At 58.9% G+C, this 105,837-nt stretch carries 95 protein-coding genes and 1 pseudogene; 44 read left to right on the forward strand and 52 right to left on the reverse strand.

From position 1 onward, the window contains the following. The first annotated feature begins 973 nt into the window (after window positions 1-973). From treA to GJV78_RS12945, 4 genes are all read left to right on the forward strand, one after another. A complete protein-coding gene (gene treA, locus GJV78_RS12930) occupies window positions 974-2,665 on the forward strand; it encodes an alpha,alpha-trehalase TreA (protein ID WP_155108835.1) in 1,692 nt (563 codons plus the stop codon). A 253-nt stretch (window positions 2,666-2,918) separates the two neighbouring features. Further along, window positions 2,919-3,731, forward strand: a complete 813-nt coding sequence (locus GJV78_RS12935; RefSeq protein WP_155108749.1) for a class I SAM-dependent methyltransferase — start codon at window positions 2,919-2,921, stop codon at window positions 3,729-3,731. Beyond that, window positions 3,728-4,573: a ModD protein gene (gene modD, locus GJV78_RS12940; RefSeq protein ID WP_155108750.1), complete on the forward strand. Its 846-nt coding sequence runs from the start codon at window positions 3,728-3,730 to the stop codon at window positions 4,571-4,573. The genes GJV78_RS12935 and modD overlap by 4 nt, the downstream gene beginning before the upstream one ends. A gap of 35 nt (window positions 4,574-4,608) precedes the next feature. Continuing rightward, window positions 4,609-6,567: a TonB-dependent receptor plug domain-containing protein gene (locus tag GJV78_RS12945; RefSeq protein ID WP_155108751.1), complete on the forward strand. Its 1,959-nt coding sequence runs from the start codon at window positions 4,609-4,611 to the stop codon at window positions 6,565-6,567. A gap of 51 nt (window positions 6,568-6,618) precedes the next feature. Here the strand turns inward: GJV78_RS12945 and emtA are convergent, their stop codons facing one another. Continuing rightward, window positions 6,619-7,236 (reverse strand): membrane-bound lytic murein transglycosylase EmtA, encoded by a 618-nt coding sequence (gene emtA / locus GJV78_RS12950; RefSeq protein WP_167519556.1) that lies wholly within the window; start codon window positions 7,234-7,236, stop codon window positions 6,619-6,621. 99 nt (window positions 7,237-7,335) lie between these two features. Between emtA and ldcA the strand changes: the two genes are divergently transcribed. After that, entirely contained in the window at window positions 7,336-8,244 is a 909-nt protein-coding gene (gene ldcA / locus GJV78_RS12955; RefSeq protein WP_155108752.1) for a muramoyltetrapeptide carboxypeptidase, read from the forward strand. A 172-nt stretch (window positions 8,245-8,416) separates the two neighbouring features. Then, window positions 8,417-10,150 (forward strand): potassium/proton antiporter, encoded by a 1,734-nt coding sequence (locus GJV78_RS12960; protein ID WP_155108753.1) that lies wholly within the window; start codon window positions 8,417-8,419, stop codon window positions 10,148-10,150. A 44-nt stretch (window positions 10,151-10,194) separates the two neighbouring features. Here the strand turns inward: GJV78_RS12960 and dadX are convergent, their stop codons facing one another. Further along, window positions 10,195-11,265, reverse strand: coding sequence for a catabolic alanine racemase DadX (gene dadX / locus GJV78_RS12965; RefSeq protein WP_155108754.1), 1,071 nt, complete (start codon window positions 11,263-11,265; stop codon window positions 10,195-10,197). A gap of 13 nt (window positions 11,266-11,278) precedes the next feature. Further along, complete coding sequence (locus GJV78_RS12970; RefSeq protein ID WP_155108755.1) at window positions 11,279-12,577, reverse strand: D-amino acid dehydrogenase; 1,299 nt, start codon at window positions 12,575-12,577, stop codon at window positions 11,279-11,281. A 306-nt stretch (window positions 12,578-12,883) separates the two neighbouring features. Between GJV78_RS12970 and GJV78_RS12975 the strand changes: the two genes are divergently transcribed. After that, entirely contained in the window at window positions 12,884-14,416 is a 1,533-nt protein-coding gene (locus tag GJV78_RS12975) for a SpoVR family protein (RefSeq protein ID WP_155108756.1), read from the forward strand. Between the two features lie 163 nt (window positions 14,417-14,579). Here GJV78_RS12975 and fadR read toward each other — a convergent pair whose 3' ends face one another. Continuing rightward, entirely contained in the window at window positions 14,580-15,299 is a 720-nt protein-coding gene (fadR, locus tag GJV78_RS12980) for a fatty acid metabolism transcriptional regulator FadR (RefSeq protein WP_155108757.1), read from the reverse strand. Window positions 15,300-15,512: 213 nt separating this feature from the next. Here fadR and nhaB point away from each other — a divergent pair, with 213 nt between their 5' ends. Together nhaB and dsbB are read left to right on the forward strand one after the other, a co-directional pair. Then, a complete protein-coding gene (gene nhaB / locus GJV78_RS12985) occupies window positions 15,513-17,054 on the forward strand; it encodes a Na(+)/H(+) antiporter NhaB (protein WP_155108758.1) in 1,542 nt (513 codons plus the stop codon). Window positions 17,055-17,193: 139 nt separating this feature from the next. Beyond that, a complete protein-coding gene (gene dsbB / locus GJV78_RS12990) occupies window positions 17,194-17,724 on the forward strand; it encodes a disulfide bond formation protein DsbB (RefSeq protein ID WP_155108759.1) in 531 nt (176 codons plus the stop codon). Window positions 17,725-17,838: 114 nt separating this feature from the next. Here the strand turns inward: dsbB and GJV78_RS12995 are convergent, their stop codons facing one another. The 3 genes from GJV78_RS12995 to GJV78_RS13005 form a co-directional block, all read right to left on the reverse strand. Beyond that, window positions 17,839-18,285, reverse strand: coding sequence for a YcgN family cysteine cluster protein (locus GJV78_RS12995; RefSeq protein WP_155108760.1), 447 nt, complete (start codon window positions 18,283-18,285; stop codon window positions 17,839-17,841). A gap of 93 nt (window positions 18,286-18,378) precedes the next feature. Beyond that, window positions 18,379-19,038 carry a fumarylacetoacetate hydrolase family protein gene (locus GJV78_RS13000; RefSeq protein WP_155108761.1) on the reverse strand — a complete coding sequence of 220 codons (660 nt, stop codon included), beginning with the start codon at window positions 19,036-19,038 and terminating at the stop codon, window positions 18,379-18,381. A 196-nt stretch (window positions 19,039-19,234) separates the two neighbouring features. After that, on the reverse strand, window positions 19,235-19,498 hold the full coding sequence (locus GJV78_RS13005; RefSeq protein ID WP_155108762.1) for a YcgL domain-containing protein: 264 nt from the start codon (window positions 19,496-19,498) through the stop codon (window positions 19,235-19,237). 330 nt (window positions 19,499-19,828) lie between these two features. On the opposite strand from GJV78_RS13005, the gene minC reads away from it, so the two are divergent. The 3 genes from minC to minE are packed head-to-tail and all read left to right on the forward strand — an operon-like array spanning window position 19,829 to window position 21,639. After that, window positions 19,829-20,533 carry a septum site-determining protein MinC gene (minC, locus tag GJV78_RS13010; protein WP_155108763.1) on the forward strand — a complete coding sequence of 235 codons (705 nt, stop codon included), beginning with the start codon at window positions 19,829-19,831 and terminating at the stop codon, window positions 20,531-20,533. A 23-nt stretch (window positions 20,534-20,556) separates the two neighbouring features. Next, entirely contained in the window at window positions 20,557-21,369 is an 813-nt protein-coding gene (gene minD / locus GJV78_RS13015) for a septum site-determining protein MinD (protein ID WP_155108764.1), read from the forward strand. A gap of 3 nt (window positions 21,370-21,372) precedes the next feature. Beyond that, complete coding sequence (gene minE / locus GJV78_RS13020; protein ID WP_155108765.1) at window positions 21,373-21,639, forward strand: cell division topological specificity factor MinE; 267 nt, start codon at window positions 21,373-21,375, stop codon at window positions 21,637-21,639. A gap of 271 nt (window positions 21,640-21,910) precedes the next feature. On the opposite strand, the gene rnd is transcribed toward minE, so the two are convergent. From rnd to GJV78_RS13045, 5 genes are all read right to left on the reverse strand, one after another. Beyond that, complete coding sequence (gene rnd, locus GJV78_RS13025; RefSeq protein ID WP_155108766.1) at window positions 21,911-23,038, reverse strand: ribonuclease D; 1,128 nt, start codon at window positions 23,036-23,038, stop codon at window positions 21,911-21,913. Window positions 23,039-23,105: 67 nt separating this feature from the next. Continuing rightward, complete coding sequence (fadD, locus tag GJV78_RS13030) at window positions 23,106-24,791, reverse strand: long-chain-fatty-acid--CoA ligase FadD (protein WP_167519558.1); 1,686 nt, start codon at window positions 24,789-24,791, stop codon at window positions 23,106-23,108. 361 nt (window positions 24,792-25,152) lie between these two features. Continuing rightward, complete coding sequence (locus GJV78_RS13035) at window positions 25,153-25,734, reverse strand: Slp/YeaY family lipoprotein (protein ID WP_155108768.1); 582 nt, start codon at window positions 25,732-25,734, stop codon at window positions 25,153-25,155. A 73-nt stretch (window positions 25,735-25,807) separates the two neighbouring features. Continuing rightward, window positions 25,808-26,503: a tRNA (adenosine(37)-N6)-threonylcarbamoyltransferase complex dimerization subunit type 1 TsaB gene (gene tsaB, locus GJV78_RS13040; protein ID WP_155108769.1), complete on the reverse strand. Its 696-nt coding sequence runs from the start codon at window positions 26,501-26,503 to the stop codon at window positions 25,808-25,810. A gap of 58 nt (window positions 26,504-26,561) precedes the next feature. Beyond that, window positions 26,562-28,472: an ATP-dependent DNA helicase gene (locus tag GJV78_RS13045; RefSeq protein WP_167519559.1), complete on the reverse strand. Its 1,911-nt coding sequence runs from the start codon at window positions 28,470-28,472 to the stop codon at window positions 26,562-26,564. A gap of 122 nt (window positions 28,473-28,594) precedes the next feature. On the opposite strand from GJV78_RS13045, the gene GJV78_RS13050 reads away from it, so the two are divergent. Next, complete coding sequence (locus GJV78_RS13050) at window positions 28,595-28,939, forward strand: RidA family protein (RefSeq protein ID WP_155108771.1); 345 nt, start codon at window positions 28,595-28,597, stop codon at window positions 28,937-28,939. 6 nt (window positions 28,940-28,945) lie between these two features. Here GJV78_RS13050 and GJV78_RS13055 read toward each other — a convergent pair whose 3' ends face one another. After that, window positions 28,946-29,140 (reverse strand): YoaH family protein, encoded by a 195-nt coding sequence (locus GJV78_RS13055; protein ID WP_155108772.1) that lies wholly within the window; start codon window positions 29,138-29,140, stop codon window positions 28,946-28,948. A 72-nt stretch (window positions 29,141-29,212) separates the two neighbouring features. Between GJV78_RS13055 and pabB the strand changes: the two genes are divergently transcribed. The 3 genes from pabB to sdaA all read left to right on the forward strand — a co-directional run bounded on the left by pabB (window position 29,213) and on the right by sdaA (window position 32,778). Further along, complete coding sequence (pabB, locus tag GJV78_RS13060; RefSeq protein WP_155108773.1) at window positions 29,213-30,574, forward strand: aminodeoxychorismate synthase component 1; 1,362 nt, start codon at window positions 29,213-29,215, stop codon at window positions 30,572-30,574. Window positions 30,575-30,577: 3 nt separating this feature from the next. Further along, window positions 30,578-31,156: a CoA pyrophosphatase gene (locus GJV78_RS13065; RefSeq protein ID WP_155108774.1), complete on the forward strand. Its 579-nt coding sequence runs from the start codon at window positions 30,578-30,580 to the stop codon at window positions 31,154-31,156. 257 nt (window positions 31,157-31,413) lie between these two features. After that, a complete protein-coding gene (gene sdaA / locus GJV78_RS13070; RefSeq protein WP_167519560.1) occupies window positions 31,414-32,778 on the forward strand; it encodes an L-serine ammonia-lyase in 1,365 nt (454 codons plus the stop codon). A gap of 148 nt (window positions 32,779-32,926) precedes the next feature. On the opposite strand, the gene yoaE is transcribed toward sdaA, so the two are convergent. Further along, window positions 32,927-34,489, reverse strand: coding sequence for a CNNM family cation transport protein YoaE (gene yoaE / locus GJV78_RS13075; protein ID WP_155108776.1), 1,563 nt, complete (start codon window positions 34,487-34,489; stop codon window positions 32,927-32,929). Then, the gene (locus tag GJV78_RS24145; RefSeq protein ID WP_407929056.1) at window positions 34,477-34,704 is read right to left on the reverse strand and encodes a protein YoaL; all 228 of its coding nucleotides are present in this window, start codon (window positions 34,702-34,704) and stop codon (window positions 34,477-34,479) included. Before GJV78_RS24145 ends, yoaE begins: the two co-directional genes overlap by 13 nt. A gap of 230 nt (window positions 34,705-34,934) precedes the next feature. Here GJV78_RS24145 and manX point away from each other — a divergent pair, with 230 nt between their 5' ends. The 5 genes from manX (at window position 34,935) to mntP (ending at window position 39,105) form a co-directional block, all read left to right on the forward strand. After that, a complete protein-coding gene (manX, locus tag GJV78_RS13080) occupies window positions 34,935-35,894 on the forward strand; it encodes a PTS mannose transporter subunit IIAB (RefSeq protein WP_167519561.1) in 960 nt (319 codons plus the stop codon). Between the two features lie 55 nt (window positions 35,895-35,949). Continuing rightward, entirely contained in the window at window positions 35,950-36,750 is an 801-nt protein-coding gene (locus tag GJV78_RS13085) for a PTS mannose/fructose/sorbose transporter subunit IIC (protein ID WP_155108777.1), read from the forward strand. A gap of 12 nt (window positions 36,751-36,762) precedes the next feature. Further along, window positions 36,763-37,614: a PTS mannose transporter subunit IID gene (locus GJV78_RS13090; RefSeq protein ID WP_155108778.1), complete on the forward strand. Its 852-nt coding sequence runs from the start codon at window positions 36,763-36,765 to the stop codon at window positions 37,612-37,614. A 52-nt stretch (window positions 37,615-37,666) separates the two neighbouring features. Beyond that, window positions 37,667-38,125 carry a DUF986 family protein gene (locus GJV78_RS13095; RefSeq protein WP_155108779.1) on the forward strand — a complete coding sequence of 153 codons (459 nt, stop codon included), beginning with the start codon at window positions 37,667-37,669 and terminating at the stop codon, window positions 38,123-38,125. Between the two features lie 416 nt (window positions 38,126-38,541). Beyond that, complete coding sequence (mntP, locus tag GJV78_RS13100; protein WP_155108780.1) at window positions 38,542-39,105, forward strand: manganese efflux pump MntP; 564 nt, start codon at window positions 38,542-38,544, stop codon at window positions 39,103-39,105. Here the strand turns inward: mntP and rlmA are convergent. The 10 genes and pseudogenes from rlmA to GJV78_RS13150 form a co-directional block, all read right to left on the reverse strand. Continuing rightward, complete coding sequence (rlmA, locus tag GJV78_RS13105) at window positions 39,102-39,911, reverse strand: 23S rRNA (guanine(745)-N(1))-methyltransferase (protein ID WP_155108781.1); 810 nt, start codon at window positions 39,909-39,911, stop codon at window positions 39,102-39,104. The two genes, mntP and rlmA, sit on opposite strands and share 4 nt — an antisense overlap. A 336-nt stretch (window positions 39,912-40,247) precedes the next feature. After that, window positions 40,248-40,457: a transcription antiterminator/RNA stability regulator CspE gene (gene cspE, locus GJV78_RS13110; protein ID WP_001062678.1), complete on the reverse strand. Its 210-nt coding sequence runs from the start codon at window positions 40,455-40,457 to the stop codon at window positions 40,248-40,250. Between the two features lie 20 nt (window positions 40,458-40,477). After that, window positions 40,478-40,612, reverse strand: a pseudogene (locus tag GJV78_RS23635) (DUF2627 domain-containing protein); the annotation flags it as partial. Between the two features lie 441 nt (window positions 40,613-41,053). Beyond that, window positions 41,054-41,338, reverse strand: a complete 285-nt coding sequence (locus GJV78_RS13120) for a YebO family protein (protein WP_155108782.1) — start codon at window positions 41,336-41,338, stop codon at window positions 41,054-41,056. Window positions 41,339-41,412: 74 nt separating this feature from the next. Next, window positions 41,413-41,556: a PhoP/PhoQ regulator MgrB gene (mgrB, locus tag GJV78_RS13125; protein WP_167519562.1), complete on the reverse strand. Its 144-nt coding sequence runs from the start codon at window positions 41,554-41,556 to the stop codon at window positions 41,413-41,415. 324 nt (window positions 41,557-41,880) lie between these two features. Beyond that, window positions 41,881-42,672, reverse strand: a complete 792-nt coding sequence (gene kdgR / locus GJV78_RS13130) for a DNA-binding transcriptional regulator KdgR (RefSeq protein WP_155108784.1) — start codon at window positions 42,670-42,672, stop codon at window positions 41,881-41,883. A gap of 272 nt (window positions 42,673-42,944) precedes the next feature. Continuing rightward, entirely contained in the window at window positions 42,945-43,826 is an 882-nt protein-coding gene (htpX, locus tag GJV78_RS13135) for a protease HtpX (protein WP_155108785.1), read from the reverse strand. Window positions 43,827-44,016: 190 nt separating this feature from the next. Further along, window positions 44,017-46,068, reverse strand: coding sequence for a carboxy terminal-processing peptidase (gene prc / locus GJV78_RS13140; RefSeq protein WP_155108786.1), 2,052 nt, complete (start codon window positions 46,066-46,068; stop codon window positions 44,017-44,019). Between the two features lie 19 nt (window positions 46,069-46,087). Further along, window positions 46,088-46,780, reverse strand: coding sequence for an RNA chaperone ProQ (gene proQ, locus GJV78_RS13145; protein ID WP_155108787.1), 693 nt, complete (start codon window positions 46,778-46,780; stop codon window positions 46,088-46,090). Window positions 46,781-46,877: 97 nt separating this feature from the next. Further along, window positions 46,878-47,375: a GAF domain-containing protein gene (locus GJV78_RS13150; protein ID WP_155108788.1), complete on the reverse strand. Its 498-nt coding sequence runs from the start codon at window positions 47,373-47,375 to the stop codon at window positions 46,878-46,880. Between the two features lie 307 nt (window positions 47,376-47,682). On the opposite strand from GJV78_RS13150, the gene yebS reads away from it, so the two are divergent. The 6 genes from yebS (at window position 47,683) to GJV78_RS13180 (ending at window position 54,840) form a co-directional block, all read left to right on the forward strand. Continuing rightward, a complete protein-coding gene (yebS, locus tag GJV78_RS13155) occupies window positions 47,683-48,966 on the forward strand; it encodes a membrane integrity lipid transport subunit YebS (RefSeq protein ID WP_155108789.1) in 1,284 nt (427 codons plus the stop codon). After that, a complete protein-coding gene (locus GJV78_RS13160) occupies window positions 48,935-51,568 on the forward strand; it encodes a PqiB family protein (protein WP_155108790.1) in 2,634 nt (877 codons plus the stop codon). Before yebS ends, GJV78_RS13160 begins: the two co-directional genes overlap by 32 nt. 137 nt (window positions 51,569-51,705) lie before the next feature. Next, on the forward strand, window positions 51,706-53,145 hold the full coding sequence (rsmF, locus tag GJV78_RS13165) for a 16S rRNA (cytosine(1407)-C(5))-methyltransferase RsmF (RefSeq protein WP_167519563.1): 1,440 nt from the start codon (window positions 51,706-51,708) through the stop codon (window positions 53,143-53,145). Between the two features lie 114 nt (window positions 53,146-53,259). Continuing rightward, entirely contained in the window at window positions 53,260-53,496 is a 237-nt protein-coding gene (locus GJV78_RS13170) for a YebV family protein (protein WP_167519566.1), read from the forward strand. A gap of 100 nt (window positions 53,497-53,596) precedes the next feature. Beyond that, entirely contained in the window at window positions 53,597-53,788 is a 192-nt protein-coding gene (locus GJV78_RS13175; RefSeq protein ID WP_155108793.1) for a YdfD/YebW family protein, read from the forward strand. Window positions 53,789-54,285: 497 nt separating this feature from the next. Continuing rightward, entirely contained in the window at window positions 54,286-54,840 is a 555-nt protein-coding gene (locus GJV78_RS13180) for a serine acetyltransferase (protein WP_155108794.1), read from the forward strand. Window positions 54,841-55,487: 647 nt separating this feature from the next. Here the strand turns inward: GJV78_RS13180 and GJV78_RS13185 are convergent. The 10 genes from GJV78_RS13185 to GJV78_RS13230 form a co-directional block, all read right to left on the reverse strand. After that, the gene (locus GJV78_RS13185) at window positions 55,488-56,654 is read right to left on the reverse strand and encodes a nucleotide sugar dehydrogenase (protein ID WP_155108795.1); all 1,167 of its coding nucleotides are present in this window, start codon (window positions 56,652-56,654) and stop codon (window positions 55,488-55,490) included. Window positions 56,655-56,710: 56 nt separating this feature from the next. Continuing rightward, window positions 56,711-57,820 carry an SDR family oxidoreductase gene (locus tag GJV78_RS13190; protein ID WP_155108796.1) on the reverse strand — a complete coding sequence of 370 codons (1,110 nt, stop codon included), beginning with the start codon at window positions 57,818-57,820 and terminating at the stop codon, window positions 56,711-56,713. A 394-nt stretch (window positions 57,821-58,214) separates the two neighbouring features. Then, a complete protein-coding gene (arnF, locus tag GJV78_RS13195; RefSeq protein ID WP_155108797.1) occupies window positions 58,215-58,616 on the reverse strand; it encodes a 4-amino-4-deoxy-L-arabinose-phosphoundecaprenol flippase subunit ArnF in 402 nt (133 codons plus the stop codon). Continuing rightward, window positions 58,616-58,954: a 4-amino-4-deoxy-L-arabinose-phosphoundecaprenol flippase subunit ArnE gene (gene arnE, locus GJV78_RS13200; protein ID WP_155108798.1), complete on the reverse strand. Its 339-nt coding sequence runs from the start codon at window positions 58,952-58,954 to the stop codon at window positions 58,616-58,618. The genes arnF and arnE overlap by 1 nt, the downstream gene beginning before the upstream one ends. Further along, window positions 58,951-60,606 carry a lipid IV(A) 4-amino-4-deoxy-L-arabinosyltransferase gene (gene arnT / locus GJV78_RS13205; RefSeq protein WP_155108799.1) on the reverse strand — a complete coding sequence of 552 codons (1,656 nt, stop codon included), beginning with the start codon at window positions 60,604-60,606 and terminating at the stop codon, window positions 58,951-58,953. Before arnT ends, arnE begins: the two co-directional genes overlap by 4 nt. Beyond that, the gene (gene arnD / locus GJV78_RS13210) at window positions 60,603-61,505 is read right to left on the reverse strand and encodes a 4-deoxy-4-formamido-L-arabinose-phosphoundecaprenol deformylase (protein WP_155108800.1); all 903 of its coding nucleotides are present in this window, start codon (window positions 61,503-61,505) and stop codon (window positions 60,603-60,605) included. The genes arnT and arnD overlap by 4 nt, the downstream gene beginning before the upstream one ends. Beyond that, on the reverse strand, window positions 61,502-63,484 hold the full coding sequence (gene arnA, locus GJV78_RS13215; protein WP_155108801.1) for a bifunctional UDP-4-amino-4-deoxy-L-arabinose formyltransferase/UDP-glucuronic acid oxidase ArnA: 1,983 nt from the start codon (window positions 63,482-63,484) through the stop codon (window positions 61,502-61,504). Before arnA ends, arnD begins: the two co-directional genes overlap by 4 nt. After that, window positions 63,481-64,464: an undecaprenyl-phosphate 4-deoxy-4-formamido-L-arabinose transferase gene (gene arnC, locus GJV78_RS13220; protein WP_155108802.1), complete on the reverse strand. Its 984-nt coding sequence runs from the start codon at window positions 64,462-64,464 to the stop codon at window positions 63,481-63,483. The genes arnA and arnC overlap by 4 nt, the downstream gene beginning before the upstream one ends. A 6-nt stretch (window positions 64,465-64,470) precedes the next feature. After that, window positions 64,471-65,610, reverse strand: coding sequence for a UDP-4-amino-4-deoxy-L-arabinose aminotransferase (arnB, locus tag GJV78_RS13225; RefSeq protein ID WP_155108803.1), 1,140 nt, complete (start codon window positions 65,608-65,610; stop codon window positions 64,471-64,473). A 961-nt stretch (window positions 65,611-66,571) separates the two neighbouring features. Beyond that, window positions 66,572-66,820, reverse strand: a complete 249-nt coding sequence (locus GJV78_RS13230; protein ID WP_155108804.1) for a GlsB/YeaQ/YmgE family stress response membrane protein — start codon at window positions 66,818-66,820, stop codon at window positions 66,572-66,574. 456 nt (window positions 66,821-67,276) lie between these two features. Here GJV78_RS13230 and fdhF point away from each other — a divergent pair, with 456 nt between their 5' ends. Then, window positions 67,277-69,424, forward strand: coding sequence for a formate dehydrogenase subunit alpha (fdhF, locus tag GJV78_RS13235; protein ID WP_155108805.1), 2,148 nt, complete (start codon window positions 67,277-67,279; stop codon window positions 69,422-69,424). Between the two features lie 44 nt (window positions 69,425-69,468). Here the strand turns inward: fdhF and GJV78_RS13240 are convergent, their stop codons facing one another. From GJV78_RS13240 to GJV78_RS13270, 7 genes are all read right to left on the reverse strand, one after another. Beyond that, window positions 69,469-70,119, reverse strand: coding sequence for a hypothetical protein (locus GJV78_RS13240; RefSeq protein WP_167519567.1), 651 nt, complete (start codon window positions 70,117-70,119; stop codon window positions 69,469-69,471). 213 nt (window positions 70,120-70,332) lie between these two features. Next, a complete protein-coding gene (locus GJV78_RS13245; protein ID WP_155108807.1) occupies window positions 70,333-70,515 on the reverse strand; it encodes a DUF1869 domain-containing protein in 183 nt (60 codons plus the stop codon). A gap of 3 nt (window positions 70,516-70,518) precedes the next feature. After that, complete coding sequence (gene yeaR, locus GJV78_RS13250; protein ID WP_155108808.1) at window positions 70,519-70,881, reverse strand: DUF1971 domain-containing protein YeaR; 363 nt, start codon at window positions 70,879-70,881, stop codon at window positions 70,519-70,521. A gap of 271 nt (window positions 70,882-71,152) precedes the next feature. Then, window positions 71,153-71,773, reverse strand: a complete 621-nt coding sequence (locus GJV78_RS13255; RefSeq protein ID WP_155108809.1) for a DJ-1/PfpI family protein — start codon at window positions 71,771-71,773, stop codon at window positions 71,153-71,155. Between the two features lie 228 nt (window positions 71,774-72,001). Continuing rightward, window positions 72,002-73,270 carry a Y-family DNA polymerase gene (locus GJV78_RS13260; RefSeq protein WP_155108810.1) on the reverse strand — a complete coding sequence of 423 codons (1,269 nt, stop codon included), beginning with the start codon at window positions 73,268-73,270 and terminating at the stop codon, window positions 72,002-72,004. Between the two features lie 2 nt (window positions 73,271-73,272). Continuing rightward, the gene (locus GJV78_RS13265) at window positions 73,273-73,692 is read right to left on the reverse strand and encodes a translesion error-prone DNA polymerase V autoproteolytic subunit (RefSeq protein ID WP_155108811.1); all 420 of its coding nucleotides are present in this window, start codon (window positions 73,690-73,692) and stop codon (window positions 73,273-73,275) included. A 147-nt stretch (window positions 73,693-73,839) separates the two neighbouring features. Beyond that, window positions 73,840-74,166 carry a four-helix bundle copper-binding protein gene (locus GJV78_RS13270; RefSeq protein WP_155108812.1) on the reverse strand — a complete coding sequence of 109 codons (327 nt, stop codon included), beginning with the start codon at window positions 74,164-74,166 and terminating at the stop codon, window positions 73,840-73,842. 342 nt (window positions 74,167-74,508) lie between these two features. Between GJV78_RS13270 and GJV78_RS13275 the strand changes: the two genes are divergently transcribed. Both GJV78_RS13275 and GJV78_RS13280 read left to right on the forward strand, forming a co-directional pair. Then, window positions 74,509-74,799 carry a YdgH/BhsA/McbA family protein gene (locus GJV78_RS13275; protein WP_155108813.1) on the forward strand — a complete coding sequence of 97 codons (291 nt, stop codon included), beginning with the start codon at window positions 74,509-74,511 and terminating at the stop codon, window positions 74,797-74,799. Window positions 74,800-75,272: 473 nt separating this feature from the next. Beyond that, window positions 75,273-78,509, forward strand: a complete 3,237-nt coding sequence (locus tag GJV78_RS13280; RefSeq protein ID WP_230979135.1) for an autotransporter outer membrane beta-barrel domain-containing protein — start codon at window positions 75,273-75,275, stop codon at window positions 78,507-78,509. 439 nt (window positions 78,510-78,948) lie between these two features. Here the strand turns inward: GJV78_RS13280 and icd are convergent, their stop codons facing one another. Beyond that, entirely contained in the window at window positions 78,949-80,199 is a 1,251-nt protein-coding gene (gene icd / locus GJV78_RS13285) for an NADP-dependent isocitrate dehydrogenase (protein WP_155108815.1), read from the reverse strand. 170 nt (window positions 80,200-80,369) lie between these two features. Between icd and rluE the strand changes: the two genes are divergently transcribed. The 9 genes from rluE to GJV78_RS13330 all read left to right on the forward strand — a co-directional run bounded on the left by rluE (window position 80,370) and on the right by GJV78_RS13330 (window position 89,019). Beyond that, window positions 80,370-81,035, forward strand: coding sequence for a 23S rRNA pseudouridine(2457) synthase RluE (rluE, locus tag GJV78_RS13290; RefSeq protein WP_155108816.1), 666 nt, complete (start codon window positions 80,370-80,372; stop codon window positions 81,033-81,035). Further along, window positions 81,032-81,364, forward strand: coding sequence for a lysozyme inhibitor LprI family protein (locus GJV78_RS13295; RefSeq protein ID WP_155108817.1), 333 nt, complete (start codon window positions 81,032-81,034; stop codon window positions 81,362-81,364). Before rluE ends, GJV78_RS13295 begins: the two co-directional genes overlap by 4 nt. Before the next feature lie 12 nt (window positions 81,365-81,376). Continuing rightward, the gene (locus GJV78_RS13300; protein WP_155108818.1) at window positions 81,377-81,838 is read left to right on the forward strand and encodes an NUDIX hydrolase; all 462 of its coding nucleotides are present in this window, start codon (window positions 81,377-81,379) and stop codon (window positions 81,836-81,838) included. Between the two features lie 53 nt (window positions 81,839-81,891). After that, complete coding sequence (mnmA, locus tag GJV78_RS13305; protein ID WP_155108819.1) at window positions 81,892-82,998, forward strand: tRNA 2-thiouridine(34) synthase MnmA; 1,107 nt, start codon at window positions 81,892-81,894, stop codon at window positions 82,996-82,998. A 187-nt stretch (window positions 82,999-83,185) separates the two neighbouring features. After that, entirely contained in the window at window positions 83,186-83,827 is a 642-nt protein-coding gene (hflD, locus tag GJV78_RS13310) for a high frequency lysogenization protein HflD (RefSeq protein ID WP_167519564.1), read from the forward strand. A 3-nt stretch (window positions 83,828-83,830) separates the two neighbouring features. Next, window positions 83,831-85,201 (forward strand): adenylosuccinate lyase, encoded by a 1,371-nt coding sequence (gene purB, locus GJV78_RS13315; protein ID WP_155108820.1) that lies wholly within the window; start codon window positions 83,831-83,833, stop codon window positions 85,199-85,201. A 285-nt stretch (window positions 85,202-85,486) separates the two neighbouring features. After that, a complete protein-coding gene (phoP, locus tag GJV78_RS13320; protein ID WP_155108821.1) occupies window positions 85,487-86,161 on the forward strand; it encodes a two-component system response regulator PhoP in 675 nt (224 codons plus the stop codon). After that, window positions 86,158-87,654 (forward strand): two-component system sensor histidine kinase PhoQ, encoded by a 1,497-nt coding sequence (gene phoQ, locus GJV78_RS13325; RefSeq protein ID WP_155108822.1) that lies wholly within the window; start codon window positions 86,158-86,160, stop codon window positions 87,652-87,654. The genes phoP and phoQ overlap by 4 nt, the downstream gene beginning before the upstream one ends. A 237-nt stretch (window positions 87,655-87,891) precedes the next feature. Further along, window positions 87,892-89,019: a ribosomal protein uL16 3-hydroxylase gene (locus tag GJV78_RS13330; protein ID WP_155108823.1), complete on the forward strand. Its 1,128-nt coding sequence runs from the start codon at window positions 87,892-87,894 to the stop codon at window positions 89,017-89,019. A gap of 51 nt (window positions 89,020-89,070) precedes the next feature. Here GJV78_RS13330 and pepT read toward each other — a convergent pair whose 3' ends face one another. Next, window positions 89,071-90,318 (reverse strand): peptidase T, encoded by a 1,248-nt coding sequence (pepT, locus tag GJV78_RS13335; RefSeq protein WP_155108824.1) that lies wholly within the window; start codon window positions 90,316-90,318, stop codon window positions 89,071-89,073. A gap of 254 nt (window positions 90,319-90,572) precedes the next feature. Here pepT and potA point away from each other — a divergent pair, with 254 nt between their 5' ends. From potA to potD, 4 genes are read left to right on the forward strand one after another with little or no spacing between them, the layout of a single operon-like run. Then, on the forward strand, window positions 90,573-91,709 hold the full coding sequence (gene potA, locus GJV78_RS13340) for a spermidine/putrescine ABC transporter ATP-binding protein PotA (RefSeq protein WP_155108825.1): 1,137 nt from the start codon (window positions 90,573-90,575) through the stop codon (window positions 91,707-91,709). Beyond that, on the forward strand, window positions 91,693-92,550 hold the full coding sequence (potB, locus tag GJV78_RS13345) for a spermidine/putrescine ABC transporter permease PotB (RefSeq protein WP_155108826.1): 858 nt from the start codon (window positions 91,693-91,695) through the stop codon (window positions 92,548-92,550). Before potA ends, potB begins: the two co-directional genes overlap by 17 nt. Further along, window positions 92,547-93,326, forward strand: coding sequence for a spermidine/putrescine ABC transporter permease PotC (gene potC, locus GJV78_RS13350; protein ID WP_155108827.1), 780 nt, complete (start codon window positions 92,547-92,549; stop codon window positions 93,324-93,326). Before potB ends, potC begins: the two co-directional genes overlap by 4 nt. Before the next feature lie 23 nt (window positions 93,327-93,349). After that, the gene (gene potD, locus GJV78_RS13355) at window positions 93,350-94,393 is read left to right on the forward strand and encodes a spermidine/putrescine ABC transporter substrate-binding protein PotD (RefSeq protein ID WP_155108828.1); all 1,044 of its coding nucleotides are present in this window, start codon (window positions 93,350-93,352) and stop codon (window positions 94,391-94,393) included. Between the two features lie 19 nt (window positions 94,394-94,412). Here the strand turns inward: potD and GJV78_RS23940 are convergent, their stop codons facing one another. The 6 genes from GJV78_RS23940 to lolC form a co-directional block, all read right to left on the reverse strand. Beyond that, window positions 94,413-94,544: a hypothetical protein gene (locus GJV78_RS23940; protein WP_269140482.1), complete on the reverse strand. Its 132-nt coding sequence runs from the start codon at window positions 94,542-94,544 to the stop codon at window positions 94,413-94,415. Window positions 94,545-94,604: 60 nt separating this feature from the next. Further along, entirely contained in the window at window positions 94,605-95,426 is an 822-nt protein-coding gene (gene cobB / locus GJV78_RS13360) for a Sir2 family NAD+-dependent deacetylase (protein WP_155108829.1), read from the reverse strand. A gap of 18 nt (window positions 95,427-95,444) precedes the next feature. Further along, window positions 95,445-96,356, reverse strand: coding sequence for an N-acetylglucosamine kinase (gene nagK, locus GJV78_RS13365; RefSeq protein WP_155108840.1), 912 nt, complete (start codon window positions 96,354-96,356; stop codon window positions 95,445-95,447). Window positions 96,357-96,500: 144 nt separating this feature from the next. Next, window positions 96,501-97,745, reverse strand: a complete 1,245-nt coding sequence (gene lolE, locus GJV78_RS13370; protein WP_155108830.1) for a lipoprotein-releasing ABC transporter permease subunit LolE — start codon at window positions 97,743-97,745, stop codon at window positions 96,501-96,503. After that, window positions 97,745-98,446, reverse strand: coding sequence for a lipoprotein-releasing ABC transporter ATP-binding protein LolD (gene lolD / locus GJV78_RS13375; RefSeq protein WP_155108831.1), 702 nt, complete (start codon window positions 98,444-98,446; stop codon window positions 97,745-97,747). Before lolD ends, lolE begins: the two co-directional genes overlap by 1 nt. Then, window positions 98,439-99,638, reverse strand: a complete 1,200-nt coding sequence (gene lolC, locus GJV78_RS13380) for a lipoprotein-releasing ABC transporter permease subunit LolC (protein ID WP_155108832.1) — start codon at window positions 99,636-99,638, stop codon at window positions 98,439-98,441. Before lolC ends, lolD begins: the two co-directional genes overlap by 8 nt. Before the next feature lie 292 nt (window positions 99,639-99,930). On the opposite strand from lolC, the gene mfd reads away from it, so the two are divergent. Next, on the forward strand, window positions 99,931-103,377 hold the full coding sequence (gene mfd, locus GJV78_RS13385; protein ID WP_155108833.1) for a transcription-repair coupling factor: 3,447 nt from the start codon (window positions 99,931-99,933) through the stop codon (window positions 103,375-103,377). A gap of 124 nt (window positions 103,378-103,501) precedes the next feature. On the opposite strand, the gene GJV78_RS13390 is transcribed toward mfd, so the two are convergent. Together GJV78_RS13390 and GJV78_RS13395 are read right to left on the reverse strand one after the other, a co-directional pair. Next, entirely contained in the window at window positions 103,502-104,041 is a 540-nt protein-coding gene (locus GJV78_RS13390; RefSeq protein WP_167519565.1) for a glycine zipper 2TM domain-containing protein, read from the reverse strand. 176 nt (window positions 104,042-104,217) lie between these two features. After that, entirely contained in the window at window positions 104,218-105,522 is a 1,305-nt protein-coding gene (locus GJV78_RS13395; protein WP_155108834.1) for an NAD(P)/FAD-dependent oxidoreductase, read from the reverse strand. Between the last annotated feature and the right edge of the window lie 315 nt (window positions 105,523-105,837).

The following is a 105,837-nucleotide window of genomic DNA, read 5'->3' on the forward strand; positions in this document are numbered from 1 at the left end:
CACGTGCTTTTGGCACCTCTTTCTGGAATGTATCGGCCATAGTTATCTCCCTTCCTTACAGAATAATCGTCGAATAAGACAGACGTTTATTCGACAGTCATGTCAGAGTAAAAAACCTGATATTCCCGTTATACTTCAGGCTGCCTGTGCGATGGCTTTGAACTGCTCGTCTAATCTATAAAACGCATAGCCTGACGGCGTGCCAGCCGGTTACCGACCGAACGCCCCTTCGCAGAGCGCTTACGCCCCGCTCTTTACCAGACCCACCTGCCGCACGCCTGGCCTTGCTCTGCGCCCCTCGCTTAACGGCGGTTCAATACGCCGGCATTTTGCCATGCGGCCCGAATTATTTAGGGCATAAATTAAATAATCAAAACCTGTGCTTTGAACGGCGTCCGTCGCGCGCTACGGTATGCAATAAACCTGACCGCAACCTGCCGGATGAACGATTCGCCGCAGGTATCAAAAACCACGACTCTTGTTGAAAGACAAGTCGGTAAATTAATTAAAATGGGGAATTATTTATGTAGAATAATAACCCTGAATAATCACCAATAGTTTAGCAAAATATCGCCAGTTTTATAAGAGGGAAATAATTACACCACCCCCTTCCCATTAAAAAGTCCTGTAACAGACTGCGGCAGACATCGGTTATTTATTGTCAGCCAGAAAGCCTGCCGCTTGTTATACCCGTCATATTTCAGGTTGCACCTGCGTGGGTTACGCCTCTCATCTATGAGAGATGCCGGAACGCCGCTCCCGAGCGCCACCTCACGTTGCGCTACCGCCGCGGCCGGACAGACGCCTCCGGGAGCGCCTTTTTCCGTTGATGAACCTCTTTTGCATCGCGGCAGTTTATTCACTTTGAAAATGTCTACCGGTTCGCAAGCTGGTGGTTTAGTCACGCGCCGGCCCTCAACCTGAGCTAAGGTTTTTTTTGATGGCCAATACCGTTCTCAAGGAGATGAATCTGATGCGTAGTCCCGCTTTTTCCCGCTACGGCACGCTGCACCTCGCCGTAAAGTTTGCCGTGACCGGCGCTCTTCTGGCCTTCGTCTCGCTGGCAGCCAGCGCGGAAGAGACCCAGCCCGCGCTCCCTCAGCCCCCGGATATTCTGCTGGGTCCGCTGTTTAACGACGTGCAGAACGCGAAGCTCTTTCCCGATCAAAAAACCTTTGCCGACGCGGTGCCGGACGGCGATCCGCTGACGATACTCGCCGACTACCGGATGCAGAAAAACCAGTCGGGTTTCGATTTACGCCACTTCGTGAAGGTCAATTTCACCCTGCCGAAGGCGGGAGAAAAATATGTCCCGCCGGCGGGCCAGTCCCTGCGCGAGCATATTGACAGCCTCTGGCCGGTGCTGACCCGCCCGGCGGAAAAGGCCGGAAAATGGGATTCCCTGCTGCCACTGCCCAGGCCGTACGTGGTGCCCGGCGGGCGCTTTCGCGAGGTCTATTACTGGGACAGCTATTTCACCATGCTGGGGCTGGCCGAAAGCGACCACTGGGATAAGGTTTCCGACATGGTGGCGAATTTTGCCTGGGAAATTGACACCTTCGGCCATATTCCCAACGGCAACCGCAGCTACTACCTGAGCCGCTCGCAGCCGCCGTTCTTCTCCTTTATGGTGGAGCTGCTGGCCCAGCATGAGGGAGACAGCGCGCTGACCAACTATCTGCCGCAGCTGCAGAAAGAGTACGCATACTGGATGAAGGGGGCGGAAAACCTGCGGCCGGGCCAGCAGAACCTGCGGGTCGTGAAGCTGGACGACGGCACCCTGCTCAACCGCTACTGGGATGAACGAAACACGCCGCGGCCGGAGTCGTGGGCGGAAGATATCGCCACCGCCAGGAGCAATCCCCATCGCCCGGTCGGTGAGATCTATCGCGATCTGCGCTCCGCCGCCGCTTCCGGCTGGGATTTCAGCTCGCGCTGGATGGATAATCCCCGGCAGCTCGGCACCCTGCGCACCACCCGCATTGTGCCGGTGGATCTGAACGCCCTGCTGTTTAAACTGGAAAAAACCCTGGCCCGGGCGGGCAAGGCCGCAGGCGATCCGGCGCTGGCCGAACGCTACGAAGACCTCGCCGCAGCGCGCCAGCAGAGCATCGAGAAATACCTGTGGAACGATAAGCAGGGCTGGTATGCGGACTACGATCTGCAGAGCAACAGGGTACGCGATGGGCTGACCGCCGCCGCGCTGTTCCCGCTTTACGTCAGGGCCGCCACGCCGGAGCGTGCCGCCAGGGTAGCCGCCGCCGCAGAAGCGCATCTGCTGCGGCCGGGCGGCCTCGCCACCACCGCCGTGAAGAGCGGCCAACAGTGGGACGCGCCGAACGGCTGGGCACCGCTGCAGTGGGTGGCCGTCGAGGGGCTACAGAACTACGGCCAGTCGAAGGCGGCAATGGAGATCGTCTGGCGATTTCTTACCAATGTCCAGCACACCTGGGAGCGGGAGAAAAAGCTGGTGGAAAAATATGACGTCAGCGCCACCGGGACCGGAGGCGGCGGCGGCGAATATCCGCTGCAGGACGGCTTTGGCTGGACCAACGGCGTCACCCTGAAGATGCTCGACCTGATCTGCCCGCGGGAAACCCCTTGCGACAACGTCCCCACAACCCGCCCCGCCGTCACGCCGCAGCCCGTGACGTCCGGCCAGTAGCCTCCCCCCGATAAAATCCGCGCGCGTCGCGGATTTTTCCCGTAGCGCCCTCTCCCGGCGTTTTTGCCGACCGGGCTTTCCTGACTTTGGCGAAATTTGATTCTGAGCAAGTTTTTTATCGATATATATGTAAATATATAGCGATTTACTCATTATTCAGGATGAATTATGCCCATTACTGGCCGCGCTCTATCGGGTTCCCCCTACACAAATCCAGCCCCCTCTTTTTCATCCTCTGCCATAAAGGACAATCATGCTTATTGACGACATTGATTTTGCCGGGCTCTACCGCCAGCAGCTGAAGCTGGCAAACCGCAGCGAAAAAACCCCCGATCGCTGGGATCGGCGGGCGGAAAGAATGGCCGACCGCTGCGCCTCTCCCGCCGACGGCTACCTGCAGCAGCTGTTGGAAAAGATCGACCTGCAGGAGGCCCGTTCACTGTTCGATATGGGGTGCGGGCCGGGCACGGTTGCCCTGGCGCTGGCCGACCGGCTGCCCGCCGTGTACGGCGTCGACTACAGCCAGGGTATGCTGGAGGTCGCGGCCCGGCGCGCCGGGCAGATGGGGGCCGGACACGTGCAGTGGATACGGCGTGCCTGGGACGAAAGCTGGGACGATCTGCCGCGCTGCGATATCGCGGTGGCCTCGCGCTCAACCCTGGTCAGCGATATGCGCGAGGCCATGAGCAAACTCAACCGTCAGGCCCGGCTGCGGGTCTATACCACCCATCTGGTCAGCACCACCTTTATTTCTCCGGCGATTCAGCGCGCCGCCGGGCGTCCGGTGATTGAGCTGCCCAACTACATCTACGCCCTCAACGTGCTTTATCAGATGGGCATTCACGCCCACGTCGACTTTATTCGTGGCAACAGCTGCCAGCGGGACAACAGCAGCTGGGAGCGCTTTGAGCAGAACGTCCGCTGGGGGCTGGGCGATATCAGCGAGGAGGAGCGCCAGCGCCTCTATCACTGGTATCAGCAGCAGGACGCCAGCAGGATTGCCCCCGCCACCCGCGACTGGGCCCTTATCTGGTGGAACTGTAAAGACGAGGAGGCTGAGGGATGATCTTCTTTTCCCGGGCGCAAACCGACGCCTGGCTGCTGGAGGATATTCAGGGGGGCGATCTGACCACCCGGGCGCTGGGATTCGGCGCGCTACCTGGCCGGATAGATTTTTATCACCGCCGGGGCGGCCGCGTCAGCGGTATCGCGGCGGCGGCGCAAATGCTGCGATCGCTGGGGCTGACGGTGGTTGAGCAGATGCGCGACGGCGACGCCGCCGCGCCGGAGCAGCGGCTGATCGGCGCGCGCGGTCCTGCCGGGGCGCTGCACCAAGGCTGGAAGGCGGTACAGAACGTGCTGGAGTGGAGCTGCGGCGTGTCCGGCTATCTTGACGACATGCTAAACATGCTGCATCGCGCGGTGCCTGACGGTCATATCGCCTGCACGCGCAAAGCCATTCCCGGCACCCGGCTGCTGGCCGCCCAGGCGGTGCTGGCGGCGGGCGGTCTGATTCATCGCGCCGGATGCGCCGAAAGCGTGCTGCTGTTTGCCAACCATCGCCGCTTTCTGCCCGACGCCGGGGACTGGGCTTCGGCCATCGCCCGGCTGCGCCATCACGCTCCGGAGAAAAAAGTCGTCGTCGAAGCGGATAACCCGCAGGAGGCGCTGGCCGCCCTGCGCGCCCGTCCGGACGTGCTGCAGCTCGATAAATTTACCCCAGCCCAGGCCGCCGCGCTGGCGCGGGCGGCCCCTGATCTGGCCCCGGACTGTACGCTGGCGCTGACCGGCGGCATCAGCCTGGCAACGCTGGAAAACTACCTCGCCTGCGGTATCCGGCTTTTCATTACCTCCGCACCCTATTACGCCCCGCCCGCGGACGTCAGGGTCTGCCTGTGTCCGGAATGACGCAGGCCCGTAACTCCCTGAAGGAACTAATAATAATGAGATATCTTTATACGGCGCTGTCGATTGCTTTTGCGCCCAGTGCGCTTGCCGCCACGGACGACGATACCATGACCGTCTGGTCCAGCCCCGTTCCGGCATCCGGCATCTCGGTTCTCGACCAGCAAACCCTACAGGATCTGGATAAACAGAACGTTGCCCAGGCCCTGAGCGTGATACCCGGCGTGGTGCTGCAAAAATCGGGCAACCGCAACGAGCTACAGGTTAAGGTTCGCGGTTTTGACAGCCGTCAGGTTCCGCTCTTTTTCGACGGCGTGCCCGTCTATATCCCTTATGACGGCAATCTCGATCTCGGCCGCTTCCTCACCTCGGATATCGCATCGGTTGAGGTGTCCAAAGGCTACTCCTCGCTGCTGCAGGGGCCGAATCAGATGGGCGGAGCCATTAACATCACTACTCAAAAGCCCTCCCGGCCCCTTGAGGGCGGCCTTGGATATCGCCAGGGCTGGAGCCGCAGCAAGGATAACGCCCACGATATGCACGCCTCGCTGGGCGGTCGCGGCGAGCTGGGCTATTTTCAGGTCAGCGGCAGCCAGCTAAAGCAGGACTATCTCGGCCTGCCCCACGGCGTTAATAACCCCCTGACGGCCAGCAACGGCAGGATGATCAACTCCGCTGCCAGCGATAAACGCAGCATCGTTAAGCTCGGCTTTACCCCGCGCGATGGCGATGAATATACCCTGAGCTGGATTAACCAGGACGGACGGAAAAATAACCCACCGTACGCCGGGGTCGGCAGTCAGAAATCGCGCTACTGGCAGTGGCCGCAGTACGACAAGGAGAGCTATTACTATCAGGGCACCACCCGCTTAGGCGATGATCTTACGCTGAAGAGCCGTCTCTATCACGACGCCTTTAAAAACACCCTCATCATGTACAACTCGCTTCCCGACCTGAAAAACAAAAAGGGCAGCTACAGCCATTACTCCGATTACAGCAACGGCGCTGGCCTGCAGCTCGCTGCCGGAGTGCGGGAAAACGACCTGCTGTCGTTCGCCGTCAACGGGAAGGATGACGTGCATCGCGAAAAAGGTGCGCCCCACGCGGCGTATGACCGCTATAAGGATCGTACCTGGTCGCTGGCCGGCGAATATCAGTGGGCGGCGGCCGATAACGTGGACGTGGTCGCCGGGATCGGCTACGACTGGCGCAACAGCCTGGAAGGTGAAAAACACAATAGTAACGGCACTCTCACCCGCTACGACGACAATAAACAGACGGCCTTTAACTGGCAGCTGATGGCCAAATATCACTTTGCCAGTGAAGATACCCTGACGCTCTCATGGGCTGACCGGACGCGCTTTCCAACGCTGAAGGAGCGCTATACTACCGCCAAACCGGCCTATAACCAGACGGCAGTCGTCAATCCGCAGCTCAAACCTGAACGCGCCCGCGGGGTGGATCTCACCTGGAACGCCGCGCTGAACCGAGACTGGCGATTTGAGGCCAGCGTTTACTACAACCGGGTGAGCGACGCGATCCTGTCGCACACCATTACGGCGAACGTGGTGCAAAACCGCAACAGCGGCCGGGTCGATTACCGCGGGCTGGACGTGGGCATCAATGGCCGGATCGCCGGGTGGGCGGAGACGGGGTTCAGCTACGGGCTGATCCATGCTGACGTTAAGCGCCGCGACGCCGGTAAAATTACCGACCAGCCCAACCAGACGCTCAGCGCCTGGCTGACGCTGACGCCGTGGGAGCCGCTGCGCGTTACGCTTTCCGAAGAGGCGCGCTCGGCGTCATGGAGCAACAGCAGCGGCTCGCTGAAGGCCGGCGGCTTCGCCATTACCCACCTCCGGGCCGATTATGCGCTCGGGCGTGGTTTTAGCGTCAACGCCTCGGTGAATAACCTGTTTGATACGAAGTACGCCTATAACGAAGGGTTTATTGAAGCGGGGCGTAACCTCTGGACCGGGGTGGAATATAAGTTCTGAGTCCGGCTGCCGGACGGCAAAAGCCGCTGCCGTCCGGCGCGCGGCTGTGGCCTACATAGCGTCCAGCGCCCGCTGCAGCTTCCAGATATAGCGCGGAGCCTGGGGCGCGGGATGGTTATCCGCCACGTATTCGAAGAACTCGTTGGCGTCCAGGCCGTTAATTTTCTCCACCGCCTTTTTCCGGTCGGCCGCGAAGGTGCGCAGCAGCGCCCCCGCGCCGTTGGCGTAGGAGACCACCAGGGCATACTGCAGCACCTGCGGATCGGTAATACCGGCCAGCGGCCCGTTCTGCAGAATGCTCAGATAGGCGGCCCCCATGGAAATATTGCGCTGCGGATTTTTCAGCTCCCGGGTGGTCGGCTCCCCGCTCCAGCCCATCCGGCGATAGACGTCGCGCCCGGAGGTAGAGGCTTTAAGCTGCATCAGCCCCACGGCGTTTGATTTGCTGACCGCATCCGGATTGCCGCCGGACTCAATGGCGATAATCGCGGTAATGAGCCGCGGGCTGACGCCCCAGGCGGCACCGGCCTGTTCGCTGATCGGCATCCACTGCATTGCGCGCTTCACCGGCACCTCAGGATCCCACGGCGGATTTTTATAATCCCGCTTTGTGCTACAGCCCGCCAGCACCATCACTACAATTACAAAAACAAACCCTCTTAATTTCACGTCATCTGCCCTTCTTGCCAGACCCGGTCGCTGAGGTGACAACGACTTCCCTACGCGGCATGATATACATTTGCCTCCGCTTGTCAGCAAGGAAATACCATGCCCCGCTTTCACTTAATCGCCCCGTCGGGCTACTGCATCAATCAGCAGGCCGCACAGCGCGGTCTGCAGCGCCTTGTTGCCGCCGGCCACCGGGTTGATAACATTGACGTGATCCCGCGTCGCTGTCAGCGCTTCGCCGGAACCGACGCGCAGCGCCTGGCCGACGTCAACGGCCTCGCCGAGCTGACCGCCCCCGGCATTATCGTGATGCCGGTGCGCGGCGGCTATGGTGCCAGCCGCCTGCTGCCGGATATCGACTGGTCGCGGCTGATCGCCCGCCAGCGGCGCGATCCGCTGTTAATCTGCGGCCACAGCGACTTTACGGCGATTCAGTGCGGCCTGCTGGCCCTGGGCGGCGCGATCACCTTCAGCGGCCCGATGCTGGCGGGGAACTTCGGTGCCGGAGAGCTGAACGCCTTCACCGAAGAGCATTTCTGGCGGGCGCTGCGTCACGCGCAGTTTACCCTCGAATGGCAGGGCGACGGCCCCCGGTGCGAGGTCGAAGGCACGCTGTGGGGCGGCAACCTGGCGATGCTGGTTTCCCTTATGGGCACGCCGTGGATGCCGGAGATCGATGGCGGCGTGCTGGTGCTGGAGGACGTCAACGAGCAGCCCTTCCGCGTCGAGCGGATGCTGCTGCAGCTGCTGAACGCCGGGGTCCTGCAGCGCCAGAGCGCCGTTGTGCTGGGCAGCTTCAGCGGCGGCGCGGCCAACGACTATGACGCCGGTTACGATCTGGCGGCGGTGCGCGCCTTTCTGCGCGACCGGCTGGCGGTTCCGCTGATCGACGGGCTGGATTTCGGCCACGAGCCGCGCACCGTAACGCTGCCGCTGGGGGCCAGAGCCGTGCTGAAGAAAGACGAAAACGGCGTCCGGCTTACCCTTTCCGGCCATCCGGTGCTTTAAACATAAAAAAGGGCGCGCTGCGCTAAGTAAATCGCCGTTTCTGCCGCTAATATAACAGGCGGAGCCCCTTAACCGTCCACGGAGATCGCCGACGGCGGTCCTGAAGCGCAGTAAAGGGGCCCCGTCCAGAATCAGTTCACCACCAGCAGCGAAATCGGGGAGTAACAGAACGTTGGATGCCACGGCAATAATCGGTCTTTTCATTTTGGGGTCAGTCCTCGTCACCAGCAGTATTTTACTTAGCTCATTCTCATCGCGACTCGGCATTCCGATTCTGGTTATCTTTCTGGCGATCGGGATGCTCGCCGGGGTGGATGGCATCGGCGGTATTCCCTTCGATAACTACCCTTTTGCCTACATGGTCAGCAACCTGGCGCTGGCGATCATTCTGCTCGACGGCGGTATGCGCACTCAGGCCAGCTCGTTCCGGGTGGCGCTCGGGCCGGCGCTGTCGCTGGCTACCGTCGGGGTGCTGATCACCTCCGGGCTGACCGGCATGATGGCCGCCTGGCTGTTTCATCTCGACCCGATGGAAGGGCTGCTGATTGGCGCTATCGTCGGCTCCACCGACGCCGCCGCGGTCTTCTCGCTGCTCGGCGGCAAGGGGCTGAACGAGCGCGTTGGCTCCACCCTGGAAATTGAATCCGGCAGCAACGATCCGATGGCGGTGTTCCTCACCATTACCTTGATTGAGATGATTCAGCAGCATGAGACCGGTCTGAGCTGGATGTTCGCGGTGCATATCGTGCAGCAGTTCGGCCTCGGCATTGCCATCGGCCTCGGCGGCGGCTACCTGCTGCAGCAGACCATCAACCGTATTTCGCTGCCGGGCGGGCTCTATCCGCTGCTGGCGCTGAGCGGCGGGATCCTGATTTTCGCCCTCACCACCGCCCTGGACGGCAGCGGCATTCTGGCGGTCTACCTGTGCGGTTTCCTGCTCGGCAACCGCCCGATCCGCAACCGCTACGCCATTCTGCAGACCTTCGACGGCCTGGCCTGGCTGGCGCAGATCGCCATGTTCCTCGTGCTGGGGCTGCTGGTCACCCCTTCCGACCTGCTGCCGATCGCCGTACCGGCGCTGCTGCTGTCGGCGTGGATGATCTTCATCGCCCGCCCGCTGTCGGTATTCGCCGGGCTGCTGCCGTTTCGCGGCTTCAAGCTGCGCGAGCGGATCTTCATCAGCTGGGTGGGGCTGCGCGGGGCGGTGCCGATTATTCTCGCGGTGTTCCCGATGATGGCCGGGCTGGAGCACGCCCGCCTGTTTTTCAACGTCGCCTTCTTCGTGGTGCTGATTTCGCTGCTGTTTCAGGGCTCGTCGCTCTCCTGGGCGGCGAAAAAGGCCAGAGTGGTGGTGCCGCCCGTTGGCCGACCGGTTTCCCGGGTGGGGCTGGATATTCACCCGGAAAACCCCTGGGAGCAGTTTATTTACCAGCTGAGCGCCGATAAATGGTGCGTCGGGGCGGCCCTGCGCGATCTGCATATGCCGCGGGAGACGCGGATCGCCGCGCTGTTTCGCGATAACGTGCTGTTCCACCCCACCGGCAGCACCCGCCTGCAGGAGGGGGACGTGCTGTGCATTATCGGCCGCGAGCGCGATCTGCCGGCGCTGGGCAAGCTGTTCAGCCAGTCGCCGCCGGTGGCGCTGGATCAGCGCTTCTTCGGCGACTTTATCCTTGAGGCCAGCGCCAAATATGCCGACGTGGCGCTGATTTACGGCCTTGAGGAGGGCACCGAATATCGCGACAAGCAGCAGACCCTGGGGGAGATCGTGCAGCAGCTGCTGGGCGCTGCCCCCGTGGTGGGCGACCAGGTGGAGTTCGCCGGCATGATCTGGACGGTGGCCGAGAAAGAGGATAACGCCGTACGCCGGGTCGGGGTGCGGGTGGCCTCTGACGACGTGGAGTAGCTGTTTCCGGTCTGCGGCCGGAGGCGCGCGGATCGCCGCATAAGTTACACCGTCACTACAGGCACGCGCGGGGCGAGAGCGCACATCAGCTCATAGCCGATGGTCCCCGCCGCCGCCGCGACGTCGTCAATCTTGATCTCCTGCCCCCACAGCTCGACGGGAGCACCGATTCCCGCCTGCGGACAGGGGGTCAGATCCACCGCCAGCATATCCATCGAGACGGTGCCAACGGTGACGCTGCGCACGCCGTCCACCAGCACCGGCGTGCCGCTGCCAGCGTGGCGCGGATAGCCGTCGGCGTAACCTGCCGCCACGATCCCGATACGCTGCTCGCCCGTTGCGGTAAAGCGTCCGCCGTAGCCCACCCGTTCGCCCGCCCCCAGGGACTGGACGCCGATAATTGCGCTACTGAGGGTCATCACCGGCTTCAGACCGGTGGTGGCGATGTCCTGCCACAGCCCGGACGGCGAAGCGCCGTAGAGAATGATCCCCGGCCGCACCCAGTCAGAATGGGCCTCCGGGTGCCAGAGGGTCGCCGCCGAGTTGGCCAGCGAGCGGCGGCATTCCAGCCCTTCCGCCGCCCTGGCCACCCGCGACATCGCCGCCGCGATCCCCTCCGGCTCCCCGGCGTGGGCGAAGTGCGACATCAGCGTCATTTCGCCCACGTTGGTCATTGCCCGCAGCTGCCGCCAGACGGAGGTAACGCGCTCCGGCATAAAGCCGAGCCGGTTCATGCCGCTGTTCACCTTCAGATAGACATCCAGCGGCGCGCTCAGCCGGGCATCCTGTAGCGCCTTCAGCTGCCAGTTGCTGTGTACGCAGATGGTCAGCCGATAGCGGTCACAGGCCGCCAGATCCTCCGGGTGAAAGAACCCCTCCAGCATCAGAATCGGCCCCTTCCAGCCCTCCTCGCGCAGGATGATGGCCTCCTCCAGGTTGAGCAGCGCAAAGCCGTCGGTGCCTGCCAGCGCGCGCCAGACGCGCTGAAGGCCATGCCCGTAGGCGTTGGCTTTCACCACCGACCAGACGCGGGCCTCCGGGGCGGTCTGGCGCACCACGGCCAGGTTATGTTGCAACGCCTGCAGGTCAAGGCTGGCCAGCACAGGTCGGGTCATGACGTTTCCTTATTTAGTGATGCGCGCCCTGCAGACGGCGGGGGCGCGCCGGGATAAAACCGGAGCCGTAGCGGGCCACCCCCAGATCCTCCCAGGGGATCGCCGGCGTATGGCCGGAAAGCATATCGCTCAGCAGCTGTCCGGAGCCGCAGGCCATCGTCCAGCCAAGGGTGCCGTGGCCGGTATTGAGCCACAGGTTTTTATACGCCGTCCGGCCGACGATCGGCGTGCCGTCCGGGGTCATCGGCCGCAGCCCGGTCCAGAAGGTGGCCTGTTCGATATGGCCGCCGCGCGGGTAGAGATCGCGCACCACCATTTCGAGCGTTTCCCGACGCGGCTGCAGCAGCTCGGTGTTATATCCGACAATCTCCGCCATCCCGCCGACGCGGATACGCCGATCGAAGCGGGTGATGGCGATTTTGTACGTTTCATCAAGGATGGTGGACACCGGCGCGCCATCCTCTTCGGCAACCGGAATGGTCAGAGAGTAGCCCTTCAGCGGGTAGACCGGTATCTCCACGATCCCCTTCAGCATCGCCGTTGAACAGGAGCCAAACGCCATAACGTACGCATCGCCTTTGATCGTCTCCTCTGCGCAGCGTACGCCATAAATCTGTCCGCCGTCGCACAGCAGTTTATCCACCGGGGTGTTATAGCGGAAGGTCACGCCCGCCTGCGCTGCCATCTGCGCCAGGTGATGGGTAAAAAGCTGACAGTCGCCGGTTTCGTCGTTGGGCAGGCGCAGGCCGCCGGTCAGGCGATGAGCCACCTCCCCCAGCGCCGGCTCCACCTCGGCAAGGCGGGCGGACTCCAGCAGCTGATACGGCACGCCGGCATCCTCCAGCACGGCGATATCGCGAGCGGCGTTGGCAAACTGCTGTTCGGTGCGAAACAGCTGCAGCGTTCCGCCCTGACGGCCCTCGTACTGGATGCCGGTGCTCGCCCGCAGGGCCTTCAGGCAGTCGCGGCTGTATTCGGCCAGCCGCACCATCCGCCCCTTGTTTTCCATATAGTGGCTGGTGTCGCAGTTGCGCAGCATCTGCCACATCCATTTCAGCTGGAACGGCGTGCCGTCCAGCCGCACCGCCAGCGGAGCATGGCGCTGAAACATCCACTTGATTGCTTTCAGGGGCACCCCCGGTGCCGCCCACGGTGCCGCATAGCCCGGCGAAATCTGCCCGGCGTTGGCCGCGCTGGTGCCCAGCGCCGGACCCGGCTCCCGCTCCAGAACGGTCACCTCGTGGCCGGCCTGATTTAAATACCAGGCGCTGGCTACGCCGATAACGCCGCTTCCCAGGATGACAACTCGCATAGCTACTCCGTTAACGGTAAAAGGATAATCTTCTGATTACATTTTAATAACCAAGATGAAAATGTTAATCAACATATTGCTTTTTTAGGGTGATATACCTCACAGATAGCGCCGGTGACCGGATTCGGCCACATGAGTAACCTCTGCCCTCCCCTCTTTAACCAGCATAAAATATCGTCAAAGGCCCCGGGCACCGGAAGACCGCCAGCAAAAGTGGCGGATCGGGGCACGCATTTTAACCGGGTGATCTATGCTTGAAATAAGGTGCTCCAGTCAGAGAGCGCCGCCAACAATTGAGGTGCGCGAATGGCTACGATTGATTCCATGAACAAGGACACCCCGCGGTTGAGCGATGGACCCGACTGGACTTTTGATCTGCTGGATGCCTATCTGGCGGAGATAGACCGGGTGGCGAAGCTGTACCGGCTGGACACCTGGCCGCACCAGATTGAGGTGATCACCTCCGAGCAGATGATGGACGCCTACTCCAGCGTCGGGATGCCGATCAACTATCCCCACTGGTCGTTTGGTAAGAAGTTTATTGAAACCGAGCGCCTGTATAAGCAGGGTCAGCAAGGGCTGGCCTATGAAATCGTCATTAACTCCGACCCGTGCATCGCCTATCTGATGGAGGAAAATACCATCACTATGCAGGCGCTGGTGATGGCCCACGCCTGCTACGGACACAACTCCTTTTTCAAAAATAACTACCTGTTCCGCAGCTGGACCGACGCCAGCTCCATCGTCGACTACCTGCTCTTTGCCCGCCATTACATTACCGAGTGTGAGGAGCGTTACGGCGTGGATGAGGTGGAGAAGCTGCTCGACTCCTGCCATGCGCTGATGAACTACGGCGTCGATCGCTATAAGCGGCCGCAAAAGCTCTCTCTCCAGGAGGAGAAGGCCCGGCAGAAAAGCCGTGAGGAGTATCTGCAGAGCCAGGTGAACAGGCTATGGCGTACCCTGCCGAAAAAAGAGGAGGAGAAAACCGTGGCCGAAGCGCGGCGCTACCCTTCGGAGCCGCAGGAGAACCTGCTCTACTTTATGGAGAAGAACGCTCCGCTGCTGGAGCCGTGGCAGCGGGAGATCCTGCGTATTGTGCGCAAGGTCAGCCAGTACTTTTACCCGCAAAAGCAGACCCAGGTGATGAACGAAGGCTGGGCCACCTTCTGGCACTACACCATTCTTAACCATCTGTATGACGAAGGCAAAGTCACCGATCGCTTTATGCTGGAGTTTCTGCACAGCCACACCAACGTGGTGTTCCAGCCGCCCTATAACAGCCCGTGGTACAGCGGTATTAACCCCTACGCGCTGGGCTTTGCGATGTTTCAGGACATCAAGCGGATCTGCCAGTCTCCTGATGAAGAGGATCGCTACTGGTTTCCCGATATCGCCGGCAGCGACTGGCTGGAAACCCTGCACTTCGCGATGCGTGATTTTAAAGACGAGAGCTTTATCAGCCAGTTTCTGTCGCCGAAGGTGATGCGCGATTTCCGCTTTTTCACGGTGCTGGACGATGACCAGCATAACTACCTGGAGATTTCCGCCATCCATAACGAGGAGGGCTACCGGGAGATCCGCAGCCAGCTCTCATCACAATATAATCTGAGCAACCTGGAGCCAAACATTCAAATCTGGAACGTTGACCTGCGCGGTGACCGCTCTCTCACCCTGCGCTATATTCCGCACAACCGCGCCCCCCTCGACAAGGGGCGTCAGGAAGTATTGAAGCACGTGCACCGGCTATGGGGATTTGACGTTATTCTTGAGCAGCAGAACGAGGACGGCAGCGTCGAGCGGCTGGAGCGCTGCCCGCCGAAAATGAACGGACTTTGAACGCCGGACGCGCGATGAAAAAGAGGAGCCGGTGGGCGAACCGCCGGCGGCGAGGAGGTTCAGCGCAGGCAGCTAAATTTCACTTTCGGTAATGATTCACAAAACGGGAAACGCGCGTTTCCCGCCCGCTAAGGGGGCGGTGTTCAGAAGTTCGTCCCGCGCTTCAGTGCCCCTGAATCACCAGATCGCCGGGCAGGTTTTTCTGCATTCGCTGCCAGATCTCACCGCTCTCGTGCCCGTAGCGGCGCACTGTTTCATATACGTGATCGTGAGAGCCCTGGGAGCAGAGCTGGGACAGCCGGTGATAGAACCTCAGCGCCAGGCTGCGCGCCTCCGGGCTGGCGAAGTAGTGGCGGCCAATGCGCGTATACAGCCCTTTCATACCGTTCAGGATCAGCCCGTAAATCGGATTACCGGAGGCGAACGCAAGGCCGCGGAAAATGCTGTAATCCAGCTCGGCGAAGGCGTCCGCGTGGTCGGCCACCTCGTTGGCCGTCGCCAGTACCTCCTGCGCCCTGTCAGGATACTGGCGAAACGCCGTGCGGATAAATATGGTTGAAATGTTGGTGCGCACCGACAGCAGATTATCGATCAGCTGCGGAACGCTTTCGTGATCGAGGCGGGCGAGGGTTTCAAGGATGTTCAGCCCGGAGGTTTCCCAGAAGTTGTTTACTTTTGTCGGCTTACCGTGCTGGATGGTCAGCCAGCCGTCCCGGGCCAGGCGCTGCAGCACCTCCCGCAGCGTGGTGCGCGTTACGCCAATCAGCTCGGAGAGTTCACGCTCGGCGGGTAAAATGGTGCCCGGAGGAAAGCGGTTATTCCAGATGCTTTCAATGATGTATTCTTCCGCGAAACCCGCCGGGCTTTGCGCCTTGATAACCATAGTGAGATTTCCATTACACAGCAAAACAGAGTTACACTCATCATACCAGACGGCCTTAAAGGCTGATAGCGGACCCGGTGAAGAAAAAGGGGATCGCGGTTTCATTTTGCGGATATCGCCGGACAACGCCGGTTAAGGGCTTGCCTGCTTCCGGTACGCCCGTTAAGCTCTGCGGCTAACGTCCTCTTCATTTTACGGGTAAGGAAAACCGCCATGGAACTCTCCTGGAGCCGCGCCATGTGGCGTAACTTTTTGGGTCAGTCGCCGGACTGGTACAAGCTCACGCTGCTGCTCTTTCTGATCGTTAATCCACTCGTTTTCTTCATCAATCCGTTTGTCGCGGGCTGGCTGCTGGTTGCGGAATTTATCTTTACGCTGGCGATGGCGCTAAAGTGCTATCCCCTGCTGCCCGGTGGCCTGCTGGCCGTTGAGGCCGTGCTGACAGGCATGACCAGCGCCGCGCACGTGCGCGCCGAGGTCGCCGCCAACCTTGAGGTGCTGCTGCTGCTGATGTTTATGGTGGCCGGCATTTACTTTATGAAGCAGCTGCTGCTGTTTATTTTTACCCGCCTGCTGCTGAGCATTCGCTCCAAGACCCTGCTTTCACTCGCGTTCTGCATCGCCGCGGCGTTCCTGTCGGCGTTTCTCGACGCCCTCACCGTGGTGGCGGTGGTCATCAGCGTCGCGGTCGGATTTTACGGTATCTGGCACCGGGTGGCCTCGTCGCGGGGCGACGACCACGACATCCTCGATGACACCCACGTCGGAGCGCATGACAAGAGCGTGCTTGAGCAGTTCCGCGCCTTTTTGCGCAGCCTGATGATGCACGCCGGCGTCGGCACCGCGCTGGGCGGCGTGATGACCATGGTCGGCGAGCCCCAGAACCTGATTATCGCCAGGGCGGCGGGCTGGCATTTCAGCGACTTTTTTCTGCGCATGTCGCCGGTTACCGTGCCGGTTCTGGTCTGCGGACTGCTGACCTGCGCGCTGGTCGAAAAGATGCGCTGGTTCGGCTATGGCGAAGCGCTGCCGGAGGAGGTGCGCGAGGTGCTGCAGCAGTTCGACGATCGCACTCGCCAGCAGCGCAGCCGTCAGGATCGCCTTCGGCTGGTGGTACAGGCGATTATCGGCGTCTGGCTGATTATTGCCCTCGCGCTGCACCTGGCGGAGGTGGGGCTGATTGGCCTTTCGGTGATCATTCTCGCCACCTCGCTGACCGGCGTCACCGATGAGCACGCCATCGGCAAGGCGTTCACCGAGTCGCTGCCGTTTACCGCTCTGCTGACGGTCTTTTTCTCCATCGTGGCGGTCATTATCGATCAGCAGCTCTTTTCGCCGATTATCCACTTTGTGCTGCAGGCCTCAGAGCACGCGCAGCTGTCGCTGTTCTACCTCTTCAACGGCTTACTCTCCTCCATTTCTGATAACGTCTTCGTCGGCACGATCTACATTAACGAGGCGAAGGCGGCGATGGAGAGCGGAGCCATCAGCCTCGGCCAGTATGAGCTGCTGGCGGTGGCGATTAACACCGGCACCAATCTGCCCTCCGTCGCCACGCCAAACGGCCAGGCGGCGTTTCTGTTCCTGCTCACCTCGGCGCTGGCACCGTTAATCCGCCTCTCCTATGGTCGGATGGTCTGGATGGCGCTGCCCTATACGCTGGTTCTTACGCTGGTGGGCCTGCTCTGCGTCGAGTTCTCTCTGACGCCGCTCACCGAATGGATGACTCAGTCAGGCTGGCTGACGCTACCGTAAAGCGGCCGGGCAGCTCCCTGCCCGGCCCGTTCTGCTGGCTGTTAATTGTGCAATCGGGCACTATTTTATTTTCGGCTAGTGGCGCGTCAGGCGAATTGGTTTACACTGCGCTTTCTACGCATACTGCAGGGAAATGATTATGTTGCGATTTTTGAACCAGTGCTCACGCGGACGGGGCGCGTGGTTACTGATGGCGTTAACCGCCCTCGCGCTGGAGCTGGTTGCGCTCTGGTTCCAGCACGTTATGTTGCTCAAGCCGTGCGTGCTGTGCATTTACGAACGCTGCGCGCTGTTTGGCGTGCTGGGCGCGGGCCTGGTTGGCGCAATCGCGCCAAAAACACCGCTGCGCTACGTGGCGATCATTATCTGGCTCTATAGCGCCTGGCGCGGTGCCCAGCTGACCTGGGAGCACACCATGATCCAGCTGCATCCCTCTCCGTTCCTGACCTGCGACTTTATGGCCCGCTTTCCGGCCTGGCTACCGCTGGACAAATGGCTGCCGCAGGTATTTGTGGCGTCGGGGGACTGCGCCCAGCGCCAGTGGGAATTTTTAACCCTGGAAATGCCGCAGTGGCTGTTCGGCATCTTCGTGGCCTATTTTATCGTCGGCGCGCTGGTGCTCATCGCCCAGCCCTTCAAACCTAAACGCCGCGATCTGTTCGGCCGCTAATCGCTACGCCCCTTCGGGGGCGTTTTTTATACCCGGCACCACCTCCTCCTGGTTCAGAACAGGCGGCGACCCACATTCATCTTTTCCAGGAAAGCTCCTCTTAGCGGGAGCCGCTTACTCCGCCCATGACGGTTTATTGAGGATGTGCTCCTGCCAGTCATGCACTTCTGACTCTTTTACCGCCATATGACGAACCGATATACGCTCACCATGCATCGCGGCCTTCGAGCCGGTAAGCAGCGGGTGCCAAGTCGGCAGCGGTTTCCCTTCCGCCAGCAGGCGATAGGCGCAGGTCATCGGCAGCCATTCAAACGTGGGCAGGTTCTCGCGGGTCAGCTTGATGCAGTCAGGTTCATATTCGAAGCGGCGCGCATAGTTGCGGCACTGGCAGGATTTGATATTCAGCTGACGGCAGGCGACATTCGTGAAATAGATCTCATCGGTATCTTCATCCATCAGCTTATGCAGGCAGCAGCGACCGCAGCCGTCGCACAACGACTCCCATTCGGCATCGGTCATCTCATCCAGGATTTTTGTTTGCCAGAAAGCCAGCTCGCTCATCGGGGTATCCGTTGTTGCAGTAAAGCCGCACCTTATAACCAGTCCGGCACGCCGATGCAAGCGCTGCCGCCTAAAAAGAGCGGCAACCGCCCTTTACAGCACTCTGGTGGAGAGCGTATAGCCGTTAAAGTTTACCGTCAGCTCGTCGCCGCCGCACAGTGGACCAACGCCATCAGGCGTGCCCGTCAGCACCACGTCGCCCGCTTTCAGGGTGAAAAATTTGCTCATATACGCGATCAGCGGAACAATTTTATGGATCATATCGGCGGTACTTCCCTGCTGACGCACTTCGCCATTTACGCTCAGCCCAAGGGCCGTATTCTGCGGATCGCCATTGAACTCCGCCGCCGGGATAAACCCCGAAAGCGGACAGGCATTATCAAAACCTTTCGCTTTCTCCCACGGCTGGCCCGCCTTTTTCATTTTGCTCTGTACGTCGCGCAGCGTCAGATCGAGCGCCACGCCGTAGCCGGCAATAGCCTTACGCACGTGCTCTTCGGTGGCCTGACGCAGGGTGGCACCAATCAGTACCGCCAGCTCCACCTCATGGTGCACGCTTCCCATCTCCGTCGGGATCGCCAGCGGCTGACGCAGATCGCACAGCGCGGTTTCCGGTTTGATAAAAAGAACCGGTTCGGCCGGCGTCGCGCTGCCCATCTCCTGAATATGCTTTGCATAGTTGCTGCCTACGCAAACCACTTTACTCACCGGGTAATCAAGCAGCTCGCCCTGCCAGTTATGATGTTGATACATGTTATTCCCCTAACGTGATGATGGATAATATCGCCCCTGCGACGCCCCGAACGCTTGCCGATTTAATTTAGGCGCTGGCGTCCGCTTAGCGCCTGGCCCATCAGGCGTAGCTGCCGCCGGCACGCTGAACGCAAACAGCGCCGGGTTCAGGATGGCAGGTAAAATAGCCCTGATGGGCCAGGCTCTTAATTTTCCTTTACGGTGTAAGATGCTGTTTCAGTAAATCTTCCGGCGGCGGCGGCAGTTGTAAATAATAACCCTGTTCGCTAAGCGCTCGTTTTACTTTATCCAGATCGGCATTAACTAATTTCTTACGACCGTCCAGCGGCAAAATCATCGCCAGCTGCGGCTTACCAAAACCTTTCATCAGCTCTTCAGGAACCCGTGAGAAATCGTCTTTTTTTTCGACGTATAAATAGGCCCCATCGCGCTTACTGCTCCGGTAGATCACACAAAACATACATTTTACTCTTAATTAAGTCGTTGGCGACTTGCCTCAATATAATAGTGACTATAACATGCCAGCTGGACTTCGGAATATCACTCCATCCTGGAGATGATCTACCCTAAATAATCCAGGCTGTGGGACAAAACGCAACGTGTTTTGCAAAATCGCTGGCGCTGCTGCCAAAGGGGGAACCTGCGGCAGCAGCGCCAAATTCGCCAGGCGCGAATTTGAAAAGCCACAGGCGGGCTTCGCAAGGGGCAAGGCGTCTTCGCCGTAAGGGTCCCTTAAGCGCCTGCAGCTTGTAGCATGACGGGTTTAAATTGCAAATTGAGTAAGGTCAGGATGTCAAACACGCCAATCGAGCTTAAAGGCAGTAGCTTCACGTTATCAGTGGTTCACTTGCACCAGGCGGAATCCGAGGTTATTCGCCGGGCGTTGGAAGACAAAATCGCTCAGGCCCCTGCTTTTTTAAAACACGCTCCCGTGGTGCTTAACGTGAGCGATCTTGATGCGCCGGTAGACTGGCCGCTGCTGCATCAGATCGTCACCTCGACGGGGCTGCGGGTGATCGGCGTCAGCGGCTGTAAAGACCCTGAGCTGAAAGCGGAAATCGATGCGATGGGACTACCGCTGCTGACCGAAGGCAGAGACAAGGTCGCGCGCGCGGCGTCGGAAGCCGCCGATTCGGGCGAGCCGCCGCATAACGTAACCCCGATCACAAAAACGCGATTAATTGACGCTCCGGTTCGTTCCGGCCAGCGTATTTATGCGCCACAATGTGATCTGATTGTTACAAACCACGTCAGCGCCGGCGCGGAGCTTATCGCCGACGGCAATATTCATGTCTATGGTATGATGCGCGGTCGCGTGCTGGCCGGGGCGAGCGGCGACAGAGAAGCACAAATCTTTTGTACCCACCTGACGGCGGAGCTGGTGTCCATCGCGGGTGTTTACTGGCTGAGTGATAATATCCCGGCAGAATTTTATGGCAAAGCGGCGCGTCTGCAGCTGGCTGACAACGCTTTGACAGTTCAACCGTTAAATTGATCCCTTTTTAACAAGGAATTTCTATGGCACGCATAATTGTTGTTACTTCGGGTAAAGGGGGCGTTGGCAAAACCACCTCCAGCGCGGCCATCGCTACCGGTTTGGCCCAGAAGGGTAAGAAAACCGTCGTTATTGATTTTGATATTGGCCTGCGCAACCTTGACCTGATCATGGGCTGCGAGCGCCGCGTGGTCTACGATTTCGTCAACGTCATTCAGGGCGACGCCACGCTGAATCAGGCATTGATTAAAGATAAGCGCACTGAGAATCTGTATATTCTTCCGGCTTCGCAAACCCGCGATAAAGACGCGCTGACCCGCGAAGGGGTGGCGAAGGTGCTCGACGAACTGCAGGCGATGGCCTTCGACTTCATTATCTGCGACTCCCCGGCGGGCATTGAGACCGGCGCGCTGATGGCGCTCTATTTCGCCGATGAAGCCATTATTACCACCAATCCGGAAGTCTCATCGGTACGCGATTCTGACCGTATTCTCGGCATTCTCGCGTCAAAGTCCCGCCGTGCGGAGAACGGCGAGGAGCCGATTAAAGAGCATCTGCTGCTGACGCGCTACAATCCCGGCCGCGTAAACAAAGGCGACATGCTGAGTATGGAAGATGTGCTGGAAATTCTGCGTATTAAGCTGGTTGGCGTCATTCCGGAAGACCAGTCCGTACTGCGCGCATCTAACCAGGGCGAGCCGGTGATCCTCGACGAGAATGCTGACGCCGGAAAAGCGTATGCTGATACCGTTGAGCGCCTGTTGGGAGAAGAACGTCCTTTCCGCTTCATAGAAGAAGAGAAGAAAGGTTTCCTCAAACGCCTGTTCGGAGGATAAATTATGGCATTACTGGACTTTTTTCTCTCGCGGAAAAAGAACACCGCCAACATTGCGAAAGAGCGACTGCAGATTATCGTCGCAGAACGTCGCCGCAGCGACACCGAGCCGCATTATTTGCCGCAGCTGCGTAAAGATATTCTGGAAGTAATTTGTAAGTATGTGCAGATTGATCCTGATATGGTCACCGTTCAGCTTGAACAAAAAGACGGCGATATTTCCATTCTTGAACTTAACGTAACGTTACCCGAAGCGGAAGAAGCGAAATAAACTCAGTTCAGGATAATTCCTATTTACTCTATTTAAAGGCAGAGCGCTCTGCCTTTTTCTTTTTTATGCCTGGCTAAAATAGCCTTTCAGAAAAAGCCGATAGCGCTGATTAATTTCAGGCCCTGCCGGTATGCCGTGATACGATCCGGCAACCGCCGCTGGTGCAGGGCCGGAAATAGAGCGGGAGCTATGCGGCGGAGGGCGGCAGATCGGAGAACCGCCCGCCACAAGGCGACGTGCGGGCGCTTTCGTCCCGCCTCCGCGACGGCGGTTACTCCGGATACTCCTGCAGCAGCGCGATAAGCTTTTCGCCCATCAGCTCGCCGCGCCAGCCTGCGATCAGCTCCGGCTGTGAGGATAACGTTCGCAGCTTCCAGTGCCAGTTAAGCAACTGGTTAATCTGGCGGCGGGAGGCCAGCAGCTCGGCGCTGACGCCGTGGGTTGCGCTGACGTCGGCGACCAGCGCCTTAATGGCCTTAAACGCCCGGCGATAGCCCGGCATATCCATCAGGTTAAGCAGCGGCTCCGGCAGCGCCTCTTCCGGCAGCGCCTGCGCTTTGGCGACCAGCGCCAGCAGCGTTTTACCGTGGAAGCGGATTTCACTGCCGGAGAGACCGAGGCTGTCCAGCTCGCCCAGGCTGCCCGGCATATAGCGGGCCACCGCCCACAAATGCTCTTCCCGGACCACGAAGTTCACCGCCAGATCCCGCTCGCGCGCTTTGCGCAGCCGCCAGTCGGCAAGCAGCTGCAAACAGGCCAGCTGGCGCGTGCGCAGCTGCCAGGCGTTAGTGATGTCGCGCCAGGCCTCTTCCGGAGCGAGGATCTCCTGACGACGCTGCTGCATCAGGCGACACTCGTCCAGCGCGGCGGGCAGCCAGCCTGCCGCCTCGGTCTCTGCCATCAGCCGGGCGGTAATCGGCAGTAGATACCAGACGTCGGCGGCCGCGTACTCGCACTGCCGCGCGGTCAGCGGCCGCGCCAGCCAGTCGGTGCGCGATTCGCTCTTGTCCAGCGCCACGCCAGAATACTCCTCCACCATTGAGGCAAAGCCCCAGGAGAGCGGCCGGCCGCAGAAGGCGGCAAGAATTTGCGTATCGATCAGCGGCTGGGGCAGCTCGCCAAAAGCGTTGAGAAAGACCTCCAGGTCTTCACTCCCCGCATGTAAAAATTTCCGGATAGCGCTGTCGCCTAAAACCGCGCGCAGCGGCGACCAGTCGGAGATACTCAGCGGATCGATCAGGGCGAGATTGTGGCCGTCAAACAGCTGGATCAGCCCCAGCTGCGGATAGTAAGTGCGCGTACGGACAAACTCCGTATCGAGGGCGACGGACGGAAAGGCGCGGACCGCCTCGCACAGCGCGGCCAGCGCCTCGTCCGTAGTAATCATCTGGTAATTCAAAGTGTCTTCTCTTGATATGCGCCAAAAAAAACGCCGGCTTAGCCGGCGTCTGGCGTGATGCTTAAGCTCAGGCTTTATTGTCCACGTTGCCGCGCGCTTCGTCACGCAATTCTCGTCGTAAAATTTTGCCAACGTTGGATTTCGGCAGCTCACTGCGAAACTCTACCCGCTTCGGCACCTTGTAGCCGGTAAGCTGGCGGCGACAGAAGGCGATCAGCGCCTCCTCGGTCAGGGCGGGGTCTTTTTTCACCACATAGATTTTTACCGCCTCGCCGCTGCTGCCGGACGGCACCCCGATGGCGGCCACCTCCTGCACTCCGTCATGCTGCATCACCACATCTTCAATCTCGTTGGGATAGACGTTAAAGCCGGAGACGAGGATCATATCTTTTTTGCGATCGACGATGCGCAAAAAGCCCTCTTCATCCATCACAGCAATATCGCCGGTGTGCAGCCAGCCGTTTTTGATGATTTCATCAGTGGCCTCCGGGCGCTGCCAGTATCCCCGCATCACCTGCGGCCCCCTGATGCATAGCTCGCCGGGGCACGCCGCCGCCACCTCGTTATCGTCATCGTCCACCAGCTTCACCTCGGTGGAGGGGACCGGCAGGCCGATGCTGCCACTGTGATAGTTGATGTCGTGTGGGTTTACGCTGACCAGCGGCGCACATTCGGTGAGACCGTAGCCCTCCAGCAGATAATGGCCGGTCAGCTTCACCCAGCGCTCCGCCACCGCCTGCTGCACGGGCATCCCGCCTCCCGCCGAAAGGTTAAGGGCGGAGAAGTCAAGCTGCCGGAAATCCTGATTATTCAGCAGGGCGTTAAACAGCGTATTTACCCCCGTAATGGCGGTAAACCGATACTTCGCCAGCTCTTTTACCAGACCGGGGATATCCCGCGGATTGGTGATCAGCAGATTAAAACCGCCCAGCTCAATAAACAGCAGGCAGTTGATGGTCAGCGCAAAGATGTGGTACAGCGGCAGCGCGGTAACCACCAGCTCTTTTCCCGGATGCAGCAGCGGCCCGTAGGTCGCTTTTACCTGCTCAAGGTTGGCCAGCATATTGCGGTGCGTCAGCATCGCCCCTTTCGCCACGCCGGTGGTGCCGCCGGTGTACTGAAGAAACGCCAGATCCTGCGCCGTAATATCCGGGCGCACGTACTGCATACGATAGCCCGCCTGCAGCGCCCGGCGAAACGAGATGGCGTCCGGCAGATGATATTTTGGCACCAGCCGCTTGATATATTTCACAACGAAGTTGACCACCGTCCCCTTCGCCGTGGAGAGCTGGTCGCCCATCCGGGTAAGGATCACGTGCTTTACCGCGGTTTTTTCCACCACTTTTTCCAGGGTGTGGGCAAAGTTGGAAACAATAACGATGGCCGCCGCGCCGCTGTCGTTCAGCTGATGTTCAAGCTCGCGCGGGGTGTAGAGCGGGTTGACGTTCACAACCACCATGCCGGCGCGCAGAATGCCAAACAGCGCCACCGGATACTGCAGCAGGTTGGGCATCATCAGCGCCACGCGATCGCCCTTCTGCAGGCCCAGCCCCTGTTGCAGATATGCCGCGAAGGCCCGGCTGCGCTCCTCCAGCTTGCGGAAGGTCATCACCTCCCCCATGTTAACGAAGGCGGGCCGATCGGCGTAGCGCGATGCGGCCTGTTCAAATAGTTCGACCAGGGATTGATAACGGTCAGGGTTGATCTCCGCCGGAACGTCTGCGGGATAACGATTAAGCCAAACCTTATTCACTACTTCACCTCTGAAATGCACGTTCGTCGTCATCGCATCCCCGGAATAACAAACAAATAGTTAACATTATATTAACTTAACCTACCCGTTTATTAATCAACCAGCTGAAAGGTTGCGAAGCGCGTCACTATTTATTTTTGTTAGCGCAATATCAGGCTGCGTCCCTTCACCGTAGTGCGTTGACGCTATGCCAGAAACAGATAATTCAGGCGTGGAACGGGGCTCACACCGGCTAACGCAACGTACAAAGTCCGGACGTACGTCCCGCGGGAGTATTCCTTCCCGGCAAACCGCTCAGGGCCACAGCCTGAAGCAGAAACAGCGGGCCAGCCGCTGTTTCTTTTGTATATAAATCAAAAAATTACTCGACGACCACCGTCTGAACCTGCGCGGGACCGGGGTGAAACCATCCCCAGCCGCCGTAGCCGTACGGCCAGCCCCGCCCGCCGTAAAACCACGGATCGATCGGCTGTGGCGGCATTATAACCTGCTGGACAAGACGCCAGCGCTTATAGCCCGTCACCTGCATGGTCATAAACCGGTATGGCGTGCTGCCGATTTTTCCCTCCACCGTACCGGTAATCGGGCCGACGACGGTCACCAGCTGTCCGCGAAAATCTACCGGGTCGAGAAAACCGCTGGCATCGGCGTAAATGCGCCCCCGGGACGGTTCGCCGAGACCCGGCCGCGCCCCTTCGTCAAGGGCGACGGTGGCGATCTCCAGGCGGGTTTTACCCTGCTGGTTCTGCACGCTCACTACTTTACCGCCGAAGCGCGCCTCCTGGCCGACGTACAGCTGGGGCGCGTTCATCACCCGTACCAGATCCTGCTGCGGCGTGGGGCTGGAGCCTTTAATCGCGTCAGGAACGGTGACGCATCCGCTCAGCATCAGCGCAATCGCGCCTGCCAGCACACCTTTACTACTCTGTTTCTGAACCGCCATAGTGCGACTCCTTATTTTCTCAGCGCCCGGCTCGCTCGCCTGCGCCTGAACGTTCAGGATACATTACTGAGAGTCACGCTTTGCCCGGAAGTTTCTTCCATGCCACCTCATTGCGTAAATAAACCGGCTCCGCGTGCTCGACGGCGACGGTTTTTCCTGCCGCCAGCAGCAAGCGCGCGATGGGCAGCATATCTTCCGCCGCCGGCAGCTGTACGCCGCCGTCGCGCAGCATAAGCCCGCTCTCTTTACCCAGTTCAGGCCATGCGGACCAGCCGGTGCCGACGGTAAACCACTCGCCGGCAAGCTGCCGCAGCCGTGCCGCGACCTGTTCCGGCTTCAGCACCGCCTCGCTCTCTTCACCGTGCCAGTCGCCGCTTTCGTCGCGCTGATACTCCGCCCAGTAAACCTCGCCCATGCGCGCGTCGATAGCGGCCAGCACGCGGGTTGCGCCGGACTTGCGCCACGCCCCCTCGGCCATCGTCGCCAGCGTCGACACGCCGATGGTCGGCAGCCCGGCCCCCAGCGCCAGCCCCTGGGCAATGCCGATGCCGATACGCACTCCGGTGAAACTTCCCGGTCCCCGGCCATAGGCCAGCGCATCAACGTCGGACAGCGCCACGCCGCCGTCGGCCAGGATAGCCTGAACCATCGGCAGGATCCGCTGGGTGTGTTCTCGTGGACATAGCTCAAAGTGAGCGTGAGTTTTTCCGTCATTCCACAGGGCAACGGAACAGGCCTCTGTGGCGGTATCGATAGCCAGAATTCGCATGGGTCTTCGTGCTTAGATCAATAAAAATGGCGCGCAGCTTACCACACTTCGCGGTAAATTACCCGGCCCCCGGAATGGCCAGGAAGCGAACGGCGCGGGCAATGTCGCGGGTGCGCGGCGCGGGCGGCAGGCTGGCGAGGAAGGTGGCACCGTAGGGCCGCATCACCAGCCGGTTATCGCAAATGACCAGCACGCCCCGGTCGTCGATATCGCGGATCAGCCTGCCGACCCCCTGCTTAAGAGCGATCACCGCGTCAGGCAGCTGGACGTCGGCAAAGGGATCGCCGCCGCGCAGCCGGCAGTCCTCCATGCGCGCCTTCAGCAGCGGGTCCTCCGGCGAGGTAAACGGCAGCTTGTCAATGATCACCAGCGACAGCGCATCGCCGCGTACGTCTACGCCCTCCCAGAAGCTGCTGGTCGCCACCAGCAGCGCGTTACCGGCGCTGACAAACTGCTGCAGCAGCTGGCTCTTGCTGGTCTCTCCCTGCAGCAGCACCGGCAGGGTCATGGTGGCGCGAAACTGCTCCGCCAGATCGCGCATCATGGCGTGGGAGGTGCAGAGCATAAAGCAGCGGCCGTTGTTGGCTTCAATCAGCGGTCTTAACATTTTCGCCAGCTGGCACGCGCCGCCGGGCTGGTTGGACTGCGGCAGATTGCGCGGCACGCAGAGCAGCGCCTGGCGGGTGTAATCGAACGGACTGGGCAGCAGCATCGACTGGGCCTGCTCAATGCCCAGCCGCGACGTAAAGTGGCTCAGGTCGTCGTTCACCGACAGGGTAGCGGAGGTGAAGATCCAGCTGCCGGGCTTTTGCGCCATCACCTCCTTAAACTTTTCCGCCACGGTGAGCGGCGTCAGGGCCAGGGTGAAATGGCGCGAGGTGCATTCGTACCAGTAGCTGTAGCCGGGCTGGTTGACCGCCTTCAGGCGCTTCAGCCGGGCGCGGTAGAGGGTGGTGCGCTCGAACGCGGCGTCAAGCAGCGCCGAGCGGCCCAGGGAGAGTTTCGCTACGTCGTAGCACAGCTCAAGGGTATCGTCGAGCAGCAGAAAGGCGCGCTGAACGCGCGGATCGGCCAGCAGCTCACGCAGGTTGCCGCGATAGCCCGGCTCCCCCAGCTGCAGGCGAAAATCCTGCGCGCTCTGGGCGAGACGATCGGCGCACTTCTGCAGCTGCTGCGTATCCTTCAGCTCGGTGCGGTAGGCGATAGTGATATCTTTCGCCAGATCCATCAGCTGTCGGCTGGAGAGCGACTGGCCGAAATAGTGGCTGGCGATATCCGGCAGTTGATGGGCCTCGTCGAAGATCATCACCCCGGCCTCCGGGATCAGCTCGCCGAAGCCGCTCTCTTTCACCACCATATCGGCAAGGAAGAGGTGGTGGTTGACCACCACCACGTCGGCGTCCATCGCCTTTTTACGCGCCTTTACTACGAAGCACTCTTTATAGTGCGGGCAGTCGCTGCCGAGGCAGTTGTCGTTAGTGCTGGTCACCAGCGGCCACGCCGGTGAATCTTCCGCCACGCTGACGCAGGTGCTGATATCCCCCTCTTCCGTCTGATTCGCCCACGAGCGCAGAAGGATGATGTCGCTTAGGGTTTGTACCGGCAGATCGCCTCCCGCCAGCACCTGCTGCTCAAGACGTTCGAGGCACAGGTAGTTGGAGCGCCCCTTCAGCAGCGCCAGCCTGCCGGTGTAGTTCAGCGCCTTCGCCACCGTCGGCAGATCGCGGCTGTAGAGCTGATCCTGCAGCGCCTTTGAGCCGGTTGAGACGATCGCCTTTTTGTCGGCGCGCAGCGCCGGGGCGAGATAGGCAAAGGTTTTTCCGGTCCCGGTTCCCGCCTCGATCACCAGCGGCCGCGCCTTTTCAATCGCCTGGGTGACGGCAACGGCCATCTGTCGCTGCGGTTCTCTCGGTTTGAATCCGGGAATGGCTTTAGCCAACTGGCCGTCTGCTGCAAAATCGTCCGTCACACTGCCCCCTGTTGATTTGAACAGGGATTATGTCAGGCCAGCGGCCCTTGCGCCAGTTGAAGGGATGACGACGGCGCAACATTGTGGCAGTCTTGCCACATCAATCAGAAAAGGGAAAAAATATGTCCATTGTTCGTATAGATGCAGAAGATCGCTGGTCCGACGTGGTGATCCACAACGGCACGCTTTACTATACCGGAGTCCCGGAAAACCTCGACGCCGACGCCTTTGAGCAGACCACCAGCGTCCTGACGCAGATCGACGCCGCGCTGAAAAAGCAGGGTAGCGACAGGTCGCGCATTCTGGACGCGACCATTTTCCTTGCCGATAAAAACGATTTTGCGGCGATGAACAGGGCCTGGGATGCCTGGGTCGTCCCCGGCCACGCCCCGGTGCGCTGCACGGTTCAGGCGGAGCTAATGCACCCGCAGTTCAGAGTGGAAATTAAAATTATCGCGGCGGTGTAAAAGCGGTCAGGAGACGGCGTCCTGGTCGTCTTCGTCCTCAAAGCGCGCCACAATCCGCTCGCCGGTATGGGTGGCGCGCAGCTCCCCGGCCACCAGCGCAATGGCCTCGCCGCTGCTCATGCCCTGGGTCATCAGCTCCTGAATACGCTCTACCGCTTTTTGCTGCTGTTCATGGCTGAGTGAAGGTAAACCTGCAAACATGGGTAACTCCTGCTAAATTGTCAGCGCTAATTATTTCATGCTACCCGACGCATAGCCAGCAGAGCAGGATCGATGAAGACGTTATCTCCCACCGTTATCAATTTACCCTGGCATCAGGACGCCGCCGAACGCTACTTCGCCCCCCTGAGCCACCGGCCCTGGGCCATGCTGCTGCACTCGGGCCATGCCGATCATCCCTGCAGCCGCTTTGATATCCTGGTCGCCGACCCGGTTGCCACCCTGACCACCCGCGCTGCGGACACCCTGGTGTGCGATGCGCACGCTTCACGCCACAGCGCCGACGATCCGCTGCAGCTGCTGCGCGACGCGCTGGATCGCCTGCCCTTCCGCCCCCGGCACAGCCCCGACCTTCCCTTTCAGGGCGGCGCGCTGGGCCTGTTTGGTTACGATCTCGGGCGACGCTTCGAAACGCTGCCGGCGCGCGCAGAGCGCGACATCGACCTGCCGGACATGGCGGTGGGCATCTACGACTGGGCGCTGATCGTCGACCATCAGCGGCAGACCGTTTCGCTGCTCAGCTACGCGGACGCCGGGGCCAGACGCGACTGGCTGACGGCGCAGCAGGCGACGCCCGGCGCGCCCTTCCGTCTGACCTCGCCCTGGCGAACCAACATGACGCGACGGCAGTACGGCGATCGCTTCCGCCGGGTGCAGGCGTATCTGCACAGCGGCGACTGCTATCAGATTAACCTCGCCCGGCGCTTTCAGGCGGAATACCAGGGCGACGAGTGGCAGGCGTTTACGGCGCTGAACCGCAGCAACCGCGCGCCGTTCAGCGCTTTTCTGCGCCTGAATGAGGGGGCGATCCTCAGCCTCTCCCCGGAGCGGTTTATTCTGCTCGACGACGGGGAGATCCAGACGCGCCCGATCAAAGGCACCCTGCCCCGGCTGGCGGATCCGCAGGCCGATCGACGCCAGGCGCGGCGGCTGGCGGCGTCGGAAAAAGATCGGGCGGAAAACGTTATGATCGTCGACCTGATGCGCAACGATATCGGCCAGGTGGCGGTGCCGGGCACGGTTAAGGTGCCGGAGCTGTTCGTGGTTGAGCCGTTTCCCGCCGTGCACCATCTGGTCAGCACCGTCACCGCCCGGCTGGCGGAGCGCCTGCACGCCGTCGACCTGCTGCGCGCCGCCTTTCCCGGCGGATCGATAACCGGCGCGCCGAAGGTGCGGGCCATGGAAATCATCGAGGAGCTGGAGCCGCAGCGGCGCAGCGCCTGGTGCGGCAGCGTTGGCTATCTCAGCCTGTGTGGCAGAATGGATACCAGCATCGCCATCCGTACCCTTATTGCGACTCGCGATCGACTCTACTGCTCCGCCGGCGGCGGCATCGTGGCGGACAGCGATGAGGCGGCGGAGTATCAGGAAACCCTGGATAAAGTGAACCGCATTTTGCGCCTGCTGGAGAATTAAACGATGGACTACGGCGACCTGACCCTTGACGACTTTTTATCGCGCTTTCAGCTGCTGCGTCCGTCGCTTAACCGCACGGCGCTGAACGCGCGCCAGGCCGCGGTGCTGATCCCGGTGGTGCGGCGGCCCCGGCCGGGGCTGCTGCTGACCCAGCGCTCGGTCCATCTGCGCAAACACGCCGGTCAGGTGGCCTTTCCCGGCGGCGCGGTGGACCCTACCGACGCCTCGATCGTCGCCGCCGCGCTGCGCGAGGCGCAGGAGGAGGTGTCCATCCCGCCGGACGCCGTGGAGGTGATCGGCGTACTGCCGCCGGTGGACAGCGTTACCGGCTTTCATGTGACGCCGGTGGTCGGCGTGATCCCGCCGGACCTGCCGTACCGCGCCAGCGTGGATGAAGTCTCCGCCGTCTTCGAGATGCCCCTGGCCCAGGCCCTGCATTTAGGCCGCTATCACCCGCTGGACGTTTACCGCCGCGGCAGTTCCCATCGCGTCTGGCTCTCCTGGTACGAGCACTATTTCGTCTGGGGCATGACCGCCGGGATCATTCGCCAGTTGGCGCTGCAAATTGGTATCCGTCCCTGACGGTATCCCCGTTTCCGCGCTGCAATGCCGGTCACATTATTAGAAAAACGGCGGTGATCCATTAATTTAATTCATGTGAATTATTGGCCCTGACCGGCCCATTCCCTCTTACACTAATGCGCAATTATTCCGTCCGGCTATTCCCCCTCAGGACAAAAACCGCGCCGCCTCTTCCTGAGCCAGCGCGCAGCAAGCCTGAGCGAAGACGGATACACATCGTTACCGGAAGCCTCCGGTTGCCCAGCAGGAGTATTATTGTGATTAGTCTGTTCGACATGTTTAAGGTGGGGATTGGTCCCTCCTCTTCCCATACCGTAGGGCCGATGAAGGCGGGTAAACAGTTTGTCGACGATCTGGTTGAAACAGGGTTACTGGACAGCGTGACCCGTGTTGCCGTTGACGTGTATGGCTCTCTGTCGCTGACGGGCAAAGGGCACCATACCGATATCGCCATCATTATGGGGCTGGCGGGCAACGAGCCGGCCACCGTGGATATTGACAGCATCCCTGGCTTTATTCGCGACGTGGAGGCGCGCGGACGCCTGCTGCTGGCCCAGGGGCGACGCGAGGTGGATTTCCCGCCCAATGAGGGAATGCGCTTTCACGACGGCAACCTGCCGCTGCATGAAAACGGCATGCAGATCCACGCCTGGCGCGACGACGCCCTGGTATACAGCAAAACGTACTACTCCATCGGCGGCGGTTTTATCGTCGACGAAGAGCACTTTGGCCAGCAGGCGGAGAGCGGCGTCAGCGTGCCGTATCCCTTTACGTCAGCGGCCGAAATGCTCGGCTACTGCAGCAGCACCGGCCTCTCACTCTCGGGAATGGTGATGCAGAACGAACTGGCGCTGCACGATAAAAAAGAGATTGATGCGTATTTCGCCAACGTCTGGCAAACCATGCGCGCCTGCATCGATCGCGGCATGAACACCGAGGGCGTATTGCCCGGCCCGCTGCGCGTGCCGCGCCGCGCGTCGGCCCTGCGGCGTATGCTGGTCTCCAGCGATAAGCTCTCTAACGATCCGATGAACGTTATCGACTGGGTGAACATGTTTGCCCTCGCGGTGAACGAGGAAAACGCCGCCGGTGGCCGGGTGGTCACCGCGCCGACCAACGGTGCCTGCGGGATCGTACCGGCGGTGCTGGCCTATTACGACCATTTTATCGGGTCGGTCAGCCCGGATATCTATACCCGCTACTTTCTGGCGGCCGGAGCCATCGGCGCGCTGTATAAGATGAACGCCTCGATCTCCGGCGCGGAGGTGGGCTGCCAGGGTGAAGTGGGCGTGGCCTGCTCGATGGCGGCGGCCGGGCTGGCGGAACTGCTCGGCGGCAGCCCGGAGCAGGTCTGCGTCGCGGCGGAAATCGGCATGGAGCACAACCTGGGGTTGACCTGCGATCCGGTTGCCGGCCAGGTGCAGGTGCCGTGTATCGAGCGCAACGCCATCGCCTCGGTAAAGGCGATCAACGCCGCGCGGATGGCGCTGCGCCGCACCAGCGCGCCGCGCGTTTCGCTGGATAAAGTCATCGAGACCATGTACGAGACCGGTAAGGATATGAACGCCAAGTACCGCGAAACCTCCCGCGGCGGCCTGGCCATTAAGGTGCAGTGCGACTGACGCGGCAGAGCGTCGCGCCGTTCCGGCATCGTCCATCCCTCGCGGATAGGCGAAAGCCTGCGGCAGGCTATATCGCCTGGCAGACGTCGGCCCGGCATAGCGGACAAAAACCGTCCGCTATGCCGCTGCGCTGACGGCGGTTAACGCGCTACTCCTCTTCGTCGTGGGCGGGCTGCGCTTTCACAATGCGCACCAGATCGACGCGGTAGTCGTTGGCTTCAACAACGGTGATGTGCAGCGGCGCTACCTCGATGACATCGCCGACCTGCGGAATGCGCCCGTGGACGGCAATCACCAGCCCCGCCGCCGTGGCGACATCCTCATCTTCATTCAGCAGATTGTCGAGGGCCAGCGCCTGCTGTAGCGCGTGCAGATCGGTGCCGCCCTTCACCAGCCAGCCGTCGCCGTCGGCAACAATTTCCGGCGTTTCGTCGGCGTCCGGGAACTCGCCGGCGATCGCTTCCAGCACGTCAAGGGGCGTCACCAGCCCCTGCACCATGCCAAACTCGTTGGTCACAATGACGAAGCTGCCGCGCGCCCGGCGCAGTACCCCCAGCAGGTTGATCGGGTCCAGGGTTTCCGGCACCACGATCGCCGGCGAGGCGGCGGCGATGGCCGCCACGTCCACGCCCTCTTCCAGCGCCACCAGCAGCTCTTTGGCCCGGACGATGCCGATAATTTCATCCAGCTCGCCGCGGCACACCGGAAAAAGGCTGTGTGGCGAAGAGAGCAGCTGCTCGCGGATCTCATCCACGCTCAGGGTGGCATCCACCCAGCTGATTTCACCCCGGGGCGTCATGATACCGCGCAGGGAGCGCGAGGCCAGGGTCAGCACGCCGTTAATCATATAGCGCTCCTCTTCGGCAAACGCCCCTTCCGGGATCGGCACCGGCGGAGCCTGGCTGTCCATTTCCGGCTGCACCCCGGCCTGACGCCTGCCGCCCATCAGCCGCAGGATCGCGTCGGCGGTGCGCGCGCGCAGCGGCTGCGCGGACTGGTGGCGAATAAAGTTGCGGCGCGCAATCTGGTTAAAGATCTCGATAACAATCGAGAAGCCGATGGCGGCGTACAGATAGCCCTTCGGAATATGGAAACCAAAGCCTTCGGCCACCAGGCTCAGACCAATCATCAGCAGGAAGCTCAGACAGAGCACCACCACCGTCGGATGCTGGTTAACGAAGCGGGTCAGCGGCTTCGACGCCAGCAGCATCATTGCCATCGCAATCACCACCGCGGCCATCATCACCGGCAGGTGGTTCACCATCCCTACCGCGGTGATCACCGCATCCAGCGAAAAGACCGCGTCCAGCACCACAATCTGCGTCACCACCACCCAGAAGCTGGCGTAGCCCTTGCCGTGGCCGGCATCATGTTCACGGTTCTCCAGCCGTTCGTGCAGCTCAGTGGTCGCCTTGAACAGCAGAAAAATACCGCCCAGCAGCATGATCAGATCGCGGCCGGAGAAGCTGAGATCCATCACCGTAAACAGCGGTTTTGTCAGGGTGACCATCCACGAAATGATGGAGAGCAGCCCCAGACGCATCACCAGCGCCAGCGACAGGCCAATCAGGCGCGCTTTATCCCGCTGTTTCGGCGGCAGCTTGTCCGCAAGGATAGCGATAAAAACCAGGTTGTCGATACCCAGCACAATTTCGAGGACCACCAGCGTAAGCAAACCGGCCCAAATCGAGGGGTCCATTAAGAATTCCATGACGTACTCCTGCGAAAGGAATGGCTAAACGGCGTCCGGGATAACGAAGGCGTGAAGGTAATAAGTAATGTTAAGCGATGGCATACGGTGCCGGTCTGGCAGGCGCGTAACGGCCTGAAGATGAAATGACGTCGGTGACGATCCATACGGTGGGCTACTGCCCTGTACTCCTTGCTAATTAAACGGAAGCTAAACATAGCAGAGGCCCCGGGCATTTGGCAAAAATTTACCGACCCTCGCACCGCCCTAAGCGAATAATTTACCGCGCGAAATATCTGTAACCAAAGTGAAATTACGGATCGTCATCAAACGAATTAATCATTTCACAATCTAAAATAAATCTTGTGAATGCATTTTCCGTCGCCGTTATCGGGTATCGGGTTCTACAGACGACGACGCTACGCCATCCGTCATGTTGCTGGATTAACAATAAAGGAGGTAACAGGTGACCATTGCTATTGTGATAGGCACGCACGGTTGGGCCGCGGAGCAGCTGCTTAAAACGGCAGAAATGCTGCTGGGCGAGCAGGAAAACGTCGGCTGGATCGACTTTGTTCCGGGTGAAAACGCCGAAACGCTGATCGAAAAATATCACGCCCGGTTAGCGCAGCTTGATACCAACAAAGGGGTGCTGTTCCTGGTCGACACCTGGGGCGGCAGCCCGTTCAACGCCGCCAGCCGCATTGTCGTCGACCACGCACAGTACGAGGTGGTGGCCGGCGTTAACATCCCGATGCTGGTAGAGACACTGATGGCCCGCGACGACGACCCGGCCTTTGACGAGCTGGTCCAGCTTGCCGTTGAGACCGGCCGCGAGGGCGTGAAGGCGCTGAAGGCGAAGCCGGCCCCGGCTCCCGCTCCCGCAGCGGTCACGCCGGAAGCGGCTCCGGTGAAGTCGATGGGAGTGAACGACTCTATGACCATCGGCCTCGCCCGCATTGACGATCGCCTGATTCACGGCCAGGTAGCCACCCGCTGGACGAAAGAGACCAACGTCAGCCGCATCATCGTCGTCAGCGATGAAGTGGCCGCCGATACCGTCCGTAAAACCCTGCTGACCCAGGTCGCGCCCCCCGGGGTTACCGCCCACGTCGTTGACGTTGCCAAAATGATTCGCGTTTATAACAACCCAAAATACGCGGGCGAGCGGGTCATGCTGCTGTTCACCAACCCGACCGACGTAGAGCGCGTTGTGGAGGGCGGCGTCAGGGTAACCTCCGTAAACATTGGCGGCATGGCCTGGCGTCAGGGACGAACCCAGGTGAACAACGCGGTTTCCGTTGATGAGAAAGATATCGCCGCATTCAGAAAGCTCCACGCCCGCGGGATTGAGCTGGAAGTACGCAAAGTGTCTACCGATCAGCGGCTAAATATGATGGATCTGCTCGCCAAAGTGGCGAAATGACCCTCCGGCCTTTCTTTCGTTTTCCCCCAGTCTGCATAGCAAGAGGAGAAGTACAATGGAGATCGCCACGCTTCAGATTGTGCTGGTGTTCATCGTCGCCTGTATCGCCGGGATGGAATCGGTACTCGATGAATTTCAGTTCCACCGGCCGCTGGTGGCCTGTACGCTAATCGGTGCCGTACTCGGCGATATGAAAACCGGGATTATCATCGGCGGCACCCTGGAGATGATTGCCCTCGGCTGGATGAACATCGGTGCCGCCGTGGCACCAGATGCCGCGCTGGCATCTATTATCTCTACCGTTCTGGTTATCGCCGGCCATCAGAGCATTGGTGCCGGGATCGCGCTGGCCATTCCGCTGGCGGCGGCGGGCCAGGTGCTGACCATCATCGTACGAACCATTACCGTGGCGTTCCAGCACGCGGCGGACAAGGCGGCCGAAAGCGGTAACCTGACGGCGCTCTCCTGGCTGCACGTCTCATCCCTGTTCCTGCAGGCGATGCGCATCGCCATTCCGGCGGTTATCGTCGCCATCTCCGTGGGCACCAGCGAAGTGCAGAACATGCTGAACGCCATTCCGGAAGTGGTGACCGGCGGTCTGAACATCGCCGGCGGCATGATCGTCGTCGTCGGCTATGCCATGGTCATCAATATGATGCGCGCAGGCTATCTGATGCCGTTCTTCTATCTCGGTTTCGTCACCGCCGCCTTTACTAACTTCAACCTCGTGGCCCTTGGGGCGATCGGCGCGGTAATGGCCATCCTCTACATTCAGCTCAGCCCGAAATACAACCGCCCGGGGGCCTCGCCGACGCAGGCCGTCGGCAGCGACGATCCCGATAACGAACTGGACTAACAGGTGAACAAAATGGTTGATATGACAAAGACTACCGGTGAGAAAAAGCTCACGCAGAGCGATATCCGCGGCGTGTTCATCCGTTCTAACCTGTTTCAGGGATCGTGGAACTTCGAACGTATGCAGGCGCTGGGCTTCTGTTTTTCGATGGTGCCGGCGATCCGCCGCCTCTACCCGGAGAATAACGACGCGCGCAGACAGGCCATCAAGCGGCACCTGGAGTTTTTTAATACCCATCCCTACGTGGCAGCCCCGGTGCTGGGCGTCACCCTGGCAATGGAAGAGCAGCGTGCTAACGGCGCGGAAATCGACGACGGCGCTATCAATGGCATCAAGGTCGGCCTGATGGGGCCGCTGGCGGGCGTGGGCGATCCTATCTTCTGGGGAACCGTGCGCCCGGTGTTTGCCGCGCTGGGGGCGGGCATCGCCATGAGCGGCAGCCTGCTCGGCCCGCTGCTGTTCTTTATTTTGTTCAACCTGGTACGCCTGGGAACCCGCTACTACGGCGTAGCCTACGGCTACCGCAAAGGGGTAAACATCGTCCAGGATATGGGCGGCGGCTTTCTGCAGAAGCTGACCGAAGGGGCATCGATTCTCGGCCTGTTTGTGATGGGGGCGCTGGTCAATAAGTGGACGCACGTTAATATCCCGCTGGTGGTGTCGCGTATCACCGACCAGACGGGCAAAGAGAATGTCACCACCGTGCAGACGATTCTTGACCAGCTGATGCCGGGCCTGGTGCCGCTGCTGCTGACCTTTGCCTGCATGTGGCTGCTGCGGAAAAAAGTCAACCCGCTGTGGATCATCATCGGCTTTTTTATCATCGGCATCGTCGGCTACGCCGCCGGGCTGCTGGGTCAGTGATCTTCGCGCAGACCGCCGGGGCGCTGGCCCCGGCGTGTTATCAGGAGAAGAGATGGCCGCCACCAACCTGACGCTGATACTTTTCATTATTATTTTGCTGGCGTACGCCCTTTACGACCAGATCGTCGTGCCCCGCCGCCGCGGCCCTGCCCTGCTGTCCATTCCGCTGCTGCGACGCACCCGCGCCGACGGCGCTATTTTTATCGGGCTGGTCATCCTCCTTATTTGCAATAACCTCGCGGGCGGCGGCCCGCCAACCACCACCTGGTTATTAAGCGTCCTGGCGCTGACGGGATTATATCTGTTCTGGCTTCGTACGCCAAAAATCCACTTCAAAGCGCAGGGCTTTCTTTTCGCCGGCGCGTGGACAGAATATAAGCAAATTAAGGAGATGAATTTATCGGCAGACGGCGTGCTGGTTGTGCAATTAGAGCGGCGGCGGCTGCTTATTCGCGTAAAGAATATAAGCAGCCTGGAGAAGATATATGATTTTTTAGTAAACAATCAATAAGTTAAGAATTTTTACGCCGCTATTTTAGCCCTGTGTACTTAACCTTATCTATAGTCAGGGCTATATTTCACAGGCAAAAATGTTATTATTTTTAACGTTCTGTCAATATATAAATCTTAATGAAAATCATTTTCAAATAGAAATAAAAGAATATTTCCCGTTTATTGTTTTATCTTCGCCAAATATGTTATGGTTGCGCCGTCATTTGGGGAGTAGCCAATTTCCAGTCTGCGGAAATGTACGTGTCAACATACTCGTTGCAAAACGTGGCGCGTACGGACTGAAAAGTGATTTCAGTCAGGCGAGACCATAGGCACATCAACTGCTATGCATGGTCGCCGAACGCGGCGTTTCGCCATGCATGTTTGCTGGGGGCAGTAGATGTGTTTTATGGAACCCCCGGTCAGGACGCTCGCATGAATATTACCGCAACCGTACTTCTCGCTTTTGGCATGTCAATGGATGCTTTTGCCGCGTCGATTGGCAAGGGTGCCACGCTGCATAAACCTAAATTCTCTGAAGCGCTGCGCACCGGCCTGATTTTCGGTGCCGTCGAGACCCTCACCCCGCTGGTGGGCTGGGTCATGGGCGTGCTGGCAAACAAATTTGTTCTGGAGTGGAGCCACTGGATCGCCTTCGTGCTGCTGGTCTTTCTGGGCGGACGCATGGTGATTGAGGGGCTGCGCGAAGGTGATGAGGAAGCCAGCCCCCCCCAGCGCCACGGTTTCTGGCTGCTGGTCACCACCGCTATCGCTACCAGCCTTGATGCGTTGGCCGTCGGCATCGGGCTGGCTTTCCTGCAGGTCAATATTATCGCTACCGCGCTGGCTATCGGCTGCGCCACGCTGATCATGTCCACCCTGGGAATGATGATCGGCCGCTTTATAGGCCCTCTTCTCGGTAAACGGGCGGAGATCGTTGGCGGGCTGGTGCTGATCGGCATCGGTGCCCAGATCCTCTGGGCGCATTTCCACGGCTAAGGGGTTCGCTGCCAGAGGTGAACGCTGAAGTCCGTCTGGCAGCTGAACGTCTCCCTTTCCGCCAGCTGCTGCCATACTTCCGGCTTCGCCCGCCAGGCAAAGGGCGTCATCTGCAGCAGCGCCACCGCCTCGCTACCGCTCAGCTGCATCTCATAGCCCAGCGCAAGATCCTGCCGCAACGTAAAGCCCGTAAGCTGCTCAGCATACGGCGCATGTAAACGCACCTCATCATAGATTAACCCCTTCAGCGCCATCAGGTGACGCGGTCCAGGCGTGGCGGTGATAACCCAGCCTCCGGGCTTTACTACCCGCGCCAGCTCCTCTGCTTTACAGGGAGCGTAAATGCGGACCACGGCGTCCATGCCGGCGTCGGCAAACGGCAGGCGATGGCTTGACGCCACGCAGAAGCTCACCTGCGGGTAGCGCTTTGCGGCAGCCTTAACGGCAACTCTTGCCACATCAAGACCAAAGACGGCCGCCTCCGGCAGCGCGTCGGCAAAAGCGTGGGTGTAATACCCTTCACCGCAGCCGATATCCAGAACCGTCGCGGCCCGCCCGTCCGGCAGCCGGGCCAGCGCGTCTACGATGGCATCGCGCAGCGGCTGATAGTGTCCGGCGTCGAGAAACGCCCGGCGCGCCTGCATCATCTGCGGGCTGTCGCCCGGATCGCGCGAGCGCTTATGCTGAACCGGCAGCAGGTTGACATATCCCTCTTTCGCCACATCAAACTGATGCCGCTGCGGACAAACGAAACTGCTTTTAACCTGTGCGAGAGGCTGATGACAGAGGGGACAGCTAAAGGACATGGTAACTCCGGCGGGGGACTTAAAGGGCGCAAGTGTAGCGTGATTTACGCCGTGGGAAAATCATTTACGCCTCGCGGCCATTGCGCTGGCGCATCAGGCGGCACGCCCGGTAATCCACCGGATGCAGCCATTTCCCTTACCAGGCTGAATACTGGCAGCGGGATCGCCGTGGTGGATAAGCGGTTGGTGCCGCGATGGCTGCCGCCGGTTCTCCCGCCTTTGTTAATTTCCGCGGGTGTACCGCGCAGAGAAACAGCACAGACTAAAAAGCCCCGCGTCGGCGAGGCTTTCAAACTAAGATTTGTTGCGCCTGAGCGCTTCAGGCCAGTGATTCGATCAGATAGCCGTTACGTTAACAGCAGCCGGGCCTTTCTGGCCGTCCTGAATTTCGAACTCAACGTTCTGGCCTTCAGCCAGGGTTTTGAAGCCGTTGCCCTGGATAGCGGAGAAGTGTACAAACACATCTTTGCTGCCGTCAGCCGGGGTAATGAAGCCAAAACCTTTAGATTCGTTGAACCACTTAACTTGACCTTTAATCTTTGCCATTTGCAAAATTCCTTAGACTGTTTTCTTTGCCTCGCGGGCAACTTAGATAAAACCGACACATTACTGCTTGAGGCACTAATTTAAAGCTCGGCAGAGAAGCGGTATTCAACGACAACGTGTTTACTCAGGACTTCTTTACTGAAAATGCCACACATAAACAGAACTGTACCTCGTTTAACCCAAATGTGTTATCACATACAACGTAAAATATGGCAAGCCATTTTTAAACGTGTCTCGATCGGTCGCACAAATCACGTGAATCACCCTCGGCGGCCTGCGCAGCTATGCGCCGGAGCGCGCAAAATATATTCCCGTCTCATTGCTGCCGTGCTTTCAAAGCGCCGGCTGACTGAAAGTCATTTTTACCATAGCTCACGGGTTTCAATTCTTCCAGGTCATCTCTTCCTTAAAATAATTCAACCTGTATACCCGTCCTGTTTCAGGCTGCATGAAGGGGGAAACAGGCACCCGCGCGAAGCTATATCAGCCGCCTGCCGCTACGTCTGTGTTTTTACATCGGAAAAGCCCGGCGTGCGGGCCGGGTTAAAAGGGTGGCATCACGCTACCGCGTGGTCCTGATTTGACGTCACTCGCCGTCAGCGCTCGGCGATCAGACGGATAATATCTTCATCCTGGGGCGTTTTCTTAGCCGCCGTCTCTCCCGCGGATTTTTCCGGCTCATTTGCCTCACAGAGTCGACGCAGCAGCGCGTTTTGCCGCTTTTGCTGTTCCAGTAACGCCTCCAGCAGCGCGATCTGCTCGTTTATTCGCGAGCTGCTGCGATTAACAAAGAACCACAGCGCCAGACCGACGACCAGAGCGACCGCCGATACCAGCAGTGACCCAAAAGTAAACGCGCCGGAATTCAAAACTTCGTTCATTTCACCCCCTAAACGTTGACGGAGCATTCTATCACCGCCGCATCAGAAGGGAATCGGTGGTTGTAAAAATGGTATCACCAGGGAATGAACTTATTGATGGCGCAAATTCCGTTGAAAAACGGCACATCCTGATCGCACATCACATTGAAAAATTGCATCCAGAGCAGCAGGCAGACAAGGACAATAGCGATCAAAATTAGCCAGCGATACTTTTTCACACCCATCTCCACGTAACCCCTTTACTCTATCACCTGACATAGCCAGACCCGCGATGCCCGCAGGTTTAACGACTCTTTCAGGATCGTCCACGGGGAACAAAGGGCATTCCGGCTAAGCTAAAACAATAAGCATCAGGCAGAGCGAAAGACGTCTGTTGTTCGCGTAAGCGCTGCGGGAACACTGGACAATGCTGCCAGAGATTAACACCAGGCGGTCGCCTCCACCACACCGCTCTCGTTCGGGGCGGCGGATTCCATGTGCCTCTCCCCATAATAAAAAACTGCCGGAGACGCGCTCCGACAGTTTTTATCGCTACGCCTGGCTCAGAACGGATAAGCGTGATATCCCATCTGTTCCGAAATTTTGCGGGCAGCCGCGTGCAGCATCGCCACATATTCGTGCAGCCGCTCTTCCGAAAAGCGCAGCGTCGGGAAGGAGATGCTCAGGCCAGCAATAACCACGCCGAAGCGGTCAAACACCGGCACACCGATGCAGCGCAGGCCCTCTTCCTGTTCTTCATTATCTTCACCGTAGCCCTGTTCGCGCACCAGATCCAGCACCGGCAGCAGCGCTTCCGTCGAGGTGATAGTGCGCCCGGTACTCTCCTTATACTCCACGCCCTCAAGAATCTGTTTTGCTTCCTCACGATCCCGCCACGCCAGCAACACTTTGCCGATCGCCGTGCTGTAGAGCGGATTACGACGGCCAATGCGCGAGTACATGCGCAGATTGTACATAGAATCAATCTTATGGATGTAGACGATGCTGTCTTCATCCAGCGCCCCCAGGTGCACCGTCTCTTTAGTCAGGCGGGAAAGCTCGCGCATCTGGATATCGGCACTGCGGATCAGATCGATGTTCTGCAACGCCCGTGCGCCCAGTTCAAACAGCTTGAGGGTCAGAGAGTATTTTTCTGACTCACCTTCCTGAGCGACATAACCCAGCGTTTTCATGGTCTGCAAAAAGCGATAAACGGTGCTTTTTGACATCATAACGCGCTGCGACAGCTCGGTAATCCCTATTTCGCGCTCTTCACCCAGCGCCTGCAGAATGCCAAAAACCTTCAGCACAGAAGATACAGAATCGGGCTGTTTGTCCAGATCTGCGTTAGCCATTTATCACCTCATTACGAGTGTTTTATAAAATTCAGAACGAGTTTTTATTATAATTTCGCGCCGGACTGCCCGCAATCCATCTTTGCCGGCTTCGTTACAAATCTGCGACATAACCCCTGAATATTCAGAGTGAACTGGTTATTGCGATCCTGGTTCTACCGCTAAATCACCTGCGGAAGGTGGGCTACAGGCCCGATCGTAGAGAGGCGGTACAAAAAAAGCGCGTCCTGCGACGCGCTTTGCTGATGCTGCGAGAGGATTAACCCTGCCGCTTATTTAAGATACTGCCCGCTGCGCAGCGCCTCAATACGCTTATCCAGCGGCGGGTGAGTCATAAACAGTTCGCTTAACGATTTCGACTTCCCGTTGATGCAGAAAGCCATCATGCTGGAGGCTTCCTGCGGCTCGTAGCTGGTTTTCAGGCGCTGCAGCGCGGCAATCATCTTCTCGCGGCCCACCAGCTTCGCCGAACCGGCGTCGGCATGAAATTCGCGATAGCGCGAGAACCACATGGTGATAAGGCTTGCCAGGATGCCGAACACCAGCTCCAGCACCGTCGCCACGGCAAAGTAGATCAGCGGATTGCCGTTGCTGCTTTCGCCTTCGTCGCGGTTGCCGCCGAGAAAGCCGGAGGCGACCTGCGCCAGAATCCGCGAAATAAAGATAACAAAGGTGTTTACTACCCCCTGAATCAGGGTCAGGGTTACCATATCACCGTTGGCAATATGGCTGATTTCATGGGCGATAACGGCTTCCGCCTCGTCCTGGCTCATATTCTGCAACAGCCCGGTGCTCACCGCCACCAGCGAGGCGTCACGGCGGGCACCGGTAGCAAAAGCGTTGATATCCGGCGCGAGATAAATAGCCACCTGCGGCATGGCGATACCGGCCTGGCGCGCCTGGGTTGCCACAGTGTTCATCAGCCAGCGTTCTCTTTCGTTGCGCGGCTGTTCGATCACCTCTCCACCAACGGAGCGTAACGCCATCCATTTGGACATCAGAAGCGACACGAACGAGCCGCCAAAGCCGAACAGCAGCGCCATAATCATCAGGCCCTGAACGCTACCTGACCGTATTCCCGTCAGGCTCAGCACCAGCCCGAAAACGACCATAACGGCCAGGTTCGTCAGCAGGAAGAGCGCGATTCGCATCATAATTTTCTTTTAACCTCAATTTAACAAAGCGCACTATGCGATTACCCACATCGTATGGGTCGTGGGGCTATTTTCAAGCATCGCAGGGGCGTAAGTCACCAGAAAAACACAACTTTACATTTTGTCGTATCTGGTTGACGCGAAAAAAGGGGGGTTAAAAAAACGGGCACAATTTCTTGTGCCCGTCGGGTTATTTGCGGGAAGCGGAGCGTTCAGTCGGCTTCTCTTTTTCTGAATGCGCCAGATCGAGCGCAATTTTTACCGTCTCATCAAGATAGGGATCCGGCTCTTTATACTCTTTCGGCAGATCGTCCAGCTTCTTGAGCGGCGGTTTGCCCTCGCGCCTGAAGCGATCGTTAATGCGCGCCAGGCGCAGGGCGTCATCTTCCGCGTTCTCTTTTTCGCGCTGGGCAAAATTGAGGGAGACGACGTTACGCTTGTCCTTCAACGCATTAAACCGCGCGATATCTTTTATGATGTACTGGAATTCAGGGTCCTGCGCGATGCGGTCGTTATGCTTCTTCAGCAGATCCGGCCCGAACGGTTTAAGATCGCCTGATTTCACCCAGCTCGCCGCGTCGATACTGTCCCACGGCAGGGCGTTATCCTCAAACTTCTCTCCGGTTTCCGACTCTTCATTGCCGGTCGGCATAATGATGTCCGGCGTAACGCCCTTGCGCTGCGTGCTGCCGCCGTTAACGCGATAGAACTTCTGAATGGTGTACTGAACGGAGCCCAGAGCGGGCCACTCCGGCCGCAGCATTTGATCGTAAATGCGATTTAAAGAGCGATACTGCTGCACGGTGCCCTTGCCGAAGGTCGGCTCGCCAACGATCAGCGCGCGGCCGTAGTCCTGCATCGCCGCGGCAAAAATTTCCGACGCGGAGGCGCTGAAACGATCGACCAGCACCACCAGCGGACCTTTGTAATAAACAACGCCGTCGTTGTCGCTATCCTGACGCACCTTGCCGTTGTTATCGCGGACCTGAACCACCGGGCCGGACGGGATAAACAGGCCGGAGAGCGATACCGCCTCCGTCAGCGCCCCGCCGCCGTTGGTACGCAGATCGATAATCACGCTGCTGACGCCCTGCTTCTCCAGCTTCTGCAGCTGGACCTTGACGTCATCCGTCAGGCCCACATAGAAGCCGGGAATATCCAGCACCCCGACCTTCTCTTTACCGACGGTTTTCACCGACATCTTCACCGCGCGATCTTCAAGACGAATGCGCTCACGGGTCAGCGTCACGGTGCGGGTTTTCGTCCCCTTACCGGCGGGAAGGATCTCCAGACGAACCTTGCTCCCCTTCGGCCCTTTAATCAGCGCCACAACGTCATCAAGACGCCAGCCGATAATGTCCACCATGGCCTTGCCGCCCTGGCCGACGCCGACGATGCGATCGCCAACGCTCAGCGCCTTGCTTTTGGCCGCCGGGCCGCCCGCCACCATGGAGTTGATCACCGTGTAATCATCGTCCATCATCTGCAGCACCGCGCCGATCCCTTCCAGAGAAAGGCTCATTTCAGTATTAAACTGCTCGGTGTTACGCGGCGAGAGATAGTTAGTATGCGGATCGATTTCGCGGGCAAAGGCGGTCATTGACAGCGAAAAAACATCCTCGCTGTTGGTCTGGGTCAGCCGACGGATCGCAAACTTATAGCGGCGCGTCAGGGTTTCGCGAATTTCCTTTTCACTCTTGCCGGACAGCTTCAGGTTAAGGGCATCAAATTTCACCTTCCCGTCCCACAGGGCGTTCAGCTCGGCCTCGTCTTTCGGCCAGGGTGCCTTGCTGCGATCCAGGTTAAAGGTATCGTTGCCGGTAAAATCCAGCGGCCGTTCCAGGACGCTCAGGGCGTACTGATAGCGTTCAAAACGGCGTTTCTGCGCGAGGTTGTAGAGATCGTAGAAGACGCTAAGTTTACCGGAGCGCAGCTCGTCGCCCAGCTCACCTTTCTTTTTAGCGAACTGCGCCACGTCGCTCGCCAGCAGCACGTTATGGCTGTAGTCAAGCAGGTTCAGATAGCGATCGAATATTTTGCCGGAAAAGGCCTCGTCGAGGTCGAACTGGCGGTAATGCGACCGGGTAAACCGCGACGTCACACGCTCGCTTACGGTCGCATGCTGCGTTTCTTCCTTGAGTACGGGAATTTGATCGGCGCGCGTAATGTTCTCCGCGGCAAAGGTCTGGCCTGCGACTGCAAGCAGGCCAGCTAACGCGGTAAGCCTAAAAAAAGTGTTCATGCCAGGCCCGGCCTCCGTTTCAGAACGCCAGGTGTTCTGCGCGTACAATCAATGACATGCCAGAATTCAGCTGCACGCGAACGCCGTCTTTGGTGACTTCCAGAACGGTGGCGTCCATCGCGTTATTGCCAGCTTTCACCTTCAGGGTCTGTCCTGGGGTCAGGGCTGAGATGTCAGAAACCGGGGTATGCTGCTGCTCTTCCCGCGGCGCGCGTGGCGCTTTAGCCGCCGGTTTTTCAGCGCGAGGCTTACGCTCTGCGCCTTCCTTACGACGCGGCGCGGCAGGGCGCGGCCTGCGCTCCCGGCGCGGTGCCTCGCCTTTTTCACCGGCGGCGGCGGCCGCTTCGCGTTTTTTCGCCTGCTGCTCGGCGCGCTGCGCCTGGACCCGGGCCTTAGCCTCTTCAAGCTGCTTGCGCGCATGTTCTACATGCTGCTCATCCAGCTCGCCGCACGGGTTGCCGTCGAGATCGACGCGCGTCGCGCCCGGCTTCACGCCGTACAGATAGCGCCAGCTTGAGGTATAGAGACGTAAAGCGGAACGAAGCTGCGTTTTGCTAAGGTTCATCTCACCCGCAACGCGCTCGACTAAATCCTGAAAAATGCCGATTTTCAGCGGGCGCGCTTCGCCTTCCGCACTAAAGCATTGTGGAAAACGTTCGGCCAGAAACGCGATAACTTCTTTACTGCTATTCAACTTGGGTTGATTTTCCATGAAATTTCCTGATTACAACGGACGTAGCCAACAAGCCGCAGGCATGAACAGGCGACATTATAATGACGTCATCAGTAATTGCTACGTTATCCGTTGATTATCCTGCGACACTCGCAAAGAATTTTTTGTAATCCGTCATTGCAAGCGCCGTTTCAAGATGCTTAACGAGCTGGCGAAGACCCTGTTCATCTTCGGCGCTGAAGCGGCCGAACGTGATGCTGTCAATATCCAGCACGCCGATAATCTGCCCCGCCACCGTCAGCGGCAGTACGATTTCCGCATTGCTGGCGGCATCGCAGGCAATGTGTCCGTCAAACGTGTGGACATCTGCAATGCGCTGCACCTGATTTTGCGCCACCGCCGCACCGCAAACGCCGCGCCCCACCGGGATCCGTACGCAGGCGATTTTACCCTGAAACGGCCCCAGTACCAGCGTGTCGTGCTCCAGCAGATAGAAACCAGCCCAGTTAACTTCCGCAAGCCGTTCGTACAGCAGCGCGCTGGTATTGGCCAGTATCGCCAGAAAACTTGTCTCCCCCGCCATCAGCGCCTGAAAATCGCGGTTTAACTCTGCATAAAACTCTGTCTTGTTCATTATTCGATCGCTTAAAGTCTGACCCATCAGGCGTAATTATCGCGGATGCTTTGCACGCGGACAGCGCGCAGCAGCCTAAAGTACGTGAGCATGATTCGCAACGCTCTCGTCCCGATGGACGTTCACGTTTTGTGTTAGCGCTGCCCGGGTTCAAAATGGCAAGTAAACCAACCTGATGGGCCAGGGGCTTAATTGCTATACCTCAGAACCACCGGCCTATTAAAATAAGCATTAAATGCGCTAATGCTCAAGATCATTCCCGCCATGAGTTACTATTACCTGCATCTCACATTTTAATTGGCGCTACATGGCTCTTAACACTCCTCGCTTCACGCCAGCAAAAAAAATCGTTATTCAATCTGTCGGCGAGGCGCGGCCGCGCGCGTGCTATCAGCGCTGCCCGCAGTGCGACATTCTGTTCAGCCTGCCGCAGCTGCGCGCGCGTCAGAGCGCACACTGCCCCCGCTGCCACGCCAAAATTCGCGACGGCCGCGACTGGTCGTTAACCCGTCTGGCGGCGCTGGCGCTGGCGATGCTGCTGCTGATGCCCTTTGCCTGGGGCGAGCCGGTGCTGCACCTTTATCTGCTGGGGATCCGCATTGACGCCAACGTTATGCAGGGCATCTGGCAGATGTCAAAACAGGGCGATCCCGTTACCGCCGCAATGGTCTTTTTCTGCGTCGTCGGCGCGCCGCTGGTGCTGGTTCTCGCCATCGCCTGTCTGTGGTTCGGCAAAATTTTTGGTCTCAACCTGCGCCCGGTGCTGCTGCTGCTGGAGAGGCTCCGGGAGTGGGTGATGCTGGATATTTATCTGGTCGGCATCGGCGTGGCGTCAATTAAAGTTCTTGACTACGCCTGGCTGCAGCCCGGCGTCGGGCTGTTTGCTTTTATCGCGCTGGTGATCCTCAGCGTTCTGACGCTGTCACACCTCAATATTGAGCAGCTGTGGCAGCAGTTCTATCCCCTGCCTCCCGCCCGCCGCCCCGATCGCACGCTGCGGATCTGCACCGGCTGCCATTTTACCGGCTATCCCGATGGCCGGGGACGCTGCCCGCGCTGCCATATCCCGCTACGGCTGCGGCGTAATCAGAGCATTCAGAAGTGCTGGGCCGCGCTGCTGGCCTCCGTCGTCTTTCTGCTACCCGCCAACCTGCTGCCCATCTCGGTCATCTACCTTAACGGCAGTCGCCAGGAGGACACCATTTTGTCCGGGATTATGTCGCTGGCCAGCAGCAATATCGCGGTCGCCGCCATCGTGTTTATCGCCAGTATCCTGGTGCCGTTTACCAAAGTTATCGTCATGTTCACCCTGCTGCTCAGCATCCATTTCAGATGCCAGCAGGGGCTGCGTACCCGCATTCGCCTGCTGCGCGCCGTGACCTGGATTGGCCGCTGGTCAATGCTGGATCTGTTTGTTATCTCATTGACCATGTCGCTGATTAATCGCGACCAGATCCTCGCCTTTACGATGGGGCCCGCTGCATTTTATTTCGGCGCAGCGGTAATTTTGACTATTCTTGCTGTGGAATGGCTGGACAGCCGCTTACTTTGGGATGCACATGAGTCAGGAAACGCCCGCTTCGACGACTGAAGCGCAGATTAAAACCAAACGCCGTATTTCCCCCTTCTGGCTGCTGCCGTTTATCGCGCTGCTCATCGCCGGGTGGCTGATCTGGAACAGCTATGAGGTACGCGGCAATACCGTCACCATCGACTTCATGTCCGCCGACGGCATCGTGGCGGGCCGCACCCCCGTACGCTATCAGGGGGTGGAGGTCGGGATGGTAAAGGAAATCAGCCTCAGTAAGGATCTGCATAAAATTGAGGTGCGGGTCAGCATCAAGTCCGATATGAAGGACGCCCTGCGCGAAGAGACGCAGTTCTGGCTGGTCACGCCGAAGGCGTCGCTGGCGGGCGTTTCCGGTCTCGACGCGCTGGTCGGCGGCAACTATATCGGCATGATGCCCGGCAAGGGCAAAGAACAAGATCACTTCGTGGCCCTTGATACCCAGCCCAAATATCGCCTGCAAAACGGCGATCTGATGATCCATCTGCAGGCCCCCGATCTTGGCTCCCTCAACGCCGGCTCGCTGGTCTATTTTCGTAAAATCCCGGTGGGCAAGGTTTACGACTACGCCATTAATCCTAACAATCAGGGTGTCACCATCGATGTCCTCATCGAGCGTCGCTTCACCCAGCTGGTGAAAAAAGGCAGCCGCTTCTGGAACGTATCCGGGGTTAACGCCGACGTCACCTTCAGCGGGGCCAGGGTCAAGCTGGAGAGCCTGGCGGCGCTGGTCAACGGCGCGGTGGCCTTTGACTCGCCGGAGGCGTCACAGCCTGCCGGGCAGGACGACACCTTCGGCCTGTATGAGGATTTAGCGCACAGCCAGCGCGGCGTCATCGTGAAGCTCCAGCTGCCCGGCGGCGACGGCCTGAAGGCGGACTCCACGCCGCTGATGTACCAGGGGCTGGAAGTGGGCCAGCTGACAAAGCTGGATCTGCTGGCGGACGGCAAGGTCACCGGCGAAATGACCGTTGACCCGAGCGTGGTCTCCCTGCTGCGCCAGAATACGCGCATTGAGCTGCGCAGCCCGAAGCTCTCGCTCAGTGATGCCAACGTCAGCGCCCTGCTGACCGGTAAAACCTTCGAGCTGGTGCCGGGGGACGGCGAGCCGCGCAGCGAGTTCGTGGTGGTGCCAGGTGAAAAGGCGCTGCTGCACGAGCCAAACGCGCTGACCCTCACCCTGACCGCCCCGGAGAGCTACGGCATTAACGCCGGACAGCCGCTGCTGCTGCACGGTGTGCAGGTGGGCGAGGTGATTGAGCGCCGGCTCACCGACAAAGGCATCCTTTTTACCGTCGCCATCGATCCGCAGCATCGCGGGCTGGTTCAGGGCGACAGTAAATTCGTGGTCAACAGTATGGTGGATGTCAAAGTGGGCCTCGACGGGGTGGAGTTCCTGGGTGCCAGCGCCGGGGAATGGCTTAACGGCGGCATCCGCATCCTGCCCGGCACCAAAGGTGAGATGAAATCGCGCTACCCGCTGTACGCCAACCTTGAGAAAGCCCTGGAGAACAACCTCAGCGATCTGCCCACCACCACGCTCAGCCTCAGCGCCGAAACGCTGCCGGACGTGCAGGCCGGTTCGGTGGTGCTGTACCGTAAATTTGAGGTGGGCGAGGTTATCACCGTCCGCCCCCGCGCTAACGCTTTTGACATCGATCTGCATATCAAACCGGAGTATCGCAACCTGCTGACCAGCAACAGCGTTTTCTGGGCGGAGGGCGGCGCGAAGGTCCAGCTTAACGGCAGCGGCCTGACCGTCCAGGCCTCTCCCCTGTCGCGGGCGCTGAAGGGTGCCATCAGCTTTGACAACCTGAGCGGTGCCGGTGCCAGCCAGCGTAAAGGTGACAAGCGGATCCTCTACGCCTCAGAGACCGCCGCGCGCGCGGTCGGCGGTCAAATTACCCTGCACGCCTTCGACGCGGGCAAGCTGGCCGAAGGGATGCCGATTCGCTACCTGGGCATTGATATCGGCCAGCTTCAGTCGTTAAAGCTTATCACCGACCGCAACGAGGTGCAGGCAAAGGCGGTGCTCTATCCGGAGTATGTCCAGACCTTTGCCCGCGCCGGCTCTCGTTTTTCGGTGGTCACCCCGCAGATCTCCGCGGCAGGGGTGGAGCACCTCGACACCATTCTGCAGCCCTATATCAACGTTGAGCCGGGGAGCGGCAAGGCGCGGCGCGACTTCGAGCTGCAGGAGGCCACCATTACCGACTCCCGCTACCTGGACGGCCTGAGCATCGTGGTAGAGGCACCGGAGGCGGGCTCACTGAGCATCGGCACCCCGGTGCTGTTTCGCGGGATCGAGGTGGGCACCGTCACCGGCATGACCCTCGGCACGCTCTCCGATCGGGTGATGATCGCCCTGCGCATCAGCCAGCGCTACCAGCATCTGGTGCGCAACAACTCGCTGTTCTGGCTGGCTTCCGGCTACAGTCTTGACTTCGGCCTGACCGGCGGGGTGGTTAAAACCGGCACCTTTAATCAGTTTATTCGCGGCGGTATCGCCTTTGCCACGCCGCCCGGCATTCCGCTGGCACCGAAGGCGCAGGCCGGCAAGCACTTCCTGCTGCAGGAGAGCGAGCCGAAAGCGTGGCGCGAATGGGGAACCGCCCTGCCGCGATAGGCCGCGCCCGTTAACCGGCGTGGCGTCGCGCTCACGAACGGTTAAGGGACACAACCTGCCCCCTCTGCTCCGGCGTGCCCGCGCCGGAGCCTTTATGATACACTCTCCCCCTGTTTTTCTGCCGGTGGTACACTCTTGTGGCTCAACACGCTCTCTTTTTTCCAGACGCCTTTCTGATGCAAATGCGCGAAGCGATGCCCGCCTCGCTCTCTTTTGAGGCGTTTCTCGCGGCCTGCCAGCGTCCCCTGCGCCGCAGCATTCGCGTTAACACGCTGAAAATCTCCGTGGCGGATTTCCTCGCCCTCACCGCGCGCTACGGCTGGTCGCTTACGCCGGTGCCCTGGTGCGCGGAGGGTTTCTGGATCGAACGTGATGAAGAGGCATCGCTGCCGCTGGGCAGCACGGCCGAACACCTGAGCGGCCTGTTCTATATTCAGGAGGCCAGCTCAATGCTGCCGGTGGCCGCCCTGTTTGCCGACGGCGAAGCGCCGCAGCGCGTGATGGACATGGCGGCCGCCCCCGGCTCCAAAACCACGCAGATTGCCGCCCGTATGGGCAACCGGGGCGCGATCCTGGCCAACGAATTTTCCGCCAGCCGCGTTAAGGTGCTGCACGCCAACGTCAGCCGCTGCGGGGTTGCCAACGTCGCCCTGACCCACTTTGACGGCCGGGTATTTGGCGCGGCGCTGCCGGAGGCGTTCGACGCCATCCTGCTGGACGCCCCCTGCTCCGGCGAGGGGGTGGTGCGTAAAGATCCCAACGCCCTAAAAAACTGGTCCGTTGAAGGCAACCGGGAGATCGCCGCCACCCAGCGGGAGCTGATCGACAGCGCGTTTCACGCCCTGCGCCCGGGCGGCACGCTGGTATACTCCACCTGCACGCTGAACCGCGAGGAAAATGAGGCCGTGGTCCAGTGGCTGAAGGCGCGCTATCCCGACGCGGTGGAGTTTTTACCGCTCGGCGCGCTCTTTCCTGACGCCGGACGCGCCCTGACGGAAGAGGGCTTTCTTCACGTCTTCCCACAGATATATGACTGCGAGGGTTTCTTTGTCGCCCGCCTGCGTAAAACCCAGGCCCTGCCGCCGCTTCCCGCCCCGAAATACAAGGTTGGCAACTTCCCCTTCACGCCGGTTAAAGCGCGCGAGGCGGCGCTGATTGCCCGGGCGGCGAACGCCTGCGGCCTGCGCTGGGATGACAACCTGCGCCTATGGCAGCGCGATAAAGAGGTGTGGCTGTTCCCGACCGCGATTGAGCCGCTTATCGGCAGGGTGCGCTTTTCACGTCCGGGCATCAAGCTGGCGGAAAGCCATAATAAGGGCTATCGCTGGCAGCACGAGGCGGCGATCGCCCTGGGCGAAGCCGATCGCTCCTGCGCGTTTGAGCTGTCGGAGGCGGAAGCGGAAGAGTGGTATCGCGGCCGCGACCTCTATCCGCAGACGCTCCCCGCCGCCGACGATGTGCTGGTCACCTTCCAGCGCCGCCCCGTCGGCCTCGCGAAGCGTATCGCCTCACGGCTGAAAAACAGCTATCCGCGTGAGCTGGTGCGCGATGGCAAACTTTTCACCGGCAAAGCCTGAGACAAACCGAAAAACGCACTTTTTTACTGGCGAATTTGCCCGCGTTGACTAGGCTGAAAAATGGGTGTCCGTACTGGTCATACCACAATCGCTGAACCAACGGAGAGCATAATGATGAAAACCAGTGTGCGCATTGGCGCTTTTGAAATCGACGATGGCGAACTGCACGGCGAAGCGTCGGGAGACCGAACGTTAACCATTCCCTGCAGTTCCGATCCGGATTTATGCATGCAGCTGGATGCCTGGGACGATGAAACCAGCATTCCCGCTATCCTCAACGGTGAGCATTCGGTTCTTTTTCGCCAGCATTACGATCGACAATCTGACGCCTGGATCATGCGCCTTGCCTGATTCAAAAAGAACCCGTCGCCAGGCGGGTTACTTATCCTGTTTATTCCCTGACGCTAACACCTTCTGAACATTCGTTTCGGCGGTACGATTTGAGGATGGAATGTTTGCACTGGTACCGTTTATCTGTTATCTGGGCGGCGGCTGCGAAGATATCGTCGTGGATATCTACAATTCGGAGCAGCAGTGCCTGTACGCTCTGGACGAGCAGCGGATTCGCCAGGGCGGCTGCTTTCCCGTTGAAGACTTTATTGATGGATTCTGGCAGCCGGCGCAGCAGTACGGCGACTTCTGATCGCTGAAGCCAGGGTTAACTGGCCACCCCGCCCTCCCTGCGGCGCAAATAAGGCTATTCGGACAGGCTGGCGCAGGGGCCGCACCGCATATTCCCGCTTTATTCCTGCGTTTTATATCCTAAATAATTCGAGTTTCAGGACAAAACGCAGCGCGTTTTGAACAGCCCCCGGGCTGGCCCCGAAGGGGTGAGACCCTCAGCCCGAATCACGCGGCGACGCACATGCAACTTGAAGTATGACGGGTATACACCAGAAAGCGTCTTCGCTATCTTAAACCTCTCCCCTATCGGATACTGCCCGACAGCAAAAAAATATACTGCTTTTCTAATTTTTGTTATCTTGCTTCTTTATATTCCAGAAATAGTTCGGGTAGCGGTCAAGCGTAAACCATATTGTCTTAAATATGACCTTTTTGTTACAGAATAGCTCCTGCTCCCGCTCAGTGGCCCAACAACTATTTCACATATCACAAACAAATAAGAATCTGAGTCACTTAATGGATAAAGCATTTCTGCAGGAATGCCTGCGGGTAGAAGTAATTGGTGGCAGAGACAAAGCCTTTACCTGGCCTCGCGCAATACGCCACGCCTGGCGTCAGCCTAAACGCCGCTTCCTGTTCTGGTGGCGTATCGCCTCTTATTTGTACAGCTCAGGAGGCAAAAGAACCAGGAAGATTGCCTCATTTATAAACCGCCGTCTGATGCGCAAATACCATACTGAGATTGGCTTAGGTGCGAAAATTCAGCCCGGGCTGAACATTGCGCATTATAATGGAATTGTGGTGTCAATTTATTGTGAGATTGGCAAAAATTTTTTAATTCGCCAAAACACCACCATTGGCATTAAACAGCCGGGAAAAAACGATGCGGAGTATCAAATTACCATTGGCGATAACGTTACGCTGGGAGCCAACTGCTGCATTATAGCCGACCGGATAAAAATTGGTAGCAATGTCACCATTGGTGCGATGTCGTTTATCAACAAAGATATTCCCGATAACACCCTTTATTATACCAGGAAAGAGAATACCATTGAGAGCCAGAGTCAATAATAACCGATCAATGGCACCCGTCCCGGCAGCTGCTGAAGATATCCCGATCTGCCGGTTAATTCTCTTATTACCTTCGTTTTATTTACGCTGTACGGCTGCGAACGGTAAATCTATAATAAGTCACTGCTAAAATATAATTATGATCTATACCCTAAATAATTCGAGTTGCAGGACAAAACGCGGCACGTTTTGTACAGCCGTAGCACTGGCCCCGAAGGGGTGAGGCCGCAGGCCGAATCACGCGGCAAGCGATCGGTGAGGGACAGGGATGTCCCTCATTCATCCCCGGGAGCATAGCGAACACTATGACCGGGGTGAACGACAAATCTGTCGGGAGCAGATTTGAACGCCGCGCAGCGGCGGCCCGTCAGGGCGAGTCTCATGGATGAGACAAGTAACCAGAAGCCAACGCACATGCAGCCTGAAGTATGACGGGTATATATTTTTGAATATGCTTTTACCTGACCGTTTTGCTTATAACCGTCTACGCCGTTTCGAAGATGCTCACGCAGTATCAATATGCGTTCCTGGATGGGCTGCACGGCGTTTATGCCGCTCTGGTTGCCCTGTTTCATTTATACTGGCGGGCGGTGAAATGGGGCCAGTGATAACACGGCCGTTCGCCCTGTGTTAAGGCGCGCCGGAGCCTAATTGTTGCCAAACACATCGCGCGTATAAACCTTCTCCCTGACGTCCTGCAGCTCCGCCGCCATTCGGTTTGAGATAATCACATCGGCCTGACGCTTAAAGGCGAGCAGATTTCGTTCAAGCCTGGCGTTGAAAAAGTGGGACTCCGCCATGGCCGGCTCATAAATAATAATTTCCACGCCTTTTGCCTGCAGTCGCCTGATCACCCCCTGCACCGATGAGGAGCGGAAGTTATCAGACCCCTCTTTCGCAATCAGCCGGTAAACGCCAACCACATCAGGCTTCCTGGCAAGAATCGCACTGGCGATAAAGTCTTTTCGCGTGCGGTTAGCCTCAACGATCGCCGCAATCAGGCTATTAGGTACGTTACGATAATTCGCCAGCAGCTGTTTAGTATCTTTTGGCAGGCAGTAGCCGCCATAGCCAAATGACGGATTATTGTAATGATTGCCAATCCGCGGATCGAGACACACCCCTTCAACGATCTGTCGGGTATTCAGCCCCATGCTTTCGGCATAGCTGTCCAGCTCGTTAAAATAGGCCACCCGCATCGCCAGATAGGTATTGGTAAACAGCTTAATCGCCTCTGCCTCTGTCGAATCAGTAAACAGCGTCGGGATCTCCTGTTTTACCGCCCCCTCCTGCAGCAGAGCGGCGAAGGTTCTGCCACACACGGAATCTTCACCGACCACGATTCGTGACGGATAAAGATTATCGTAAAGCGCTTTACCCTCCCGCAGAAACTCCGGTGAGAAAATAATATGTTGCCCGGCAAATTTTTGGCGGATGCGCTTTGTAAACCCTACGGGAACGGTAGATTTAATGACGATAACCGCCGCAGGGTTAATTTCCGCCACGTCCCGGATAACGCACTCGACGCTTTCGGTATTAAACGAATGGTTCACCGGATCGTAATCAGTAGGCGTGGCGATAATAACGTAATCCGCCTCCTGATACGCCCTCTTTTTATCCAGCGTGGCGCTAATCATCGTCCTCTCCGACTGCAAATATTGCTCAATATATTCATCAGCAATCGGCGACACTCTGCTATTTATCATTGCCACGCGATGGGGGTTAATATCAAAAGCAATAACCTTATGGTGTTGGGCAATCAGTAAGGCGTTAGACAGCCCGACATATCCGGTTCCGGAAACGGTAATTTTCATTTCATACTCGCAAAATTAGCGTACGTTGACAGCGGCCAGATCCGGCGCTGGGCGCATTATTTAAAATCGACTTTCATCATCTCTGGAATCGACGTGCCGCGGGTGGTCTCAACACAATGACGGATATAATCAACGAAGCGTGGCGGATGCGGCATCCCTAAACCGAGCAGCTTTTTATTGGAAAAGCGCACGTTGAGCCGGGAAAACTCGCCGTACAGGCGCATGGCCCTGAGCATCAGCCGCTCATTGCACGGCCCGTAAATCGTTTTAAATTCCCTGCGGCACTGGATAAGATCCTCATAGTCGACCTGCCGGTAGTCAGAGGAGAGCGGCGGCTGCCCCAGCGCGTCGGCAATGGCCCGATCGATCTCCGCAAAGCTGACGCTGCGCTCGTCACCGGCGGAAACGTGGTACACCCGCTCCTCAACGGTCCGCCTTTTTACCAGCATCAGCAGCGCTTCCGCACAATAATCCACCGGGATAACATCGATTTTATCGCCAAGGGAACACATAAATTTACCCAGCATCAGCGCCATGCGGAAAACCCAGAAGATGCTGCTGGAGGGACGGCAGCCCAGGCTGCTGTGGCCCACGACGATTGAAGGCCGGGCAATCACCAGCGGCAGCGCCGGGCACTGCTCCAGCATCAGCTGCTCAATGGAGGATTTAGACCAGGTATACTGAACCAGATGCTCCTCTTCCTCCTTATGGGTGATGCTCTCGGTCACCAGCGCGCCGGCTTCCGGGATGCAGGACATGGCGGTTCCCACGTGGAGAAAACGCTTAAGTTTACGCACATTGGCCATTCGGCGGGCAAACTTCAGCGTACCTTCGACATTCACTTTCCATATCAGCGCATTCTCACCAAAGGAGGCGACGGCGGCGGCGTTAATCACGTGCGTCACCTCAAGAAGACGCTCATCATTCAGGAAACGATCCGGCTCCGCCAGGTCGCCAATGATAATATTTTGCAGGCTGAGGCTGCTCAGTGATTTTTCATCGCAGGCAAAGCGCTGAAGATTCTCTTTTATTCTACTCAGCCCTTCCTCAGCTGAAGATGCCCTGACCAGCAGCAGATAGTGATCAAACGCATTTTCAGAGAGTGCTTTCGCTAAAACTGCGCCACTGAGAAACCCTGTGGCTCCGGTAATTAATAAAGAACTCATTCACTTTACCTCTTCGATTAAAAAAGAGATTGTAGAGCGCAAATAATAAACACTATTTCAACAGCGCACGCGCCGAATGAAATAAAGTGAATATCAATACAGGGTAAATAACCTGAATTTTTTAATTCAAAACGGAACTTAACTTAAAACTGATAAAGCAATTACATTATATACCCTAAATAATTCGAGTCGCCGGACAAAACGCAGCGCGTTTTGAACACCCCCCGGGCTGGCCCCGAAGGGGTGAGGCCCCAGGGCCGAATAAAGCCAACGCACATGCAACTTGAAGTATGACGGGTATACACCCTGAATAATTCAGGTAGCTGAGTTCATTATTTCTGTCCACCGCAGCCGTGGCCGATCCGGCTAAACCATAATACGCGGCCCCACTATATTATTGACGTTCGTTCGCAGACGCCCCACGCCTCCCCGGCAGAAAAATCAGCAGCAGGCCGAGAAAAATCAGGATAGCGCCCGCGAACTTCTGCTGGCTGAACCGCTCATGGAGCCACGGCAGGCAAATCGCGCCGACCCACACCAGCACGTAGCTCAGGCTGAGCAGCGGATAAGCATGGCTCAGCGCAATCTTACGCAGCGCCAGATACCAGCAAACCATGGAGAGCCCGTAGGCGGCCAGCCCCGCCAGCAAAACCAGAGAAGAGGTGCCGCCCAGCAGCGCCGGGCCGTAATAACCCCAGTCCCATGAAAGCGGCGGAAGCTGGAGCATGGCCCACTTCATACCCAGCTGCGCCCCGCTGACCAGCAGTACGCTTATCAGCGCCCATAAATAGCCCATCAGACGTCGCCCCCCAGCAGGATAATACCGACAATAATCAGCAGCACCGCCAGCCAGTGACGTACGGCGATCCGCTCCTTCCAGATCCAGGCTGCGGCCAGGGTGACCCAGACAAAGTTAAGGCTCAGCATCGGATACGCCACGCTGACCGGGAGCCGCTGCAGCACCACCAGCCACAGCAGCATACCGAGGCCCAGCGACAGCAGCGCTAATCCTGACCAGACGCAAAAATGGCGGCCGCGCCGCCCGCTGCGGCACGGAGCGGCCGCCTGCTTCTGACACAGCTGTCCGATACAGCTGAGCAGGCTGGCCAGTATCAGGCAGAGCCAGACGCTCATTGCGGCAGATACTGGATAAAGACAACCTGCCCCAGCACATAGAAATCATCGGGAGCCGGCAGGGCCAGGTCATCCATACTTTCTCCTTTACCCAGGGCCAGAACCAGCGACACCGGCCCCAGGGGGCGATGCTCCGCCAGCCAGTCGCCAAACGCCTTCCCGGAGATGAATTTTCCCCGCGCGTCCGGCCAGCTCAGGCCATAGCGCAGCTCCCCCTGCCTGTCATACATGATGATATCGTCACGCTTCAGCGTCCAGGCGAGACCCGAGCCGATGCCCACGCTGTTGGTCAGCACGTAGCGGCTTGACGCCAACGATTCGCTCACGGCCGCGATCATAAACTGGGGCTGCTTCTTATCCATAATCTGCTCCGGGATGCTCCCCCCTACCAGCAGCGCCAGCCCCAGCGGACACAAGGCGGACAGCAGCCAACGACGGCCCCGGTCGCGCATCGCGAGGCACCCGGCCAGCGCCCAGACCGCAAAGGCCACCGCCGCCAGCAGGCACTTGTACAGCTCACCGTGGCTCCAGAGCGGCTGGCGCAAAAGGCCCCACGGCGAAACCACCAGCACCGCCACCAGCCCCGTCAGGCCAAAGGCCAGGTTGAGCGCGCCGTTGAGACGCAGCGCCCTGCCTCCCGCCTTTACGGCCTCCAGCGCATAGCGCGCCATCAGAATCGACAGCGGCGCAAAGCACGGCAGAATATAGGTTGGCAGCTTGCCCTTCGCCACGCTGAAGAACAGGAGCGGCATCACCACCCAGCCCAGCAGATAGAGCGCGCCGCGCCCCTCAGCGCGCTCGCTCCAGCCGCCCTTCAGCGCTCCCGGCAGCAGCGCCAGCCACGGCAGGCTGCCGGCAAGCAGGAACGGAAGGTAGTACCAGAACGGTGCCTTGTGCTGGGCGTTATCTTCGGCGAAACGCTGAATATGCTCCACCCAGAAGAAGTAGCGCCAGAAGTCCGGCTCGCGCTGCGCGATGGCCAGCCCCCACGGCAGTACCACCAGCGCGCAGACCGCCACCGCCACCCAGCCGTAAACCAGCACCTCGCGCCAGCGCTTGCGGGCAATAACCCACGGCAGCACGCTCACCACCGGCACCGCCAGCGCCAGGAAGCCTTTCGTCATCACCCCCAGACCGCAGGCAACGCCCAGCAGCGCATAGCCCGCCAGCCTCTCCCTGCGGGTGCGCGCCGCGGCGGCGCTCCAGAAACTGCACATCGCCAGCGCCAGCCACAGGGTTATCATCGGGTCCAGCACCGCGTAGGTGCCGACCCCATAGACCAGCAGCGAGGTCAGAAAAATAACCGGTGCCAGGGCCGCAATGTGCTTACTGCGGAAAATTTGCCACGCCAGCCACGCCACCAGCAGGGCGGTTATCAGAGTGGAAAACACCGCGCCGGAGCGAACGCCGAAGTTGTTATGACCAAACAGCCACTGACCAGCGCTGTTAATCCAGTAGCCGACGATCGGCTTTTCGAAATAGCGCACGCCGAGAAAATGCGGCACCACCCAGTCGCCCGAGGCCAGCATTTCGCGGCTGATTTCCGCATAGCGGGTCTCATCAGGCTGCCAGAGCAGGCGGAAATTAAGCGGCAGCAGATAGTACAGCGCAAAAAGCCCGGCCAGATAAACGACATAACGGCTGTTTTTCATAGGTCCGAATCCAGTAGTTGTTCACACCCAAGCCAGCCTTCCCGGCCGGCAATCTCGCCCCGCGTCACGATGCCGGAGGGCAGTTCACCCGGATCGGCGGGCAGCAGCTGGCTCAGCGGGCAAAACTGAACGCCCTCTTCCGCCGCCATCGCCAGCAGAGCGGTAAACTGCCGGGCGCAGGCGATGCCTTCAACCTCGGCATGAATGGTATAGACCGGTACGCCCGACGCCTGATGAATGCGGTCCAGCAGATAGCGGTTAAAATCCACGCCGACGACGACGCGCCCGACCGCCTCATCCCAGGTCGGCAGCGTCACCGGAATCTGTACGGTGCCGCTCACGCCGTCGTCCAGCCGTGGTAAAAAGGGGCGCGTGCCCCGGCAGTCGCTGTTGTAGCGAAAGCAAAAAGGCTCCTTGGCCGCCACCACCCGCCGGTCGGCGCGCCAGCCGGCGACGGCCGAGCAGGTCACCGGCCGGCCGATGATGCGCTCCAACTCCAGCAGACCGCGCTCAATCTCCAGCGCCAGGCGCGCCTGGGACCAGACGCCGCTCCAGGTCTGCCAGCCGTGGTGATCCCAGGCGTGCAGCCCCACCTCATGACGCCGCGCGGCGGCGCGGATAATCGCTTCATTACCCGCCCCGATCCTGCGCCCCGGCCACGCGGTGCCGGCGAGCAGGATCTCCCAGCCGTACAGCGACGCGGCCTTTGAGCGCAGCATCTTCCACAGAAATCCCGGCTTCACCAGACGCCACAGATGACGCCCCATGTTGTCCGGGCCGACGCTGAAAAAGAAGCTGGCCTGAACCCCGTACTGGCCCAGCGATGTCAGCAGACGCGGAACGCCCTCCCGGGTGCCGCGAAAGGTATCAACATCGATACGCAGGCCCACCTGCCTCATGGCTGCCGCTCGTCCTGCGGCGCAACGGTACGCAGGAAAAAGTCCAGCGTCCGTTCCACGGTCTCCTCCATGGCGACCGTCGGCGACCAGTTCAGGCAGCGTTTCGCATTGCCAATGTCCGGCTTGCGGAACTCAACGTCCTGATATCCTTTACCGTAATAGTCGCTGCTTTCCACCTCGCGGAAGCCGGCAAACGGCGGGAAGCGATCGCGCAGCGGATGGCGTTCGAAGCAGGCGAGCAGCGTTTCAGCCAGCACTTTAATGCTCGCCTCGTTATCGGGGCTGCCGATGTTAATAATCTGTCCGTCGCACAGGCCGTCCCGGTTCTCAATAATGCGAAATAACGCTTCGATACCGTCGCGAATATCCGTGAAGCAGCGCTTCTGCTTACCGCCATCGATCAGCCTGATGGGCGAGCCTTCCACCAGATTAAGGATCAGCTGAGTGATGGCGCGGGAGCTGCCGGTGCGCGCGGCGTTCAGGCTATCCAGCCGCGGCCCCATCCAGTTGAACGGGCGAAACAGGGTAAACTTCAGGCCGTGCTTATCGCCGTAGGCCCAGATCACGCGGTCCAGCAGCTGTTTTGACACCGAGTAAATCCAGCGCTGTTTATTAATTGGACCAACCACCAGGTTGGAATGGTCTTCATTAAAAGCGTTATCGGTGCACATGCCGTACACTTCCGACGTCGACGGAAAGATGATGCGTTTATTGTATTTCACGCAGCTGCGGATAATCTTCAGGTTCTCTTCGAAGTCCAGCTCGAAGACGCGCAGCGGGTTGCGCGTATACTCAACCGGAGTGGCGATCGCCACCAGCGGCAGCACCACGTCGCACTTCTTAATGTGATATTCGATCCACTCCGAGTGAATGCTGATATCGCCTTCCATAAAGTGGAAGCGCGGGTTGTCGAGAAAGCGCCCGACGGCCTCTGAACCGATATCCAGGCCGTAGATCTCGTAGCCCTCCTCTTTCAGCAGGCGTTCGGTCAGGTGGTTGCCGATAAAGCCGTTCACCCCGAGGATCAGCACCCGGGTCCGGCGCTTAGCCTCCGCTACTGGCCGGTGGCTCAGCAGCGCGCCGGCAACCAGCCCCAGCGCCTGCGCCAGCTGGGCTCCCTGCAGGTAAATGCCGCGTTCGGTCTGCCCGGCGACAATCTCCAGCGCCCCCTCCTGACAGGCCACCACCAGCGACGAGGTGGAGATCACCACGCCCGGCTTCGCCGACACGTCGTGACGCACGCGGGATTCCCAGACTATAAACCGGGTCGCCCCGACATAACCGAAGGCTCCGGGCCACGGCTCGGAGACCGCCCGCACCAGGTTGTGCAGCGCGCGCGCCGGTTTTTCCCAGTCAAGACGACCATCCTCCGGCGTTCGGCGACCGACATAGCTCGCCTGGTCGTGATCCTGAGGGCGCTCCTCAGTTTTACCTTCGCGGATCGCCGGCAGCGCCTGGCCCAGCAGCTCCCCGGCGGCCGCGCACAGCTTGCGGTGCAGCGTCAGCGCCCTCTCCTCTTCGTCGATGGCCACCGTCCGCTGGGCAACGATATCCCCCGCGTCGGCGCGGTTAACCATCCGGTGCAGGGTCACCCCGGTTTCCGTTTCACCGTTCACCAGCACCCAGTTCAACGGTGCGCGACCACGGTATTTCGGCAGCAGGGAGCCGTGCAGGTTGAAGGCTCCTTTCGGCGCGATGCTGAGGATCGCCTCGCCCAGCAGGTTACGGTAGTAGAAAGAAAACAGCACTTCCGGCCTCATCTCCCGGATACGTTCCACCCACAGCGGGTGGTTGACGTCATCCGGTGCCCAGACCGGGATGCCCAGCCCGGCGGCGAGGCGCGCAACGGAGCCAAAAAAAGGGGTTTCGCCCGGCGTATCCGGATGGGTAAAAACGGCGGCGATCTCATAGCCGGCCTCCAGCAGGGAGTGGATGCCGGTACACCCCATATCGTGATAGGCAAAAACGATGGCTTTCATGATCTAACGTCCTCTTGTGATACCGCCTGCGGCTGGCGAATAACCTGTTGAATAAAGTAGCGGGGGCGGGCGCGAACATCGTTATAGATGCGCCCGATATACTCCCCAAGCAGTCCCATTCCGACAAACTGAGCGCCAATGAACATAAACAGGACGGCAAACAGCATAAACACCCCTTCCGCCGCCCATTGGGGGCCAAACGCCAGGCGCAGAACCACCAGCAGGAAAGCAAAGGCAAAGCCCAGCAGAGCGATAGCGCTGCCGAACACGCTTAACAGGCGCAGCGGCGTGGTGGTCAGGCAGGTCACCAGGTCATACATCAGGTTAATCAGGCGCATAAAGCTGTATTTGGAGTCGCCATGTTCACGCCCGGCGTGGCTTACCGGAATTTCCACCGCCCGGCGGGCGAAGGTATTCGCCAGGATTGGAATAAAAGTGCTGCGCTCGTGGCAGTTAAGCATGGCGTCGACAATATGACGGCGATAGGCGCGCAGCATACAGCCGTAGTCGCCCATCGCTTTGCCGGTCGTGCGCTGAATCAGGTGGTTAATGACCTTTGAAGCGCTTTTACGAAGGAGGCTGTCCCGGCGATGCTGGCGCACGGTGCCGACCACGTCATAACCTTCATCGGCCTTCTCAACCAGCCGCGGGATCTCTTCCGGTGGGTTCTGCAGATCGGCGTCGAGGGTGATGACCAGATCGCCGGTCGCGTGGCTGAAGCCCGCCATGATCGCCGAATGCTGGCCGTAGTTCCGGTTCAACAGCACCGCCACCACGCGGCTGCCTTCGGCCTGGGCGGCGTCGGTAATCATTTGCGCGGAGCGATCGCTGCTGCCGTCGTCAATCAGCAGGATTTCATACTGACGCCCCAGCGTCGCACAGGCGGCCTCCGTGCGGCAAATCAGCGCCGGCAGGCTATCCTGTTCGTTGTAAACGGGAACAACGACCGAGACTTTCTTCACGGGAGAATAATTCAACATAGTAATTTAACGTCCTGACAGATGGCGCAGCGCGCCTATAACCCGGCTGACGTCGTCATCGGTCATATCCGGAAACAGCGGGAGGGAGCAGAGACGTGCGCTATTCCATTCCGTATTCGGTAGGGAAAGGGACGGGAAGCGCTCGCGATAATATTTTTGCGTGTGCACCGCGCGGAAGTGCAGGCCGGTGCCGATGCCCAGCGCTTTGAGTCTGGCCATCAGAGCATCGCGGCTGAATCCGCAGGCGGCTTCATCGACGCGAATAATAAACAGATGCCAGGCGTGCCGGTGCGCCCATCCGGGCGCGGTCAGCGGCATAAACGGCGTATCCTCCAGCGCGTTCAGGTAGCGCCGGGCGATTTCGCCCCGCCGCCGGTTGGCGGCGGGCAGCTTCTCCAGTTGAACCAGCGCCAGGGCGGCGTTGATATCCGCAAGATTGTATTTAAACCCGGGCGAAATAACCTCCGCCTGCGGGGCGCGGCTCTGGGTCTGCCGATCCCAGGAATCAACGCCGAGGCCGTGAAACCGAAGGCTGCGGATACGCGCGGCCAGCTCGTCGTCGTCGGTGACGATTAGCCCCCCTTCCGCACAGGTAATATTTTTAATCGCATGGAACGAAAAGATCGCCGTACCGCATCCGCCGACGTGGTGCCCCTGATACTCCGTTCCCACCGCGTGGGCGGCATCCTCAATCACCGGAATACCGTAACGCCCGGCGACCTCGCGGATTGCGGCGATATCCGCCGGTGCCCCCGCGTAATGGACGGGAATAATGGCCCGGGTGCGCGGAGTAATGGCGGCGGCGACCGTATCCGCCGCAATCATCAGATTATTTTTATCAACGTCGATCATCACCGGCGTCGCGCCCAGCAGGCAGATCATATTCAGCGTCGACACCCAGGTTTGCGACGGCGTAATGACTTCATCACCAGGTCCAATGCCCAGCGCCGCCAGCGTAATATGCATTCCGCCGGTCGCAGAGCTGACCGCGATGGCGTGACGGTTGCCGGTGAGTTTGCAAAACGCCCCTTCAAGCGCCTGGTTTTTCGGGCCGGTGGTGATCCACCCCGATTGCAAAACGTCGCGCAGCGCCGCCAGCTCAGCTTCGCCCATTGACGGACGCGAAAACGGCAAAAAATCGCTCATGATTTTCCTGTTCTGTTAATAAGCCAGAGGAAGGTCAGGCTCGCTCTCCCCGTATCCGACACGATGAGGCGGCACCGGCGAAATATCCTGCGCCTGCGGAGTTAAACAAAATGAAAACAAAGTTCATTCACGCCAGCGCTATTTAAACTGAATAAAATGCCCCGCTTTGGCTGCCGGCTTGTTTATCTGTTTGCTGGGGGTGGATGACGTTTTGCACAGCCAGGGCGCAGCCCACAAAGAAGGGAGGCCCTGAGGCTGAATTAGGCGGCAGGCGGGCGGGAGCGTATTTATTATCTTAACGTCTTGATTTACGCTCTTTTAGCTCACGGTGTATTGGCCCGTCGTAAAAACGGTTATGTCAGAAAGAGCCTCAACGCCGTGCAATCGCCATCGCATCCCCTGGCGGGTGAAAGTGTATAAGAGTACGCCATCAGACGAACCAGAACGCAAAATCATTTGCCGGGCTGCGCCAGGGATGGATTAGCCGCACTTCATGAACCAAAATACTGCAATATAAAGTACAAGAGAGATTATTATATTAGCCCGTTTCTGGTTTAAGTAGATTTACTGCTTTTTGGTATGGGGATATTAGCCTGAAGTTACATCTCAATTTGCAGCGTATTACCCGTCATACTTCAGGTTGTCTGCGCGCTGACTTTATTCGGCCCGGAGGGCCTCACTCCTTCGGGGCCTGCTCTGGGCTGTTCAAAACGCGCTGCGCTTTGTTCTGTAACTCAGATTATTTAGGCTATATAAAAAAGACTGCCCCGGGCAGCCTCAGGTTGATGACAAAGAGGGAAAAACGTGGTTTTTCCCTCTTTGTGATTAGCAGCCGAAAATCAATGAATTGATTTTCCTTGTTTATTTTTGTGGTGATTATGGCCGAACGAGTTCGGCCTGGGTTTGTTATCAGTCTCAGGGCTGCCCCAGGCAGCCTTTTCGTTAATGAGAAGTTTCGCGCTTAGCTTCTGATTTTTCTGTAGATAAACAGCACGACGATGGCACCGATTATCGCCACGACAAAGCTGCCAAAGTTGAAGCCGTCAACTTTGCCAAAGCCGAAGAGCGTACTAATCCAGCCACCGACTACGGCACCGATGATCCCCAGAACGATGGTCATGAAGAACCCGCCGCCGTCCCTGCCAGGCATGATCCACTTCGCCAGAATGCCCGCGATAAGACCAAAGATAATCCATGAAAGAATGCCCATTTTTTCCTCACTTAGGTTTTTACGTTAGCGGTTTATTCACCGTTAGAAAGCATAGCACACGATCGGCAGGATGAAATATGTGAAGTAAATCACTTTATTTTAGCCTGCACTTTCTCCCACAAAAGATGGGGTTGCAAGTTAAAATGATAAAGATTATCTTTCTCAATACTGAATAGTTGAGTGACCTGCTCGGGTATTCAGCACGACATTGCTCACATTGCTTCCAGTATTTTTGCCCGCCTCCGTGCGGGCTTTTTTTTGTCATCGACTCGTCATTTCTGTCGAACGGACTGTCATTCGGCTTCCGGCCCGCGCACCATCTCCGGCTACACCTGCCTTTAGAGTCTGGCATGAGCTATGCATAGACCTACGATCACCATGACATGAGGCCCGCGACGCCGAACCGCTGGCTTCGTCTGTTTAGCGCTGTTTCACCTTTTAACAGGTCTGTTATTGATGAAAAAAATGACCACTGTGTGTCCCTACTGCGGGGTTGGGTGCAGACTCAGGCTTATTGTTGAAAATAATAAAATTATCCGCGCCGAGGGTGCCGGGGGCGTGACGGATCAAAATCAGCGGTGCCTGAAGGGCTACTACGGCCGGAATTTCCTTAACAATACGCGCCTTTTAACTCCGCGTCTGACCCGCCCGATGATCCGCTATGAAAAAAGCGGTAAGTTTGTTCCCGTCAGCTGGGACGAGGCCATTCGCTATACCGCCTCGCGCCTGCTGGAGATCAAAAACGCCCACGGACCGCGCGCCATTATGACTACCGGCTCCTCCCGCGGAGCCGGCAATGAAGCCAATTACGTTATGCAGAAGTTTGCCCGCGGGGTGCTCAACACCAATAACGTTGACTGCTGCGCCCGCGTTTGCTGCGGCCCCTCCGTCGCCGGGCTGCAGGAGACGCTCGGCAACGGCGCGATGAGCAATTCCATCAGCGATATCGAAAACTCCCGCTGTCTGCTTATCTTTGGCTATAACTGCGCGGATGCCCACCCCATCGTGGCACGCCGGGTGCTCAAGGCGCGGCAGAACGGTGCCAAAATTATCGTCTGCGATCCGCGGCGGATCGAAACCGCGCGCATCGCCGATCGGCATCTGCAGCTCAACAACGGCTGCAATATGGCGTTGGTTAACGCCTTTGGCCATGTGCTGATCGACGAACAGCTCTACGATCGCGAATATGTGGAAAAACACACGGAAGGGCTGGAAGCTTACTGGCAGATCGTGAAGGATTACTCCCCCGAGGCCGTTGAGCACCTTACCGGCGTTCCTGCCCGGCAGGTTCGCCAGGCGATGCGCACCTTTGCCGCCGCGCCGTCGGCAACCGTTATGTGGGGCATGGGCGTCACCCAGTTCGCCCAGTCCGTCGACGTGGTGCGCGGCCTGTCGAGCCTGGCGCTGCTCACCGGCAACCTGGGGCGTCCGAACGTGGGCGTCGGCCAGGTACACGGACAGAACAACGTGCAGGGAGCATACGATATGGGGGTTCTGCCCAACCTGTTCCCCGGCTATCAGGAGGTTACCGACCCGGCGGTACGGAAGAAATTTGCCCGCGCCTGGGGGATCGACCCCAGCCTGATGGATGACAAGGTCGGAGCGCGCATTACCGAGATCCCGCACCTGGCGATGGCGGGTAAAATCAAGGCCTGCTACATCATGGGAGAAGATCCGCTGCAGACTGAAGCCGATCTCGGCCTGGTACGCCAGGGCTTCGGGGCGCTGGATTTTGTGGTGGTGCAGGATATCTTCATGACCAGGACGGCGGAAATGGCCGACGTGCTGCTACCGGTGACCTCGTGGGGCGAACACGACGGCGTTTTCACCTGCGCCGACCGCGGCTTTCAGCGCTTTGAGAAGGCTCTTGAGCCTGCCGGCGACGTCAAGCGCGACTGGGAGATTATCAGCCTGCTCGCCACGGCGATGGGCTACCCGATGCGCTACGCTAACAGTCAGCAGATCTGGGACGAAATGCGCGAGCTGTGCCCGCTGTTCTACGGCGTCACCTACGAAAAGATGGGCGATATGGGGCACATCCAATGGCCCTGCCCGAATCTCGATCACCCCGGTACGCCCTGGCTCTACGCCGACAGCCGTTTTGATACCCCCAGCGGCAGAGGCAGGCTGTTCGCCGCGCCGTGGCGGGCACCTGCTGAATCCCCCGATGAGCACTTTCCGCTGGTGCTCTGCACCGTACGCGAGGTCGGACACGACTCCTGCCGCTCGATGACCGGCAACTGCGCGGTGCTGCAGGCGCTGGCAGATGAGCCGGGCTACGTGCAGATCAACAGCGAAGATGCCGGCACGTTAGGTATCCGCCATCACGATCTGGTCTGGGTCAGCTCGCGCCGCGGCAAGGTGATCAGCCGGGCCGATGTCTCTGATTGCATTAATCGCGGCACGGTATATATGACCTGGCAGTGGTGGGTAGGGGCGTGCAATGAGCTGACGCAGAATAACCTTGATCCCATCTCAAAAACTCCGGAAACCAAGTATTGCGCCGTGAAGGTCGAGCAGATTGCCGATCGGACATGGGCGGAACGATACGCGGCACAGGCGTACAGAGAGATGAAAACCCGCCTATGTGAGGCGATTGCCTGAATCTTACTGCCTGAGTTCGTCGCCGGACTCAGGCAGTTTTCCGCCTACTTCAGCCCCGCGTGCAGCGGTTCGTAAGGCAGAGAAGCGGCCCGCTCTCCTCTCCTCTCCTGGCGCATAAATCCGAGCGCGATCAGAAACAGCCCCACCATAAACGGCAGTTCGTACAGTTCCTCAATCAGATCGACATACTGCCTGCTGTGCAGAAACAGCGGTGCCAGCAGCCGGTGGTGCTCCACCGTATCAGAAATCAGAAACGCCCCGGCGGTTACCGCAAAAAGCCATACCGGCAGCGGTGCCTCGCGCAGCCGGCGCACAATCTCCCGACGTAGCGCCTTTGAGAACAGCAGCGGCAGCAGCAGCGCGGCAATCAGCGCCACCGAGACGATGCGGAACAGCAGTCGGGGCTGCTCCGGAAAATAGACGCGCCCCCAGCTGGTGCTTCTGCCCAGCAGGACCACCCACCAGACCACCGCCCACAGCCAGAACTGCTTCGCGCCTTCGGGGCGGGAAAGCGGCCGGATATAGCAGGCGGTAAACAGCGCGCCAAACAGCAGCCACAGAGCCTGTCCATTTTCGATCCACGCCACCACGGCACCGTCGGCCAGCGGCATATGCCAGTCTGCCGTAAAGGGAAAAAGGATGGCGAACAGAACAAGAACGGGCGTTGCCGGGGTTAACCTAGTATCAAATTTCATAATCATTCAATTCAGTGATATTTCTGTCACCCAATCATAATTTTTATGAATCCCTACCCCTTATCATTCAATGCGCTTATTTTAAGGTTTTCTTAAGATTTCTATTGCAAGGCGTGTCAGACGGAAGTACGACGGCGAAAAAAGAGAACCGCACGGCGCGCCGGGCGCGGTGCGGTCTGTTACGGCAGGCAGAGACGACGTTGGCGGCGGCGCTTACCAGCCGCACACGTCATGCTCGTTTTCGGTATCGTACGAGCGTACGGTGTTGACCAGATCTTTGATGACCTCAGCCGCCACTTCCGGCACCAGCAGGGCCATTGGCGTTTCGGTTTCATAATCAACGGAAACGCCGTTGCTGTTATTGGTCACGGTAACGGTGTAGGTTGCTTTCCCCATCGTTTACTCCTTTCCGGTATGCACGACTTTTCGCTGGCCCGCGCTTTCCATCAGCACTTCCGGAGCGACGAAAAAGTCGATATTAAAGTAAGTATCCTCGGTCATCACTTCGATGTTATGCCACTTTTCGGGTGGAAAAACGCCAAACTGACCGGCCTCAATAACCATCACCTTTTCTGGCTCCGGGCTGTGCTCGTCCGCGTATCCGAGATATTTAACCGCCCCCTGCATCACCGACAGGCGGGGATAAACTCCGGGTCGGGTTCCTTTATCAAGGTGGCGTTTGAAGATTCCGGCGGGCGCGGTTTCTTTATTCCAGAACGGCGTGGAGCGCGTGTGGATGTGATCTTGTGGAATCTGAAGCATTCTGTTCCCTCTTCCAGTCGGTATGTTGCGATCTCAGGTTAACCGCTGTTTCTGTAAGGCTACGCCTTTTAAATGATGTTTAAAATACACCTTAAGAGGCAGGGTCATACCCGCGCGGAGACCGGTTATCCGGCGCACCGCGGACGCTTTATTCAGAGTAGTTTATTTCGCGGGCCTTCGTACTGCTCCGGGCACTCCGCTGCGGTGGGAGTCAACAAGGCGCGGGCGGGATCTTTCTCACCCACGTGCCGGAGGCAACGAATGCCCCCGCTCACCCCTCAGGAAAAAGGCCCGAATGACACACCGCCCGGAATTGATCCAGATTTTTTTTATCCGTCACCTTCAGCGCGGCCAGGACATCGCAGGTAAAATCGATAAAACCGACGCCGCCGGCGGTGATCAGGTTATTATCCCGCACAGAAGGCGCATGCTTATATTTTGCCGCACCGGTATAGGCTGAACCGGCCTTATCCCTGAGGTAAGCCAGCCCATTGGACGTGTGGCTGACATTATTAAGAAAGCCGTTCGCCCCCAGAAACGCGGAGGCGTCACAAATCGCGCCCACCACCCGCTCCCTGGCCAGAGCCTGCTGCACAATCGGCACCACCCGCCGGGCCTCATCTCCCCACCAGTTCATCCCTCCTACCAGGATCAGCGCGGCGTAATCGTCCGGCAGGGTATCGAAAGTATAATCCGGTAAGCAGCGAAAGCCACCGATAGAGACCACAGGTCCCGGATCCGGTGCCACCACCTTAACCTCATAGCGCGGGGCCCAGATACCGAATCCCCGGCGTAATCCTGGTGCCAGTAATGCAAACTCCCAGTCGGCGTACTCCGTTATCACCACAAATAAAACTTCGCCGCGTAGCGCCTCTTCACCCTCTGTGTGCATATTATCCTCCTGATAGTTATCCAATATGTCCCCTCCTCTGAAAAGAGACCGGACATGCGTTGGTATAGTATCTAAGCCGCCTTGTTGTTTACAACGGATGCCGTTCGCCTTTCTGCTGCGCCTCTCTTCCTGCGGCCTGAATCGCGCCGTGGCAGAGCGCAAGTAAACTGACGCTCCGGGCCGTCGCTCGCATCGCCAGAAAAGCAAAAAAGCGCAGAGGTGGATCCTTCACTTAACGCGAAGCAGATCCGCGTAGCGGGTGGTATAGCGCGGGGAGAGCCACTCCCTTTTCATCTGCCACTGCCGCTGAACACCCTGCCCGGCAAAATAGAGCGTCCCCCGCCCCGCTTTCGCATTCAGGCCGTCCAGCGCCGCCATCAGCTTTTCGCTGCCGGGACGCGGCGCGTTATCATCAAACAGATTAAGCTGCGCCACCCCGTGGCTGAAAAAATCACCGAGCATCACCCCCGCCTTTTGATAGCGTACGCCTTCGCGCCAGATGCTCTCCAGACAGCGCGTGGCCGCGCCGATAATATCCCGACTGTCCTGGGTTGGCGTAAGCAGCGTCACCGCCGCGCTGTTAGCATAGTAGCTTTCACCCGGCGCGAAGGGGCTGGTTTTAACAAAAGCGGAAATATGGCGACAGTACTGGCGCTCCGCCCGCAGCTTTTCCGCCGCGCGCGCGGCATAGCTGCAGATCGCCTGGCGTACCGGCTCGTAATCACCGATGCGATCGCCAAAAGAGCGGGAACAGATAATCTCCTGCTTCGCGGGGGCCATTTCTTCCAGCGCCAGACAAGGCTCCCCGCGCAGCTCCCGCACCGTGCGCTCAAGCACGACGCTGAAATGTTTTCTGATCAAACGAATATCGCTCTCCGCCAGCTGCAGTATATTTTCAATGCCCATTGCCGCCAGCCTTTTCGCGATACGCCGCCCTATGCCCCAGACCTCGCAGACCGGCATCTTCGCCATCAGTCTGCGCTGCCGTTCAACGCCCGATAGATCCACCACGCCGCCGGTCTGCTGCTGCCAGCGCTTTGCCGCATGGTTTGCCAGCTTGGCCAGCGTCATGGTCGGAGCGATGCCGACGCCGACCCGCAGGCGGGTGCGCTGCAGGATCGTCTCGCGAATCGTGCTACCCAGCGCCTGCAGATCGTAACGCTGATGAACGCCCGTTAAATCACAAAACGCCTCGTCGATGCTGTAAATTTCCACCCGGGGGGTCAGCTCCTCAAGAATCGACATCACCCGATCGGACATATCGGCATACAGCTCATAGTTGCTGCTGAAGCAGGTGACCCCGCAGCGGCGAAACAGCGCTCTCTGTTTAAACCAGGGCGCGCCCATCTCCACCCCGACGTCTTTTGCCTCGGCGCTGCGGGCAATCACGCAGCCGTCGTTATTCGACAGCACCACAACCGGCTTGCCTTTAAGATCCGGACGAAAGACCGTTTCGCAGGAAGCATAAAATGCGTTGACATCCACCAGGGCAAACATGCTTATTTTGTCGTCTTGATGACGTGCGTAACGACGCCGAAAATATCAAGCGTATCTTCGCGGCCTACGGGAATGGGTGAACAGGCTCCGTTCATCGGATTTAGCTGTACCCGGGGGCGGAGCTGCAGCTGCTTCACCGTAAACTCGCCGTCTATTGCCGCAACAACAATATCGCCGTGAGCGGCCCGGTAGGCGCTGTCCACCACCAGCAGATCGCCGTCGCCGATGCCGCCATCAATCATGGAATCACCGGCCGCCCTGACGAAATAGGTCGCGCTGGGGTGGCGGATCAGCAGCTCGTTCAGATCGATTCGCCGTTCGACATAATCCTGTGCGGGAGAGGGAAAGCCGCACCGGACGCTGTCGGAAAACAGAGGAACGCAAACGCGGTGGCGTAAATCAGCCAGGCTGTAGAACTTCATCTTCACCTTTCCCGGAACTACTGTATTTGTATACAGTAGTTGTAAATCATGCTGAGATCAAGCCCGGAAAGGAATGTCTGCGGTGCACTTCCCGCTTAGCCGTTTAATAAATAAACAAGCAGGCCGCTGGAAAGCGATTTTGGACGGTTATGCCACCCTTTTCAGACAGACCTCAGCACACCGGCTGCAGGCCTGGGCGCACGCCTGGCAGTGGTCGTATTGATGCCCGGCACACTCCTGGGCGCAGGCTTTACAGATGTCCGTACACAGACGACAAAGCTGCATCAGATAATCACTGCCGGACGCCATTAGCTGTGCGGTGAGGCGACAAACCGCCGCACACTGAATCGTCAGCCGAATACACGCTTTCATCATCGCCGGGTCGTGCTCCTCAAGGCAGGCCCCGGCGCAGCGATCGCACGCTGCCGCACATTCATAGCATAAATTGATACACGCCTGATGCTCCTGTTGCATAGCTGCCTCCTGATTTTTTAAGGATGAATGGCCCGGGCTGTGTCCCTTAACCGCTGGTGAGCGTCGACGCCACGCCCGATTAAGGGACACAAGGGACACAGCCTAAGTCTGCACAAAAAGTCGCTTAACGCCAGGCGGCATTTACCGCTGTCCGTCCGGCCATTGCGCCCTGCTCAGGATTAAATCCGCCAGAAATGGTAAGCCGCCAGAACTGAACTAAACTTAGGCTGTGTCCCTTAACCGGGCCTGAATGGCCGCCAGCGACGCTCACCAGCGGCTAAGGGACACGGCCTAATTCACGTAAAGCAAATCTTCACAATCAACTCAACAAGGATGCCCTGCATGAAAAAAATTGCTTTAGCGACTTCACTGCTTATCTCTGCCTTCTCGTTTGGCGCTATCGCCGCCGATCAGGTATCGAAAGAAGAAGTTGACCACTTCAGGCTGGTTAAAATTGGCAACATTAACGTGTCGCAAAGCGGCGGAGCGATCTCCTCCCCCAGCGATCTGCGTGCCGAGCTGTCAAAGCTGGCCGATGAAAAAGGCGGGAAATATTATCATATCGTTGCCGCCCGCCAGCATGGCCCTAATTTTGTCGCCGTCGCCGACGTTTATAAGGATGCAGATAAATAACGGGCGTCCTGCGCCGGTATCCGGCGGTGTCCCTTAACCAGACGTGGCGTCAACAATCGCCAGCGGTAAGGGACACCGCCTGCAGCGCAGCCATGAATTCGTCGTCCTGGATTTTTTACACGCTTCGTCCCTCTCCCTCTCGTATTGCTCTCCTGTGCGAACCGCAACCGTCGGCCGGTGCTCCGGTTACATCAAATCAATTAATGGCGTTTTAAAATTCCGCTTCGCAGCCGCAGCGACAGGACAATTTAGCGGGCCTCCGCCGCTCCCTAAGTCATATTTTTCAGATGAAATATTGCCGCATTAACAGCAACCAGGATTGTTCTTATTGTCATAAAAATAATTAATTTCACTTTAATCAGAAAGGGATTAAAGCGATGGATTGTCATCATTATTCATACGATTGTATTCGTCACCACGATGAATTAGAATGTTCCTGGTGATAGGGAAATGTATACAGGATGTATATGAAAATGAAATTTATTACAGAAGCGTCTGCTTTAATGCTGTTGAGCTGGTCAACTTCAGCCACGCCTTTATATTTTAACTCAACGGAAACAATCACCAGCGGCACATGGGATTGGGAAAACAAAGGCTATATCATTGGCGGTGGAGAGGGTAACGCCGGCGAATTGAACCTGAAAGGTTCCGCCAGTTATAATCACCCATTCACCATCGGTTTTAACGGGGGGAAAGGAACATTAACCCTCTCCGAATCAGCAAAAAACCTGAACGACAACACCTATTTTGAGGTTGGTTTTGTTTCTTCCGACAATAACTCAGTGAGCGACACTGAAGGCATCTTAACGATTAAAGGCCCTGATACGGGCACCATAACCTCGCTGGCTCTGCGTATCGGAAGTAGCGGAACCTATGACTGGAAGACCAGACGCGATAGCAAAGTCACGGGTACGCTAAATATTGTTGAAGGCGCAGTTCTGACCGTCGGCAAACCAACGGATTTTTCCAACAAGGCCTATGTGGGCTTTGGTAATACAAGCAACACGGGAATACTTAATATTTCCGGCGCTGGCAGCGCATTAAATTTAATAAATAACGCTCCATATTTCGGCGATTCTGTTGAAGACGGTTCGCTCTATCTCGGTTTTATTGGAAGAGGCATTCTGAATATTACTGAGGGCGGCAGCTTATACGCTGGAAGGATTAGCGCATCAACCACGCTCGCCGGCAAAGACGCCATCGCGGGGCTACTTCCTCCTTCCGCAGAGATCACTGTTTCAGGAGCCGGTAGCCAGCTTATCGTGGGAAGCCAGATGACGCTTGCGGCGGACGCGATGGACAATCTACAGCTTATAGACGCGAACGTCAGGCAAAAAGGGGCTGGCTCGGCCGTCCTTAATATCGAAGATTACGCAGAGGTAATTTTTGAGGCGAAGGCTAACACGGATATCGACGGCTTTGAAAATCCAGTCTCCGGTCTTTTTATGGCGGGCAGTGCCGGAACCTCAGCCACGGTTAATCTCAATAAAAACGGTTTCTTAACCATCGCAAACAGCATTCTGTCACCCGCTGAAGACGCTGTCGTCGCCGGGGACGGCGTCTATTCGTTTAATCTTAATGGCGGCACGCTGCGGGTGAATGACTGCAAGTATTGTGATAACAGGCTGTCCACCCGGGTTAACATGAACGTTCTGTCTGAATCGATACTTGAGGCCGATGATAATAAAGAGATGTATCTTAACGGCTCACTGGTTGGTAAAGGTGGAATAGTCAAAACGGGAGAGGGTCTGGTCGCTTTTTCCGGCATAAATAATTACCTCGGCGGAACAAGGGTGGAAGGCGGCGAGCTGCGTTCCGATGGCGATGGCGCATTCGTTAATAATACGGCTTACATTGTTAATGCCGGTACGCTGAACCTTAATAATCATGACCTGATCATGTCTCACCTTTCCGGCAAAGGCGGGGCTATCGACGTTACTGAAGCCAGCCTTACCATTAAACAAAATATGGACAGCCTGTACGCCGGCTCCTTTATCGGCTCAGGCCAGGTCGATAAAACAGGAAACTCAACGCTGTATCTGAGCGGCGACAGCAAAGATTATGGCGGCCTTTTCTCCGTGACGCAGGGCGGAGTCGACTCCTCCCTGGCTCTGGGTGGAAATATCGTTGTCCATAATGGCAGCAGGCTGTCTGCGGAAGGTTATCTCGGTAAAACCCACGTAAAAGAGGGCGGCGTTCTGCGAGTCGGCAGCTACTTTACTGATAAAGATACGCCCTCATACCTTGTGGTAGATGGTGACCTCACTAATGACGGAAGCGTAGCGATCGCCAGAAGCGGCAGCGCGGCGCAGAGGCAGCCAGGCAATGCGCTTTTCGTGCAGGGGAATTACATCGGCAACCAGGGCGAACTCTATTTTAATACCGTGCTGGGCAATGACGACTCCCTGACCGACCGGATGAGCGTTACCGGCGATACCTCCGGCACCACCTGGGTACAGGTCAACAACGTTGGCGGCACCGGTGATTACACCGACAAAGGCATTGAACTTATTCGCGTTGAGGGGCAGTCAGCAGGCCTATTTATTCAAAGAGATCGAATCGTTGGCGGTGCCTACGAGTATTATTTAAGCCGGGGTAAAGGTGCGGATTACAGCAACTGGTATCTTGTCAATACCAGGCCGGAGCCAACGCCGAATCCTCAGCCAGACCCGGTCCCTAATCCTGACCCTGGACCGACGCCCAATCCGCCCCCTGAACCGGCACCCACGCCGCAGCCGGTCCTTCGTCCGGAAGGTGGCGAGTACGCGGCCAATCTGCAGGCGGCAAATACGCTGTTTCTGCACAGGCTACACGATCGCCTGGGAGAGACGCACTATGTGGACGCTCTGAGCGGTGAGAAGAAGGTGACCAGCCTGTGGCTTCGCAACGTCGGCGGACACAAGCGCTCAAAGGATAACAGCGGTCAGATGCGCACTCAGGCCAACCGCTACGTGATGCAGCTGGGGGGCGATATTGCACGCTGGAGCAGTAACGGTAAAAACCGCTTCCATCTCGGCGTTATGGGCGGCTACGCCAATCAAAAGAGCAACACCCGCAATAGTTACAGCGGTTACAGGGCCGACGGCACTGTCGACGGCTACAGCGCCGGCCTTTATGCCACCTGGCTTGAGGATAACGCGCATAAAACCGGCGCTTATATTGACACCTGGATGCTTTACAACTGGTTTAATAACCGCGTAAGCGGCCAGCTGTTGCCCTCCGAAAGCTATAAGTCGAAGGGGGTAACCGCATCAGTGGAAGCGGGCTATACCTGGAAAACCGGGGAGAAAAATGCGCGTGAAAGCTATTACGTTCAGCCGGTGGCCCAGCTGACGTGGATGGGGGTAAAAGCCGACAATCACCGTGAAATGAACGGAACGTGGGTGCGCGGCGAAGGCAACGGAAATCTGCAGACCCGCCTTGGCCTCAGAACCTTTATTAAGGGGCACAGCCTGATTGATGAAGGTAAAGAGCGTATTTTTGAGCCTTTTGTGGAGGTTAACTGGCTGCATAATACCCGAATCTTTGGTTCGTCGATGAATGGTGTCTTCATAAAGCAGGCCGGCACACGAAACGTGGGCGAGCTGAAAGCGGGCGTTGAGAGCCAGCTCGGTCGGCATACTCATCTGTGGGGGAACGTGGCCCAGCAGATTGGTGATAAGGGCTATAGCGACACCCAGGCGATGGTGGGGATAAAGTACATTTTTTGACGCTGGGGCTACCTTCCCCGGCAGGTAATCCTGTCGGGGGAGGTTCGGCCTTCAGTATCGCGTCAGAGGTACTGAAGCCCCTCTGTTGTGGCACGCAACCGCATCTGAGGCCGGAGGCTAATCGCCCCCGGCCTTTTATTATGTCCCAGGGATCTCCTCTGGCTCAGGCGGCAGCGTCGGGCCGGCCCATAAAGCCGCCAGTCATTGCCCCGCTGGTGCAGATCGTAGAGTATTCCATCAGACATCATTGGCGCGGGCAGTGTGAACACGGACAGCGCACAGCTGCCGCTGGTCGCGGAAAATGCCGTAACGACCGTAACCGTGGCAAAGGATGGACAACAGTTGCGGTTTCAGGGAGGAGGTCTGGATAGCCATTCGATTTCTGATAATAAAAACGGGAACCCACTGGCTCCCGCTCTTGTTTAACCCGGCAGGTGGATTACATATTCGCGATAATCGCGTCGCCAAACTCTGAGCATTTCAGCAGCTTAGCGCCTTCCATCAGGCGTTCGAAGTCATAGGTCACGGTCTTGTTCGCGATCGCCCCTTCCATACCTTTAACAATCAGGTCGGCGGCTTCAAACCACTGCATATGGCGCAGCATCATCTCAGCGGAAAGGATAATGGAGCCGGGGTTAACTTTATCCTGGCCGGCATACTTCGGCGCGGTGCCGTGGGTGGCTTCAAACAGCGCGCACTCGTCGCCGATGTTGGCCCCCGGGGCAATGCCGATCCCGCCGACCTGGGCCGCCAGGGCATCGGAAATATAGTCACCGTTGAGGTTCATACAGGCGATCACGTCATACTCCGCCGGTCTTAGCAGGATCTGCTGCAAAAATGCGTCGGCGATAACATCTTTCACCACAATATCTCTGCCGGTATTGGGGTTTTTAATTTTCACCCACGGACCGCCGTCAATCAGCTCGCCGCCGAACTCTTCCCGCGCCAGCTGGTAGCCCCAGTCTTTAAACGCACCCTCGGTGAACTTCATGATGTTGCCCTTGTGCACCAGGGTGACGGAGTCGCGGTCGTTGGTGATGGCGTAATCAAGCGCCGCGCGCACAAGGCGCTTAGTTCCCTCTTCGGAGCACGGCTTAATGCCGATGCCGCAGTGCTCAGGGAAGCGGATTTTCTTCACGCCCATCTCTTCGCGCAGGAATTTAATCACTTTCTCCACGTCGGCAGAGTCCGCCTTCCATTCGATACCGGCATAAATATCCTCTGAGTTTTCCCGGAAGATAACCATGTCGGTTAGCTCAGGCTGCTTAACCGGACTTGGGGTACCCTGATAGTAGCGCACCGGGCGCAGGCAGACGTAGAGATCCAGCTGCTGACGCAGGGCCACGTTCAGGGAGCGAATGCCGCCGCCGACCGGGGTGGTCAGCGGGCCTTTGATCGCCACGCGGTACTCACGAATCAGATCCAGGGTTTCAGGAGGGAGCCAGACGTCCTGGCCATAAAGCTGGGTGGATTTTTCACCGGTATAAATTTCCATCCAGGAGATCTTACGCTCACCCTTATAGGCTTTCTCGACGGCGGCATCGACCACTTTAAGCATGGCCGGCGTGACGTCCACACCGATACCATCGCCCTCAATAAACGGGATAACCGGATTGTCAGGAACGTTGAGTTTACCGTTTTGCAGAGTGATCTTCTTGCCTTCCGCCGGAACAACTACTTTGCTTTCCATTCACTTCTCCTTCGAGCGCTTCTGGTTTGCTCGTTCGTCATCGCGCTGCACTGGCATGGCGACATGTGGCGCGAAGGCGTTAGAGCACTTTTTTGTTAATGATTTGTAATTAGCGTGTCAATACTACCCTATTGTTTGCTGCCATGAAAGGCACTCGTCAATAAGCTATAATGCGGCAATTGATACAAAGTGAAAACACCATGCAAAAAACATCTTTTAGAAATCACCGGGTTGACCGATTCAGCCCGCGACAAGTCGCTAAGCGAAAGCGGCAAAACCTGTCAAAACGTGTGGTTTTGTTCAATAAACCTTACGATGTATTGCCACAATTTACCGACGAGGCAGGTCGCCGCACCTTAAAGGATTTTATTCCGGTTCATGGCGTATATGCAGCAGGACGTCTGGACCGCGACAGCGAAGGACTGCTGGTGCTGACTAACGATGGCGCACTACAGGCGCGCCTGACCCAGCCGGGCAAGCGCACCGGGAAAATTTACTATGTGCAGGTGGAAGGCGTGCCGACGCCGGAGGCGCTGGAGGCCCTGCGCGGTGGCGTCACCCTCAACGATGGCCCCACCCTGCCCGCCGGCGCTGAGCGGGTCGCCGAGCCGGAGTGGCTGTGGCCGCGCAATCCCCCCATTCGCGAACGCAAAAGCATTCCCACCTGCTGGCTAAAAATAACGCTGTATGAGGGCCGCAACCGCCAGGTCAGGCGCATGACGGCGCACGTTGGCTATCCAACCCTGCGCCTGATTCGCTACAGCATGGGCGACTACACCCTGGACGGCCTCGGCAACGCCGAGTGGCGCGAACTGACAGCGGAGAAAAACCGATGAAATATCTGCCGATCCTCTTCGTCTTATTATCCGCTTCGCCCGTCGCCGGCGCGGCCAGCTTCGACTGCCAGAAGGCGAAAGCGGCGGATGAGAGAGCCATCTGCGCCCATCTGACGCTTAACGATAAGGACGTGGAAATGGCCACCCAGTACCGGTTCCTGAAGGGGCTGTTGGCGATGGGTGCCCGTGGCGCGCTTCAGGACGCCCAGCAGAGCTGGCTCAGCCAGCGCCGACGGTGTCAGGGCAGCGTGACCTGCCTGAACCGGGCCTATGACAAGCGGCTCGGGCAGCTTAAGGCTCTCTACGACGCCATTGATAAGCCACTATAAAAGGAACCGCCCATGTTCAGACCGCACGTTACCGTCGCCTGCGTTGTTCATGCCGACGATAAATTTCTGATCGTAGAAGAGACCATCAACGGCAAAGCGCTGTGGAACCAGCCTGCCGGCCATCTGGAAGCGAACGAGACGCTGGCCGACGCCGCCGCCCGCGAGCTGTGGGAAGAGACGGGCATTCAGGCCCGACCCCAGCACTTTATTCGTATGCACCACTGGATCGCCCCGGACAACACCCCTTTTCTGCGCTTTCTGTTTTCTATCGAACTTAACCAGGCGTGCGCTACAGAACCCCATGACGATGATATCGACCGCTGCCGCTGGCTGAGCGCCGAAGAAATTCTCAGCGCGCCAAATCTGCGCTCGCCGCTGGTTGCCGAGAGCATTCGCTGCTGGCAGAGCGGTGAACGCTACCCGCTGGCGCTGATCGGCGCATTTAACTGGCCGTTTACAGAGGGTGTCAAGTAAAGGGCCGCGTGATAGAATATGCCGCCTTGAAGTTCAATGTCGTGAGTATTCTAATGTCTGAAAGCCCAAAAAAAGCGATCGTCGGCATGTCCGGCGGTGTCGACTCCTCCGTTTCTGCCTGGCTGCTGCAACAGCAGGGCTATCAGGTTGAAGGCCTGTTCATGAAGAACTGGGAAGAGGACGACGGCGAGGACTATTGCACGGCGGCGGCGGATCTGGCCGACGCCCAGGCGGTCTGCGACAAACTTGGCATTGAGCTGCACACCGTTAACTTTGCCGCCGAGTACTGGGATAACGTGTTCGAGCTTTTCCTTGCCGAATATAAGGCGGGCCGCACCCCGAACCCGGACATTCTGTGCAATAAAGAGATCAAATTTAAAGCCTTCCTTGAATTCGCGGCGGAAGATCTGGGCGCGGACTACATCGCCACCGGCCACTATGTGCGTCGGGCCGACGTCGACGGCAAAAGCCGCCTGCTCCGCGGGCTGGATGACAACAAAGATCAAAGCTACTTCCTCTATACGCTCGGCCATCAGCAGATCGCCCGCAGCCTGTTCCCGGTCGGCGAGCTGACCAAGCCGCAGGTGCGCAAAATTGCCGAAGATCTGGGGCTGGTCACCGCCAGGAAAAAAGACTCTACCGGCATCTGCTTTATCGGTGAACGTAAATTCCGCGACTTTCTCGGCCGCTATCTTCCGGCGCAGCCGGGCAAAATCATCACCGTCGACGGCGATGAGATCGGCCAGCACCAGGGGCTGATGTACCACACGCTCGGCCAGCGTAAAGGGCTGGGCATCGGCGGCACCAAAGAGGGCACCGAAGATCCGTGGTACGTGGTCGATAAAGACGTTGAAAACAATATCCTGGTGGTGGCTCAGGGCCATGAGCACCCGCGGCTGATGTCCGTTGGCCTGGTTGCGCAACAGCTGCACTGGGTCGATCGCCAACCCTTTGTTGGCACCCTGCGCTGTACGGTGAAGACCCGCTACCGCCAGGCCGACATCCCCTGCACCGTTAACTCGCTGGATACCGATCGTATTGAAGTCATTTTTGACGAGCCCGTGGCCGCGGTGACGCCGGGCCAGTCGGCGGTCTTTTACAGCGGCGAGGTATGCCTTGGCGGCGGTATTATTGAACAGCGTCTGCCCCAGCCGATTTGATTACTCGATATACCATTATTCAGGTTGCAGCCGGACGGCTCTCCAGGCACGTGTTCACATCAGCGGCCGGCCTTATCACTCCGTCAGAAAACGGAGTCAACCCCGCGATGAATGAGAAACCTTCGCTGCCCACGCGCCGGTGCCTGAAGGAGAGTGTATTTTTACTTGATACAAGGAAGCAGTGACCGTGGCAAAGAATTACTATGACATCACCCTCGCGCTGGCCGGTATCTGCCAGTCGGCGCGCCTGGTGCAGGAGCTGGCGCATCGGGGACACTGCGACGCCGATGCGCTCCACGTTTCGCTGAGCAGCATCATCGATATGAACCCCGACTCAACGCTGGAGGTGTTCGGCGGTAGCGAAGCGAACCTGCGCCCCGGTCTGGAAACGCTGCTCGGCGTACTCAACGCCAGCAGCCGCCAGGGGCTGAACGCCGAGCTTACCCGCTACACCCTGAGCCTGATGGTGCTGGAGCGCAAACTGTCCGCCGCCAGAGGGGCGCTGGATACGCTGGGCGATCGCATCAGCGGTCTGCAGCGCCAGCTGGAGCACTTCGACCTGCAGTCGGAGACGCTAATGAGCGCCATGGCGGCGATTTACGTCGACGTCATCAGCCCGCTGGGGCCGCGCATACAGGTGACCGGTTCGCCCGCGGTGCTGCAAAGCCCGCAGGTGCAGGCCAAAGTTCGCGCCGCGCTGCTGGCCGGCATTCGCTCCGCCGTGCTCTGGCACCAGGTCGGCGGCAGCCGCCTGCAGCTTATGTTTTCCCGTAACCGTCTGACCACTCAGGCAAAACAAATTCTTGCTCATTTAACCCCGGAGTTGTGATCTATGGAATTATCCTCACTGACCGCCGTTTCCCCTGTTGATGGACGCTACGGCGATAAAGTCAGCGCGCTGCGCGGGATTTTCAGCGAATTCGGCCTGCTGAAATTCCGCGTACAGGTAGAAGTACGCTGGCTGCAAAAACTGGCCGCGCACGCGGCGATTAAGGAAGTTCCTGCTTTTGCTGCCGACGCAAACGGTTTCCTTGACGCCATCGTAGCCAACTTCAGTGAAGAAGACGCCGCGCGCATCAAAACCATCGAGCGCACCACCAACCACGACGTCAAGGCCGTTGAATACTTCCTGAAAGAGAAAGTGGCGGATATTCCGGCGCTGCACGCCGTATCTGAATTTATCCACTTTGCCTGCACCTCTGAGGATATTAATAATCTGTCCCACGCGCTGATGCTGAAAACCGCCCGCGACGAGGTGATTCTGCCTTACTGGCGTCAGCTGATCGACGCCGTGAAGGCGCTCGCCGTGGCGTATCGCGATATTCCGCTGCTCTCCCGCACCCACGGCCAGCCGGCGACGCCGTCCACCATCGGTAAAGAGATGGCCAACGTCGCCTACCGCATGGAGCGCCAGTACCGTCAGCTCAACCAGGTGGAGATCCTCGGTAAAATCAACGGTGCCGTCGGCAACTATAACGCCCACATTGCCGCCTATCCGGAGGTAGACTGGCATCAGTTCAGCGAAGCGTTCGTCACCTCACTGGGCATTCAGTGGAATCCCTACACCACCCAGATTGAGCCGCACGACTATATCGCCGAGCTGTTTGACTGCATCGCCCGCTTTAACACCATTCTGATCGACTTCGACCGCGACGTCTGGGGCTATATCGCGCTGAACCACTTTAAGCAGAAAACCATCGCCGGTGAAATCGGCTCCTCCACCATGCCGCACAAGGTTAACCCCATCGACTTTGAAAACTCCGAGGGCAACCTGGGGCTGTCCAACGCCGTGCTGCAGCACCTGGCAAGCAAGCTGCCGGTCTCCCGCTGGCAGCGCGACCTGACCGACTCCACGGTTCTGCGCAACCTTGGCGTCGGCATCGGCTATGCGCTGATCGCTTATCAGTCTACCCTGAAGGGCGTCAGTAAGCTGGAGGTGAACCGCGATCGTCTGCTGGACGAGCTGGATCACAACTGGGAGGTACTGGCCGAGCCGATCCAGACCGTGATGCGTCGTTACGGCATTGAAAAGCCGTATGAAAAGCTGAAAGAGCTGACCCGCGGCAAGCGCGTTGACGCCGAAGGTATGCAGCGGTTTATCGATGGCCTGGCCCTGCCGGAGCATGAGAAAACGCGGCTCAAGGCCCTGACGCCGGCCAACTATCTTGGCCGGGCCGTGACGATGGTTGATGAGCTGAAGTAATACAGGAGGCCGGATAAATCGTCCGGCGTTCCTGACTGCCGCCTCTTCTTCTCTTTCGGTTTAATAACGGTTTATCCTTTAATCAACATAATCAGCGATACGCTACTTCCGTGGCGTATCGCATTCGGGCTGCAGGACACCTTGCCATAATACGCCTTCATGCAGCGCGCGGCCGACGGGTTTGTCAACGGCGGCACGCCGGCAGGGCCGGGGTTGTGGCAAAGACAGGCCAGCGCCTGCAGCATGAGGTGTGACGAGGCACCGCTAATTGGGGAGAGTAAAAAGATGCGCGTACTGGTTGTTGAAGACAATGCGCTGCTGCGCCACCACCTGAAGGTTCAGCTGCAGGACGCCGGTCACCAGGTGGACGCGGCCGAAGACGCCAGAGAGGCGGATTATTATCTTAACGAGCATCTGCCGGACGTGGCGATTGTCGATTTGGGCCTTCCGGACGAAGATGGCCTCTCCCTGATCCGCCGCTGGCGCGGCAACGACGTTGTGCTGCCGGTGCTGGTGCTGACCGCCCGGGAAGGCTGGCAGGACAAGGTGGAAGTGCTCAGCGCCGGGGCCGATGACTACGTGACCAAGCCATTTCATATTGAAGAGGTCATGGCGCGGATGCAGGCGCTGCTGCGCCGCAGCAGCGGTCTGGCGTCTCAGGTCATATCGATTCCGCCGTTTCAGATCGATCTCTCCCGCCGCGAGCTGTCCGTCAATAATGAGACTATCCGGCTCACCGCCTTTGAATACACCATTATCGAAACGCTGATCCGCAATAACGGCAAAGTGGTCAGCAAAGATTCGCTGATGCTGCAGCTCTACCCCGACGCCGAGCTGCGCGAAAGCCATACTATCGACGTGCTGATGGGGCGTCTGCGCAAAAAAATCCAGGCGCAGTACCCCCATGAAGCCATCGCTACCGTGCGCGGCCAGGGCTATCTGTTCGAGCTGCGCCAATGAAGAAACTGCTGCGTCATTTTTTTCCGCTATCGCTGCGGCTACGCTTTCTGCTGGCGACGGCGGGGGTGGTGCTGGTGCTTTCGCTGGCCTACGGCATCGTCGCCCTGGTGGGCTACAGCGTCAGTTTTGACAAGACCACCTTTCGCCTGCTGCGCGGGGAAAGTAGCCTGTTTTACACCCTGGCGAAGTGGGAAAACAATCAGCTCCACGTGGAGCTTCCGGAAAATCTCGACAGGCAAAGCCCCGCCATCTCGTTTATTTATAACGAGCACGGCAAGCTTTTGTGGGCGCAGCGCGACATTCCCTGGCTGCGCAATGCGATCGATCCGGAGTGGCTGAGAAGCAACGGCTTTCATGAAATTGAAGCCGATGTGAACAGTACCAGTATGCTGATCAGGGAAGATCACTCTCTGCAGGAGCGGCTTAAAGCGGTGCGGGAAGAAGACGACGATGCGGAGATGACCCACTCGGTGGCGGTCAATATCTATCCGGCAACCGCGCGGATGCCGCAGCTGATCGTCGTGGTTGTCGATACCATCCCCATTGAGCTGAAGCACTCCTATATGGTCTGGAGCTGGTTCTTCTATGTGCTGGCGGCGAACCTGCTGCTGGTGATCCCCCTGCTGTGGGTGGCCGCGTGGTGGAGCCTGCGCCCTATCGAAGCGCTGGCCCGCGAGGTACGGGAACTGGAGGAGCACCACCGCGAGCGGCTTAACCCGGAAACCACCCGCGAGCTGATAAGCCTGGTGCGTAACCTGAACCGCCTGCTGAAAAGCGAGCGCGAGCGTTACGACAAATACCGCACCACCCTTACCGATCTCACCCACAGCCTGAAGACGCCGCTGGCGGTGCTGCAGAGCACCTTGCGCTCACTGCGCAGCGAGAAGACCAGCCTCGACGAGGCCGAGCCGGTTATGCTGGAGCAGATCGGCCGTATTTCCCAGCAGATTGGCTACTACCTGCACCGCGCCAGCATACGCGGCAGCGGCGTACTACAGAGCCGCGAACTGCACCCGGTTGCGCCGCTGCTGGATAAGCTCACCTCGGCGCTTAACAAAGTCTACCAGCGCAAAGGGGTCACTATCAGCCTTGATATCTCCCCCGAAATCAGCTTCGTCGGCGAACAGAACGACTTTATCGAAGCGATGGGCAACGTGCTGGATAACGCCTGTAAATACTGCCTTGAGTTCGTCGAAGTTCATGCCCGGCAGTGCGAGGAATTTTTGCATATCGTGGTGGAAGACGACGGGCCTGGCATTCCGCAGAGCAAGCGCGACATGATCTTCGATCGCGGCCAGCGCATTGATACCCTGCGCCCGGGCCAGGGGGTCGGCCTGGCGGTGGTACGCGAAATCGTCGAGCAATACGACGGCAGGATCGTCGCCAGCGACAGCCTGCTCGGCGGCGCGCGCATGGAGGTCACCTTTGGACGCCAGCATCCGGGGCAGAAAGAGGAGCGGGCGTCGTCGCGCGTGATAGACGCACACCATTAAGCCTTCGCGGTATCGCCCCGCCGCCGAGGTCAGGTACACGACAGCGCAGCAGCCCGCAAGATAAGGTGGATACCCTAAATAATTCGAGTTGCAGGACAAAACGCAGCGCGTTTTGAACAGCCTCAGGGCTGGCCCCGAAGGGGTGAGACCCCAGGGCCGAATAAAACCAACGCACATGCAACCTGAAGCATAACGGGTATATACTCGGTGACAACCACCAGCCTGCGGATACCCAATATGGAATACCAATTAACGCTCAACTGGCCCGACTTCCTTGCTCGCCACTGGCAAAAACGCCCGGTGGTGCTGAAGCGCGGCTTCGCCCACTTTATTGACCCACTCTCGCCTGACGAGCTGGCGGGGCTGGCGATGGAAAGCGAAGTCGACAGCCGTCTCGTCAGCCATCAGGATGGCCGCTGGCAGGTCAGCCATGGCCCTTTCGAGAGCTACGATCATCTCGGCGAAACCTGCTGGTCCCTGCTGGTGCAGGCCGTCAATCACTGGCACGAGCCGGCCGCCGCCCTGATGCGCCCGTTCCGCGCCCTGCCGGACTGGCGGATCGACGATCTGATGGTTTCTTTTTCCGTGCCCGGCGGCGGCGTAGGCCCGCATCTGGATCAGTATGACGTGTTTATCATTCAGGGCAGCGGTCGCCGCCGCTGGCGGGTCGGTGAGAAGCTGAAGATGCGGCAGCACTGTCCGCACCCGGATCTGCTGCAGGTGGACCCGTTCGAGGCCATTATTGATGAGGAGCTGGAGCCGGGCGATATTCTCTATATTCCGCCGGGCTTCCCTCACGAAGGCTATGCGCTGGAAAACGCCATGAACTACTCGGTGGGCTTTCGCGCCCCCAACTCCCGCGAGCTTATCAGCGGCTTCGCCGATTACGTTCTGCAGCGCGAGCTGGGCAGCACCTGGTACAGCGATCCGGATTTACCGCCCCGCGCCCATCCTGCCGATGTGCTGCCGCAGGAGATGGACAGGCTGCGCGAAATGATGCTGGGGCTGATTAACCAGCCGGCGCATTTTCAGCAGTGGTTCGGGGAATTTATCTCTCAGTCCCGCCACGAGCTGGATATCGCCCCGCCGGAGCCGCCCTGGCAGCCGGATGAGATCTTTGACGCCCTGAAGCGGGGCGAGACACTGGTTCGCCTCGGCGGGCTGCGGGTGCTGCGCATTGGCGATGAGGTGTATGCCAACGGTGAGAAAATTGACTCTCCGCACCGCCCGGCGCTGAACGCGCTTGCCGACCATATTACGCTGACCGCCGGGAGCTTTGGCGACGCGCTGGAGGACCCGTCGTTTCTTGCGACGCTGGCCGCGCTTATCAACAGCGGATACTGGTTCTTTAAAGAAGAGGCATAGCGGCCCTTAAACGCCGGATAACGCGGCCAGCGTCGCGTTATCCGGCACGCTTTATCGGCCCGACGGCGTGGGGATCGGCTGCTTCGCCGTCAGCTCCGCGATCCGCACAATCACCTGCACCGCCTTTTCCATCCCTTCAAGGGTCACAAATTCATGTTTGCCGTGATAGTTATAGCCGCCGGTGAACAAATTCGGGCACGGTAGCCCCATAAACGACAGCTGGGCACCGTCGGTGCCGCCGCGAATCGGCTTCATGTCCGGTTTAATGCCGCAGTCATCCATCGCCTGGCGGGCAATATCCACAATGTGCGGATGCTCCACGACCTTTTCACGCATATTGTAGTAGCTGTCTTCGATAGCCAGTTCGATGTAGCAATCCGGATGCAGCCCCTTACCCACCTTTTTGGCGATCTCCATCATTTTACGCTTGCGCGCTTCGAACTGCTTCCGATCGAAGTCGCGAATGATGTAGTGCATGTCGGCCCGATCGACGCTGCCCTTTATGCTCGCCAGGTGATAGAACCCTTCATAGCCGCTGGTCTTTTCCGGGCTTTCCTCCGCCGGCACCTCGGCGTGGATGCGCGCCGCCAGCGACAGGGCGTTGACCATCACCCCTTTCGCGGTGCCGGGATGAACATTATTGCCGACGATCCTGATATTCACCGAGGCGGCGTTAAAGTTTTCAAACTCCAGCTCGCCGACCCCGCCGCCGTCAACGGTATAGGCCCAGCGTGCGTCAAAGGCCGCGACGTCAAAGTGCTTCGCCCCTTTACCCACCTCTTCATCCGGGGTAAAGGCGACGCGGATATCGCCGTGGGGAATATTTTTCGCTTTCAGTACCGCCAGGGCGGTCATGATTTCCGCAATGCCGGCCTTATCGTCCGCCCCAAGCAGCGTTTTGCCGTCGGTGGTAATCAACGTCTGCCCCAGCAGCTGATGCAGCACCGGGAACATCACCGGCGAGAGCACCTCATCACCAATGCCCAGCGCGATATCGCCGCCGCGATAGTTTTCGACGATTTGCGGGTTTACGTTTTTACCGCTGAAATCCGGCGAGGTATCCACATGGGAAATAAAACCAATGGCAGGAATATCGCCAGGAATATTGGCCGGAAGCGTCGCCATCAGCGTGCCCTTTTCGCTTAAGGTCACGTTGGACAGCTCCATCTCTTCAAGCTGATCTTTGAGCAGGTGTAATAATTTCCACTGGCCTTCCGTGCTGGGAACCTGCCTCACTCCGACCTTTGATTGGGTATCCAGCGAAACATACTGTAGAAATCGCGCTAATAATTTATCCATGCAGTCACCCTCGCTTTTCGAGTCAACATTATCAGTAAGCTATTAAAGTTAAATATTGCGTCAGGTCACTTTTATCCCTGCAAATAAGAATATTTCTCCTCCTGCCCTTCTGACTATAGGGCCAACCCGCTAATTCGCAACAAGGATTGGCGATTCCGGCCGTTTGCCGTAGAATGTGCGCCCTCATTACCAATTCAGGCTGCTAAGGTGGTTAACCACAACCCCCGCGCCGGTTAGCCATCCGGTGCGTCGACATGGGACAGAGTAAAAAATTGAATAAACAACCGCATTCGCTTTCACCGCTGGTGCTTTTATCGGGAATTAGCAAGAGTTTCGATGGCAAAGAGGTCATTTCCGCCCTCGATCTGACGATAAATAACGGCGAATTCCTGACGCTGCTCGGCCCTTCCGGCTGCGGCAAAACCACCGTACTGCGCCTGATTGCCGGGCTGGAGAGCGTCGACGCCGGCCGGATCGTCCTGGATAACCAGGATATCACCCACGTTCCGGCGGAGCACCGCTATGTAAACACCGTCTTTCAGAGCTATGCGCTGTTTCCCCACATGACCGTCTTTGAGAACGTCGCCTTCGGCCTGCGGATGCAGAAAACCCCTGCGGCCGAGATCGCCCCCCGCGTCACCGAGGCGCTGCGCATGGTGCAGCTGGAGGCGTTTGCCCGGCGCAAGCCGCATCAGCTCTCCGGCGGACAGCAGCAGCGCGTGGCCATCGCCAGGGCGGTCGTGAATAAGCCGCGCCTGCTGCTGCTCGACGAATCGCTCTCGGCGCTGGATTACAAGCTGCGTAAGCAGATGCAGAACGAGCTGAAGGCGCTGCAGCGTAAGCTCGGCATTACCTTCGTGTTCGTCACTCACGATCAGGAAGAGGCGCTGACCATGTCCGACCGCATCGTGGTGATGCGCGACGGACGAATCGAGCAGGACGGCACCCCGCGCGAAATCTACGAGGAGCCGAAAAACCTGTTTGTCGCCGGTTTTATCGGGGAAATCAACCGCTTTACCGCCACCGTTATCGAGCGGCTGGACGCGCAGCGCGTGCGCGCCAACGTTGAGGGCCGCGAATGCAATATCTACGTCAACTTCGCCGTCGAGACGGGGCAGCGGCTTAACGTGCTGCTGCGCCCGGAGGATCTGCGCGTGGATGAGATCAACGACGACAGCCCCATTGAAGGGCTGATCGGCTACGTGCGCGAACGCAACTACAAAGGCATGACTCTGGAGTCGGTGGTGGAGCTGGAAAATGGCAAGATGGTGATGGTCAGCGAGTTCTTTAACGAAGACGATCCCGACTTCGACCACTCTCTCAACCAGAAGATGGCCATTAACTGGGTGGAAAGCTGGGAGGTCGTACTGGCTGATGAAGAACACAAGTAAACTGCAGAATGCGGTGATCGTCACCATCGTCGGCTGGCTTGTGCTGTTTGTCTTCCTGCCCAACCTGATGATCTTCGTCACCAGCTTTTTGACCCGCGACGACGCCAGCTTTGTCAAAATGGTCTTTACGCTGGACAACTACGCGCGCCTGATCGATCCGCTCTATCTGAAAGTGCTGCTGCACTCGCTTAATATGGCGCTGATCGCCACCCTCGTCTGCCTGGGGCTCGGCTATCCGTTCGCCTGGTTTCTGGCAAAACTGCCCGCAAAGGTGCGGCCGCTGCTGCTGTTTCTGCTGATCGTGCCCTTCTGGACCAACTCGCTGATCCGCATCTACGGGCTGAAAATGTTTCTCAGCACCCGGGGCTATCTCAACGAGTTCCTGCTGTGGCTGGGGGTGATTGACGCGCCGGTGCGCATTATGTACACCCCGACGGCGGTGATTATCGGCCTGGTTTATATCCTGCTGCCGTTTATGGTAATGCCGCTGTGGTCCAGCATTGAAAAGCTGGACAAGCCGCTGCTGGAGGCGGCGCGCGATCTGGGGGCCGGCAGGCTGCAGACCTTTATCCGCATTATCATCCCGCTGACGATGCCGGGCATCGTCGCCGGCTGCCTGCTGGTGATGCTGCCCGCGATGGGGCTGTTTTACGTCTCCGACCTGATGGGCGGGGCCAAAAACCTGCTGATTGGCAACGTCATTAAGGTGCAGTTCCTGAACATTCGCGACTGGCCATTTGGTGCCGCCACCAGCATCACGCTGACCATCGTGATGGGGCTGATGCTGCTGTTTTACTGGCGCGCCTCCCGGCTGCTGAACAAGAAGGTGGAACTGGAATGATCGGTCGACTCCTGCGCGGCGGCTTTATGACCGCCATCTATGCGTATCTCTATATTCCCATCATTATCCTGATCGTGAACTCCTTTAACAGCTCGCGTTTCGGCATCAGCTGGCAGGGGTTCACCGGCAAATGGTACGCTCTGCTGATGAACAACGACAGCCTGCTGCAGGCGGCCCGGCACTCGCTGACGATGGCGATTTTCTCGGCGACCTTCGCCACCCTGATTGGCTCGCTGACCGCAGTGGCGCTCTACCGCTACCGCTTTCGCGGCAAGCCGTTCGTCAGCGGAATGCTGTTTGTGGTCATGATGTCGCCGGACATCGTGATGGCCATCTCCCTGCTGGTGCTGTTTATGCTGCTCGGCATTCAGCTGGGGTTCTGGTCGCTGCTGTTCTCACACATCACCTTCTGCCTGCCCTTCGTGGTGGTGACGGTCTACTCGCGCCTGAAGGGCTTCGATGTGCGGATGCTTGAGGCGGCAAAGGATCTGGGGGCCGGCGAGGTGACCATCCTGCGCAAAATCATCCTGCCGCTGGCGATGCCGGCGGTGGCGGCAAGCTGGCTGCTAAGCTTTACCCTGTCGATGGACGACGTGGTGGTATCGTCGTTCGTCACCGGGCCGGGCTATGAAATTCTGCCGCTGAAGATTTACTCGATGGTTAAGGTCGGCGTCTCGCCGGAAGTCAACGCGCTGGCCACCATTCTGCTGGTGCTGTCGCTGGCGATGGTGATAGCCAGCCAGCTTATTGCTCGTGATAAAACCAAAGGCCGCTAAGGTCAAAACTCAGGGGACGTTAAATGAAAAAATGGTCACGCCGCCTGCTTGCGGCAGGCGCGCTGGCGCTGGGTATCAGCGCTGCTCACGCCGACGACAACACGCTCTACTTCTACAACTGGACCGAGTACGTGCCGCCGGGACTGCTGGAGCAATTCACCAAAGAGACCGGCATCAAGGTTATCTATTCGACCTATGAGTCGAACGAAACCATGTACGCCAAGCTGAAAACCTACAAGGACGGCGCCTATGACCTGGTGGTGCCCTCCACCTACTACGTCGATAAAATGCGTAAAGAGGGGATGCTCCAGAAGATCGACAAGTCACAGCTTCCCCATTTTAATAACCTCGATCCGGAGATGCTCAACAAGCCGTTTGACCCGAACAATGACTATTCTATTCCCTATATCTGGGGGGCCACGGCCATCGGCGTTAACGGCGAGGCGCTCGATCCGCACAGCGTCACCCGCTGGGCCGACCTGTGGAAGCCAGAGTTCAGGGGCAGCCTGCTGCTGACCGACGACGCGCGCGAAGTATTCCAGGTGGCGCTGCGCAAGCTGGGCTACTCCGGCAACACCACCGATCCCAAAGAGATCGAGGCCGCTTATAACGAGCTGAAGAAGCTGATGCCCAACGTGGCGGCGTTTAACTCCGACAACCCGGCCAACCCGTATATGGAAGGCGAGGTCAATCTGGGAATGGTGTGGAACGGCTCGGCGTTCGTGGCGCGTCAGGCGGGCACGCCGCTGGAGATCGTCTGGCCTGAAGAGGGCGGCATTTTCTGGATGGACAGCCTGGCGATACCGGCAAACGCCAAAAATAAAGCGGCCGCGCTGAAGCTGATCGACTTCCTGCTGCGCCCGGAGGTGGCGAGGGAAGTGGCGGAAACCATCGGCTATCCCACGCCCAACCTCGCGGCGCGTAAGCTGTTAAGCCCGGAGGTCGCCAACGATAAGTCTCTCTATCCCGACGCGGAAACCATCAGCAAGGGCGAGTGGCAGAACGACGTCGGCGCGGCCAGCGCGATCTACGAAGCCTATTTTCAGAAGCTGAAAGCAGGCCGGTAACGCACTTAGCGGCGGAGCGTCAGGCTCCGCTTGTTCTCTGCCCGCCCTTCAGGTTACCCGGACGATGGCCGACCGGGATGCCTTTCACCGCGGCGAGAATATCGCTGCCGCGCGCCGTCACCAGCAGGCTATCAACGCGGAAAAGACGCAAAGCCCGCGGCCAACAAAGCGCCGGCCACAGGCACTTTTCGCGCTCTTTTTCCGCCGCGCCTTACAGCTCCTTCAGCAGCTTCTCGACAAACTCCGGCACCGCCTGGCTTGCCGGCCCGTAGTGCTTCTCGGCGAATTCGCTTCCGACGTGGCTCGGCTCCAGGTTCAGCTCGATCGTATGCGCCCCGTGCAGCTTCGCCTCGTGCACAAAGCCGGCGGCCGGATAGACGTGACCCGAGGTGCCGATAGCGACAAAGATATCCGCCATCGCCAGCGCCATGTATATTTCATCCATTCCCAGCGGCATCTCGCCAAACCAGACGACGTGCGGGCGCAGCGGCGCGGGGAACTGGCAGCAGTGGCATTTGTCTTCCGGCGTTACGTCACCGGTCCACTCCACAACCTGGCCGCTCTGAGTACAGCGCACCTTCAGCAGCTCGCCGTGCATATGGATGACGTTCCGGCTGCCCGCACGCTCATGCAGGTCGTCAATATTCTGCGTGACCAGTAAAAAATGTTCGCCGAGGGCCGCTTCAAGCTCTGCCAGCGCGATATGTGCCGCATTGGGCTGAATATCTGGCTGCCGCAGCTGACGGCGGCGGGCGTTATAGAAGGTCTGTACCAGCTGCGGGTTACGCGCAAAACCTTCCGGGGTGGCCACGTCTTCGACCCGATGCTCCTCCCAGAGGCCATCGGCGGCGCGGAAAGTGCGAATACCTGATTCCGCTGAAATCCCTGCGCCCGTTAGAACTAACACTCTTGGTTTTTCCATAACTTCCGGCACCACTCTGTCTCTGAAAAAGATCCGCTGACGCAGTCGCTGGCGCAAAAGGCGCTTATTTTTACGAAAACGGCTTAACCGATGACCCTGACGCGACTGCATAACACCTCTTTTGCTTGCTTAATCGGTTAGATGTAAGAAGGCAGCGCCGCGCATCCCACCGGCGTCGCCGTGGCGCGCTCGCTCAATGCGCGGCACGCGGGCCGCCGGCAGCAGGTAACGCGGCAGGCGCTCTGAAAGCCCGGCGGCAAGGGGGGCAAAGTTTGACAGCCCGCCGCCGATCGCCACGAGATCGGGACCGACGATCGTCAGGATATTCCCAAGACAGACCGCCAGCAAGTCCAGATAGCGCTCCACGTGCGCCCGGGCCTTCTTATCCCCCTGCTCCCAGCGGGCAAAGATCTCCCGGGCCTGCAGCGGCTGATGGTAGTCATGCTGCCAGAGCCAGGCAAACCCGCCGCCGGAGAGATAATTTTCAATGCAGCCCAGTTGGCCGCATCCGCAGCGGCGCAGCGGAAAATCAAACCCCATCAGGGTCAGGGCATCCACCGGCAGCCGCGTATGGCCGAACTCGCCGGTCACCGAGCTGCGCCCGGCGACGGGCCGACCGTTGAGCACCAGCCCGCCGCCCACGCCGGTGCCGAGAATCAGCCCCATCACCAGCGGATACTGCCTGAACTCATCGTCCCAGGCTTCGGAAAGCGCAAAGCAGGTGGCATCGTTGTCGAGACGCACTTCCCGTTCGAGACGCGCGCAGAGATCGGCGCGCAGCGGACGGCCGCTGGCGGCGGGAAGGTTGGCCGCATACAGCGTGCCGTCCGCCGTTTCCGGAATACCGGGCACGCCGATGCCCACCGAGCCGTGAACGCCAAACCGACGATCCGCCTGCGCAACCAGCCCGCAAACGGCCTCTAAAAACGCCTCGTAGTCGTCGCGTGGGGTCGGCACCCGCGTTTGCCACTGCAGGCGTCGCTCACCGTCAAAAACGCCCAGCGCAATTTTGGTTCCGCCAATATCAAGTCCGTAATACATCATTGCTCCTTATTATTATACCCGTCCTCCCCAGGCCGCCTCCGCACGAGCCGCAGGGCGGTGCCATGACCGCTCGCCGTTAAGATCGGTTTCGACCTTCTCCGGTACGGCGCTCCTGAATGAGTTTGGGTATAGACCTTGCAGCTACTGGCCGCTGAGCACCCTCGCAGGGTCGATGTTGCTGGCGCGACGCGCCGGATACCAACTGGCTAACAGACTCAGCACTAATGCCGTGACCAGTACATAAATAACGTCCAGCCAATGTAATTCCGATGGCAGAAAATCAATAAAATAGATGTCACCGGAGAGGAAGCGGTGGCCGATAAGCCTCTCAACGCCCTCCATAATCGGCGTCAGCTGCAGCGAAACCACCACCCCGATGACCACCCCACACAGGCTGCCAAACAGCCCGGCCAACAGGCCGTACCAGACGAAAATGGCACGAATCAAGCCATCTTTAGCACCCAGGGTTCTTAATACCGCAATATCCCCGCTCTTGTCTTTTACCGCCATCACTAATGTGGAAACGATATTAAAGCAGGCGACGCCGATCACCAGCACCATCGCCAGATACATAATGGCGCGAATCATCTGAATATCCCGATACATATAGCCGTAGGTGTTAATCCAGCTCTTGATATAGACATAGCTGTTGGCCTCCTCTCCCGCGGCCCGCACCAGCCGGTTGGCGTTAAAGACGTCGTTCACCTTCAGCGCAATGCCGGAAACGCTGGAGCCCATCTCCAGATACTGCCGGGCATCCTCGATGGGGATCATAGCGAAGCTGTGATCGAGCTGGCCGCTCAGCTGCAGAATACCCGTCACGTGCAGCCGCACGCGCTTCGGCTGCTGCAGCTTGCGATCGGCACTGGCGTTCGGGATCATAATCGACACCCAGTCGCCCTGCTTTACCTTCAGCGCGTCGGCGACGCCCTTGCCGAGGATCGCCTGCTGCTCCCCGGCCCTGAAGCTATCCCAGGCGTGGTTCTGCACAAACGACGGCAGCGCGCTCAGCCGCTGCTCCTGGGCGGGATCGACCCCTTTGACCTGGATAGCGCGCAGGTTGGCCCCGTTCTCCACCAGGCCAGTAAAATTGATGTAGGGCGCTGCCGCCACGATGCCGGGCACCTTCCGCACTTTCTCCAGCGCTTCGCGCCAGTTGTTCCACGGCTGGTTTACGGCCTCGATTTCGCCGTGCGGCACCACCGCCAGAATGCGGTTATTCAGCTCACGCTCAAAGCCGTTCATCGCGCTTAAGCCAACGATCAGCACCGCCACCCCCAGCGCGATGCCGACGGTGGAGATCACCGAGATCAGCGATACCATACCGCCGCGTCGTCTCCCACGGCTGAAGCGCAGGCCGATCAATAACGATAAAGGCGAGGCCATTATTCCGCCCCCATCAGGCTCAGCTCCGCCGTCAGTCGCCCGTCGCGCATCTCCAGCTGGCGACGCATCCGCTTCGCCAGCTGCAGGTCGTGGGTGACCACCAGAAACGCGGTGCCCTGGGCGCGGTTAAGCTCACCCAGAAGCTGAAAAATGCTGTCGGCGTTGCGCGCGTCGAGGTTGCCGGTTGGTTCATCCGCCAGCACCAGCCGCGGATTGTTCACCAGCGCCCGGGCTATCGCCACCCGCTGGCGCTCGCCGCCGGAAAGCTCGGAAGGACGATGGCTCGCCCGATGATCCAGCCCCACCGCCCGCAGCATGTCGCGCGCGCGGGCGGTGATTTCCGCCGTCTTTTTGCGGCCAATCAGCAGCGGCATCGCCACATTTTCCAGCGCCGAAAAGTCCGGCAGCAGATGGTGAAATTGATAGATAAAACCGAGATTCTGATTGCGCAGCTCGGCCCTGGCGTTCGATGAGAGCTTACTCAGCGGCTGGCCGCTGAAGATAACCTCGCCGGAGGTGGGGGTGTCGAGGCCACCCAGCAGGTGCAGCAGCGTGCTCTTGCCCGAGCCGGAGCTGCCGACGATGGCCATCATCTCCCCCTCGTCGACGCTGAAGCTCACGTTGTGCAGCACATCGGTCTGCACGCTGCCTTCCTGGTAGCGTTTGCACAGGTTGTCGCACTGCAACAGGATCTTATTCATAACGTAAAGCCTCAGCGGGTTGGGTGGCGGCGGCGCGCCATGAAGGATACAGCGTGGAGAGCAGCGCGATGGCCATCGCGACCAGCGCAATAATACATACCTGCAGCGGCTCAATGGCCACCGGCAGCGCCGCGCCGTCGAGCAGCGCGCCGACGATTGGCATCAGGTTATTCAGCTGACTGGCAAGCAGCGCACCCAGCGCCGCCCCCAGCAGCGCACCGATAACCCCGGCGCTGGCCCCCTGCACCATGAAGACCAGCATAATCTGCCGCGGCGTCAGCCCCAGCGTCTGCAGAATCGCGACTTCGCCCTGCTTCTCCATCACCATCAGCCCCAGCGAGGTAATAATATTGAATGCCGCAACCGCCACGATCAGGCTCAATAACAGCCCCATCATGTTTTTTTCCATCCGCACGGCCTGGAACAGCTCGCCCTTACGGTCACGCCAGTCCTGCCATTTCGTCCCCGTCGGCAGCGTCTGCTGGCTGAGGGTGTCGACCTTCAGCGGTTCGCTCAGCCACAGACGCCAGCCGGTGATGTTACCCGCCGGGTAGCGCATCAGCCGCGAGGCGTCCTGAATGTTGGTCAGCATCTGGTAGCCGTCGACTTCACTGTTGGCGGCGAAAGTGCCGATCACCGTAAACAGACGCTGGCTCGGCACCCGCCCCATCGGCGTGAACTGGCTGGCGGAGGGCACCATCACGCGGATCCGATCGTCGCGCTTTACCCCCAGCTGACCGGCCAGCTGCTCACCGAGAATGACGTTATAGCGGCCCGGCTCAAGGTCGGCCTGCTGCACGTTGACCAGGTAAGGCGTCAGCGGATCGGCCTGCGCCGGATCGATGCCCAGCATGACCCCTACCGCCACGCTGCGCGCGCTCTGCAGCACCACGTCACCGGTGGTCAGCGGCGCAACGCGGGTAACGCCGCTCAGCGCCGCCGCCCGTTCCGGCACCTGTTGAGGGTTAAGGGAACCGCGCTCAGAAGAGAGAAGCGCCTGGGGCATCAGGCCAAGGATGTTGTTCTGCAGTTCGCGCTCAAAGCCGTTCATCACCGACAGGACCGTTACCAGCGCCATCACCCCGAGGGTAATGCCGATGGTGGAGAGCCAGGAGACGAAGCGGCCAAAGCGATCGGCTGCGCGCCCGCGCATGTAGCGCAGGCCAATGAATAGAGCGACAGGTTGATACATGAAATCCGTTCGGTTGCCGTTAGCAAAGTCACGAGTATATAAGCGAAAGCGGGATGGGTAAATCACTGAACCGTCAGTGTTCATCAGCGGCGAGCCGAAAGCGCCGCATCGCGCCCCAGCCCTGCCCGCCTAACGTACACCTCTGTGTTAAAAGCGGTCGCCGTCGCGAAACCTCTCTTGCCGGCCGATTCGATTTGCTAATGGATAACGATCAAGGATAATAAAGAGCATTGCCCGTTCGCTAAGCGTCCTTATGACATGACGTAAACTTTCAAGAGACACTGACAACAGAATGCCTGAACAACATCGTTATCCGCTGCCGGTCAAGGCTGGCGATCGGCTCCAGTTGGGGGAGCTTACCGGCGCGGCCTGCGCGACGCTGGTGGCGGAAATCGCCGAACGTCATCCTGGCCCGGTGGTGTTGATTGCCCCCGATATGCAAAACGCCCTGCGCCTGCACGACGAGATTCGCCAGTTTACCGACCAGATGGTCATCAGCCTTGCCGACTGGGAAACGCTCCCCTACGACAGCTTCTCGCCGCACCAGGAAATTATCTCTTCGCGCCTTTCCACCCTCTATCAGCTGCCGTCGATGCAGCGCGGGGTGCTGATTGTGCCGGTCAGTACCCTGATGCAGCGCGTCTGTCCGCACAGCTATCTGCACGGCCACGCGCTGGTGATGAAAAAAGGCCAGCGCCTGTCGCGCGACGCCCTGCGCGCGCAGCTGGACGGCGCGGGCTATCGCCATGTCGATCAGGTCATGGCGCACGGCGAATATGCCACCCGCGGCGCGCTGCTGGATCTCTTCCCGATGGGCAGCCCCCAACCCTACCGCCTCGACTTCTTTGATGACGAGATCGACAGCCTGCGCCTGTTTGACGCGGATACGCAGCGCACGCTGGAAGAGGTGACGACGATCAATCTGCTGCCCGCCCACGAATTCCCCACCGACAAGGCGGCGATTGAGCTGTTCCGCAGCCGGTGGCGGGATACCTTTGAGGTCAAGCGCGACGCCGAGCATATCTACCAGCAGGTCAGCAAGGGCACCCTGCCCGCCGGGATCGAATACTGGCAGCCGCTGTTTTTCAGCGAGCCGCTGCCGCCGCTGTTCAGCTACTTCCCGGCCAATACCCTGCTGGTGAATACCGGCGACCCGCAGGCCAGCGCAGAGCGCTTCCAGGCCGATACGCAGGCTCGCTACGAAAACCGGGGCGTCGATCCGATGCGCCCGCTGCTGCCGCCGGAGGCGCTGTGGCTGCGGGTGGATGAACTGTTTAGCGAATTCAAACGCTGGCCGCGGGTGCAGCTAAAAAGCGATCGTCTGCCGGAAAAAGCCACCAACCATAATCTGGGCTTCGCCGCGCTGCCGGATCTGGCGGTACAGGCGCAGCAAAAATCACCGCTGGACGCCCTGCGCAGGTTCCTGGAATCCTTCGACGGTCCGGTGGTGTTCTCCGTCGAAAGCGAGGGCCGGCGCGAGACGCTCAACGAGCTGCTGGCGCGCATTAAGATCGCGCCAAAGCGTATTCTGCGCCTTGAGGAGGCCGCCGGTTCGGGCCGCTATCTGATGATTGGCGCTGCGGAGCATGGCTTTATCGACGGCCGCCGCGGCCTGGCGCTGATTTGCGAAAGCGATCTGCTGGGGGAGCGCGTGGCCCGTCGTCGCCAGGAGTCCCGGCGTACCATCAATCCGGATACCTTGATCCGCAATCTGGCGGAGCTGCACCCGGGCCAGCCGGTGGTGCATCTGGAGCACGGGGTGGGCCGCTATGCGGGCATGACCACCCTGGAAGCCGGCGGCATCAAGGGCGAATACCTGATGCTCACCTACGCCAACGACGCGAAGCTGTACGTGCCGGTCTCGTCGCTGCATCTGATCAGCCGCTACGCCGGCGGGGCGGAGGAGAACGCGCCGCTGCACAAGCTCGGCAGCGACACCTGGACCCGCGCCCGTCAGAAGGCGGCGGAAAAGGTTCGCGACGTGGCGGCGGAGCTGCTGGACATCTACGCCCAGCGCGCGGCGAAAGAGGGCTTTGCCTTTAAGCACGACCGGGAACAGTATCAGCTGTTCTGCGACAGCTTCCCCTTTGAGACCACGCCGGATCAGGCGCAGGCCATCAGCGCGGTGCTCAGCGATATGTGCCAGCCGCTGGCGATGGATCGTCTGGTGTGCGGCGACGTCGGCTTCGGTAAAACCGAAGTGGCGATGCGCGCCGCCTTCCTTGCGGTAGAAAACCATAAGCAGGTGGCGGTACTGGTGCCAACCACCCTGCTGGCGCAGCAGCATTTTGACAACTTCCGCGACCGTTTCGCCAACTGGCCGGTGCGCATCGAAATGCTCTCCCGCTTCCGCAGCGCCAAAGAGCAGGCGCAGATCCTGGAACAGGCGGCCGAAGGGAAGATCGACATTCTGATCGGCACCCATAAGCTGTTGCAAAGCGACGTGAAGCTACGGGACCTGGGGCTGCTGATCGTCGATGAAGAGCACCGCTTCGGGGTGCGGCATAAAGAGCGCATTAAGGCGATGCGCGCCGACGTCGATATCCTGACGCTCACCGCCACGCCGATCCCCCGCACGCTCAATATGGCGATGAGCGGAATGCGCGATCTGTCGATTATCGCCACTCCCCCCGCCCGCCGTCTGGCGGTAAAAACCTTCGTTCGTGAGTATGACGACCTGGTGGTGCGCGAGGCGATCCTGCGTGAAACGCTGCGCGGCGGCCAGGTTTATTATCTTTATAACGACGTGGAAAATATCCAGAAAGCGGCGGACCGGCTGGCGGCGCTGGTGCCGGAGGCGCGCATCGCCATCGGCCACGGCCAGATGCGCGAGCGCGAGCTTGAGCGGGTGATGAACGATTTCCACCATCAGCGCTTTAACGTGCTGGTCTGCACCACCATTATCGAAACCGGGATCGATATTCCCACCGCCAATACCATCATCATCGAACGCGCGGATCGCTTCGGGCTGGCGCAGCTGCACCAGCTGCGCGGCCGCGTCGGCCGTTCGCACCATCAGGCCTACGCCTGGCTGCTGACGCCGCATCCGAAGGCGATGACCACCGACGCCCAGAAGCGCCTTGAGGCCATCGCCTCGCTGGAAGATCTCGGCGCAGGCTTTGCGCTGGCGACCCACGATCTGGAGATCCGCGGGGCCGGCGAGCTGCTCGGCGAAGATCAGAGCGGGCAGATGGAGAGCATCGGCTTCTCGCTGTATATGGAGCTGCTGGAGAACGCCGTCGACGCCCTGAAGGCCGGGCGCGAGCCGTCGCTGGAGGATCTTACCAGCCAGCAGACCGAGGTGGAGCTGCGGGTGCCCTCCCTGCTGCCGGACGACTTTATTCCCGACGTCAACACCCGCCTGTCGTTCTATAAACGCATCGCCAGCGCGAAGAACGACAGCGAACTGGAGGAGATCAAGGTGGAGCTGATCGACCGCTTCGGCCTGCTTCCCGATCCCGCCCGCAACCTGCTGGATATTGCCCGGCTGCGCCAGCAGGCCCAGGCGTTGGGGATCAAAAAGCTCGAAGGTAACGAGAAAGGCGGCACCATTGAGTTTGCCGAGAAGAATCACGTCGATCCGAGCTGGCTGATTGGCCTGCTGCAAAAGCAGCCGCAGCACTTCCGCCTCGACGGCCCGACCCGCCTGAAGTTTATTCAGGATCTGGGCGAGCGGAAAATGCGTATGGACTGGGTGCGCCAGTTTATGGCCCGGCTGGAGGAGAACGCCCGGCCGTAGCCGCGGTGGTTTGTTTCAGAGGGCAAAAGCCCCCGCCGGATAAATCCGGCGGGGGCTTTTTTATCATCGCGGGGCACCGCGACATTCCTGCCGACGATCGTTGTTTTACCGCCGCCCGGGTGCGTTACGTCGGGTTGTTGAGGATCAGCTGACCATTGCTGTCGAGAGGAATTTGCGTGCCGGGATCGTTATCCATACGGATTTTCCCCTGTCGGTCGCCAATGCGATAAGTAACGTCATAGCCGATCATTTTCTTCGACTTATCATAAACCGTCGAGCAGCGCCGCTGGGTGGAGGTATAAGTATCGTTTTCCTGCACCGCGCCCTGGATCTGGTTGCCGGCATAGCCGCCGCCCAGCGCCCCGACGACGGTCGCCACATCTTTACCCCGGCCGCCGCCAAACTGGTGGCCAATCACGCCACCCGCCACCGCGCCCAGCACCGAACCGGCAATTCGGTTCTCATCCTGCACCGGCTTACGGTGAGTTACCGTGACGTTGCGGCACACCTGGCGTGGGGTTTTGATGGTCTCTTTTATCGGGGTTGCGGACACCACCTGCGCATAGCGGGGGCTGCGGTCAAAAACATCGAGACCGGCTACCGCCGCCACGCCCAGCGCGGCGGCAACGCCGATCCCTATACCCGCCAACATGGATTTATTCACGGGAGCACCTCCTTCTGACTGTTCCGTCTCATTCTCCAGGACAGGCCCAATGCAGCCAATCAGAACAGGGATGAAAAAGGCCAGGCCGGATGGCAAAGGGGCAGGTTTCAGAGAACTCCGAGCGAACGAAGCGGCGGCCTCCGGGCGACGTTCACGCGCCGCCCGGAGCGCCGCAATCAGTGCAGCTTCAGGCGCGGACGGATCGCGCGGTTGATGCTGCTCACCAGCATTATCAGCCCGGTTTTAACGTAGCCGTGCAGCGCGATCTGGTGCATACGGTAGAGCGAAATATAGACGAAGCGCGCAATACGCCCCTCAATCATCATTGAGCCGCGCGTCAGGTTCCCCATCAGGCTGCCGACGGTGGTGAACTCCGACAGCGACACCAGCGACCCATGATCCTTATAGCGGTAAGCTTTCAGCGGCTTGCCCTTCATCTGCGCCAGGATATTGCTGGCCGCGCAGGAGGCCATCTGATGCGCCGCCTGGGCGCGCGGCGGCACAAAGCCCCCTTCCGGGCGCGGGCAGGAGGCGCAGTCGCCGATGGCGTAAACGTCCGCATCGCGGGTGGTCTGCAGCGTCGGCTCCACCACCAGTTGGTTAATGCGGTTGGTTTCCAGGCCGCCGATCTCCTTCATAAAGTCCGGTGCCTTGATGCCCGCCGCCCAGACCATCAGATCCGCATTAATATACTCGCCCTCTTTGGTATGCAGACCGCCCGCGTCGGCGCTGGTGACCATTGTTCCGGTCAGCACCCGCACGCCCAGCTTGCTCAGCTCGTCGTGGGCCGCGCCGGAGATCCGCGGCGGCAGCGCGGGCAGAATGCGCTCGCCCGCCTCCACCAGCGTCACGTTCAGCGCGTCGTTGGTCAGCCCTTTATAGCCGTAGCTGTGCAGCTGTTTTACCGCGTTATGCAGCTCGGCGGAAAGCTCCACGCCCGTCGCCCCGCCGCCGACGATGGCGATATTCACCCGGCCGTTGCTCCCCGGATTGGCGGAGTATTTCAGGAACAGGTTCAGCATCTCCTGATGGAAGCGGCGCGCCTGGTTCGGGTTATCAAGGAAAATGCAGTGCTCCTTTACCCCCGGCGTATTAAAGTCGTTGGAGGTGCTGCCCAGCGCCATGACCAGCGTGTCCCAGGCGATTTTCCGCTCCGGCACCAGCAGCTCGCCCTTCTCGTCGCGCAGTTCGGCAACGGTCAGGGTTTTCGCGTCACGATCGATATCCATTACCGAACCCAGTTGGAACTCGAAGCCGTGGTTGCGCGCGTGGGCCAGATAGCTTAGGGCATCCACTCCCTCATCCAGCGATCCGGTCGCCACCTCGTGCAGCAGCGGCTTCCACAGGTGGCTGTGATTCCTGTCGATCAGGATGATTTTGGCCCTCTTTTTGCGTCCCAGCCGGTGGCCCAGCTGCGTGGCCATCTCCAGTCCGCCGGCACCGCCGCCGACAATCACGATCTTTCTCAATGGCGTAGTCATCCTGCCCCCTTAAAAATATTAACCAATTGTTAGGTAATGGTTACCAGTGTAGCCCTTACCTAACAGCAGGTTACGATAATGAAAATGTTCATCGCTACTGAGGATAGCATGAACGGTGCATTGGTCATACCAAAATTGATGTACATCAAGTTAGCTTGTTGAAAAGATAAACGACGGCGTTATGACGCCAGCAGATAGGTCGCGGCGCTTTTCTTCTGCGGGCTGGCGCACAAAAAAACCGAAGGCCCGACGGTTCCCTATAAATAAAGACAGGCATATACCCTAAATAATTCGAGTTGCAGGACAAAACGCAGC

This window comes from Intestinirhabdus alba, assembly GCF_009711095.1.
Lineage (GTDB): Bacteria > Pseudomonadota > Gammaproteobacteria > Enterobacterales > Enterobacteriaceae > Intestinirhabdus > Intestinirhabdus alba.

Coding starts and splice junctions, on each gene's coding strand:
- GJV78_RS13240 (WP_167519567.1), bottom strand. CDS start 70,119: ATGAAATTTGATACTAGGTTAACCCCGGCAACGCCCGTTCTTGTTCTG.
- GJV78_RS13270 (WP_155108812.1), bottom strand. CDS start 74,166: ATGCAACAGGAGCATCAGGCGTGTATCAATTTATGCTATGAATGTGCG.
- ldcA (WP_155108752.1), top strand. CDS start 7,336: ATGCCCCGCTTTCACTTAATCGCCCCGTCGGGCTACTGCATCAATCAG.
- GJV78_RS13245 (WP_155108807.1), bottom strand. CDS start 70,515: ATGGGGAAAGCAACCTACACCGTTACCGTGACCAATAACAGCAACGGC.
- yeaR (WP_155108808.1), bottom strand. CDS start 70,881: ATGCTTCAGATTCCACAAGATCACATCCACACGCGCTCCACGCCGTTC.
- potA (WP_155108825.1), top strand. CDS start 90,573: ATGGGACAGAGTAAAAAATTGAATAAACAACCGCATTCGCTTTCACCG.
- arnF (WP_155108797.1), bottom strand. CDS start 58,616: ATGGGCTATTTATGGGCGCTGATAAGCGTACTGCTGGTCAGCGGGGCG.
- mfd (WP_155108833.1), top strand. CDS start 99,931: ATGCCTGAACAACATCGTTATCCGCTGCCGGTCAAGGCTGGCGATCGG.
- GJV78_RS13260 (WP_155108810.1), bottom strand. CDS start 73,270: ATGTTTGCCCTGGTGGATGTCAACGCATTTTATGCTTCCTGCGAAACG.
- lolD (WP_155108831.1), bottom strand. CDS start 98,446: ATGAATAAGATCCTGTTGCAGTGCGACAACCTGTGCAAACGCTACCAG.
- fdhF (WP_155108805.1), top strand. CDS start 67,277: ATGAAAAAAATGACCACTGTGTGTCCCTACTGCGGGGTTGGGTGCAGA.
- pepT (WP_155108824.1), bottom strand. CDS start 90,318: ATGGATAAATTATTAGCGCGATTTCTACAGTATGTTTCGCTGGATACC.
- fadR (WP_155108757.1), bottom strand. CDS start 15,299: ATGGTTATCAAGGCGCAAAGCCCGGCGGGTTTCGCGGAAGAATACATC.
- cspE (WP_001062678.1), bottom strand. CDS start 40,457: ATGGCAAAGATTAAAGGTCAAGTTAAGTGGTTCAACGAATCTAAAGGT.
- GJV78_RS13330 (WP_155108823.1), top strand. CDS start 87,892: ATGGAATACCAATTAACGCTCAACTGGCCCGACTTCCTTGCTCGCCAC.
- GJV78_RS13185 (WP_155108795.1), bottom strand. CDS start 56,654: ATGAAAATTACCGTTTCCGGAACCGGATATGTCGGGCTGTCTAACGCC.
- dadX (WP_155108754.1), bottom strand. CDS start 11,265: ATGACCCGACCTGTGCTGGCCAGCCTTGACCTGCAGGCGTTGCAACAT.
- GJV78_RS13000 (WP_155108761.1), bottom strand. CDS start 19,038: ATGTATCAACATCATAACTGGCAGGGCGAGCTGCTTGATTACCCGGTG.
- icd (WP_155108815.1), bottom strand. CDS start 80,199: ATGGAAAGCAAAGTAGTTGTTCCGGCGGAAGGCAAGAAGATCACTCTG.
- GJV78_RS13050 (WP_155108771.1), top strand. CDS start 28,595: ATGTCCATTGTTCGTATAGATGCAGAAGATCGCTGGTCCGACGTGGTG.
- GJV78_RS13150 (WP_155108788.1), bottom strand. CDS start 47,375: ATGAACAAGACAGAGTTTTATGCAGAGTTAAACCGCGATTTTCAGGCG.
- cobB (WP_155108829.1), bottom strand. CDS start 95,426: ATGCAGTCGCGTCAGGGTCATCGGTTAAGCCGTTTTCGTAAAAATAAG.
- potC (WP_155108827.1), top strand. CDS start 92,547: ATGATCGGTCGACTCCTGCGCGGCGGCTTTATGACCGCCATCTATGCG.
- GJV78_RS13175 (WP_155108793.1), top strand. CDS start 53,597: ATGTTTGCACTGGTACCGTTTATCTGTTATCTGGGCGGCGGCTGCGAA.
- GJV78_RS12975 (WP_155108756.1), top strand. CDS start 12,884: ATGGCTACGATTGATTCCATGAACAAGGACACCCCGCGGTTGAGCGAT.
- GJV78_RS13160 (WP_155108790.1), top strand. CDS start 48,935: ATGAGTCAGGAAACGCCCGCTTCGACGACTGAAGCGCAGATTAAAACC.
- GJV78_RS24145 (WP_407929056.1), bottom strand. CDS start 34,704: ATGCCCGGGGCCTCTGCTATGTTTAGCTTCCGTTTAATTAGCAAGGAG.
- GJV78_RS13170 (WP_167519566.1), top strand. CDS start 53,260: ATGAAAACCAGTGTGCGCATTGGCGCTTTTGAAATCGACGATGGCGAA.
- purB (WP_155108820.1), top strand. CDS start 83,831: ATGGAATTATCCTCACTGACCGCCGTTTCCCCTGTTGATGGACGCTAC.
- minE (WP_155108765.1), top strand. CDS start 21,373: ATGGCATTACTGGACTTTTTTCTCTCGCGGAAAAAGAACACCGCCAAC.
- mntP (WP_155108780.1), top strand. CDS start 38,542: ATGAATATTACCGCAACCGTACTTCTCGCTTTTGGCATGTCAATGGAT.
- minC (WP_155108763.1), top strand. CDS start 19,829: ATGTCAAACACGCCAATCGAGCTTAAAGGCAGTAGCTTCACGTTATCA.
- potD (WP_155108828.1), top strand. CDS start 93,350: ATGAAAAAATGGTCACGCCGCCTGCTTGCGGCAGGCGCGCTGGCGCTG.
- arnB (WP_155108803.1), bottom strand. CDS start 65,610: ATGAGCGATTTTTTGCCGTTTTCGCGTCCGTCAATGGGCGAAGCTGAG.
- GJV78_RS12945 (WP_155108751.1), top strand. CDS start 4,609: ATGAGATATCTTTATACGGCGCTGTCGATTGCTTTTGCGCCCAGTGCG.
- phoP (WP_155108821.1), top strand. CDS start 85,487: ATGCGCGTACTGGTTGTTGAAGACAATGCGCTGCTGCGCCACCACCTG.
- lolE (WP_155108830.1), bottom strand. CDS start 97,745: ATGGCCTCGCCTTTATCGTTATTGATCGGCCTGCGCTTCAGCCGTGGG.
- GJV78_RS13085 (WP_155108777.1), top strand. CDS start 35,950: ATGGAGATCGCCACGCTTCAGATTGTGCTGGTGTTCATCGTCGCCTGT.
- GJV78_RS13055 (WP_155108772.1), bottom strand. CDS start 29,140: ATGTTTGCAGGTTTACCTTCACTCAGCCATGAACAGCAGCAAAAAGCG.
- treA (WP_155108835.1), top strand. CDS start 974: ATGCGTAGTCCCGCTTTTTCCCGCTACGGCACGCTGCACCTCGCCGTA.
- arnA (WP_155108801.1), bottom strand. CDS start 63,484: ATGAAAGCCATCGTTTTTGCCTATCACGATATGGGGTGTACCGGCATC.
- mnmA (WP_155108819.1), top strand. CDS start 81,892: ATGTCTGAAAGCCCAAAAAAAGCGATCGTCGGCATGTCCGGCGGTGTC.
- htpX (WP_155108785.1), bottom strand. CDS start 43,826: ATGATGCGAATCGCGCTCTTCCTGCTGACGAACCTGGCCGTTATGGTC.
- GJV78_RS12995 (WP_155108760.1), bottom strand. CDS start 18,285: ATGAGCGAGCTGGCTTTCTGGCAAACAAAAATCCTGGATGAGATGACC.
- arnT (WP_155108799.1), bottom strand. CDS start 60,606: ATGAAAAACAGCCGTTATGTCGTTTATCTGGCCGGGCTTTTTGCGCTG.
- yebS (WP_155108789.1), top strand. CDS start 47,683: ATGGCTCTTAACACTCCTCGCTTCACGCCAGCAAAAAAAATCGTTATT.
- GJV78_RS13275 (WP_155108813.1), top strand. CDS start 74,509: ATGAAAAAAATTGCTTTAGCGACTTCACTGCTTATCTCTGCCTTCTCG.
- GJV78_RS13295 (WP_155108817.1), top strand. CDS start 81,032: ATGAAATATCTGCCGATCCTCTTCGTCTTATTATCCGCTTCGCCCGTC.
- potB (WP_155108826.1), top strand. CDS start 91,693: ATGAAGAACACAAGTAAACTGCAGAATGCGGTGATCGTCACCATCGTC.
- GJV78_RS13230 (WP_155108804.1), bottom strand. CDS start 66,820: ATGGGCATTCTTTCATGGATTATCTTTGGTCTTATCGCGGGCATTCTG.
- GJV78_RS13265 (WP_155108811.1), bottom strand. CDS start 73,692: ATGAAGTTCTACAGCCTGGCTGATTTACGCCACCGCGTTTGCGTTCCT.
- phoQ (WP_155108822.1), top strand. CDS start 86,158: ATGAAGAAACTGCTGCGTCATTTTTTTCCGCTATCGCTGCGGCTACGC.
- rlmA (WP_155108781.1), bottom strand. CDS start 39,911: ATGTCCTTTAGCTGTCCCCTCTGTCATCAGCCTCTCGCACAGGTTAAA.
- minD (WP_155108764.1), top strand. CDS start 20,557: ATGGCACGCATAATTGTTGTTACTTCGGGTAAAGGGGGCGTTGGCAAA.
- GJV78_RS13065 (WP_155108774.1), top strand. CDS start 30,578: ATGGACTACGGCGACCTGACCCTTGACGACTTTTTATCGCGCTTTCAG.
- pabB (WP_155108773.1), top strand. CDS start 29,213: ATGAAGACGTTATCTCCCACCGTTATCAATTTACCCTGGCATCAGGAC.
- GJV78_RS13180 (WP_155108794.1), top strand. CDS start 54,286: ATGGATAAAGCATTTCTGCAGGAATGCCTGCGGGTAGAAGTAATTGGT.
- GJV78_RS13090 (WP_155108778.1), top strand. CDS start 36,763: ATGGTTGATATGACAAAGACTACCGGTGAGAAAAAGCTCACGCAGAGC.
- arnD (WP_155108800.1), bottom strand. CDS start 61,505: ATGAGGCAGGTGGGCCTGCGTATCGATGTTGATACCTTTCGCGGCACC.
- GJV78_RS13280 (WP_230979135.1), top strand. CDS start 75,273: ATGAAATTTATTACAGAAGCGTCTGCTTTAATGCTGTTGAGCTGGTCA.
- GJV78_RS13035 (WP_155108768.1), bottom strand. CDS start 25,734: ATGGCGGTTCAGAAACAGAGTAGTAAAGGTGTGCTGGCAGGCGCGATT.
- prc (WP_155108786.1), bottom strand. CDS start 46,068: ATGAACACTTTTTTTAGGCTTACCGCGTTAGCTGGCCTGCTTGCAGTC.
- kdgR (WP_155108784.1), bottom strand. CDS start 42,672: ATGGCTAACGCAGATCTGGACAAACAGCCCGATTCTGTATCTTCTGTG.
- GJV78_RS12970 (WP_155108755.1), bottom strand. CDS start 12,577: ATGCGAGTTGTCATCCTGGGAAGCGGCGTTATCGGCGTAGCCAGCGCC.
- GJV78_RS12935 (WP_155108749.1), top strand. CDS start 2,919: ATGCTTATTGACGACATTGATTTTGCCGGGCTCTACCGCCAGCAGCTG.
- GJV78_RS13190 (WP_155108796.1), bottom strand. CDS start 57,820: ATGAGTTCTTTATTAATTACCGGAGCCACAGGGTTTCTCAGTGGCGCA.
- nagK (WP_155108840.1), bottom strand. CDS start 96,356: ATGTATTACGGACTTGATATTGGCGGAACCAAAATTGCGCTGGGCGTT.
- GJV78_RS13255 (WP_155108809.1), bottom strand. CDS start 71,773: ATGCACACAGAGGGTGAAGAGGCGCTACGCGGCGAAGTTTTATTTGTG.
- yoaE (WP_155108776.1), bottom strand. CDS start 34,489: ATGGAATTCTTAATGGACCCCTCGATTTGGGCCGGTTTGCTTACGCTG.
- modD (WP_155108750.1), top strand. CDS start 3,728: ATGATCTTCTTTTCCCGGGCGCAAACCGACGCCTGGCTGCTGGAGGAT.
- GJV78_RS13095 (WP_155108779.1), top strand. CDS start 37,667: ATGGCCGCCACCAACCTGACGCTGATACTTTTCATTATTATTTTGCTG.
- nhaB (WP_155108758.1), top strand. CDS start 15,513: ATGGAACTCTCCTGGAGCCGCGCCATGTGGCGTAACTTTTTGGGTCAG.
- GJV78_RS13300 (WP_155108818.1), top strand. CDS start 81,377: ATGTTCAGACCGCACGTTACCGTCGCCTGCGTTGTTCATGCCGACGAT.
- dsbB (WP_155108759.1), top strand. CDS start 17,194: ATGTTGCGATTTTTGAACCAGTGCTCACGCGGACGGGGCGCGTGGTTA.
- lolC (WP_155108832.1), bottom strand. CDS start 99,638: ATGTATCAACCTGTCGCTCTATTCATTGGCCTGCGCTACATGCGCGGG.
- proQ (WP_155108787.1), bottom strand. CDS start 46,780: ATGGAAAATCAACCCAAGTTGAATAGCAGTAAAGAAGTTATCGCGTTT.
- GJV78_RS13120 (WP_155108782.1), bottom strand. CDS start 41,338: ATGAACGAAGTTTTGAATTCCGGCGCGTTTACTTTTGGGTCACTGCTG.
- tsaB (WP_155108769.1), bottom strand. CDS start 26,503: ATGCGAATTCTGGCTATCGATACCGCCACAGAGGCCTGTTCCGTTGCC.
- GJV78_RS13005 (WP_155108762.1), bottom strand. CDS start 19,498: ATGTTTTGTGTGATCTACCGGAGCAGTAAGCGCGATGGGGCCTATTTA.
- arnE (WP_155108798.1), bottom strand. CDS start 58,954: ATGAGCGTCTGGCTCTGCCTGATACTGGCCAGCCTGCTCAGCTGTATC.
- arnC (WP_155108802.1), bottom strand. CDS start 64,464: ATGTTGAATTATTCTCCCGTGAAGAAAGTCTCGGTCGTTGTTCCCGTT.
- GJV78_RS13395 (WP_155108834.1), bottom strand. CDS start 105,522: ATGACTACGCCATTGAGAAAGATCGTGATTGTCGGCGGCGGTGCCGGC.
- rluE (WP_155108816.1), top strand. CDS start 80,370: ATGCGGCAATTGATACAAAGTGAAAACACCATGCAAAAAACATCTTTT.